Consider the following 111569-nt stretch of genomic DNA (forward strand, 5'->3'; position numbering starts at 1 on the left):
CATCGTGCCGACGCGTTCGCCAGGCTGGTCGCGGACCAGTTCGAACGCTAGCGATTGGCCACTCTCGGTCGGGGTGCCACCTGCGCACCCGTCGCGTTTCCGGCAGGCCAGTACCGACACACCAGCACATCGAAATCCCTGCCCTGCGCCATCGCGCAACCGACGTCGCGCGTGTCGCGCCACACGATCTGGGTGTAGTGCCCCACATCGGCCCAATTGCCGGTAGTCGAGACCTGGGGAAAGGTTCCCGCGCGGAAATGGCGTTTCTCCGAGGCGAAGCTCGCGATCATCTGTTCGGGACGGAAATAGCCGCGCGTGCCCATCCACAGGTTCTCGCCCGACCCGTTGCGCGCAGCGATCGGAGCATGGCGCATCCGGCCCTCGCGCGCCAGTCGAACCGCCCATCGGCGGGCCTCATCGGCGAGCGCGTCGTTCCAGCGCAGCGGCTCGCTGCCAAACTCCGCGCGTTCGGCGTTGTGCGCATCGAGCCAGATCGTTTCGGGCTTCGGAGTGGGCGATTGCGCGGCGGCGACGCTCGCAGCAAGAGCCGCGATGCCTGCCGCCAACGCGAGAGAATCGGCACGGAAACCCATCACCCAGCCTTGACTCGCGGCGCTTAAGAAAGGCTGAAAGGCAGGATCGTGGCCCGCGCCCTCTACATCCACTGGCCCTTCTGCGCGAAGAAGTGCCCCTATTGCGATTTCAACTCGCATGTGCGCGATCGCGTCGACCATTCGGCGTGGGAGGGTGCCTTGCTCGCCGACATGCGGGCCGAAGCCGCTGTCGCCGGGGGAGAAGCACTCACCTCGATATTCTTCGGCGGTGGTACGCCTTCGCTGATGCCGCCTGCCCTCGTCGCGCGCCTGCTGCGCGAAGCTGAACAATTGTGGGGGTTTGCGCCCGGTATCGAAGTGACACTCGAGGCAAATCCCTCGTCGGTCGAGGCTGCGAATTTCGCCGCATTGGCGCGCGCGGGCATCAATCGCGTTTCGCTCGGGGTGCAATCGCTCGACGAGGAGACCCTGCGCTGGCTGGGGCGGCTTCACGGCAGCGAGGAGGCGCTGAAGGCGCTCGAAACGGCGCAGAAGCACTTCGAGCGGGTCAGTTTCGACCTGATCTATGCCCTGCCCCGCCAGTCACCCGAAGACTGGCGTCGGCAGCTTGAGCGCGCGCTCGGTTTCGGCACCTCGCACCTGTCGCTGTACCAGCTGACGATCGAGCCCGGCACACGGTTTGCGACCGATGTCCGGCGCGGGGTGTTCGAGCCGCTGGACGATGACGCCGCGGCAGACCTGTATGCAATCACGCAGGACCTGACCGAGGCGGCCGGTCTGCCCGCGTACGAGACGAGCAACCACGCCGAACCGGGCGAGGAGAGCCGCCATAACCTCACCTACTGGCGCTATCAGGATTATGCCGGGATCGGCCCCGGCGCGCACGGACGGCGGGGAGGTTTCGCGACCCAGCGCCACCGCAAGCCGGAGAACTTTCTCGCCGCGATCGCAGAGCGCAGACACGGTATCGCCGAACAGCGCATGCTTCCGGCAAACGAACAGGCAGCCGAAGCGCTGCTGATGGGGTTGCGCCTGGCCGAAGGGGTCGATCTTGCAGCGCTCGCCACGCGTTTTGCTCTCGCGCAGGACGACCTGATCGATCCGGCGGCGCTCGCACGGCATGCCGAGCTTGGTCTTGTCCGCACAGACGGATCGCGGATCGTGCTTACCCGCGCAGGGCAGCCGCTGCTCGATGCGCTGCTGGGCGAGCTTGTGTGCGACCGACTGGTCGCGGCATGAGCGTGCCCGAAATCCTCGAGTGCTGGCGCGCGCACCTCGCCGAGAGCCGCCGCCGCTCCCCGCATACGGTGCGCGCCTATTGCTCGGCGGCGCAACGTCTGGTCGGGAACAAAGAGCTCGAAACGCTTGAAGATGTCGCCGCGCTCGAAGCGTCCGACCTGCGCCGCCATCTCGCCGCGCGGCGCGCCGAGGGACTGGGCAACGCCAGCGCCGCGCGGGAACTGTCCGCGCTCAAGGCCTTCATCGCCTTCGCCCGCGCTGAAACGGGCGACCCCGATCCTGCTGCCCCGCGGCTGCGCGGCCCGCGCATCAAGAAGGGCCTGCCCCGCCCCGTGACCCCGGATGAAGCGATCAACCTTGCCGATCTCGTCGATGGCACCGCCGAGGAAAGCTGGATCGGCGCGCGCGACCGGGCGGTGCTGCTGCTGATGTACGGATCGGGGCTGCGGATAGCCGAAGCGCTGTCGTTGCAGGGCCGCGACGCGCCGCTCGGCGAAGTGCTGCAGGTTACCGGCAAGGGCGGCAAACAGCGCGTGGTCCCGGTGCTGCCGATCACGCGCGATGCGGTGGCGGAGTATGCGAAGCACTGCCCCTGGCCGATCGGCGCCGACACCCCGCTGTTTCGCGGTGCCAAGGGCGGACCGCTGTCGCAAGGCATGGTGCAGAAGGCGATGTCGAAAGCGCGGCGCGCGCTGGGCTTGCCCGACACCGCGACACCGCATGCGTTGAGGCACTCGTTCGCAACGCATCTGCTGGGGGCTGGAGCGGACCTGCGGAGCCTGCAGGAACTGCTGGGCCACGCTTCGCTGGGATCGACGCAAATCTACACCAAGGTCGATGCGGCGACCCTGCTGGAGAATTACCGCGACGCGCATCCACGGGCGAAGAAGCGGTAACCCCAAGGTTCGTCATTGCGAGCGAAGCGAAGCAATCCAGCTCCAGACGGCGCCGCCTGGGGAAACCTTTGAAGCTGGATTGCCGCGGCGCCTTCGGCTCCTCGCAATGACAAGTCTATTTCTTGCGCTCAGCCAACCGCGCCTCAATCGCGTCCCAGATCATCCCCGCCGTATCGGTCCCGTTAAACCGGTCGATCGCAACGATCCCCGTCGGCGAGGTGACGTTGATCTCGGTCAGCCATTTGCCGCCGATCACGTCGATGCCAACAAAGGTCAGGCCGAGGCGCTTCAGTTCCGGCCCCATCGCCTCGCAGATTTCGCGTTCGCGCTCGGTCAGCTGGGTCGCTTCGGCGCTGCCGCCCATGGCGAGGTTCGAGCGAAACTCGCCCTCGCCCGGCTTCCGATTGATCGCTCCGGCAACCTCGCCGTCGATCAGGACGATGCGCTTGTCGCCCTCGGCCACCTCGGGGAGGAAGGGCTGGACCATGTGCGGCTCGGGCCAGGTCATGTTGAACACTTCGAACAGCGCGGAAAGGTTCTCGCCATTCTCGGGAATGCGGAAAATCGCCTTGCCGCCGTTGCCGTGGATCGGCTTCACCACCACCGCGCCGTGTTCGGCAATGAAGCGCTTCACTTCGTCCACCGACCGCGTGACCAATGTGGGTGGCATGAAACGGCGATAATCGAGCACCATCACCTTTTCGGGCGCGTTGCGGACATTCACCGGGTCGTTGACCACCAGCGTCTCGCCCCGGATGCGCTCGAGCAGGTGCGTCGCAGTGATGTAGCCCATGTGAAACGGCGGATCCTGCCGCATCAGCACCACGTCGATATTCTTGCCGAGATCGAGCCGCTGCGCCTCGCCCTTGCTGAAATGGTCGCCCTCGACCCGCTGGACCGTTACCGGATAGCACTCGGCAAACAGGCGGTCGTCGGCATCGAGCGTGAGGCTTTCGACGTGATACTCGAACACCGAATAGCCGCGCTCCTGCGCCTTCAGCATCAGCGCGAAGGACGAATCCCCGGCGATGTTGATGTTCTCGATCGGGTCCATCTGGACGGCAACGCGTAGCGACATGATCCAATTCCGTTCGTGTTGAGCTTGTCGAAGCACCGCTCTTCTTCGAACGCTCGGATAAAGGGAAATGCGGCCCTTCGACAAGCTCAGGACGAACGGGCCCGGAGGCGGCTCACGGCATCCACGCGTTCTCGATGTGGCGCGGCTTGGTACCGGGTGCAAGCAGGATCACGTCGATCCGGATATCCTCGCCCCCCGTGGCATACTCATGCGCGACGATTTCGACCGCGGCCGCCACCCGCGCGAGCCGCCGCTCGTCGATCGCTTCGGCAAGATTGCCGGGATGCCTGCGCCACTTCACCTCGACGAAGGCGACTATCCCCTGCCTCGCCGCGATCAGGTCGATCTCCCCCAGACTGGTCTTCACCCGTTCGCCGAGGATGATCCAGCCTTGCGCGGCAAGCCACTGTGCCGCCTGCGCTTCGCCTTCGCGTCCGCGACGTTCGGCAATCTCGCGTTTCGCGCTCATTGCGCCTTGAGTTCCACCGCGCGCGCATACAGCGCCTGGCGGTCGAGCCCGGTGGCCTTGGCCACCTTCGCGGCGGCCTTGCTGGGGCTGGCTTCGGACAGCGCCGCGCGCAGCATCTCGTCGGGATCGGCATGGTTCTCCAGCACTCGGGGCGGGCCGATAAGCAACACGATCTCGCCCTTGGGCGGGTTCGCCGAATAATGGCTGGCGAGATCGCGCGCCGATCCGGTGCGGCATTCCTCGTGAAGCTTGGTGAGTTCGCGGGCCACCGCGACGTCGCGCTCCGGCCAGCGCCGGGCGATCGCTTCGAGACTGCGCACCAGTCGCGGTCCTGTTTCGTAGAAGATCAGCGTCGCGTCCGTGTCTGCCAGCCCGTCGAGCACGTCTCCGCGCGCCTTGTCCTTGTGCGGAAGGAAACCGGCGAACAGGAACCGGTCGTTGGGCAGGCCCGCCAGCGTCAGTCCCGCAATCGCGGCGCAGGCACCGGGTACGGTGAACACGGCGATGTCGGCTTCACGCGCCTCGCGCACCAGACGATATCCGGGGTCGGACACCAAGGGCGTTCCCGCATCGCTGACCAGCGCCACAGGTTCGCCGCGGGCCAAATCGATCAGGCGCGCACGCTGGTCTTCGGATGCGTGATCGTCGTACCGCCGCATCCGCGTGGACACGCCGAGATGCTTGAGCAGACGTCCGGTTACGCGCGTGTCTTCGCAGGCGATCAGGCTCGACCGCTGCAATACGTCGACTGCGCGGAGCGTTATGTCGCCTAGATTGCCAATCGGCGTCGCCACGATGTAGAGACCGGGATCAAGGTGTTCAGTCAAAGCTGATTCAGGTGCGGGCGTGTTCACGCGTTCTTCTTTGAAGCAGCCATCGGGGGTCGGCAAGAATGAAGGGTATGGGCGCAGCCGTTTGGGGCAAGTCGCTGGTCGAGAAGACGAAGATGGTGGTGAACCGGCGCACTCTGGTGATCGCCGGAACCGCGATGCTGTTGGCGGGCTGCAAGCTGATTCCGGAAACCGTCGAACCGACCACCTCCGTTCCGGAAGCCACCCCCACTCCCGAACCGAGCGCGACCGCGCTGCCGAGCGATTCCACGCGTCATCGGGTCGCCTTGCTGGTCCCGATGTCGGGCGAGGCCGGAGCGGTCGGGCAATCGCTCGCCAATGCGACCACGATGGCGCTGATCGATACCAACGCCAACAATCTGCGGATCACCACCTACGATACTTCGCAGGGGGCCTCGGCCGCTGCACGGCGTGCGATTGCCGATGGCAATGCCCTGATCCTCGGGCCGCTGCTAGCCGGCAACGTCCCGGCGGTGCAGGCTCAGGCGCGGCCCGCCGGGGTGCCTGCGATCGCGTTCTCGAACGACACGTCGGTGGCAAGCGCCGATGTGTTCGTGATGGGCCACATTCCCGAACAATCGATCGCGCGCAGCGTGCGCTATGCGCGCCAGCAGGGGGCAAGAAATTTCGCAGCCCTCCTGCCCGAAGGCGATTACGGCCAGAGGTCCTATTCGGCCCTGACAAACTCGCTGCGCGAATATGGCGGCACGCTCGCCGCGTTCGAGCGCTACGCGCGCGGCAACACCTCGATCGTCGGCGCTGCGCAGCGGCTCAAGACGCGGGGCGGGTTCGATACCGTGCTGATCGCCGATGGCGCCCGCCTGGCGGTGCGCGCCGCCGATGAACTGAAGAGCGGCGGTGGAGGCCTGCAACTGGTCGGCACGGAATTGTGGAGCGGCGAATCCGCCCTCACCCGTTCCAGCGCCGTCAACGGCGCGATCTTCTCGGCGGTCTCCGATGGACGGTTCAGGCGCTTTTCCGACAGCTACGAGGCACGCTTCGGCAGCAAGCCGTATCGCATCGCAACGCTCGGCTACGATTCGGTGCTGCTGACCCTGCGCGTGGCGCGCGACTGGCGTGTCGGCAGCCGCTTTCCGAAGAACGAGCTCTACGATGCCGGTGGCTTCCTGGGTGTCGACGGGCCGTTCCGCTTCATGCGCAACGGCGTGGCCGAGCGCGCGCTCGAAGTCCGCGAAATCCGCGGGAACGAGATCGTCGCGGTCGATGCCGCCCCGACCGCGTTCAGCCGCTGAACTTGCGCAAAAGCCTGCGCGGCTGCTTGTGAGGGTGCGAGCGCGCGCCCTATATCGACCCCATGTCCGAAGACCTGTTTGAAAACACGCCGACTTCGAGCGGCGATTACGACTCTTCCTCGATCGAGGTGCTCGAGGGGTTGGAGCCGGTGCGCCGCCGCCCGGGCATGTATATCGGCGGGACCGACGATCGCGCGCTGCACCACCTCGCCGCCGAAGTGTTAGACAATTCGATGGACGAGGCGGTGGCCGGCCACGCCAGCCGGATCGAGGTGCGGCTCGACGAAGGCAACCGGCTGACCGTTACGGACAACGGACGCGGCATCCCGGTCGACGAACACCCCAAGTTTCCGGGAAAGTCGACGCTCGAGGTGATCCTTTCGACACTGCATTCGGGCGGTAAGTTCTCGGGCAAGGCCTATGCGACGTCCGGCGGTCTGCACGGGGTGGGTGTCAGCGTGGTCAACGCGCTGTCATCGCACACGCGGGTCGAGGTGGCGCGCGACAAGCAGCTTTACGTACAGGAATTCTCCAAAGGGCAGACGCTCGGCAAGATCGAACAGCTCGGCGCTGCACCCAACCGGCGCGGCACCAGCGTGACCTTCACGCCCGACACCGAGATTTTCGGCGAACGGCAGTTCAGGCCACAGCGCCTGTTCAAGCTCGCCCGGTCGAAAGCGTATCTGTTCGCCGGGGTCGAAATCCGCTGGAAATGCGCCGAGAGCCTCACCGGCGAGGATGTGCCTGCCGAAGCGACCTTCAGGTTTCCCGGCGGTCTCGCCGATCATCTCGCCGAACAGGTCGGCACGCGCGAATGCGTGACCGCGCAGCCCTTCACCGGCAACCAGGACTTTGCCGACGATCAGGGCCGGGTCGAATGGGCGATCGCCTGGCCGCTCTATTCCGACGGTTCGACCAGCTGGTATTGCAACACCGTGCCCACCCCCGATGGCGGCACCCACGAACAGGGCGTGCGCGCGGCGCTGACCAAGGGCCTGCGCGCGTTCGGCGACCTCACCGGCGCAAAGAAGGCCAAGGACATCACCGCCGACGACGTGATGACCGGCGCGGAAGTGATGCTGAGCGTCTTCATCCGCGATCCGCAGTTCCAGTCGCAGACCAAGGACCGCCTGACCTCGCCCGAAGCTGCGCGCCTCGTCGAGAACGCGGTGCGCGACCATTTCGACCACTTCCTCACCGACAACATGGAGCGCGGCAAGGCGCTGCTGGGCGAGGTGATGGAGCGCATGGACGAGCGCCTGCGCCGCAAGCAGGAACGCGAGATCAAGCGCAAGACCGCGACCAACGCCAAGAAGCTGCGGCTGCCGGGCAAGCTCACCGATTGTTCGGGCGACAGCGATGCAGATACCGAGCTGTTCATCGTCGAAGGCGACAGCGCGGGCGGCAGCGCCAAACAGGCGCGCAACCGCAAGACGCAGGCGATCCTGCCGATCCGCGGCAAGATCCTCAACGTCGCCTCCGCCACCGCCGACAAGATCCGCGCCAACAGCGAAATCGCCGACCTCTCGCTCGCGCTCGGCTGCGGCACGCGCAAGGACTGCGACGCGGAAAACCTGCGCTACGATCGCATCATCATCATGACCGACGCCGATGTCGACGGCGCGCATATCGCGACGCTGCTGATGACGTTCTTCTTCCAGGAAATGCCCGACGTGGTGAAGAAGGGTCACCTGTTCTTGGCCCAGCCACCGCTCTACCGCCTTACCGCGGGCAAGGAGAGCCGCTACGCCCGCGACGAAGCCGATCGCGCCAAGCTCGAAGAGACGGTGTTCAAGGGCAAGAAGGTGGAGGTCTCACGGTTCAAGGGCCTCGGCGAGATGAACCCGCAGCAATTGCGCGAAACCACCATGAACCCCGACACGCGCTCGCTGGTGCGGATTACTCTGCCGCAGGAGTTCGAGGACCGCGCAGGAGTCGCCCGGCTCGTCGACGAGCTGATGGGCCGCAATCCGGAACACCGCTTCAACTTCATCCAGAACCACGCCAGCGACGTGGACCGGGATATGATCGATGCCTGACCGGCCCGACTATCCCGATCCGCGCAAGGAAGACATCATCTACGGCGACCGCCGCATTTCGCGGCCCGATGTGTCGTTGCCGGACTGGGAAATGCCCGATACGGCCTATCGTCCCATACCCATCGTCTGGTTCACCGCCGCGATGCTGGGGCAGTTGCTGGCGCTGGGCGTTGTCTTCACGCTGTTCGGCACCAGCCACGGCGCTTTCACCATCGGCACGTCCGCACTCGTCACCGCAGTGATCGGCGCATGGACGTGGGAGCGCGGTATGCGTTCGGCCTCGACCGGATGGAAAATCGCGACCATCGCGGTCCTGCTCGTTCAGTTTCTGCTTATCGGCGTGGCTGCAAGCGAGCGGTTGTGAACCAGCCCGCCCATCGATTCCTCGCCTTGATACTCGCTGCGCTGGCACTTTCGGCCTGCGCGATACAGCCGCCCGATCCGCTGCCCCTGACCCGCAACTGCACCGATTCCGAAGTGGCGTTGCCGCAAGACGAGGCGCACCAGCTGTCGTTCTTCCATTCCACCGCAATCCCCGATTGTGGCGGGCCGCAATTCGTCATGCAGCTGTTTCGTCACACCGAACCGACCTTCGGCACCGGAACGTACCAGTATCTCGCCGACGAACCCGGCGATCCCGTCCTTGCCCGGCATTCCGAAACGCGCTGGCTCGCCGCGCTCCAGCAGGCGATCGACCGGCCGGAGGCGCAGGGGCGGCTGATCGTCTTCATCCATGGCTACGCGACGGAATTCGACGAGGCGCATATGGATGCCGCCGAGCTTCGCCGCCTCGCCGGAGACGATGTTCCGCTGGTCATGCTGCACTGGCCCTCGCGCGGTTCGGCCAGCGCCTATTTCAGCGATCGCGCCAGCATCGAATGGGCGCAAGACGAGATTACCCGCCAGATTGCGCGGTTCACACGGATGTCGAACGACATCACGCTGGTGTCGCACTCGCTCGGGGCGCAGGCGCTCACCAACGCTGCCATCGCGATCGAGAGCGATCCCCTCGCCCGGCCCGTCGCGATCCGGAGGATCGTGCTGGCTTCGCCCGACCTCGACCGGCATCAAGCCCTGCGTCCCGGCGGTATCGTCGACCAGGTACTCAAGCACGATCGCAGGATGGTGATCTACGCGTCGGCCAGGGACAATGCGCTGCGCGCCTCGCGCAACGTCAACGGCTATTCCCGCCTGGGATCGACCAGCTGCAAGCACGATGTCGTGTTCGCACGGCGCGCGCTGGGCGATGACGGGTCCTGCCATCTGACCGCACCGCGCGACGGACTGGCGATCGTCGACACCGGCCCGTCGGATGCCAAGGGCCTGCTGCGACACAACGATTTCCTGAAGAGCTGCCAGGTGCGCGAAGACCTGCGCGCCTTCCTGCGCGACGAGGCCGCACCGGCCTATCGAAGCGCCATTTTCGACGAAGCCGGTGCGACGGGCTTCGTCATCGACCCAAGCATGGATTTCGACGGAGCGCCCTGCGATCCGATCATGTGAGGCGACACGCGTCTATCCGGCGGTCTCGGTATGGATATGCAGGTGCCCTTCGAGCGTGCGGTGGACCGGGCATTTGTCGGCAATCTCGATGATCCGCTGGCGCTGATCGTCGGTCAGGTCGTCGCCGATCAGTTCGATCGCACGGTACAATGCCTGCGCTGGCATGGCTTCCTCTTCGGCGGCCAGAACATGCCCGCAATCCTCGGCATGGTTGCGCTCATGGGTGAGATGGATGCGTGTGCCGTCCATCGGCCATTGCTTGCGATCGGCATACATCTTCATCGTCATCGCGGTGCAGGTGCCGAGCGCGGCGAGCAGCAAATCGTAGGGTGTCGGCCCGGTGTCGTCGCCGCCAAAGGAGCGCGGCTCGTCGGCGACGAAGCGGTGCGAGACGGTGTGCACTTCGGTGCCGAACTTGCCGTGCCCGGTCTGCACCACCACGCCGTCTTCCGGCATCGGCCAGTCCGCGCGCAGCGGCAGGTATCGGTGCGCCCAACTGGCGATCATGCTCGCTGCAAACTCCGCGTCCGCAGCATTGGTCAGGAGGTGATCGGCTCCGGCGAGACTCACGAAGCTTTTCGGGTGATAGGCCGCGCCGAACAGCGCGCTGGCGTGTTCCACCCCCACGATCTCGTCGGTCGGGGAATGCAGCGCGAGGTATGGCAGGCGCAATTGCTTCACCAGCTCCAGCAGATCGACGGATTCGGTCCGCTCCAGAAACTCCCGGCTGACCGAAAACGTCTGGCCGCCGATGGTGACGGGCCCTTCCCCGTCGCGCTTGATCGCCTCGTGATCGCCCTTGATGATGTGCAGCACATGCGGAACGTCCGAAGGCGCCCCGATCGTCGCGACGGCGGCGACTGTCTTGCTGCCGAGCTCGTGCGCCGCCGCAAGTACGGCTGCCCCTCCGAGACTGTGGCCAATCAGCAGCAACTGACTGTCAAAGCGAGCGGTCAAGATCTCCGCAACCGAAACGAGATCCGCAATGTCGGCGGCGAAGCCGGCGCGGCCGAAATCGCCTTCGCTCCTGCCAAGCCCGGTAAAGTCGAACCGCAGACAGGCGATGCCTTGCCTCGCCAGTGCGCGCGAAACGCTGATCGCGGCCTTGCTCTGCTTCGTGCATGTGAAACAATGCGCAAACACCGCCGCGCCGCGCACGAGCCCGGTTGGCATTTCGAGCGAACCTTCGAGCGTGTGACCGCCGGCAGCCGCGATCGCGAGTGTCTCCATCGGCATATTCAATCTCCCGCCTGAATGTGCAACCGTTGGAGCATGCACCTTCGGCCGGCCTTGCAACAGGCCTTTCGCCTGCGCATGCGGAAAAATTGCGCCGGTCCGGCTTTCCGCCTCATCCCTTGTGGCTTACAGTGCTGACAAATAGGAGAATTTCGATGCGAATAGTCGCCACCCTGCTGATCGCGATACTTCTGGCGCTGGGGACCGCTGGACCTTCGTCTGCGCAGGAAACGGATCGCGAGACCGACCCCGCTCCCAGCGCGATCGAACTGCGCAGCCGGCAGGTGGTCGATGTCATCAATGGCGATATCGAACCCGAACAGGTCTTCAGCGCTTCGTTTCTCGCGACCCTCCCGCCCGCACAGATCAAGGCCTTTGCCCAGAGCCTGACGAGCCAGTTCGGTGCGGCAATCGCGGTCGAAAGGCTCGATCCCGGAGACGGCACTCGGGCCGCGCTGGATGTGCGGTTCGAGCGCGGGATTGCACGCGGCGGCCTTGCCATCCTTCCGGCCGAGGATGATCGCATCAGCGAACTGGTGTTCACCTCGGTCGAGCCGATCATCGCCGCAGACGACAGCGCCGAGAGGATCCGCGCCGATCTCGCGGCCCTGCCCGGCACCACCAATGCGTTGTTCGCCAGGCTCGGCGGCGGCGGCGAATTCGATCCCGTCCTCGCGCACAACGATACGACACAACTGGCGCTCGGCTCGACCTTCAAGCTTTACGTACTCTCGACGCTGGCGCGATCGGTCGCGGACGGCAGCCGGGCGTGGGACGAAGTTGTCGCGCTGTCCGAAAAGTCGTTTCCAAGCGGCCAGATGCAGGACTGGCCGCAGGGTTCTCCGGTAACGCTCCATACGCTTGCCACCCTGATGATCTCGATCAGCGACAACACCGCGACGGATCAGCTCATCGCCACGCTGGGCCGCGAGGCGATCGAGGCGGAACTGGTCGCCAGCGGCAACGCCTCGCCATCGAACACCGTGCCACTGCTCAAGACCCGCGAACTGTTCGCGATGCGCGGGGTCAGCGATGAACTGATCGAAAGCTACCGGGCGGCCGACGATGCCGGACAGCGCCGCATCATCGCCGGGCTTACCGAAGCCGATGTGTCGCAGGACAAGGTGCAGAGGACCTTCGCGACCGACACGCCCGGTGCGATCGACATCGAATGGTTCGCCTCCCCGCGCGATCTCGCGGGGCTGCTGCGGCGGCTGGCGGGGCCCGACGGGGCGACGGCCCGCGACATCATGGCGGTGAAGCCGCGCCTTACCGACACCCTCCGCGAGAGCTGGGACTATGCCGGGTTCAAGGGCGGATCGGAGCCGGGCGTGCTCAATCTCACCTGGCTCCTGCGCGATGCCAAGGGGGCCTACTGGATCGCGACGGTGGGTTGGAACAATCCCGAAGCGAAGGTCGATCCGACCGCGCTCGAGGCGATCGCTCAGCGAATGATTGCGCTTCCTCGCTAATCTGCCAGCACCCTCCCCCTTGCGCGGCAGCATCGCGCGCCTTATCGCGTGCTCGACAAATTCAGTTGCCAATCGCAATCAACTCACAGGACCCGCATGACCGACCAGCAGCAGCGTTTCGAAGGCACCAGTTCGTATATCGCCACCGACGATCTCAAGGTCGCGGTCAACGCTGCGGTCACGCTGCGCCGGCCGCTGCTGGTCAAGGGCGAGCCCGGTACCGGGAAGACGGTGCTGGCGCATGAGATTGCGCAGGCGATCGGCGCGCCGCTGATCGAGTGGAACGTAAAATCGACCACGAAAGCGCAGCAGGGTCTCTACGAATACGACGCAGTCGCGCGTCTGCGCGACGGCCAGCTCGGCGAGGAGCGGGTCCACGACATCCGCAACTACATCAAGAAGGGCAAGCTGTGGGAGGCATTCACGTCCGAACAGCTGCCCGTGCTGTTGATCGACGAGATCGACAAGGCCGATATCGAGTTCCCCAACGACCTGCTGCAGGAACTCGATCGAATGAGCTTCGACGTTTACGAGACGAGGGAGCGGATCGAGGCGAAGGAACGCCCGATCGTCGTGATCACCTCGAACAACGAGAAGGAACTGCCCGACGCATTTCTGCGCCGTTGCTTCTTCCACTACATTAAGTTTCCCGATCGCGAGACGATGCAGGAGATCATCGACGTCCACTATCCCGGCATCCAGAAAACGCTGGTGAAGAAGGCGATGGATATTTTCTACGAATTGCGGGAAGTGCCGGGCCTCAAGAAGAAACCCTCGACCAGCGAGCTGCTCGACTGGCTCAAGCTGCTGCTTAACGAGGACATGCCGCTCGAAGTGCTGCAGGACAGCAACCCCAACAGCGCGATCCCGCCTCTGCACGGTGCGCTGCTCAAGAACGAGCAGGACGTGATGCTGTTCGAACGGCTCGCCTTCATGGCGCGCCGCAATCCCAGCTGATGCCTGAACGCCGGGCCACCCAGCCCGGCGATTCTGCGCAACTGTGCCTGTCGTGCGGATTGTGCTGCGATGGCAGCCTGTTCGCGCGCGGAGAAATCGAACGGGCCTCCGCCGAAACATGGCAGCGCCGCGGCCTCGATTGTGCCGAAAGCGACGGCAGGGCGTTCTTCCTGCAACGCTGCGCCTGCCTCGATGGAACGGCCTGCAGCCTGTTCGCAACCGGTCGTCCAGCCATCTGCGAGCGTTTTCGATGTGTCCCGCTGCGCGAACTCGAAGCCGGGCAGAAATCTCTCGAGCGATCGCGCGAAACCATCGAGCGGGCGGTGCGCCTGCGCGGCGAAGTCAGGTCGGCATCACACGCGGCGGGCGTTTCGTTCCGCAACTTCCTGCACTTGAAGGATGAACTGGCAGCGGCATTCGTTACGCGGGCCGACGGTTCCGACCACGACGCCATCGCTGGCGCGCTTGTCGCGCTTGCACGTTTCAATGCCTTTGCCGAAGCGGAACTGCTGCCCGACGACGAAGGCGATCAATTGTCGAAGCTGTAGGCCAGCTCGAAGTCGCCCCAGCGGCGACCATTCACGAACAAGGGCACATACACGTTGCGGACGACGCGATAGTCCTTGCCGTTCCCCTCCTGCCGATACACCGCCATCATGTAGGGTGCGCTGCTTTCCTTGGCCTTGCGGTCGATCGCCTCGAGGATGATCCGTCCGTTGCGGCAGTATTGGGTGTCATGAGTCTGATCGCCCGTGGGCCTGCGCGAGAATTCCTCGAGATGCGTCGGCAGAAAGCCCTTCATGTCGGTACAGGCGGCGGCGATTACCCTGCTGTCATCGCTTCGGGTCCGGTCGAGAAACGGACGCCAGTTGGCATCCGACCAGTCCGAAAGGCGTGTGCGAAACAAGGGCGGGTTGCTTCCTTCGACCTGCCTGTATTCCTGATCGAACAGCGCGTGCTCGTCGAGCTTCCCGTCCGCGATCTGGCTTTCCGTGAGCGTAGCGATCTCGTCCGCGATCGCCTGAGCCCGCTGGACCATCGCGCTGTCTTCAGGGCTGAGACCTGCCTGCACGATCCGGTCGAACATTTCGCTCGCGGTCATTTCCAGCTCGCCCATGCGTTTGTGGGCGCCCTGCAGCTGATCCTCGTTTTCGCGCGCGGCGGCATCGTAGCTGGTGAGCACGCGCTGCACCCCGTCGACGTGCCCGCTGATCGTTCCGGTCGAGCGCGCGATCACGTCGTTCTGCTTGTCGACTTCCTCGACCAGCTCACCAACGCTCGCAATGGTGTTCTCGATCCGCGCGACCGATGTCTTCGCCTCGCCGCTGGCCCCTGCACCGGCTTCGATCCGGCCAATGACCACGCTCGCCTCCTCGCCCAGCGCCTCGACCGTCAGGGTGATTTCCTCGGTCGCCTTGCGCGTATCGTTAGCGAGGCTCTTCACTTCGCTGGCTACCACCGCAAACGTCCTCCCGGCATCGCCCGCACGCATCGCCTCGATCGTGGCGTTGAGCGCGAGGATGTTGGTGGTTTCGGCGATATTGTCGATATCCAGCGCGCTGCGGCGCACCTGCTCGATGGCGGCGGAAAAGCTGGTGACGTGCTGGCCCAGCGCATCGACCAGTTCGAGCACCGAATTGATCTGTGCGAGCGACGACTGGATCAGCGAGGTCCCCTCGCCCAACCGCTCGATCGCGCGTTCGGACAGCAGCCGCGCTTCGTCGCTCGCTTCGGAGACCTTGACCTGATCGGCTTCGAGCGCGCTCACCGTCCCGCGCAAGGCCTCGTGCTCGGCCCGCAGCCGTTCAGAGGATCTGATGACCGCTTCGACCACCCCGGCAACATCGGTGCATCCGACGGTGACTGCACCGCAACTTTCGGGGATCTTGTCGAGTGCGGTTGCGCTGCCGGTATCGATTGCGATCGGTTTCATTTCTGCGGCCCCTGTTGTTGCGATCGGCAGTAATCCGGGATGGTTAGCGAAGCCTTAAACCGTGCGCGTGCTGCGCCGCGTCAACAGGGCTGGAAAGCGGACCCGGTCGCGGCTACATCCGCCTTCATGTTTTTCAACTTCGTCGACGAACTGCGCGAAGCCGGGATTCCGGCGAGCTTCAAGGAACACCTGACGCTGCTCGAGGCGCTCGACCGGGACGTGATCGAGCAGACGCCCGAAGCGTTCTACTACCTCTCGCGCGCGACCTTCGTGAAGGACGAAGGTTTGCTCGACCGCTTCGACCAGGTGTTCCACAAGGTGTTCAAGGGGATCATGTCCGATTACGGGCAAAACCCGGTCGATATCCCGGAAGACTGGCTGAAGGCGGTGGCCGAGAAATTCCTCACCGAGGAGGAAATGGCCGCAATCGAGAAGCTCGGCGACTGGGACGAGATCATGGAGACGCTGAAAAAGCGGCTCGAGGAACAGGAAAAGCGCCACCAGGGCGGCAACAAGTGGATCGGCACCGGCGGCACCTCGCCGTTCGGCAATTCGGGCTACAACCCCGAAGGCGTCCGGATCGGCGGCGAAAGCAAGCACAAGCGCGCGATCAAGGTCTGGGAAAAGCGCGAGTTCAAGAACCTCGACAACACCAAGGAGCTCGGCACCCGCAACATCAAGATGGCGCTGCGCCGCCTGCGCCGGTTCGCCCGCGAGGGCGCGGCGGACGAGCTCGATCTGGATGCGACGATCGACGGCACGGCCAAGCAGGGCTGGCTCGACATCCACATGCGGCCCGAGCGGCACAATGCGGTGAAGCTGCTGCTGTTTCTCGATGTCGGCGGCTCGATGGATCCGTTCATCAAGCTGGTCGAAGAGCTGTTCAGCGCCGCCACAGCCGAATTCAAGAACCTCGAATTCTTCTACTTCCACAATTGCCTGTACGAAGGCGTGTGGAAGGACAATCGCCGCCGCTGGCAGGAACGCACCAAGACCTGGGACGTGCTCCACAAATATGGCCACGATTACAAGGTGATCTTCGTCGGCGATGCCGCGATGAGCCCTTACGAAATCACCCACCCGGGCGGCAGTGTCGAGCATATGAACGAGGAAGCGGGCGCGGTGTGGATGCAGCGCGTGGCCAACACCTATCCTGCGACCGTATGGCTCAATCCCGTGCCCGAAAAGCAATGGGGCTATTCGCAGTCTACCAAGATGCTGAAGCAACTGGTCGGCGACCGGATGTACCCGCTGACGCTGGACGGCCTCGACGATGCGATGCGTGAATTGAGCAGGAAGCAGGGACACTAGAGAACTTCAGACCAGAGGAGCGCGGCGATGAAAGCGGTCATTCTAACCGTACTGGCCATCGGACTCATCGGTGCCAAAGGCGACGTGGACCCGGCCGAAAGTCGCTCTTCCAATCCGCCGCCGACATTGGCGCCGAGTTCCGACGCAGCCATTTCGTCAAGGCTTGCCGATCTGCTGAAGCGGGTCCGCGCGGAGGATTGCCGCGATCGCATCCATCGCGCCCGCGCAGCCGCAGGTCTGCCGCTGCTCGACCGCGAGCCTGCTGCGCCCGACAGGCCGTATCTGATCTACGCGGTCGATCGCCGGCAGGATGGCTGTTCGGTGATGATGATGAAGGGCGACCCGGACGATATCCGGCAATTACCCCGTCCGATGGAGGGTTCGCAGCTGATCCCCGCCCGAAAGCCCGGCGAGTAAGGCTGGCGCCCCCGTCGATCGCCTGCCATATTGCCGCACGGGGTGGGCAAGATATGACCGAAAAGCCAAGCACTTCGCGCGCCGCGCCGGCCCGGCTCGAACCCGGTACGATCCTCAACAACAATTACCGGATCGAAGAGGCGATCGGCGAAGGCGGCATGGGCAAGGTCTTCCTCGCCACCAACACCTTCATCGAAGAGGACCGGGTGGCGATCAAGATGATTCGCGCCGAACAATTGCACGATGAGTTGGTGCGCGAGATGTTCAGCAAGGAAGTGCGGGCCATGGTGCGGATCACCAACCCGCGCGTCGTCTCGTATCGCACCTTCGCGCACGATCCCGATCTCGATGTCGGCTTCGTGGTCACCGAATTCATCGACGGGCCAAGCCTCGAACAGCTGATCAGGGAGGGGAAGCGGTTCACCTGCGAGGATTTGCTCACCCTGCTGACCGAAATCTGTATCGGGCTGCGTGCCGCCCACAAGGAAGGGGTGATCCATCGCGATCTGGCGCCTGACAACATCCTGCTCGAAGACGGCGATATCGACCGTCCCAAGATCATCGATTTCGGCATCGTCAAGGACACGCGCGACCGCGAGACCATCGTCGGCACGGGGTTCGCCGGAAAGCTCAATTTCGTCGCTCCCGAACAGCTTGGCGAGCCCGAATACGAGATCGGGCCGTGGACCGACATCTACAGCCTGGCGCTGGTCGTCCTCGGACTGGCCGGGGGCGAGGAAATCGACATGGGGCACACTCCCGGCGCGGCGATCCGCAAGCGGCACGAACCGATCGATCTCGCCGCTGCCGATCCTGCGCTGCGGCCGCTGCTGGCGGATATGCTGGCGTTGCACCCCGACCAGCGCCTGCGATCGACCGAAGACGTGATGATGCGGGTGGAAGACATACGACAGGGCGCCGCTCCACCGGACAGCTGGCCAGAGCACGCGGACAAGACGATCGTGGTGCCCAACGCGGATTTCAACACACTGTATCGACCGCCGCCCGAGCCAGATCCCGCGCCGGTTCCGGACCCGGTCGCGGAACCTGACGAACGCGACGAATGGCTCGACGAAGCGGACGAGGAATACGGGTTCGACGAAGGCGCCGAATACGATGACGATGACGATGCCGAGGCCGGCGAGCAAACCGTCGGCAACATCATCCTGGCACTGATCCTACTCGGCGCGCTGGCCGCCCTCGCCGTGTTCGGCGGCAGCTATTTCGGGCAGTTCGCATCGATCCCGGAAAACCAGTCCGAACAATCAGGCGGCGACTGATCTCAATACAGCAGGTGCTGGCGCACCTCGGCGATCCACGCCGCTTCGTCATGCGATGCCAGCGCATCGAGATCGTCCGGGGATGCGAGCGGATCGTCAACCCATTCGCGCAGCGACGGCCCGCCGTTGATGACGTCGATCGCGCGCCGTTCAAGCTCATATTCATAGGCAAAATCACGCCACAGCTGATACGATGGATACAGCCGCCGGATAGCCTTGAAGGCCAGCGCCTGCATTCGCCACGGTCTGAATTCCCCGTGCGTGTAGTGCGTACCTTCTGCGTGGATCATCAACGCGTTGCAGAGTGTTCCTGAGTGCTTGTGAAAAGTTGGCTCGAACCAGCATTCGCGGATCGCCGCCCCTTCATCCAGTCCGGCGCGAGCCTGTGCATTCCGGCCAGCACGGCCTTCGCGTCGATATCGGGCGCGCCGGTCAGCACCTCCAGCGGGCGCGTCGTCCCCCGCCCTTCGGACAGAGTTGTGCCTTCGAGCATCACCGTTCCGGCGTAGCACCGCGCCATGTTGACGCTTGCCGCATTGGGAGAGGGGTTGATCCAGATCCGCGAGGTCGGCCAGCCAAACCCGTCTCCGTCGGGCTCCCAGCCTTCCATCGCCACAACCCGGTATTCGAGATCGAGCCCGAAATGCGCGATGAACCAGTGCCCCATTTCGCCCATGGTCAGCCCGTGCCGCATCGGCATCGGTGCGGCCCCCACGAAGCTTTCCTGCCCTGGCACGAGCATGGTTCCCTCTACCGGGCGACCGGCAGGATTGGGTCTGTCGAGCACCCACACTTCCTTGCCGTATTTTGCTGCTTCTTCCAGCAGGTACAGCAGCGTCGTGACGAAGGTGTAGATGCGGCAGCCGAGATCCTGCAGGTCGAACAGGAACACGTCTGCGCTCGACATCATCTGTCCGGTCGGGCGGCGGACCTCACCGTAGAGCGAGAACACCGGGATGTTGTAGACCGGATCAAGCTCGTCGACGGTCTCGACCATGTTGTCCTGCTTGTCGCCCTTCAACCCGTGCTGCGGACCGAAAGCGCTGGTGACATTCACTCCCGTCGCGATCAGCGCATCGAGGCTGTGCGTCAGGTCGTCGGTCACGCTGGCGGGGTGCGCCACCAGCGCGACCCGTTTGCCGGCGAGTTCACTCAGCAGGTCCTGGTCAGCGAGCAGGCGATCGATTCCCAACTTCATGGCCATCCGGTTGGAGCAGCCGCGCGGCAAAGGCAATGGCATTTGCGCCGCCGTTCCCTATAACGGCTGACATGGACTGGACCATCGCACTTGTCGCCGCCGGCTGGGCTATCATCCTCGGTGGCGCAGGCGGTTTTCTGACCGAGATCGGCGACTGGTACCACGATTTGCGCAAACCGAGCTGGCAACCGCCCGACTGGCTGTTCGGCCCCGCATGGACGGTGATCCTCGCCCTGTCGGGCTGGAGCCTGTACCTTGCGTGGAGGGGTGCGCCATCGCCGAGCGACAAGACAATCGTGGGCGCACTGTTCGCCGTGAACTTTATCCTCCACCTCGCCTGGTCGCCGTTGTTCTTCAAGGCCAAGCGGCCCGACTGGGCACTAGTCGAGAATTTTTTCCTGTGGCTGTCGGTTCTCTCGTTGTGCGTCGTTCTGCCTGCCTACTCGCCGCTCGCCGGATGGCTCAACGTTCCGTATCTTGCCTGGGTGAGCTTCGCGTTCCTGCTCAACTGGAAGATCATGCGACTCAACGCCCCCTTCAGAGATCGCCCGGACGAGGCGTGAGCAGCGCCACGTTTTCGGCAGATTGCGGTGCTATGGGCCCGTAAGAACCTGCTTGGGAGAGGTGTATGGTTCTCGTTCCGCCATCAGACTACATCAATTGGGTGAAGCGCTCTGTGAACCGATTGGCCGGGACGGAGATGGCGCAGGATGGACTCAAGAACAAGGAGTACATCCTGGCCGTCAAAGGGTTTCAAGCATACGAAGGCATACCCGACAATGGTGAGGTCGATAAGCGAACCCAGGACCACCTGATCAAGGCAAACATCCTCGTCGTTGAATATTGTGACTGGATACGAAAGGTTGTGACCAAAGAGCTGCCGGGGACGCCTGTGGGCGCGGGCCCGTGGGCAAAAGCTACTGATCACGCGGCGGTGCGCACTTATCAACGCAAGATTGGGCCTGCTCATGGAGGGCTGACCGTAGATGGCTGGGTCGGGCCTCATACGGAATTCATCATGAACCGGTCCTCCGGGATCACGGTTCCGCCGACTTCCAAAGATCCGGTCTACGAATTCGGTGACGACGTCGTCACCGGACTGGTCCCGATGACGGTCGATGAGATCAAGGCGACGACATGGGTCATTGTAGGGCATGAGCCTAAGCCGAACTGGATGAACGCCCTCAAGGTTGGGTTTCAGTTCGCCAAGGCACTGCGATCCTTTGCCAAAGGAAGCGTCACGGTACCGACCCCTTCGATAGGAGATATCTCTTCTGCGCTTGGCGATCCGAAAAATGCTCTTATCGAAGCGGATGCAATGAAAGGCATGGCCTATGGTCTGGTAGACTTCGCATTCCACAAGGTGCGGGGCAACCGGGAACTGAAGGCCGAAAACGTACCGGGAATCACCACGGAGGGGTTCGCCAAGGGTTATCGTATAATGCAGAGACGCTTGAGCCACCTGCACATGCGGACGGATTCAAACGGAAAGGCCATCATCGCACGAATCAAGAAAGAAACTTCGAAACCCCGGACCATGAAGCATGTCTACAGGGGGTTGTTCGACGTTTACCAAAGCAAAGGGGCATTGGGCGGCGGACATGCACGCGTCACCAAAATGTCTCAGCGGCACTGCAAATTCGCCTATCCCGAAATGTCAGTGGAATGCGGACCACGCGGCGATTTATCGGAATGAACCTGCGCGACGAAACGGCAGTTTGGAGCGCTTCTATCTTTCGACGATCAACTGGCGGCAGGCTTCGCTGTGAAACTCCGGCTTGCCCGGCGGGAAGGCGAGCGCCCAGAACTGCATGCCGCCATCGGCATGCTCGACAATCCCGTTGAGCGCTACCTGCGCAGGCGCGGGTAACTCGGCAGCGATGCTGGCCTTCAGAACCAGTCCTTGATCGTTGTGCGAGCACGACAGCGCAATCGCATCGACCGGCGCATCGCGCATTCCCTCGCGAAACGAGTCGAAATCGTAGGCCGCCCAGCGGCCCGAGGGCGAAAGGTTGAATTCGCGGTAATACGTACCACCGATGGGCTGCCAGAAGATTTCGAAACAGCTGGTCTTCCAAAGATCGTCGGTCCGCATCGAAGGGCCGGGTTCAGGCAGCTTGATCGCGCCGACATTGCCTTCGAAGCGGAACTCCGCATCGCAGCCCGAAGACGTGGCGGTGATGGAAGCGGTCACAGCCTTGATCGGCCCGAGATCGCAGGTCTGGTGAAGCATCAAAGGTTGCATGTTGCCCCTATTGCCGAGGGGAATGCGGTGAGCAACCCACTTCCCCCGCCTCCCCAGCGCTGTTAAGCGCCGCGCACCATGTCACAAAGCTACCAATCCGACCTGCTGCGCATGCTCGACGAGCGCGGCTACATCCACCAGGTTACCGATCCCGGCGCGCTCGATCAGCTCGCCGCCAGGCAGATCGTGCCCGGCTATATCGGCTTCGATGCAACCGCACCGAGCCTGCATGTCGGCAGCCTCGTGCAGATCATGATGCTGCGGCGCCTGCAGCAGACCGGACACAAGCCGATTGTCGTGATGGGCGGCGGGACGACCAAGATCGGCGACCCGTCGGGCAAGGACGAGAGCCGCAAGCTCCTCACTCCCGAGATCATCGACGCCAACATCGCCACGATCCGCGCCGTGTTCGAGCGGCTGCTGACCTTCGGAGACGGCCCGACCGACGCGATCATGGTCAACAACGACGAATGGCTGTCAGAACTCGGCTATATCGATTTGCTGCGCGATGTCGGACCGCATTTCACGATCAACCGCATGCTGACCTTCGATTCCGTGCGGCTGCGGCTCGATCGCGAACAGCCGCTGACCTTCCTCGAATTCAACTACATGATCCTGCAGGCCTACGATTTCCTCGAGCTTGCGCGCCGCTATGACTGCCGCTTGCAGATGGGGGGCTCGGATCAGTGGGGCAATATCGTCAACGGCATGGAACTGGGTCGCCGCATGGAAGGGCATGAACTGTTCGGGCTGACCACGCCGCTGTTGACAACCGCAGACGGTGCCAAGATGGGCAAGACCGCAGCGGGTGCCGTGTGGCTCAATGAAGACCAGCTGCCCGCCTACGATTTCTGGCAATATTGGCGCAACACCGATGATCGCGACGTCGGCCGGTTCCTGCGCCTGTTCACCGACCTGCCGCTGGAAGAGATCGCCCGACTCGAAGCGCTCGAAGGCGCGCAGATCAACGATGCCAAGGTGGTGTTGGCCAACGAGGTGACGAAACTGGTGCGCGGCGACGACGCGGCCATCGCCGCGGAAGCGACCGCGCGCGAGACCTTTGCCTTGGGCGGTGCGGGTGAAGACCTTCCCACTCTCGCCGTCGGCCCCGACGGGATGCGGATCGGAGCGGTGCTGACCGAAATCGGCTTCACCGCTTCCAATGGCGAGGCCAAGCGCAAGCTTGCCGAGGGCGCGGTCAAGCTGGATGGCGAGACCGTCAGCGATCCCGGATTCGTGGTCGCTCCCGGCGAAGGCGAAAGCCTCAAGCTCAGCCTCGGCAAGAAGAAGCACGGCATGGTGGCGCGCTAGCTGCCGGCTGTCTCGTTTCGCCGCGCCCCAGGCACGGTTGCGCACGCCCGTCGCGCGCTGCGAACCTCCGACCGCAGCGGGGCAGGCAGCCTGTCCCGGGCGCTTTACCAAATATCAGCCTTTCTCCCGCATTAGGGACTCCGCTCGATAATAATAGGAGGGTCGGAGACTGTGTCTGCCGGAGCCAATCTGAGTGTAACCGATATGCGCCGCGCGGCGCGTCATCCGGTCGATTTCCCGGTCATCGCCGAGCACCACGTGCATGGCGACATGAACCTTCACGTCTCGAACCTGTCGGCGCACGGCTTCATGGTCGACGATGCCGCCAATCTCAATCGCGGCGATCGCGTGATCATCCGCCTGCCGATTGTCGGACGGATCGAGGCCTACGTCATCTGGACGCGCGAGAATCGCGCCGGCTTCCAGTTTGAACGCATCATCCGGATCGACGACTTCGTCTCGATTATCGACACGCTGCAACCCAATCCACGCCTGCGCCGCCCGCGCTGATCCCAAGCTAGACTAGCCGCAGCGATACATTCGCTGGCTTGGCAGCGCGCTGTGCGACTGTCATGGGCGAAGGTGTGACTGACCCCGCGCCCACACATCCGATCCAGATCCACAACTTCCGCGCCTATTGGCTGGCGCGGTTGACCATGACGCTGGCGCAGTATGCGATGCTGCTGGTGATCGGCTGGCAGGCCTACAATCTGGCGCGCGACAGCGGGATGAACATCGCCGAGGGATCGGGCACGCTGGCAATCATCGGTCTGCTGCAATTCCTGCCGCTGTTCTTGCTTACTCCGTTCTCGGGGCTCGCCGCCGACCGGTTCGACCGGCGCATGCTCGGCCTGCTGACTGTCATTCTGCAGCTGGTCTGCGCTGCCACGCTCGCCTGGTTCAGCTGGAATGACGCGATATCGCTGCAGCTGCTGTTCGTGATCGCAATCGCACTCGGTATCGCGCGCGGGTTTGCCGGGCCTGCCCTGTCATCGCTTGCGCCCAACCTCGTGCCCAAAGCCCTGCTGCCTACTGCAATCGCCCTATCCTCGATTTCCTGGCAGGTCGGCGCGCTGGTAGGACCCGCCATCGGTGCCATTCCCTACGCCTTCGACCCTGCCCTGCCCTACGCCCTCTCGGCAGTGCTCTTCGCCATTTCGGCGGCGGCATTGCTGACGATCGGCAAGGTACCGCAACCGGCCATGCGCAAGGACCAGCGACCGATCGGTGCGATCGTCGACGGGCTCAGATATGTCGGCCAGAACAGGATGGTCCTGAGCGCCATCACGCTCGATCTGTTTGCGGTTTTCCTGGCCGGTGCCAACGCGCTCATACCCGTGTTCGCCCGCGACATCATCCAGACCGACGAGAACGGGCTTGCCATGCTCGCATCGGCCACACCGGCGGGAGCATTGGTCACCGCGATTGTCTTCTCCTTCCGTCCGCTGCGCACGCAGGTCGGCCCGAAGATGCTCGGAGCGGTTGCTGTCTTCGGCCTCGCCACAATCGTCTTCGGCCTGTCGACCAGCCTGCCGCTGAGCCTCGCGATGCTGTTCATCATCGGCGCGTCGGACATGTTCAGCGTCTATGTCCGCCAGTCGTTGATCCAGCTGCACACGCCGGACGACAAGCGCGGGCGCGTCTCGTCCGTCAGCATGATGACGATCAGCGCATCGAACGAAGGCGGCGATGCGTTCTCCGGCAGCCTCGCCTATCTGATGGGACCGGTCGCCGCGATCGTCGTCGGCGGCGCGGGTGCGCTTGTCACCGTCGCGGTGTGGAGCCGGCTGTTTCCGGTCCTTCGCACAACCAAGACCTTCGATCCGCCCGACAACCTGCTAGAAGACCGGAAAACCGGAAACAGCCAGCACCCCCAGGAGGCCTGACATGAAAGCTGCAAACATCCTCGAGACGATCGGCAACACCCCGCACATCCGCCTGTCGCGGCTGTTCCCCGATCACGAAGTGTGGCTCAAGTCCGAGCGCGCCAATCCCGGCGGCTCGATCAAGGACCGGATCGCCCTGGCCATGGTCGAGGACGCCGAAGCCTCGGGCAAGCTCAGGTCGGGTGGCACGATCGTCGAGCCGACCAGCGGTAACACCGGGATCGGCCTGGCGATGGTTGCGGCGGTCAAGGGCTACAAGCTGGTGCTCGTGATGCCCGAATCGATGTCGATCGAGCGTCGCCGCCTGATGCTCGCCTATGGTGCGACCTTCGATCTCACACCCAAGGAAAAGGGCATGAAGGGCGCGATCGAACGCGCCACCGAAATCGTCGAGAGCACCGACGGCGCGTGGATGCCGAGCCAGTTCGAAAACCCCGCCAACGTGGCCGTGCACGCCCGCACGACCGCGCAGGAAATCCTGCGCGATTTCGCCGACAATCCGATCGACGTGATGATCACCGGCGTGGGCACCGGCGGCCACCTGACCGGCTGCGCGGAAGAACTGAAGAAGGTCTGGTCGGGTTTCAAGGCGTACGGGGTCGAACCCGAGCTTTCGCCGGTGATCAACGGCGGTCAGCCCGGACCGCACCCGATCCAGGGCATCGGCGCGGGCTTCATTCCGGAAAACCTCCACACCGACGCAATCGACGGGGCGGTTCAGGTAAACGCCGACGATGCGAAGGAAATGGCCCGCCGCGCGGCGCGCGAGGAAGGCATGCTGATCGGGATATCGTCGGGCGCGACGCTGGCCGCAATCGCCAAGAAGCTGCCCGATCTCGACACTGGAGCCCGCGTGCTCGGGTTCAATTACGACACCGGCGAACGCTACCTTTCGGTGCCCGATTTCCTTCCGACCGAATAGCTCCCGTCGAGGCCAGTCAACGGGTCGTCGTCCCGGCTGTTGATTGGTCGCATTTCGACAAGCATCCTTTTCGTGGGGGCGCTAGCGTCCCGTTCACGGGTCGCGTCGCTGGAAAGGAGCGTCGCATCATGGGTTGGTCGAATGCGTTCGGGCTGTTGTCCAACGATACGAGTCGCCCGCTGCACTATCGCTTCGCCAAGAAGCAGCGGCACAAGATGAACGACCTGATCGCGCGAAGCTCGCTGATCTCCAACGCGCCGCTGCTGCAACCGTCCGACTTCGACTGGACCGCGCCGCTCGCACGCGAGTGGGAAGCGATCCGGGACGAAGCGCTGGCCATACTTGAGCATCGCCATGCGATTCCGCCCCTGCGCGACATCTCCCCGGATCACCGCCGGATCATGAAAGACGAAAGCTGGCGCAGCTTTTTCCTGGTGGGCTACGGCCATCGCCAGGCCGAGAACATCGCCCGCGCTCCGCGCACTGCCGCGCTGATCGAGAATATTCCCGGCCTCAATTCGGCGTTCTTCTCGATCCTCGCCCCGGGATCGGTGATCGTGCCGCACCGCGGCGTGACCAAGGCGTTCATCACCGCGCATCTCGGCCTGGTCGTCCCTTCACGGCCCGAAAGCTGCTGGATGCGGATCGACGGGCGAAAGCTGCGGTGGGAGGAAGGCAAGTGGCTGGTGTTCGACGACACTTACGAACACGAGGTGCAAAACCGGACCGACGAGACCCGGATCGTGCTGCTGTGCCAGATCGCGCGTCCGCTGAAGGCGCCGGGATCATGGCTCGCCAATGCGACGATGAACTACATCCGGCGCAGCAAGTTCGTCAGCGAAGCGAGGGACAATCTCGCCGACTGGGAAACCGCCTATGCCAAGGCGGAGCGCGGAAAGGCGTAGGCACACCAAAAAAGGGGCCCGATCCCCCCGGACCGAGCCCCATTTGGTGACGAATTCGTATTGCGTCAGGCTGCGGTGGCGAACGCCTCTTCCGGCAGCTTCATCATGTTTTCCGAACCCGCCTCGAGCTTGCGGCGCAGCGCGCCGGCGTCGGGCAGAAAGCGTTCGGTATAATAGGCAGCCGAGGTCAGCTTGGCTTCGTAGAAGGCGGCGTCTTCGGGCGAACCCTTGAGCGCATCGACGGCGACCTTGGCCATCTTGAGCCACATGAAGCCGAGCGTCACGATGCCCATGATGTGCATGTAGTGATGCGCGCCCGCGCCGAGGTGGTTGGGGTTCTGCATCGCGTTCTGCATGAACCACATGGTCGCGGCCTTCTGTTCGCCGAGCGCCTTCTCGAGGCGACCGGCCATGTCGGCGAGCCCTTCGATCTGCTTGGCCGAGGCGATTTCCTCGTCGATCGCGGCAAAGTACGCCTGGACCGCGCGGCCGCCATGCTGCGCCAGCTTGCGCCCGCACAGGTCCATCGCCTGCACCCCGTTGGTGCCTTCGTAGATCATGGCAATCCGGCTATCGCGCACGAACTGCTCCATGCCCCACTCTTTCACATAGCCGTGCCCGCCGTAGACCTGCTGCATGTTGTTGGCGATGTCGTAGCCCTTGTCGGTGCCGTAGCCCTTGATGACCGGGGTCATCAGACCGATCAGGTCATCGGCCAGCTGCCGCTCCTCTTCGGTCTGGGCCTTGTGCGTCAGGTCGACCTGAAGCGCGCCCCACAGGCACAGCGCGCGCATGCCTTCGTTGAACACCTTGGCATCCATCAGCATCCGGCGCACGTCCGGGTGGACGAAGATCGGATCGGCCTTCGCCTCGGGCTCCGCCGGCCCGGTCAGCGCGCGGCCCTGACGCCGGTCGAGCGCGTAGGTGACGGCGTTCTGGTAGCTGACTTCGGCCTGTGCAAGACCCTGAAGCCCCACGCCCAGACGCGCAGCGTTCATCATCACGAACATCGCGGCGAGGCCCTTGTTCTCCTCACCCAGCATCCAGCCTGTCGCGCCGTCGTAGTTGAGCACGCAAGTCGAGTTCCCGTGGATGCCCATCTTCTTTTCGATCGAGCCGCAGGTCACGCCGTTGCGCTCGCCCGGTTCGCCATTCTCATCGAGGATGAACTTCGGCACCACGAACAGCGAGATACCTTTCGAGCTGTCGGGCGCGCCCGGCGTCTTGGCCAGCACCAGGTGGATGATGTTGCTGGTGAGGTCGTGCTCACCGGCAGAAATGAAGATCTTGGTCCCGGTGATCGCATACGATCCGTCGCCGTTCGGCACGGCCTTGGTGCGGATCATCCCGAGATCGGTGCCGCAATGCGGCTCGGTCAGGTTCATCGTGCCCGACCATTCGCCCGAAATCATCTTCGGCAGGTACATTTCCTTCTGTTCCTGCGAACCGGCAGCCTGCAGCGCCGCTGCGGCGCCGCCGGTCAGGCCCGGATACATAGCGAACGCCTGGTTGGCGGTGCCGATATATTCCTCGAACGCAAAGCCAAGCACATGCGGCAGGCCCTGCCCGCCGAATTCCTCGGGGCCGGTCAGGGTGGTCCAGCCCGCCTCCACCAGCTGCTGGTAGGCTTCCTTGAATCCGTCAGGCGTGGTGACCGAACCGTCTTCGTGACGGGTACACCCCTGCTCGTCGCCGATCTGGTTGAGCGGTGCGAGAACCTCAGAACAGAATTTGCCCGCCTCGTTCACGACCGTATCGATCATGTCCTGCGTCGCGTTCTCGAATCCCGGCAGATTGCCGTAGCTTGCCAGGTCGAGCATTTCGTTGATCACGAAGCGCGTGTCGCGGGTGGGTGCGGTATAGGTCGGCATCACTTGATCCCCTTGGTGTGCGTTTTTTCCGGATGGAAACGGGTGTTGCTGCTGAAGCCGTCAGCCGAGATCGAGGTTCTCGATCTCTTCGACGAAGTCGGTAAGTTCCTTGATCGACGAATCGATATCGGCGCGCTGCGCCTTGAGCTTGGCGATGTGCGCCCGGCATTTTTCCACCGTGACCCGGCGCTGCTCGACGCGGCCGTCATCGAGATCGTAGAGGTCGATCATCTCGCGGATTTCGGTGAGGCTGAAGCCGACATTCTTGGCGCGCATGATCCACGCGAGCCGGGCGCGATCGCGCTTCGAATAGACGCGGGTAAGCCCGACGCGCGCCGGGCTGATCAACCCTTCGTCTTCGTAGAAGCGCAGCGCGCGAGCGGTGCAGCCGAATTCGGTGGTGAGATCCGAGATCGAAAACTGTTCGCGGCTGAGCTTGTCCGGGCGCTCGAGATGCGCGCCGTTGCGCCGGTGTTCGGTTTCGCTCGATTTCGAATCGCTATTGCGTGCGGGTGCGGTAGCCATGACGTTTGTGCTACCTTACCTTTACGTGAGCGTCAAGTCTTGACCTTAACGAGAGCCACACCATCCTCCGCCCCCGGTTCGAGCCGGCGATAGAAGCAGCTGCGCTCGCCGGTGTGGCATGTCGGCCCGGCTGGCGAGGCATGGATCACCAGCGCGTCCTGATCGCAATCGACGAGGATTTCTTCGACCGTCAAAACGTTGCCCGAACTTTCGCCTTTTTTCCACAGTGTGCCGCGCGATCGCGACCAGAAATGGACCATACCGGTGCTGCGGGTCCGGGCCAGCGCGTCTGCATTCATGAACGCCACCACCAGCACTTCGCGCGTGGCCGCGTCGACCACCACCGCGGTCAGCAGACCGAGCGAATCGAACCTGGGTGCAAAGGTGTTTCCGGTTTCGCGCTGCTCGGTCGAAAGATTGTCGTCGATCACTTGCCACCTTCGATTATGGTTAAGGAAATCTTGCGATAGCGACGAATGGGACGGGAGCTGCGTTCGTTTGTTGCAGGATAACCACAGACGCTCCCGAAAATCGGCACTCAGAGTGGATTGACCTAGCGGTTAACAGGCGGGTTTGGAAGAAGACGCCCTGCGAACTTTAGCGAGTTCGTCCACCGAACATCGGCGCAGCATAGTGCCAGGTTCAGGGGGTGGTCGGATCAAGCCAACGCGGGGTGTTGGCAGGTCCGATTGAACGATGAGGGATAGGATCCTGATGGCCAAGTTAGGGGGTGGCCATCTGAGCTCTGCAAGAGCGGTTCCGCATCATTTCGTCACGTGGCGCCCGGGGTCGTAATGGCCTCGGGCGTTGTGTTTGGGGCGACGCTTTCCACGCCCGATACCACCCGCGCGAAGCAGGCGATCCTAACCGATGCCGCACCCGCATCGAGCAGTGCCGCGACGCAGGCATCGCTGGTCGCCCCACTCGTGAGCACATCGTCGACGAGGATCACGTCCTTGCCGGCGACCCGCTCGCGCCTGCCGGTTTTCACGTCGATGGCTCCACGGAGCACACTCTCGCGCTGGGCGCGTCCCAATCCTCCCAGGCTCGGTGTGCGTTTCTTGCGCACCAGCGCGTCCACCAGCACCTTGCCTTTCCCGTGCCGTTCCAGCTCGCCCGCCAGCAGCACGGATTGGTTGAAGCCCCTGCCCAGCAGCCGCCAGCGATGCAGCGGCACCGGAACCAGCACCGGCGGCTCGGCTCCGCCATCGGGTAGGCGCGAGGCCATCAGCCGCCCCAGCAGGCGCGCCAGGGCGATCTTTCCGCCGTGCTTGAGACCGAGGATGAGCTTGCGCGACGCATCGTTGTAGAGCGTCGCGGCATAGATGCCCGCATGGCGCGGCGGGTCGATCCGACACAGGGCACATTCTTCGGGCTGGCGACCCGTGCTGCCCGTCGGGCGCAGGCAACGCGGGCAAGACGGCTCGCCGGGCGTTTCGATCTGGCTCCAGCACTCGACGCACAGCCCGCCCTGGTCGGCAATCGCATCCCCGCACAACGGACAGCGCGGGGGTAGACCAGATCGACGACCGGCCTCAATCCTTCGGCCAGATGGGATGCGACACTCACGCCGCGCATCTCGCACGTCTTGCTTCGTGGTGGCAAGCGAGGCAGTGCGGGCGCGATGAACCGGCAGCACGTTCCCCGCATCTTCGATCGTCGGCAGGCCGCCGCCAAATGGGACCGTGCGCGCTCCCGGCAGCGACGAGGCGGGGCGAGCTATCTCGTCGATACGATGGCGAGCGACATTGCCGAGCGGCTCGACTTCATGCGGTTGCAACCGGAACACGCGCTGATCGTCGGCGAAGCGACCGGCGCGTTGCAGGCTTCGCTCGCGTCCGGGAATACGCAGGGCAAGGTGGCCCTGCTGGGGCAGTTCGACGAGGAGCAACCTGGCCCGCACGCCGCGTTCGACCTCATCGTCCACCTGCTCGGGCTGGGCATGGTCAACGATCTGCCCGGTGCGCTGATCCACGCTCGCAACGCGCTGGCCCCGGGCGGGCTCCTCATCGCCGCCTTTCCCGGGGCGGGCAGCATGCCGATGCTGCGCCGGATCGCGCTGGAGGCGGATGGCGACCAGCCCTCCGCCCGGATGCACCCGCTGGTCGATAATCGCGCCGCGACCGGCCTGCTCGAACGCGCCGGGTTCGGGCGGCAGGTGGTCGATACCTACCCGGTCCGGGTGCGCTACCCGTCTTTGCAGCGCATGATCGGCGACCTACGCGATCACGGGCTGACGCGCTCGCTGTGCAGCCCGGTCCCGCCGATAACCCGCCGCTGGGTCGAGCGCGCCGAGACGAGCTTCGATGCTTTGCGAGAAGACGACGGCAAGGTTGTCGAGACTTTCGAAATCCTCGTGCTGACCGGCTGGCGCGACTAGTCCCCTATTCCTTAATTCAGCGCCGCCTGCGCTGCCGCCAGCCGCGCGATCGGCACGCGGTAGGGAGAGGCGCTGACGTAATCGAGGCCGACTTCCTCGCAGAACGCGATGCTCGCCGGATCGCCGCCGTGCTCGCCGCAAATGCCGAGCTTGATGTCGGGCCGCGTGCGCCGCCCGCTCTCCGCCGCCATCTCGACCAGCTGGCCGACCCCGTCGATATCGAGGCTGACGAACGGATCGCGCGGGAAGATGCCCTTGTCGACATACGGGGCGAGGAACCGCGCGGAATCGTCGCGGGAGACGCCCAAAGTCGTCTGCGTCAGGTCGTTGGTGCCGAAGCTGAAGAACGCGCCCTCTTCGGCGATCTCACCGGCCATCAGCGCCGCGCGCGGCAGTTCGATCATGGTGCCGACGAGATAGTCGACCCGCGCGCCCTTCTCGGCGAACACTTCCTCCGCGACTTTGTCGACCAAAGCGCGCAGAATCTGCAATTCGCGCTTCGTCGCCACCAGCGGGATCATGATCTCGGGCAGCGGCGCTTCGCCGGAAGAGGCTTGCACATCGCACACCGCCTCGAAGATGGCGCGCGCCTGCATCTCGTAGATCTCGGGAAAGGTGATCCCCAACCGGCACCCGCGATGGCCCAGCATCGGGTTGAATTCGTGCAATTCGCCCGCGCGCCGCTTGAGGTAGTCGACCCCCAGCCCGGTCGCATCGGACAGGTCGGCGAACTCCGCGTCGCTGTGCGGCAGGAACTCGTGCAACGGCGGATCGAGCAGACGGATCGTGCAGGGCAGACCCGCCATGACCTCGAAAATCGCGGTGAAGTCCGCGCGCTGTTCGGGCAGCAGCTGGTCGAGCGCCGCGCGCCGCCCGCGTTCGTCTTCGGCAAGGATCATCTGGCGCACCGCGCTGATCCGGCCGGCTTCGAAGAACATGTGCTCGGTGCGGCACAGCCCGATGCCCTCCGCCCCGAACTGCCGCGCCATCTTGCAGTCCGCCGGGGTCTCGGCATTGGTGCGCACCTTCATCCGGCGCAGGCCATCGGCCCAAACCATCAGCGTGGCAAAATCACCGACCAGCTCCGGCTCGACGGTCGGCACGATCCCGAGCATCACTTCGCCCTTCGCCCCGTCGAGCGTGATCTCGTCGCCCTCCTTCAGCTCATGCGAACCGATCCGCAGCGTGCGTGCGTCGCGATCGATCGAGACCGCGCTCGCACCGGAAACGCAGGGCCGCCCCATGCCGCGCGCGACCACCGCAGCGTGTGACGTCATGCCGCCGCGCGCGGTCAGGATGCCCTGCGCCGCGTGCATGCCGTGGATGTCCTCCGGACTGGTCTCGACCCGGACGAGGATCACCTTGTCGCCGCGCTGCGACCATTGCTCCGCCGTATCGGCATCGAGCACGATCTTGCCTGCAGCCGCGCCAGGCGAGGCTGGAAGCCCTGTCGTCAGCACATGACGCGGCGCATCGGGATCGAGCGTCGGGTGGAGCAGCTGGTCCAGAGCCATCGGGTCGATGCGCCGCACCGCCTCGCGCTCGTCGATCAACCCCTCGACCACCATCTCGACCGCCATCTTGAGCGCGGCCTTTGCGGTGCGCTTGCCCGAGCGGGTTTGCAGCATCCACAGTTTCCCGCGTTCGACGGTAAACTCGATGTCCTGCATGTCCTTGTAATGACCCTCGAGCAGGTCGAACACGCGCGCCAGCTCGCCATAGGCCTCGGACATAGCCTCTTCCATCGACAGCGGCTTGGCCCCCGCCGCCTCGCGCGCGGCTTTCGTCAGGTATTGCGGCGTACGGATGCCCGCGACAACGTCCTCGCCCTGCGCGTTGATCAGGTATTCGCCGTAATAGGCGCGCTCGCCGGTCGCCGGGTCGCGGGTGAAAGCGACGCCGGTGGCGCTGGTATCGCCCATGTTGCCGAACACCATTGCCTGCACGTTGACGGCAGTGCCCCAGTCGGCCGGGATGTCGTTGAGGCGGCGATAGACCTTGGCGCGGTCGCTGTCCCAGCTGTCGAACACCGCGCGGATTGCGCCCCACAGCTGCTCGTGCACGTCCTGCGGGAACGGCTGGCCCAGTTCGGCTTCGGCGATACCCTTGTATTCGGCGACAATCGCTTTCCAGTCGTCCGCCGACAGCTCGGTATCGGCGTAGAAGCCATTGTCTTCCTTGACGATCTCCAGTGCTTCTTCGAACAGGCCGTGATCGATCCCGAGCACCACGTCGGCATACATCTGGATGAAGCGACGGTAGCTGTCCCACGCGAACCGCTCGTCACCGCTGGTGCTCGCCAGCCCTTCGACGGTGGCGTCGTTGAGGCCGAGGTTGAGCACTGTGTCCATCATGCCGGGCATCGAGACGCGCGCGCCCGAGCGCACCGATACCAGCAGCGGGTCCGCCGCATCGCCGAAGCGTTTGCCGACCGCGTTTTCGATGTGGGCGAGCGCGGATTCGACATCGGCCTTCAGCGCATCCCCGAACGAGCCATCGGCAAGGTAGCGCACGCATTCCTCGGTCGTGATGGTGAAGCCGGGCGGGACCGGCAGCCCGATGCTCGCCATTTCGGCCAGGTTCGCGCCCTTCCCACCGGTGACCACCTTGTCCTTCTGGCGCGGGTCGTCGTGCGGGGTGTTTCCGCCGAAAGGATAGACCGTTTGCTCGGACATAAAGTTTCCTACGAAGTTGACACAAGTGACATAGTGTCACCCAAAGATTTGGCGCGTAAGCCTATCAAAATGCGAAGCTTTCCGGTCGAAAAGCGAAGCTGACACCTTCCCAACCCGGTTCACCCCTCGATCCGGCTGAAATCGGCCACCCGGTGCACCGCATCGCGGAACCGCGCCAGCAGGGCGAGGCGAGCTTCGCGTTTGGCCGGATCGTCGTCATTGACGGTTACCTCGTCGAAGAAGGCGTCGATGGGAACGCGCAGGGTGGCGAGCGCGGCCATCGCGCCTTCGAAGTCTTCGGCCTCGATTGCCTGTGCAGCCGTGGGCGCCGCGGCATCGAGCGCATCGATCAGCGCCTTCTCGGCCGGTTCGGGCGAGTAGGAAAGGGGATTGTCGCCTTGAGCCCCTTCCCTTGAGGGAAGGGGTTGGGGATGGGTGTTCGACGCATCGGACGTGGCACCCCCCACCCCCGGCCCCTCCCCCGTGGGGAGGGGAGTTGGATAGTCCTCCTTCTTCAGGATATTCGCAGCGCGCTTGTAGCCTGCGAGCAGGTTCACGCCGTTGTCTGTCTCGATAAAGCCTTGCAGCGCCTTCACGCGGGCTAAGAGGCGAACGAGATCATGCTCATCACCCAAATCCTCATCGCCTCCCAGCGAAGCTACAGCGTCGATGACATCATGCCGGACACCTGCTTCGCGCTGCTGCACCTTCAGACGATCAAGAACAAATGAACCGAAATGACCACCTGCGATCACCGTTTCGAGCAAACTATCGCCACCTATAGCGCGATCAAATGCATCTATGAAATCGAACCGCAGCGAGTTCTCAACGCTAATGGAGATCATCCCGATCACAGCGCGACGCAGTGCAAACGGGTCTTTTGAGCCAGTAGGACGCTCATCAATTCTGAAGAATTGGGCCAAAGTATCCAACTTATCCGCCAGCGACACCGCCACCGTCACCGGCGCAGTCGGCACGTCGTCGCCTTGCCCCACCGGTTTGTAGTGATCGCGGATCGCGTCGGAGACTTCCTGCGGCAGACCTTCCTTCTCGGCGTAATATCCGCCCATCAGGCCCTGCAATTCAGGGAACTCGCCGACCATCTCGGTCACGAGATCGGCCTTGCACAGCCGCGCGGCCTGTTCGGCGAGGCCAGGGTCGCCTTTGACGATGCCCTCTTCACACAACCACCGCGCCAGCTTCGCCACGCGCTCGACCTTGTCGGCGACCGTGCCCAGCTTTTCGTGGAATGTAATCCGCTCGAGCTTCTGCGCGTGTTCGGCGAGCGGCGTTTTCTGGTCCAGCTCCCAGAAGAACCGCGCATCGGAAAGCCGCGCGGCAAGGACCTTCTCATTGCCTGCCGCAACCGCATCGCCGCCATCGTTCGCTTCGATATTGGCTACGCAGGCAAATACCGGCGCGAGGCTGCCGGCGCGGTTCGCCATGAAATACTTCTGATTGAGGCGGGCCGTGAGCTGGATCACCTCGGGCGGGACGTCGAGGAATTCCTCGTCGAACCCGCCCACGAGTGGGACCGGCCATTCGGTCAGGCCGGCATTCTCGACCACAAGGCCTTCGTCCTCGATCATGTCGAGGCCCATCGCGTCGAATTCCGCGGCCACCTTCACGCGGATGATGTCCTGCCGCTCCTCGTGGTCGACGATCACGTGCGCCGCGCGCAATCTGTCGGCGTAGTCGCCCGCGCCGTCGATCGCGATCGGCCCGGTGGAATGGAAGCGGTGACCCACAGTTTCGCGCCCGCTGGCAAGCCCGTCCATCACGCACGGCACGACCTCGCCGTCGAGCAGCGCGACGATGCCTGAGAGCGGACGCACCCACTTCAGGCTTTCGGTCGAGATCGAGGCTTCGCCCCAGCGCATCGACTTGGGCCAAGAGAAATCGCGGATGATCGCGGGAATGGCGGCGGCGAGCAGGTCGCTGACGGCCTGCCCCGGCTTTTCGATCACGGCAAACCAGGTCGCGCGGCCCTTGACGTCGCGCTCTTCCAGCTGGTCGCGCGTCACGCCATTCTTGCGGCAGAACCCGTCGACCGCCTGGTCGGGCGCGCCCACCGGCGGGCCTTTCGCTTCCTCATGGACTGCCCCGGTCTCGGTCGGCAGGCCCTTCGCGATCAGCGCCAGCCTGCGCGGAGTGGACCAAACGGTCACCTCGCCGGTTTCGACGCCAGCTGCCTCCATCTCGCGGCGGAAGAGCTTTTCTAGCTCCGCACGCGCTCCCGCCTGCATGCGGGCGGGTATCTCTTCAGAGCGCAGTTCGAGCAGGAAGTCGGCCATCACACCAAGCTCCAGCCCGGGAACTTCTCGGCCCATTTCGGCGCCATCTGTTCGGCGTAGGTCTCGCACGAAGACCGCGCCAGATCGCGCACCCGGCCCATATAGCTCGCGCGTTCCTGCACGCTGATCACGCCGCGTGCCTGCAGCAGGTTGAAGATGTGGCTGGCTTCGACGGCCTGTTCATAGGCCGCGATCGGCACCGCATTGGCGAGCGCATTCTGGCACTCGGCTTCGGCCTTGTTGAACAGGTCGAACAGCGCATCGGTGTCGGCGACTTCGAAGTTCCATTTCGACATCTGCTTCTCGTTCTCGAGAAACACCTCGCCGTAGCTCACGCCGCGACCGTTGAAGTCGAGGTCGAACACGTTGTCGACGCCCTGGATATACATCGCCAGCCGCTCGAGCCCGTAGGTGAGTTCGCCCGCGACCGGCTTGCAGTCGAAGCCGCCCATCTGCTGGAAATAGGTGAACTGGGTGACTTCCATCCCGTCGCACCAGACCTCCCAGCCCAGCCCCCATGCGCCGAGAGTGGGCGATTCCCAGTCGTCCTCGACGAAGCGAATGTCATGCTTGAGCGGGTCGATCCCGATCGCCTTCAGGCTGTCGAGATAGAGCTCCTGGATGTCGCCCGGCGATGGCTTCAGGATCACCTGGTACTGGTAGTAATGCTGCAACCGGTTGGGGTTTTCGCCATAGCGCCCGTCGGTCGGGCGGCGGCACGGCTGAACGAAGGCGGCGTTCCACGGCTCCGGGCCGAGCGCGCGCAGGGTCGTCGCGGTATGGAACGTCCCCGCCCCCATGCGCATGTCATACGGTTGCAGGATCACGCAGCCCTGGGCGCTCCAGAAGTCGTGCAGCGTCAGGATCATGTCCTGGAACGAGCGCGTCGGGTCGCGACCCGAATCACCTCTCGTTGCAAGCGATTCGTTCGCGGCGTTTCTGACCTCGGATACCATGCCGCGCGCAATGGCTGATGCCCCTCTCAGCGTCAATGATGCAGTGCAGCATACACCCGATTTTCACAGCCGAAACCCGCACAAATCCTCGGTTTTTGTCACCCCATCCTTACGAAATGTCAGGTCATGTTGACATGGTCAGCGAATCGCGACATAAAGTAAGGGCGACCTGACATTTCGGAAGGTTGATGCGACAAACTTCTCACTCCCCAGGAGAATTAATCATGCGTTTCATTGCTGCCACTTTCGCCACTTCCCTCGCTCTCATCGCCGCACCGGCCGCCGCCAGCGGGATGAACGCCACCGAGTTCACCGCGGAGGTCCAGCACAAGGATGTCGACCTCACCAGCCGCGACGGTGTTGCGCTGCTCGATGAGCGACTGAAGACGACAATCCGCCAGCAATGCGCCAATGGCGGCCGCGACCTTCAGTCGATCCGGCTCGAGCGCGAATGCCGCCAAAGCGCCCTCGCCTCGGTCGAGAGGCAGGTTCGCTTCGCCGTCGCCGAAGCCAAGGCCAACAAGGTCCGTCTTGCCCAGGGCACTCCAGTTGCACCTCAGGGCTGACGACACAGCCGTCTCTCGGCGGAAGACACCCCAAATCCGGCCTTCCGCCGAGAAAGGCACCCCAACTGGATCGAACGAGAAAGAGACCGATGAGCTACCCTGAAGACCCCCACGGACCGCGCAGCTACGGCAGGATGCACCTTGTGCTGAGCCATGTCGCAGCGGTCTCGTTCCTCGTCATGGTCTTGAGCAGGTTCGAAGTTATCCCGACTTCATTTGGCGTGATTGGCATCACGTTCGGCGTCCTCTCCCTGGTCGTGATGTTCACCACACGCAACAGCGACGAATGGATCGCTTCCCTATGGTCGGCAGGCGCGAATGCGGGATTTTTTGCCGCCATGGCGTGGCTGCTGATCCTGCCGTTTGCCGAAGGCGCCTACGATGGTCTGCTGGCCAACGAACGCCGACAGGATTTGCCCACTGACCTCGCCTCCTTTGTGGCGATGGGCGCATTTCTCGTCGCCTTTAATCTCAAGCGGCTGAGAGGATACTGACATGACCGATGCTACACCCGTCTCGTCTCGCCAGAAAGCAGTCGATCGCTATCTCAGGGCCGGGAATATCGGAACGGCGGCCGCAATCGCTTCTCCCGTCATTTACTTTGCGATGGTAAGCATTCTTGCAGATTGGAAAGAGGGCGATTCCGTTCTCCTGGTCTTGCTCCTCTTTCTCGCGATCGTGGTCTATCTGATTTGCGAGGCATATTCGGTCTTTCACGTGTTCTTCCGCCGCAAGACGGACGAGTACACCCTGGCAATGTGGCATAGCGGAACGACCTTCGCGTTCTTCGCAGCCATGCTCTGGCTTATCCTTGGGCCATGGGTCGAGACAGGCGTCTACGTGTATCTGGATTTCGACGTATTCGAGAGCGCTTCGGCGCGCGAGAACACGAGCTTCGAAGGCATCCTGGACGAGCCGGCCACTAGGGCCAGTGTTATCGAGCAATTCGCCACTCCGGTGATTCTGGCCGCGTTCTTTCTCGGCTTCCAATACAAGCGCTTCAAAGGAGCATATTGATGCCCTACGTTCCCAATGAGCCGGACACATATGAGCGCAGCAAGGTCTATCAGACCATCTGGATCAGCGCGGCTGCGTCCATTCCGACATTCGCGAACACTTTCATCGGATGGGAAAACTTCCTGATGGCGATCCTGTTCGGAGCGAGCGTCGGCGGACTTATCGTCGCTTTCATGGCCAACCGGGCCGACGAATACTTTCAGGCCATGATCGGTACCGGGATGCGCTGGGTGATGCTGATCCTGGGGCTGTATCTGTTCGCGATTTTCCTGCTCAACATCTCCGATATTTCGTTTTCAGCCGGTGCTGTCATGGCGGGCGGCATTGAGGGAGGATCCGGGGTATCCCCGCTGCGACATCTCTTGGACGCCAACGTGCTGGGCAAGGGATTGATGATCACATTCTACGCCGGATATGCCTTTGCCTGGAGCAAAGACTGGTGGGGCGGATAGGGACGTGAAAAACCGCCTCAAGGTCCTGCGCGCCGAACGCGACTGGAGCCAGGCCGAACTGGCCGCGCGGCTCGACGTGTCGCGTCAGGCCGTGAACGCGATCGAGACCGGAAAGCACGACCCCTCGCTCCCTCTGGCCTTTCGCATCGCCCGCCTGTTCGACATGGCGATTGAAGAGGTGTTCGATGACGGCGAAAACAGATAACCCACTCCCGTTCAACCTTCCGAAAAGCTTCCGCCCCTAATCAGCCCCCCGAAAGGATCGCTTCATGAAATTCTCGAAAGTTCTCACGCTGACATCGGCCCTCAGCCTCGCGCTGTTGGCCGCCAATCCGGTGCTCGCCGACGACCACGCCGCGCACGAGGCCGCGGCTGCGGTCGCCAAAGGCCCGGCACTGTGGAAGGTCGCAGACGAGGACACCACCATCTACCTGTTCGGGACGATCCATGCCTTGCCCAAGGAAATCGAGTGGTACGATGCCGAAATCGCCGAGGCGCTGACGGCGTCCGACACGATCGTGACGGAGATCAAGCTCGACAAGCAAAGCGAGGCCGCGATGCAGCAGCTGGCGATCGCCAAGGGCCTGCTGCCGCCGGACACCACCCTGCGCTCGCTGCTCGATGACGATCAGACCGCCACTTACGAAGCGGCGATGACCAAGCTGGGGCTGCCTACGGAAGCCTTCGACCGGCTCGAACCGTGGATGGCGGCGCTGTCGCTGACGATGCTGCCGCTGATGCAGCAGGGCTATTCCCCAGATAGCGGTGTCGACAAGGTGCTGATCCAGAAAGCGGGAGACAAGTCGCAGGACGCGCTCGAAACCGCCGAATTCCAGATCGCGATCTTCGACGAGATGGCGCAGGACGCGCAGATCGCATTCATGATCGAAGCCGCCGAAGGGATCGACGAGGTCAAGCCGATGCTCGACAGGATGGTCGAAGTGTGGGTCAAGGGCGATGCTGATACCCTTGCCGAATTCATGAACGAGAACATGGACGATCCGATGGTCGCGGAAAAGCTGCTGTTCGAGCGCAACCGCAACTGGGCCGAATGGATCGATACGCGGCTCGATTCGCCCGGCACCATCTTCATGGCGGTCGGCGCGGGTCACCTGGCAGGCGAAAAGAGCGTGCAGGATTACCTCGCCGAACGCGGGATCGAAACGATCCGAGTCCAGTAGGCGGCAGACCCAATCGTGACCCCGGCGCCCGCCAGCATCCTCGAGCGGCTCCTGATGGGCTGCAGGACGTTGCCGGCGGCGCGCTGGTGGACGCTGGCGGCGCCACTGTTGCTCGCTGCCTGCGACGATGATCCCGCGCCCGAAGGGCCGCCACCCAGCCCGCTGCTGTTGCAGATCACGTCGGAAGACGGCGCTGTCGAAGGATGGATGCTCGGCACAATCCATGCGCTGCCCGACGACGTCGAGTGGCGCACTCCGGCGATCGAGCGCGTGATCGGCGATGCCGATCTGCTCGCAGTCGAGGTCGCCAATCTCGAAGACCGCGAGGCGATCTCCGCGATCTTTGCCGAGCTGTCGCGCTCGACCGGATTGCCCGATATCGTCCAACGCCTCCCGCCGAGCCAGCGCGCCGACCTCGCCGACCTGATTTCGCGCGCCGGTTTCACCCGCGAGCATCTCGGCACCACCGAGACCTGGGCAGTGGCATTGCTGCTGGCGCAGGTGGATGCGCAGGGCAAACCGGAAAACGGGGTCGATCGGCAGCTGATCCGCGCATTCACCGACCGCGAAGTGCGTGAACTCGAAGGCGCGGCGCGGCAATTGACGATCTTCGACACCCTGCCCGAAAACGACCAGCGCGACCTGCTGGCAGGTGTGGTCGAGGAATCCTCGGATCAGCGCGACAATCCGGGGCGGCTGCGCGATGCGTGGCTTGCCGGCGACGTCGCCATCCTCGAAGAGGCGACCACGACCGGGATCATGGCCGATCGGGAGCTGCGCGAGGCCTTGCTGGTGGAGCGCAACCGCGACTGGGCCGCCCAGCTTGCGGCGTTGCTGCGCGCCCGCGAACGCCCGCTGATCGCGGTCGGCGCGGCGCATCTCGTCGGCCCCGACAGCGTGGCCGCGATGCTCGAACAGCGCGGCTACACGGTTACGCGAGTCGGCCGATAGGCCTTGCCATTACGGCCCGCCCGCTGTAACGGCCCGCGCTTCGGCGCTCTGGTCATCCCTGGAGGCGGCGCGCCGCCAAAGACGTTTCAATCACACGCATTCGAAAGGTAGCATTATGAGCGACGCTCTGACCCTGCCGGCCGAAGCGCGCGAACGGGCCGGCAAGGGAGCCGCCCGATCACTTCGCCGCGAAGGTCGGATCCCCGCTGTCATTTATGGCGGCAAGGAAGAACCCACCCCGATCCACGTCGAGGAAAAGGAACTGGTCCGTCAGCTGATGACCGGCCACTTCATGAACTCGATCGTCGAAATCGAGATCGACGGAAAGAGCGTGCGCACGCTGCCCAAGGACGTGGCGCTGCACCCTGTGACCGATCGCCCGCTCCATGCCGACTTCTTCCGCCTCGCCAAGGGCGGGAAGATCGAAGTCAGCGTGCCGGTCGTATTCTGCAACGAGGAAGAATCTCCCGGCCTGAAAAAGGGCGGCGTTCTCAACGTGGTGCGCCACGAGATCGAACTGATCTGCGAGAACGACAAGATCCCCGGCGAAATCGAGATCGATGTCACCGGCAAGGAAGTCGGCGATTCGATCCACATCAGCGAGATCCAGCTGCCAGAAGGTTCGGCGAGCGCGATCACCGATCGCGACTACACCATCGCCACGCTGGTTGCTCCGTCCGCCCTGAAGAAGAGCGAAGATGAAGCGGCCGACGAGGAAGAGGTCGCAGCCGACGAAGTCGAAGCCACCGAGCAGACCGACGACGCAGACGGCGAAGATGAAGGCGGCGACGGCGAATAGTTGGCGCCGCTTCCCGATTGCAAGATCACCAGAACACCGGGCCCGATGGGTCCGGTGTTTTGTTTTGTGCGCAGTGCGACTAGAGGCGCCTCATGCAGATTTGGGTCGGCCTCGGAAATCCTGGACCGCGTTATGCGCTGCACCGGCACAATGTCGGGTTCATGGCGCTCGACGTGATTGCGGACATGCACGGTTTCGGACCGGTGCAGAAGAAGTTCGCCGGCTGGGTCCAGGAAGGCCGGATTGGGCGCGAGAAGATCTTGCTGCTGAAGCCGGCGACCTTCATGAACGAAAGCGGCCGCAGCGTCGGTGAGGCATTGCGGTTCTACAAGCTCGATACCGGTCCATTGACTGTGTTCCACGACGAGCTCGACCTCGCGCCGTTCAAGGTCAAGGTGAAGCAGGGCGGCGGCACCGCCGGACACAACGGACTGCGCTCGATCGACCAGTATCTCGGCCCCGATTTCCGCCGGGTGCGGATCGGCATCGGCCATCCCGGCCACAAGGACCGGGTAACCGGGCACGTGCTCGGCAATTACGCCAAGGCCGAACAGGATGATCTGGCGACAATGCTCGGCGCGATCGGTGCCGAAGCGGACTGGCTGGCACAGGGCGACGATCCCCGCTTCATGAGCGACGTGGCGCTGCGCCAGCAATGAGCGATGACGATCACGAAGAGACGCTGAGCGTTGTGCAGGTGCTCACGCTCATGGCGCTTCAGACCGCGCTGTTGGGCGCGTTCGGATGGGCGCTGTGGTGGTTTTCGGGGCGGGAACTTGGCGATTTCGTCGGGATCGATGTCTACCAGGTGACGATCGGACTTGCGATCGGGGCAGCGCTGATCGTCGTCATCGGCGGCTTCTTCTACGGCTTCCCGCGCATCGCGGAACAGCTCGTGCGGGCGCAGGGCGAAAATCTGAAGTTCCTCGAAAACCGCCTGTCGCTGGGCGCGATCGTGCTGATCTCGATCGGCGCGGGGGTCGGCGAAGAAGCTCTGTTTCGCGGCGGCCTGCAGACCCTCGCGGGCGATTACATGGCCATGCCGCTCGCCATCGCCGCCAGCTCGGTGCTGTTTGCGCTGGTCCACCTTGCCAGGCCGCTGATCAGCGTCCTGATCTTCGTGATCGGTTGCGTTTTCGGCGTGCTGTACTGGCAGACCGGCAGCCTGCTCGCGGTGATGATCGGCCACGCGGTCTACGATGTTTTCGCGCTGTGGTATGTCCAGCGCGAACTGCACCGGATCGGCTATTTCACCGAAAATGCCGAGCGGATGGACGAGGTTGCCGCGAGCGAATAGGCTGGCGGCACGTTACAAGGAGCCCCGCTCGATGCCCGACCTCAACCGCCGCGCCCTGCTGGCCGGAGCCGCCGCCACCGGCGCGCTCGCCGCGACCGCCAGCCTCGCGCAGCCCGACACGCTGACCGCCACGCCCGATCTTTCGGGCAGGAGCATCCTCATCACCGGCTGTTCGAGCGGGTTCGGCAGGCTGATGGCGGAACACTTCGCCAGGATGGGCGCAACGGTGTTTGCGACCATGCGCGGCACACCGCGCCCCGAAGCCGCCGAGCTGGTGCAGATCGCCGAACGCGACGGGTTGGACCTGCACGTGCTCCGGCTCGACGTCACCCGGCAGGACGAAGTCGACGAGGCGGTGGCGCAGGCGGAGCGGATCGCCGGCGGCGCGATCGACGTGCTGGTCAACAATGCCGGGATCTCGTTCGGCGGACCGATCGAAATCCAGGATATGGAGGCGACCCGGCTCACCTTCGACACCAACGTCTTCGGCCCGCACCGCATGGCGCGCGCGGTCCTGCCCGCGATGCGCGCAGCGAAATCGGGGCTGATCGTCAACATCTCCTCGCAGCTCGGCCGCGTCATCGCCCCGTCCTATGGCCAGTATTCGCCGACCAAGTTCGCGCTCGAAGCCATGAGCGAAGGTCTCGCCTACGAACTGGTCCCGCACGAGATCGACGTGACGGTGATCGAACCCGGCGGCTATCCGACGATGATCTGGAAGAACGCCAACGCAAACAGTCTCGAACTGGTGGCACGCGCCGATCAGAAGCACCTTTCGGGCTACCCGGAACTGGTCGAACGGCTCGGCACGCGGACCGGTGGCGGCACGACCGATCCGATGGATGTGCCGCGCGCCATCGCGCAGGTGATCGCCATGACGCCGGGCACGCGCCCGCTCCGCCGTCCGGTCCACCCCGGTCCCAAGCCGCAGATCCCGATCAACGAGCTGACTGCCAAGGTCCAGGTCGATTGGCTCGGAAACTCTGCCTTCGGCCCGTGGGTAAAGGCGGTGCACAACGCCTGACATGCGCGCCGGGCTGGCCTTACGCACAACCGCCCGCTAAGGGCCGCGGCCTGACACAATTTCGGAGTTTCCGATGGGTTTTCGTTGCGGGATTGTCGGCCTGCCCAATGTCGGCAAGTCCACCCTCTTTAATGCACTCACCGAAACGCAGGCCGCGCAGGCTGCGAACTATCCGTTCTGCACGATCGAGCCGAATGTCGGGCAGGTCGCGGTGCCGGACGAGCGGCTCGACAAGATTGCCGCGATTGCCAAGAGCGCAAAGGTCGTCGCGACGCAGCTCGCCTTCGTGGACATTGCCGGCCTCGTGAAAGGGGCGAGCCAGGGCGAAGGGCTCGGCAACCAGTTCCTCGGCAACATTCGCGAGGTCGATGCGATCGTCCACGTGCTGCGTTGCTTCGAGGATGACGACATCCAGCACGTCTCGAACACGGTCGATCCGATCGCCGATGCCGAAGTGGTCGAAACCGAGCTGATGCTGGCCGATCTCGAAAGCCTCGAAAAGCGCGTCTCGAACGCGGAAAAGCGCGCGACGGCGGGCGACAAGGAAGCGAAGATAACCGCCAGCGTGCTGGGGCAAGCGCTCGAACTGCTGCGCGACGGCAAGCCTGCGCGGCTGACCGAGCCCAAGGACGACGAGGAAGCGCGGGTCCTGAAACAGGCCCAGCTGCTGACCGCCAAGCCGGTGCTGTATGTCTGCAACGTCGCCGAGGAAGACGCGGCAGAGGGTAACGCGCTGTCGGCCAAGGTGTTCGCCAAGGCAGAGTCGGAAGGCGCGCAGGCGGTGGTGGTCTCCGCCGCAATCGAAGCCGAGCTGGTCGCGATGCCACCCGAAGATCGCGCGGAGTATCTCACCGAGCTCGGGCTGGAGGAAAGCGGCCTCGCCCGCGTGATCCGCGCCGGATACAAGCTGCTGGGCCTCAACACCTTCTTCACCGCCGGGCCCAAGGAAGCGCGCGCCTGGACCTTCCCGGCAGGCGCCAAGGCCCCGCAGGCGGCCGGCGAGATCCACACCGATTTCGAGAAGGGCTTCATCCGCGCCGAGACGATCGCCTACGACGACTACGTTGCGCTGGGCGGCGAAGCGGCGGCGCGCGAGGCGGGCAAGCTGCGGCAGGAGGGCAAGGAATACCTCGTGCAGGACGGCGACGTGATGCTGTTCAAGTTCAACGTCTGAGAGCCAACGGCACGCCCCTTGATTATACCCTGGGGGGGTATATATGCGGGGCATGTCGAAGACCGCCGAACTCCACCGGATGGTGATGGACAAGCATGTCTGTCCCTATGGCACCAAGGCGAAGCACCTGCTGGAAAGCCGCGGCTATACGGTCGAGGATCATCACCTCACCTCGCGCCCGGAAACCGATGCTTTCAAGGCGAAACACGCCGTGGAAACCACACCGCAGGTGTTCATCGATGGTGAGCGGATCGGCGGCTACGATGCGCTGCGCGAGCACTTCGGGATCGCCAATGACAAAGGTGGCACAAGCTACCGCCCGGTTCTTGCAGTGTTTGCGGTCGCCCTTGCGCTCTCGGTTTCGCTGTCTTTCGGCGTGCTGGGAGGCCTGGGCGGCCGCTCCCTCGAATGGTTCGTCGCTTTCTCGATGGGCATGCTGGCGATGCTCAAACTGCAGGATGTCGAGCAATTCTCGACCATGTTCGTCGGCTACGACCTGCTGGGCCAGCGCTGGGTGCCCTATGCCTACGCCTATCCGTATCTCGAGGCGCTGGCGGCGGTTCTGATGGCGGGGCGGCTGTTGCCGTGGCTCTCGATCCCGGTCGCCTTCACCATCGGCACGATCGGCGCGGTGAGCGTGTTCTACGCGGTCTATGTGCAAAAGCGCGACATCAAATGCGCCTGCGTCGGCGGGAGCGGCAACGTGCCGCTGGGCTTCATCTCGCTGAGCGAAAACCTCGCGATGATGGGGATGGCGGTGTGGATGACCTACGGTCTGATGACCGTTTAATCCTGGATATTCTCCGTAGCCGCCAAATTCAGCACTTCGTTCAGAAGATCATTCAACTCGGGATATTCGTCGATGTCACATTCATGGCGGGTAGCAAAGGCTCGTCCTGACGCGCTTAGATACTCGAATACATATCGGGTGCCATCAGCACATATCGTGATCACACCATCATCGGCGACTGGGTTGTGATACTGCGCTGCATCATAGATATTTGCCGCAGATATTCTTGAATTAAGGCTCTCGAGCTCCGGCGCCTTCAGTTCCCGCGCCCAAGTTACCGCTATTCCGCCAGGATCATATCCTCCTGCTCCGTTGAGACGGGTGTAGGTTATCGTCGCGGAGCCGTCTTTGCCTTGATCCGAACGCAGGACAATGGCGGGGCTGAAACTCGGGAGAACCAGCAAGCGAAACCGGGAATTGAAGGAATACAGGTCGGCTTGGTCCACCAGAGGTTTCTCGTTTGCGGCGGCGAGTTGTTTGCCGAACCAATCCTCATAGAAATCGCGGTACCAGGCATTCTCTTCGGGATCGTCATCCCATCCCGCATCGGGAGCGAAATCCGTACCCGCACAAGCCGAGAGAAACGCGGCGATCAAGGCTGAACAAGCGGCAAGCCGGAATGACGATCTCACCATGCCTCAATGCCGTCCGAACAGCTTTTCGACGTCGTCCATGCTCAGCTTGACCCAGGTCGGGCGGCCGTGGTTGCACTGGCCTGAGCGGGGGGTGGCTTCCATTTCGCGCAGGAGCGCATTCATCTCGTCGACGCGGAGCACCCGCCCTGCCCTGACCGATCCGTGGCAGGCCATGGTGGCGAGGACGTATTCGAGCTTTTCCGAGAGCAACAGCGCGCCCGAATCCTCGTTCTTGCCGTGCTTGGCGATATCGTCGGCGAGGTCCTGCAGCAGCCTGGTCGTATCGGCCTTGGCGATGGCGGCGGGGACCGCGCGCACCAGCATCGCAGAAGGGCCGAAACGCTCGATGGCGAGCCCGAACCGAGCGAGACCCTCGGCGGCGTCTTCGAGCCGGTCGCAATCGGCTTCGTCCAGTTCGACCACGTCGGGAACCAGCAGCGCCTGCGAGCGCTGGGTCGCTTCCCCAGCCCCTGCCGATTTGAGCCGTTCGAGCACGAGCCGCTCGTGCGCCGCGTGCTGATCGACCAGCACCAGCCCGTCCGCCGCTTCGGCAACGATGTAGGTGTTGGCGACCTGACCGCGCGCGATGCCGAGCGGGTAGTCCTGCGCCTCCTCGGGCATTGGACCGGCTTCCTCGGCGCGGCCAGTTGGCAGCGCATCCTGCGACGGCGGATTCCATTCGGGGCGCGGTTCGCTCACCCGCGCCTGCGGTCCAGTCCAGTCGCGGCCCTCGAATATCGATCTCAGCGCCGGTGCTTCCTCCCGGACCGGTTCCGCCTGCCACCTTTCCATCGCCTTGCGATCCGGCCCCTGTGCGCTTCGCCGATCCCCTGTCGCCAGCGCCTGACGCAGGCCGGAGACGATGAACCCACGCACGCCCGTAGCATCGCGGAACCGCACCTCGGTCTTGGCCGGGTGGACGTTAACGTCGACATCCAGCGGCGGCAGGTCGAGAAACAGCGCCAGCACCGCGTGCCGGTCGCGCGCAAGCATATCCGAATAGGCCCCGCGCACAGCTCCGGTCAGCAGCCGGTCCTTCACCGGGCGACCGTTGACGAACAGGTACTGGTGGTCCGCCACGCCGCGATTGTAGGTCGGCAGGCCGGCCAGCCCGGTGAGCCGCATCGCACCGTGCGGGGTATCGCGCTCCAGCTCAATCGCAACGGCGTTGTCCTTGAGTTCGCGCGCCACGATCTGCGAGACGCGCGTCGCCAGTCCCTCGTCCGCTTGCGTCGACAGCGCGGTACGCGACTTGCCCTCCGCGCCATTGGTCAGGGTGAAAGCGATCTCGGGCCGCGCCATCGCGAGGCGGCGCACGATATCGAGGCAGGCGATGTACTCGCTGCACGGCGTACGCAGGAACTTGCGGCGCGCCGGCACCCTTGCGAACAGTTGCTCGACCCGCACGCGCGTGCCCGGCGGCAGCGCAGCGGGTCCCTCCTCGATCATTTCCCCATGATCGATCACGCGCCGCCATCCGCTGTCGGCCTTGCGAATGCGGCTCTCGATACTTACCTTGGCAACACTGGCAATCGACGGCAGGGCTTCGCCGCGAAAGCCGAGAGTTTCGACCAGTTCGATAGCGTCGTTCGGCAGCTTCGAGGTGGCGTGGCGTTCCAGCGCCAGCGCCATATCCTCGGAAGACATGCCGCAGCCATCGTCGGTCACTTCGAGCCGGGTCAGCCCGCCGTCGGTCAGCGCGACAGCGATTCGCCGCGCACCAGCATCGATCGCGTTCTCGACCAGCTCCTTGAGCGCGGAAGCAGGCCGTTCGACCACTTCGCCCGCAGCAATGCGGTTGACCAGATCGGTCGGAAGTCGGCGGATGCGGGGCAGGTTTTCGGGCATTTGTCGCACGCTAGCCTTCAGGCACCGCAAATTCGAGGGTAACCGCGCATAATCACCATCCCAGTCAACAATTATTTTGGCCTTTTAGCCACCAATTCGCTAGGCGCATCAGGTCACGTAATTTTCGGGTCATGCAACTCGCAGGGGGTCTGCGAGCCACGGCCCGGCATCCACGGAAAAATCGAGAAATGAGTTTTCTTTCCAATCTCTTCAAGTTCGGTTCGCAGAACATGGCGATCGATCTCGGGACCGCCAACACGCTGGTCTACGTGCAGGACCAGGGAATCATCCTCAACGAACCATCCGTGGTTGCAATCGAGACCATCAACGGGATCAAGCGCGTCAAGGCGGTGGGCGACGACGCCAAAATGATGATGGGCAAGACGCCCGACACGATCGAGGCCATCCGTCCCCTGCGCGACGGCGTGATCGCCGACATCGAAATCGCGGAAGAAATGATCAAGCACTTCATCCGCAAGGTGCATGGCAAGCGCAACCTGTTCCGCTATCCCGAGATCGTGATCTGCGTTCCTTCGGGATCGACCTCGGTTGAAAAGCGCGCGATCCGCGACGCCGCGTCGAACGCGGGCGCGTCCGAAGTGCACCTGATCCTCGAACCGATGGCGGCCGCGATCGGCGCCGACATGCCGGTGACCGAGCCGGTCGGTTCGATGGTGGTCGATATCGGCGGCGGCACGACCGAGGTTGCGGTGCTGTCGCTGCGCGGTCTCGCCTACACCACGTCGGTGCGCACCGGCGGCGACAAGATGGACGAGGCGATCGTCTCCTACGTCCGGCGCCATCACAACCTGCTGATCGGCGAATCCACCGCCGAACGGATCAAGAAGGATTACGGAACCGCGATGGTACCGGAAGATGGCGTCGGCGAAGTCATCACGCTGAAAGGTCGCGACCTCGTCAATGGCGTGCCCAAGGAAATCACGATCAACCAGGCGCATGTCGCCGAGGCCCTGTCCGAACCGATCGGCGCGATCGTCGAAGGGGTGCGCATCGCGCTCGAGAATACGGCGCCCGAACTGGCCGCCGATATCGTCGACCAGGGGATCGTGCTGACCGGCGGCGGCGCCCTGATCCGGCGGCTCGACGAGCATCTGCGCGAAGAAACCGGCCTGCCGGTCTCGATCGCCGAAGATCCGCTCACCTGCGTCGCTATCGGCACCGGCCGCGCGATGGAGGATCCGATCTATCGCGGCGTGCTGATGACCGCCTGATGCGCTTTTGGCGGAGCTAGACGGAAGGAAGTAATCGGCCATGGCGCCGCCCTCATCGCGTCGATCGAGCTATTCCAAGAAGGCCCAGTATTCGGTCTTCACCGGGTACCTGCTGGCGACGCTCGGAGCGCTGCTCGGGGCCGGGTTGCTGGCGCTGTCGCTCTGGCAGCCTTCCTCGTTCGCCCCGCTTCGTGGTGGCGCACGCGATGCGGTGACGCCGGCCGGCGAAGGCGCCGCCGCCGTCCGCACCGAAACAAAGGGGCTGCTCGATACGCTGGCGGGATACTGGCGCGCGGGCAGCCAGAATGCGGCGCTGCGGGAAGAGGTCGAGATCGCGCGCATCCGGCTTGCCGAGGCGGAATCGGTCAAGCAGGAGAACGAACGGCTGAAGGCGCTGCTCAACCTTGCCGAGGGCGAGGCAAAACCCGTCGCGGTCGCGCGGCTGGTGGGATCGAGCGCTTCGAGCAGTCGCCGGTTCGCCTATATCGGGGTCGGGTTCGAAGACGGCGTCCGGGTCGGCATGCCGGTCCATTCGCCGCGCGGCGTGGTCGGCCGGATCCTGGAAGTCGCGCGCGGATCGTCGCGCGTTCTGTTGCTGACCGACAGCGAGAGCGTGCTCCCGGTCCGCCGCGCCAAGGACGAAGTCGTCGCCTTCGCCGAAGGGCGCGGCGACGGGTTGCTGCGTATCCGACTGATCAATCTCGGCATGAACCCGCTCAAGGAAGGCGATCTGTTCGTAACCAGCGGCGCGGGAGGCTATTATCGTCCCGGAATGGCAGTCGCGATCGTCAGCGAAATCACCAGCGACGGCGCGGTCGGGCGACTGATCGCGGATCCATCGGCGACCGATTTCGTGTCGGTCGAACCGATCTACGAGCCGACGGCGGTGCAAGCGGCGCAGACCCCGATCGAAACCGAGGTCGGCGATTGATGGAGCGGATCAATCCTTCCGCGCGTGCCGACCGCTACGGCAGCCGGATCAACCGCGCCCAGTCGCCGTGGCGGGCGCTCACCGTGCCCTATGTCACGATCATGCTGGGTTCGCTGCTCCCGGTGCTGTTTCTCGCCGACGTCATGCCGATGGTGCCGCCGGTCGCATTCCTGTTCCTGCTCGGATGGCGGATCATGCGGCCCGGCCTGCTGCCGCTGTGGGTCGGGGTCCCGCTCGGCGCGTTCGACGACCTGTTCAGCGGTCAGCCGTTTGGCAGCGCGGTGCTGCTGTGGTCGCTCACCATGATCGCTCTCGAAGCGATCGAGGCCCGGTTTCCGTGGCGCGGTTTCTGGCAGGACTGGTTCACCGCCGGTCTAGCGATCGTGCTATACATCATTGCAGCAATGGTCATTTCCGGTGCCCCCATAACCCCCTTCCAGCTGGTTGCGGCGATGCCCCAGATCGCACTTTCGGTGCTGATCTATCCCGTGCTCGCGCGGGTCGTCGCGCGGCTCGACCAGTTCCGCCTCGCGCGCTCGCGGAGGATCGGGTGAAGAAACTGTTCGGTCGCAAACGCGACGCGAGGCGAAGCGGTCCGGTCATCAGCGCGTCGACGCTGAAGAACACGTTCGATCGCCGCAGCATGGTGATCGGTTCGATCCAGGGCGGGATCGGCGTGCTGCTGGCGATCCGGATGGGCTACATCGCGATTGCCGAGAACGAGAAGTATCGGCTCGAATCCGAAAGCAACCGGGTCAATCTGTCGCTGATTCCGCCGCGTCGCGGGTGGATCCTCGATCGCAACGACGCTCCGCTTGCTTCGAACCGGGCGGACTTCCGCGTCGATGTCATACCGGGCCGGCTCGCCGATCCGGATGCGACGATCGACCAGATCGGCTCGCTGCTCGATCTCAATCCCGGTCGCATCGCCGATCTCAAGGCCGAGATCGCGGCAAGCAGCGGATATCAGCCGGTCGAGGTCGCCAGCGGGCTCGATTACGAGGAGTTCGCCGCGCTCAGCGTGCGCCTGCCCGACATGCAGGGGGTAGTCCCGCAACGCGGCTTTTCGCGCTTTTATCCCACCGGCTGCAGCGTCGGTCATCTGATCGGCTATGTCGGTCCGGCCAATGCCGAGGAATACGACGAGGAGGAGCGCAATCCGCTGCTGGTGACGCCGGGCTACAAGATCGGCAAGGACGGGCTGGAAAAGCAGTTCGAACAGGACCTGCGCGGCGTGCCCGGAGCGCGCCGGGTCGAAGTCACCGCATCGGGCCGGATCGTGCGCGATCTCGAAACCCGCGAGGATATCCAGGGCGATCCCGTTCGCCTGACGATCGATGGTCCGCTGCAGGATTATGCCGCACGCCGGATCGGGCTGGAAAGCGGATCGGTGGTGGTGATGGACTGCAAGACCGGGGACCTGCTGTGCATGGCCTCCATGCCGAGCTTCGATCCCAACAGCTTTTCGGACGGCATCGGCAGCGTCGAATACGCGATGCTGCGCGATGACCAGCGCGTGCCGCTGCGCAACAAGGTGCTGAAGGGGCTCTACCCCCCCGGCTCGACCGTCAAGCCGATGCATTGCATGGCGTTCCTCAAGGCAGGGGTGCGGCCCGAAGAAACCATCGTGTGCGGCGGCGGGCGCCGGATCGGGAACCGCTTTTTCAATTGCTGGAGCAACCACGGCGTCGTCGATATGGCGAAGGCGATCTACCAGAGCTGCGACAGCTATTTCTATCACTTCGCGCAGCAGGTCGGGTTCGACAAGGTCGCAGCGATGGCGAAGGAGATGGGGCTCGGTCAGGAATTTCCTCTGCCCGTCACCAGCCAGTTCTACGGCACCGTGCCGACCCCTGACTGGAAGGTCGAGAAATTCGGTCGCGACTGGCAGCCGTTCGACACCGTGAACTCCTCGATCGGACAGGGCTACTACCTTACCAGTCCGTTGCAACTGGCGGTGATGAGCACCCGTCTCGCGACTGGACGGCACGTGATGCCGCGGCTGGTGATGAATACGCCGCCCAAGGGTTTCGATCAGGTCGAGTTTCCCGACGATCAGGTGCAGTTCGTACGGCAAGCGATGAGCGACGTGGTCAACGGGCCCGGTACCGCCGGCCGCGGCCGGCTGCCCTTCCCCGACATCCAGATGGCGGGCAAGACCGGGACCGCGCAGGTCGTCTCGCTGAGCGTGTCCGACGGACGTTCGGGCCCGTGGAAATACCGCGACCACGGCCTGTTCGTGTTTTTCGCCCCGACCGACAAGCCGCGCTATGCCGGTGCAGTCGTCATCGAGCACGGCGGCGGGTCGGGCGCGGCCTATCCGATCGCGCGCGACGTCATGACCTTCATGTTCGACCCGGCCAAGGGACTGGAAGCGCTCAAGGCGCTCGAAACCCAGTGGGGCGGCACCGCGCAGCAGCGGCTCGAAATGCGCTATGCCGCCTATGCCGCCGAGCGCGGCGAAACCGTCATCGCGACGCCGCGACGCGACGAGGAAATCTTCGACCAGGTCGAAGCCGAAGCCCGGCTTGCCGCCCAGCAATCCGAAGCGATTGCCGAAGATGCCATTGCCCCGCGCCCCGATCCAACCGCCTCGGGCTCACCGCCACCGCAGGCGATCCCCTTACCCGTTTCGCAATCGGCAGGCGAATGAACTCCATCGTTCCCGAACCGATCGCGCGTCAGCCTTGGGGCATGCTGATCCCGTTGTTCATGCTGGTCGCATTCGGGGCAGCGGTGCTGTATTCCGCCGCCGGCGGTGCGATGCAGCCGTTTGCCGCCTCGCACCTGTTCCGGTTCGGCGTGTTCCTTGTCATGGCGACCGTCATCGCAGCGATTCCGCGCGACCTGGTGCGAACGCTGACCTATCCGGCCTATATGGCGGTGGTGGTGATGCTGATCGCGGTCGAGGCGATGGGTGCACTGCGCGGCGGAAGCCAGCGCTGGCTCGATCTCGGGTTCATGGTGCTGCAGCCGTCCGAGCTGATGAAGCCGGTTATCGTCGTCACGCTGGCGCAATTCTATTCGACCCTGCCGGTCGGGATGATCGGCGGCTGGCGCGCACTGCTGTTGCCCGGCGCACTGGTCGCGGTGCCGATGGGACTGGTGCTGATGCAGCCCGACCTTGGCACGGCGCTTGCCATCGGGTTCGGCGGAGGCGTGGTGATGCTGCTCGCAGGCCTGCCGCTGCGCTGGTTCATCGCCGGAGGGGCAGCGGGTGTGGTCGCGGCGCCCTTGATGTTCTTCTTCGGCCTCAAGGAGTACCAGCAGCGCCGGGTGCTGACGATGTTCGATCCCGAAGCCGACGCGCTTGGCGCAGGCTATCACATCACCCAGTCGAAGATCGCGATCGGATCGGGCGGCCTCTTCGGCAAGGGCTTCAACGAAGGCTCTCAAAGCCATCTGCAATACCTGCCCGAACCGCACACCGATTTCGTGTTCGCCACCATGGCCGAGGAATGGGGCCTGATCGGCGGCCTGTTCGTGATCGCGGTGTTCAGCATCATCCTGCGCTGGGGGCTGAGGGTTGCGCGGGATTCGCGCGATCGCTTCGCCAGCCTGCTGGCCGCAGGCATGGTCGCGACGATATTCTTCTACGTCGCGGTCAACCTGCTGATGGTGATGGGCATGGCCCCGGTGGTCGGTATCCCGTTGCCGTTCATGAGCCACGGCGGATCGTCGATGCTGACCAACATGATCTGCATCGGCGCGCTGCTGATGGTCAATCGCTGGAACCGCAACGCGCCGCGCGGCGGCCTTTCGGGTTGACTTCTCAGACCTGCACCAGCCCCAGCTTGAGCGCCTTCACCGTCGCCCCGACCCGGTCGGACACGTCGAGCTTGGCATAGATCCGCTTGGTGTAAGTCTTCACCGTGTCGGGCGCGATGTCGAGTATGGTCGCGATCGCCGAAATCGACTTCCCGCGCGCGACCCAGCTCATCACCTCGCGCTCGCGTTCGGACAGTTCGGGGCGGTCGTCCATCGAATCGAGCAGGACGCTCACGCGCTGATGCGCCGCCTGCGGCACACTGCGCACGATGCCGAGCCTGTGTCCGTCGATCTGCGTGATCGGCATGCCGAAATCGAACGATGCATAGGCATCGCGACCGCGCGGGCCGAACAGCGGCAGGCCGAAACCGTGCACCAGTCCGAATTCGGCCATCGCCGCGAAATATTCTTCGTTTTCCCGGGTGTTGGGCGCATAGCTGATCGCATCCTGCCACGAGAGCATCGATCCGTGCTGCAGCGTCCGCACCGGAATTGGGTCCTTGGCGCGAAAATCGGCCTGTTCGTACAGATCAAGCCATTCGCGGCTGAACCCTTCGGCGACGACTGCGGTCCCGGGAGAGTTGGGAGCCTCGAACAGCGGAGTGAAATGATAACTGTACCGCACGACCTGCTGTTCGAGACAGATATCGGCCGCGTATCGCAGGACATCCCCGATGTCCGTAAACGCCTCGATCTTGCCGAAATACTGCTGCATGCGAGTCCGAATACTACCACAGGTCACCCAGGTGGGCGACTTTCCCTTTACGTAACGTCCGTCCATATGTCGGAGGTCGCTCGCAAGAGCACTCGCGTTCGGGTCGCATTCCGGCAGGTCACGACCGTCGGACTTGGTTGGGCGCGAAAAGTCCTGACGGCAACGGCCGCACCCCGCGTCTGTCTGTCGTCAGGCAACGGTCTTCGAAAGGCAGAAACCATGGTTCGTCGCGCGGCGATCGCTCAGTGGCTGCGCGGAATGCTGACCGCGGACGGCGCACAACAGGCCGAACCTGACAACGCGGCGCTGGTCGCCAATGCGATCGCCGTGCGCGAGGCGCAGGGGCAGCCCACGGTTCTGCGCCAACTGCACACGATTACCCCGCTTTCGCAGTCGCAGGCATTTCAGGCGGTCGCGCAACTCGAAGAGCGCGGCACGGTCGCGGTCATCCCGCACGAACACGATGCGCTGGATTCGCAGGTGACGCTTCTGCGCAGCCCGCGCGGCGTGCTGGACAGCAAAGCGCATTGCGATGCCGCATAGGCCCTTCCAATCCCCAATCCGCGCGCTATATGCAGCGCCTTGCCTGATTCGGACGCTGTCGATGCCGACGCCCGAACACAGGCAAACCGATGTTTCGATCGGAATGGACGCATAGCTCAGTTGGTAGAGCAGCTGACTCTTAATCAGCGGGTCCTAGGTTCGAACCCTAGTGCGTCCACCATCGAAGCCGATCGCAACTGCCAGCCCTCAGAACGTGCGCACTTGCCGCATGATCCGCGCATCGGCCTCGTCGAGAACGCGATCTACGTCGTCTTCGAACATCGCGAGGCACAGCAGCGGATCTTCGCTCCGCAGCCGGTGGTACAGCCGGATACCTTCTTCGATCTCGGCGCGCCAGTACGGGCAGTGGGCAGTCTGCGGGGCGAGGCGATCCTGTTCGTACACCACCGAATCCGCGTAGCAGCCGCCGCCGCAGATGTAGCGCGCCCAGCAATCCCTGCAGTGCGGGCGATTGTCGACTTCGGCTGCCTCGGCGTGGCGGAACGCCTGACGCCGTTCATCGTCGAGGCCCTCACTCACATGGCCCAGGCGGTACTCCTCCAGCCCGAGATGCCGGAAGCACGGATAGATCGCGCCGTCGGCCCTTACCCCGACATAGCTGCCCGCCACTCCGCAGAACCGCGTGATCGGCTGCGGCAGCATCATCCGGCGCACGGTCTTGGCCAGTGGATGATAGTCGATCGGCCGACCGCCGTTCTTGAGCGTGGTGAAGATCTCGTCGGCGATTGCTGCTGAGTCTTCGATGAAATCGGCCAGGTCGCGGGATCGCAGGTGTTCGTCGCTCTCTTCGTCCGCGCCGACCTTGATCGCGTGATAGTGCCTGATCCCGAGCGATTGCGCCCAATCCCACAGCTCCGATAACCGCGTTCCGGAACAGAACACGCTGTTCACGGTAACCCGCTCGGGCAATTCCTCGAGCAGCAGCTTCAGGCCACGCTCGACCAGAGGGTACGACCCGCGCCCGTTGGCCATCGGGCGAAAACGGTCGTGAATGGCCGCCGGCCCATCGCAACTGACCCGGATATTGTACGGATGCGCGGCGAAGAACCGCGCGATCTCGGCGGTCACCAGCGTGGCGTTGGTGGTCAGCTCGAATTCGACCTCCTGCCCGCCTTGCGCCGCCCGGTCGAGCGCCATCGCGGTCAGGGCCTTGAGCTGCTCGAACTGGATCACCGGCTCGCCCGAACCGAAGTGAAACACGACCTTGGGCGCTCCCTTTGCGGCGGCGAAGGCGAAATCGACCGTCTGCGCCAGCGTCGCATCCGACATCGGCCCGATGCGCGAATTGCTCGGCTTTTCGAAACAGTATGTGCAGCCCATGTTGCACGCGCCGGGCAGATCGATCGAAACATCGGTCACCTGCGGCGGCGGGGCATCCTTCGCCTCGCGCTTGGCAGGCACCGGCAGCCGGGTAAGCAGGTCGTTGTCGGCCAGCCATCTCTCGAGCGCGGGATCGCTGCGGGCTGGCGGCCACTGTCCTAACCGATCCGACATCTCGTCCGGAACCTCGAACAGATAGGTGCGCTCCAGATCGTACAGCAGCGGACCGTCCGGCTCGCGCGAAATCAGCCTGGTATCGCGGAGCCGCAACGCATCGAGCGTTTCCACCTCAGACATAGCTGCGCAATTCCGCCGCCGGTTCGCGCGGCGTCAGCGAGTCAGCGTCATCGAGCTCGCCACCCGCCCACTGGGCGATCTTGGGCGAAACCAGCGCGATCAGCTGCACCGGGTTGGTCCGGGCGAAATGGCGGTAGACGATGATTGCGGCCTCGCTTTCGGCGCGCAGCGAATCGCATTTCTCGTGGCCGAACCGGTCGACCATTGCCGAACAGCCTCCGCCGCACAGCGTCCGGTTCCAGCACGCACGGCACACTTCCTGCCCTGCGGCGCTGAACTTTTCGCGGAAGGCAGCGACCTTGTCAGGATCCGGTCCGTTCTCGACATCGCCGAGCACCGATTGCGGACGCCCGACATGCAATGCGCAGGGATAAAGCTCGCCATCCGACGAGACACCGAACATGCGATCTCCCGCGGGGCAGAAGAAATCGCGCCGCTTGTGCGTCAGCAGCTGGAGGATCTTCGAGGTCAACCGGTAATCGAGCGGTTTCTCGCTGCGGTCGATATAGTCGATGTAATGATCGGCCAGATCGCGAATGTCGTCGAGATAGTCGCCGAAGGCATCGTCGACCAGCGCCAGCGGATCGTCATCGGTCAGCCGCACGCGTTCGGCCTTGCACTGGCTCGCCCCCGTTTCCGCGAGCTTTTCGATCGCCTCGCCGAGACTGTTGGCCTCGCGCACAACCGACGATCCGATCAGGTGGACGCCGGGCCGCTCGACAAGCAGTCTGAGATTGCGCTCGACATCGGCGTAACTGCCGTTGCCGTTGATATACTTGCGCAATTCATCGTGCGTTTGCTCGTCGCTGTCGATCGAATAATAGACTGTGAAGCGATGCTCGGCCATGAAATCGGCGATTTCGGCCGTCAGCAGCGTCCCGTTGGTGGTGATGTGATAGTCGGTCTCGGTGCCGGTAGCGCGCGCTTTCGCTTCGGCCTGCTCGACGATCCGGCGGATCGCCTTGAAATTGAGCAACGGCTCGCCGCCGTAGAAGTGGTAGCCGTAAATCCTCAGTTCCGGAAAATTCGCGTGGATGTGGTCGACGATAGTTTCGGCCCGCGCCATCGGCATCTTCGGGATCGGCACCTCGCTGTAATCGAAATGCCCCTTGTTCACGTAGCAATAGGGACATGTCAGATTGCAACGCTGCGACACGTTGACCATGAAGGTCGCGTAGTCGGATGCGTCGGCGATCGGGGCACGCTCGATCGGCTCGGCTGGCCCGACCAGCAGGCCCCGCTCGATCAGGCTGTCGATCATCTCCGCCGCGTGGTCCGCCGCGATCGCAGCGTCAGTCTGGCAAAAACGTTCGAGCAAACCATCGCGGGAGAGCGGGCCGCCATCGCGGGCGAGCGCGAGCAACGCACCCTCTTCCGGATTGCTGTCGTGCGCAATGACGCGGTCGATATCGAACAGGTAGTGCCTGCCGCGTGAACCGAAATGGTGGAAAGCGACCGGTTTGAGCGTCGCGGTCCGCTCCGCCGGCGCCGGGCGGTCAGGGGCTGCGGTAATCGTCATCGCCCGCTCCTACGCGAGCCCCGGACAACCACCTCCTCCGCCGCACAGGATCTCGCCCGCCAGCGAACCGACCAGATCGTCGAGCGCGGGCAGTGTCTTCTTCAGCCGGGCGATCGCTTCGACATCGGCCCGCGTGACTTCACCGAAAACGCTTTTGGGATCGGCGAGCAGCTTCTTGCGGAAGGCCGGATCGACAATTGCCTTGGCAAGCGCCTGCTTGCGTGCATCGATTCTGCTTGACTCTTCCATTGCCCACCTCCGTTTTTGGGTAAAGTAGTGAATTCTCCGAGTATTGATTCTATGCGAGAGAGCACAAGATTACCATAATTGCCCGCGATTACAACCGCACTACATCATCGCACCGATGAACGCGGCCATCGCGCCGCTCATAGTCTGCGTCTTGCTCTGCGTAGGCTGACTTGCCGCGAACAGAGCCGAAGGGAGCCCGGATCATACCCCGGCCATCGCACCTCATCGTATTCGGCGAGCATCGACTGTATTGCGTATGCCTCCCTCAATCTTGCGAATAGTGCAATAGTATTTCCGAACTCGCGCGATGTTGACCGCAATTGCGGCCCATTTCATCGTAAGACGACGACAATTTCTCGAGAAACAACTTGAATTTGCCGAATTTCTTTTGCTAGCTGTAACAAATGCCTCGGCGTCGCAATCCGGATATTCCCCCCAAGACGAACTTGCCTGGTCCTTCGGCCAGCGGGTGGCGACGCTGCGCCGACGCAGCGGCATCGAAACCAAGACGCTGGCTGCACGATCGGGAATGAGCCCCAATTACGTCTGGCGTCTCGAACAGGGGCTTGTGGTCCCCAACCTGCGCAACATCGCGCGCCTCGCGATCTCGCTCGAAGTGCCGCTGCCGATCCTGCTGGAGAAGGTCGACGTGTCTTCGGTACGGCTCGAAAACCGGGCCTACAATCGCCGTGACGCCGCGGAATGACCTAGAAGCTCCGCTTGTAGGAGATACGCGGGACGAGATGCGAATCGTTGCGTCTGGTTTCGATCAGCACCGGATTGTCCTGTGACCGGTCGGGCGAAAAGAACACGCGGCGACGCTCGGTTGGAACATCGAACAGGTTCGACAGGCTGAAGGTCAGCGTGGATTTGTCGTCGGGCCGGATCTGGTAGAACACCGACGCATCAGGAAACCGCGAAAGCGAGATATCGAACTCGTCGCGCCGGAAACTCGTGCTTTCGCTGCTACCGCTAAGATCGAACCCCCATGCCGTGCGTTTCCCGTCGCGCCGGAACCCGACGCTGACGCTCGCGATCGGCACGCCGGAAAACCGGCGAGGCTCGAGCGTGTAGGGATCGCGCACGGTGGTGAGGACCAGTGATGACTGCGCCGTAATTCTTCCACCCGCGATACCGATCCGGTCGAGCGGCAGTTCGAGCGTGGCGTCGACCGCCCACAGATCGGCCGAACCGAGATTGCCCGGCGCATCGAACCCGCCCTCGACCGGCACCCGGTCCTGCAACTGGGAAATGCGGTCGTATTCGAGCGTGATCCGCGCCACTCCGTCGCGAAGGATCGGGCGCTCTGCAGTGAGCTTGACCTCCCAGGCGCGCTGCGGTCGCAATTCGGCGTTGCCGCCGTTGATACGGTCGTCGCGCAATTCCGCAAAGCTGACGAAGTCGTCGAAATCGAGTTGCGAAACCGTCCGTTCGATCGACAGCTGTACCGAAACCTGATCGGGCGCTTCCCACAACAGCGAGATGTTGGGCTTGACGAACGACAGGGTTCGCTCGGCCTCGGCATCGCCGGTGACCGACAGGCGCGAATGTTCGAACCGCAGCCCGGTTTCGATCCGCAGCTTGTCGGTCACGCCGAAACCGAGCGTGGCGAAGGCTTCGGCGCGGTCTTCGCTTACCGTCACATCGTCGACAGGCAGGTCGATTGCCGCACCGCTCGCGAGATCGCTGAGCTGCACCTGGCTGTCCAGCACGTTGCGCGCGCCTTCTATCCCGACCTGCAAGGATGCACCGCCCAGCACCGCGCGCGAATGGGTGATCCGCCCGATCGTTTCTGTCAGCCGATCGTCGAGGATCTGCGAAAAGCCGTCCACCACTCCCGATTCCACGTCGAATGCGAACAGGTCTTCGAACAGACGGTCGCGGCGCGAATGCAGCACCACGAATTCGGTCGCACCGCCCAGCGCCTTGAGCGTCGCGTCCGCGCCGATTTCGAATTCGTCGGTGACATAGTCGGACCGGAACACGTCGCGCGCCGAGGTGGGGCCTGCGACGGTTTTCAGGTCCTCGAGATAGTCGAAACCGGTGCGCGCATAGCGCAGGTTGAGATGCGCGCTATCCAGCGTTTCTCCGTCGAAGGCATAGTTGAACGAAACCGACCGCACCGGTTCATCGATGACAATCGTCTTGGGCCTGACCGATATCGGATCGGCGACCCCGGGCAGAAACAGACGGTCGATCCCGACTTCGTCGGACGGACCATTGGTATAGCTCCCGGCCAGCGCGAGCGTGTGCCGCCGGGATATCCAGCTGGCCGATCCATCGGCTGAAGCCGTGAGCCGCCCGGCAAAGTTCCGTTCCAACGCAGCAACGACATTTCCCGAAACGCCATCTTCAGCTGACAGCACCACGTTGGCGACTTGAACCTCACCGGCATAGTCGGCTCCGTATCGTTGACCCGGCCCGATCTCGATCCGCACCACGCGGTTCGCCGGTATCCGTTCGAGGACATCGACGAGCGGATCCGACTTGGAACTCGGTCGTTTGCCGTTGATCACGACATTTCCCGCCGCCTGCGCAAATCCGCGACTGTCGGCATTGCCCAGCCTCAGCGTGAAGCCCGGCACGCGCAAGACCATGTCGAGCGCGTTGCGCGGCGCGAATGGCGCAAAGAACGCCGCCGGGAAGGTGCCCGTCCCGGTCGCCTTGACCTCATCACCAGCGGCGGGCGGTGCACCTGGCGCGGCCTCCTGCGCCGAAGCCGCAAACGGTGCCAGTGCGGTAGAAGCCAGCACCGCTGCCATCACGCAGCTGCGCGTCACGATGCGTTCCCGGACTGGCGAAGGTTCTCGATCAGGCTCTCGATCTCGCGCCATTCGCCATCCGTCAGCGGGCCGTCCATCTCGAGAAGCGCGTTGACCGCCGCCGTGCGAGATCCGGCAAACAGAACGTCGGTCAGACGGTGGAGGCAGTCGTCGACGATCTCCGCGCAATTCAGACGTACGCGGTAGCTGATATATTCATCGCGGCGGGTTTCGCTGATCAATTGCTTGCCGACCAGGCGCTTAAGCATCGTTCGCACGGCCGACGCGCTGGGCGCTCCGTCGATATCCGCAATCACTTCCGAAACCGTAGCATCCGGGTTCTTGAAAACCGCGTCGAAGACTTCTCGTTCCCGGGGTGAAAGCGAATCGCGCATCTCGTTACCTCCGCATGCCCCGCTACATTTGTAGTTTTCCCGCGCTATTGTGAAACATCGCAATTTCTACTTTCGCATGATTTGGCAAAGTTTTTCATCAAGTGCGCCTTTAAAGTCATTCATATGCCAAAAGATGTTCTTAATTTTCCTCTATGCTTCAGATGTTTATGCGACTCCCCGGTCGATCGGCGTAGATTCGCGGCGGTTCGGCGGATTGGTTGGCGGGCAAATCGTATACTTCACCTATTCTTTGTCTGTCGCAGGGGTTGGTGCGGTTACCAAATCTGAAGCGACATTCGAAAAGGAACTGTGAAATGGCGAAGAACAAGACGCCCAAGACTGAAGCAAAAGCCCAGTCGAAGAGCCTCGAATCGCTGATCGATGCTCAGCTCGACAGCATCGTCGTCGGCGGCTGGTCGCGCACGGTCTTCAACCGCGTCCGCCCGGTCTAATCGTAATTGCCCCGCAGTTTCGTCTGCGGGGCAATTGCTTTCCCAGTACGTCGAGGAGCATGCCGATGTTCGATGTCGAGGCACGTCTTGCCCGTCCTGGGCGGCGCCATGTGTCGGTCGTGCTTAAGGTGGCCGAACGCTGCAATCTGGCCTGTACCTATTGCTATTTCTTCTTCGGCGGGGACGACAGCTATCTCAAGCATCCCGCGTTGATTTCGTCTGACAGGGTATCGGATGTTGCCCGGTTCCTGGGCGAGGCCGCGATCAAGCACCGTCTCGAACGGATCGAGATCGCGCTCCATGGCGGGGAGCCACTGTTGCTCAAGCCCGATCGCATGGGCGCGCTGGTCGAAACCATCCGCGCTGCCGTGCCCGACAGTTGCGAGGTCGACATCCTGCTCCAGACCAATGGTGTGTTGGTCGACGAAACGTGGATTGCGCTGTTCGAACAGCACTCCATCGGCATCGGGGTCAGCCTTGATGGTCCGCGCGCGGTCAACGATATTGCCCGGCTCGACAAGAAGGGGCGCAGCAGCTTCGACGCGACGATTGCCGGCTGGGGCTTGCTCAAGAAGGCCGCCGCAGATGGCCGCATCTCCGAGCCCGGTATCCTCTCCGTCATCGCTCCCACGACCGATGCGGAGACGCTTTCCTTCTTCATCGACGAACTTGGCGCGCACAGCCTCAATTTCCTGTTGCCCGATATGTTCTTCGACAATCCGGAAACGCAGCCGGAGGATGTCGCGCGGATCGGCGAGACGATGATCGCGATCTTCGAGGAGTGGCGACGGCGGGCCGATCCGGGCCTGCATATCCGGTTCGTCAATGATGCCCTGTTGCCGATGATCGTGGCCATTCCGGCCGAGTCCACCCACCACTGCCGCGAAGATCTGTCGCACGCGATGACGATTGCATCGGACGGCACGATCTATGTCGAGGATACGATCCGCAGCGCGTTTGCCGATCGCTTCGACGAAACGCTCAATGTCGCGAGCGCAACCCTCGCCGATGTCTTCGCGCATCCCCATTGGCAGAGCATCGCTCGCGCTGCCGAGCAACCGGCCGGACCGTGCACATCGTGTCGCTACGGCGAGATCTGCCAGGGTGGCCCGCTGATCTCCCGCTACTCGTCCGACAGGGGGTTCGACAATCCCTCGCTCTATTGCTCCGCGCTGTTCGCGTTCCACCGGCATGTCGAACGCGAGGTTTCGGCCACCGGGCGCTTGCTGCCCTCTCCGCGCTTTGCCGCGGACCCCCTGTTTCCCGCCCGAAAGGAAGTTGCATGAGTGCCGCATGTTCCGATGACTCGCCCGTTGCACGCCTGCTCGATGAATGCGCGCAGGCAGCTCCTGCCGCCGCTCCGGCAATTGCCCAGACGCTGCTCGCGTTGGTAAAGGTGCTGCACCGGCGGGCTGCTGCGGCTGCAGCGGACGAAGTGGCACGTGAGCACGCGAAACACATCGCCGCCGCACTCGCGCGGATTGGTCCGGAGCAAGATGGCGAAATCTGTTTCGCGCTGTGGACCCCGGCAATCGCGGAAACGACCCGCCTCATCGAACGTGGCGAGGCGGAAGCGGCGCTCGTGCAGCTCGCCGCGATGCTGCGCGACGCGGGTTTGCCAGCGAAGGAGCCGGAGCCGACCGGGCCGATCGATCGCTTGTGGAGCGATGGCCGGTTCGTCTCGATCGACAGCAGCGGTCGCCCGGCTCCGCTCGGCGGCGACTGCCGCTGGTATCGGTTACCCGGCATCCGAGACAAATTTGTACTTCCGACCCGCGAAGTGATTCTCGACAATGCCGACGTCGAAGTGATGTGGCCCGCACCGCTCGATCATGGCGTGCCGGAGCATGTGCTCAACGAAGCGCAACACGCAATGATCGAGGCGGTACGGTGGATCGGTGAGGTTTCGCCGCGGCATCTCGCCTGGATCGACCGGCTCGTCTGCGGTTTCGCGATCACCGAAATGCCGGAAGACAGCGACCTCAGCAGCGGCTCCTACAAGAGCCGCCCGGGGGTGGTACATATCTCGTTTCCACTCGACCCGGTGATGGTCGCCGAGACGCTGATCCACGAAGCCAGTCACCAGCACTACCTGCTGCTCAACAGCGTCGTGCCGCTGGTCGATCCGGAGGCGACCGAGTTCGTCTTTTCGCCGATCAAAGGTTGCGAGCGACCGCTGGTTCGCTGCGCCTTTGCGCATCACGCCTGCTTCAATATCTGGGATTTCATGCGCCGGGCGCTTTCGGGTCGCTATGGTGTGCAGGCCGGCGAACGCATGGTTCTGATGGCCGGTTACACCGAGGTGCTGGGCATGAACGTGCTCGCCAGCGGACGCCTGACCGAGGCCGGCACGGCATTCCTTGGCGGATTGCAGGCGCAAACGCTGCTGCCGGAGGCGGCGTAGCATGGACCGCCGCAGCATCTTCCGCTCCGATGCGCTCGAAGCGCAAGCCTACGGCGAGATCGGCGAGCCGCGCCTTACCCTGCCGCGCTGGACCATGGCGGCGGCGATCCTGCTGCTGCTTATTCTCGGGGGGCTCTCTACGGAGCGCTCACCGTGCCGATCGAACTGCGTTCGGATGGATGTATTCAAACGGCTGAGCAAACGCAGACGCGCCAGAGCTGCGAGATTCGCCGCGTCCATCCGGTGGAAGACCTGCTGATCGATCGGCACGGAGAGATGCGGTGATCGGGCGGGCGCGGCGCGCGCGCAAGACCAGGGTGGAAGTAGTGCTGCACCCGTCCACCACCGATTGCGGGATCGCCAGCCTCAAGATGGTGCTCGGCGCATTCGGCATTCCCGCCACCATGCCGGAAGTGCGCGCCGCGACGCGATACACTTCCAGCGGCGTAACCGTCGGCAATATCATCAAGACCGCCAAACGCTTCGGGCTCGATGGCCGCGCGGTGCGGGCCGAACTCGACCAGCTCGACCAGCTCGAACTGCCGGCCATCCTGCACTGGAATTTCAATCATTTCGTCGTGCTCGAGAAGGTCGGCGCACGGCATGCGACAATCCTCGATCCGAGCCACGGTCGCCAGAGAATCGGGCTTCAGGAGCTGTCGCGCGGGTTTACCGGGGTGGCCGTCGAATTCGAACCTTCGGTCGAACTGTCCGCACGCCCGCCGGGCGTTGGCAGCGCTCCGGTCAGGCCGTTTCTTCCGAACCTGCGGGGGCTCGGTGCGTTGACCGCGATGGCCTTCATGATCGCGCTGCTGTCGCAGGCACTGGTGATATTGGCACCGGTCTGGATGGCGAGCCTTGTCGACAATATCGGAGCGGAGGGCGCGATCGCCGCGATCCCGCATGCCGCGGCCCTGGTGCTGGGCATGATCGCCGCCGCCGCGATCGCCGAACTGGCGCAGCGCGAAATGCTGCTGCGGGTCGGCGTCATGGCCAGCCTGAGCTCGAGCAACAAGCTGGTCGATCACCTGTTCCGCCTGAGCTACGGGTTTTTCGGTGCGCGCCGGATCAACGATCTCGTCGCGCGGGTCGGCCATATTCGCGATATCCGCGACCTTGTCGTCGAACAGGGCATTCCGGCCGCGATCGACCTGCTGTTCGGCATCCTCGCGCTGTTCGTCCTCTTTCGGTTCAGCCCGTTCTTCGGCGCGATCAGCCTGGTAATGCTGGGCATCTATTTCCTGCTGCGGGTAAAGCTGCTGGCGCTCAATGCGCGGCTGAACCAGGAACAGGTCAAGGCCGATTCGACCGAGATGGGCCACCTGATCGAGAACCTGCGCGGTATCCTGACGTTGAAGGCCGCCAATATCGAGCCGCAGCGGCTTTCGATCTGGCAGTCGGCGCTGCACCGCGGCGGCCTCGCGACCCTCAGGATGCGCCGGCTAGAAACGGTGGTCGGGTCCGCCCGCTTCTCGATCTCGGCGATCGACCAGCTCGGGATCGTGATCGCCGGCATCTGGCTTGTCGCCACTGGCCAGCTGTCGCTCGGCGTGCTGATCGCGGTGCTGATGATCCGTCAGCAGCTCTACGACCGGATGATGACGCTGTTCGACCGGCTGGCACAGCTCGCCCTGATCAAGATGTATGCCTATCGCCTCGCCGACGTGACCGGTGCGAGAGCCGGGCTGTCCTGGACGCAGCCCGAGCCGGACGCGTTCGCGACCGCAGCACCGGTGCTGCGCGCCGAGGATGTCTGTTTCCGCTACGCCGACGAGGCACCGCTGGTCGTCGACCGGACCAGCCTGACGCTGGCCCCGGGATCGATGGTCGCCATTCGCGGCCCTTCGGGTGAAGGCAAGTCGACCTTGCTCAAATTGCTGCTCGGTCTGATCTCGCCCGAGTCCGGTCGCGTGACCATCGACGGCACCGAGCTCGACGAAGCCGGTTTCCGCGCGTTGCGCGATCGCTCCGGCGTGGTGCTGCAGGGGGAACAGCTGTTTTCCGGGACGATCCTCGAAAACCTGACGTGGTTCGGCTGCGATCGGGACATGGAACGGGTCGAACATTGCGCCCGGATGGCCTGCATTCACGAGGATATCGAGCGGCTGCCGATGGGCTATTTCAGCCCGATCAACGAAGGCATCTGCAACTTTTCCGGTGGCCAGATCCAGCGGATGTTGCTGGCCCGCGCCTATTATCGCGAACCGCAGTTCATGCTGCTCGACGAAGCGACGTCGGCACTCGATCCGGAACTGGAGGAACGCGTCGTGGCCGAGCTCGAAATGCATCCGGCGGCGAAGCTGTGCGTGTCTCACCGCAGCCTGATGCTCGAGCGTGCCGACGTCGTCTATCGGATGGAGGAAGGCCGCCTCGTGCTCGAGCGCGACGGCGCGATCGTGCCGTTCGCCCCCGAAGCCAGGGATTTCACCAAGCGCCAGCAGGCGTGACCTGCCGAGCCAATCAGGAGGACTGCTCGATGTACTGCGAACTCAGGAAAACGCTGCAGTGGGAAAATCCGATGAGCGAGGCGGGCGCGCTGGCGCGCAATCTCGAACGCAATGCCGCGCGACGTTACGACAGATTTCTCAACGACGACGAGCGGCTGTTGCCCGAAGAGCGCGTGCGGCTCGAGGCGGCCGCCGCGCTGCTGGACGAAAGCGACCGGATTGCCTGCATCTCTTCACCGCAGGGCATCTTCGCCAGCAGCCGGATGTGCGAACCCGATACCGCGATCGAATATTTCGAAGGCGCTTTCGCCGTCGCGGCGATCGAGACCGGCAAAAAGCCGAAGTCGCGCGCTGCAGCGATCTGGTCGGCCAAGGGCGATCGCTCTTACCGCATCGATCCCGCTGGCGACGGAGATTGGGAACTTGCCTACAGCGCGCCGGTGCTCGACGGCTACCTTCCGATCGACACGCGGTGCCCGGCGACGCAGGGCATCATTCCCGGCGTCGATAGTGGCGCCGAGCCGATCGACGAAGCCACCGAGAGCGACATCCTGGCGCTGTTGTTCACCGCCTATGCGCTGGTCGAGAGCGGATCGCCCCTCGCCCGGCGCTTCCTCGAAGACTTCGCCCGCGTCATGGTCGCGCGCAATTCACGCGCGGACGAAGGGTTCCATTCTGGCGGCGCGCGGGTGACTGCAGGGCGAATGGTAATGACCAATCCGCTGTTCGCGCGGGACAAGCCGGAATTGATCACCGACGGGCTGGTTCATGAATCGATCCACTGCGCGATCGACCATTGCGAATTCGTCGCGCCGATCCTCACCGTGGTGCAGACCGATGCCGCGATCGTTTCGCCATGGACGGGTAAATTGCTCGACATCAACACCTTCATCCATGCGAGTTTCGTCTGGTACGGTCTGGTGCATTTCTGGACGCTCGCCAATGCCCGCACTTCGCAGCCGACCCCCGGAGCGCTTGAAATGCTGGCCACGGCGCGGCGCGGCTTCATTCGGGCGCGCCCGAGCGAACTGATCGCCCCCTTCACCGATCTGCTGAATCCCGACGTGACCCGCGCCCTCGGCGAGATGGAGATGCCGGGATGATCGTCAGTCGGCTTCCGATTTGGTCGTGAAGAAGCCCGAGATCGCTGCGCGAAAGGCTTCGCCCGCGGCGCTGTCCACCTTCTTCACCATGTGACGGATTCCGGATCGGAATGCGACGAGTCGATTGGGCACCGGCGCGAGAAATCGTCCGTCTCCGGGGCCGCCATCCAACGCCTGGCTGATCGAGCCGTAGAATTCGCGGTGCCTCGACGGTGCCACCCCCTCAGTGCCGCTGTCGGGGGAGCGCGGGTCTTCGATCAGCAGTTCCCCGCCCCAGCTGTCGTGCCATTCGGGGTGGACATAATAGATAAAGGCCCCCGAATGCCCCTGGTCCGCATGCCAGCCCAGCCCGCATCCCGGCGGGTAGAGCGAACAATTGAAGGCGATGTGAGTCCAGGGTTCGAACCCGGCCGCAAAGGCCGCGAACCCCTTGGTCGCGAACATCGCCTGAAAGAGCCGCATGATCGGGTTGGCTGCCCCCGTCCCGACAGAGGGGACCGCCGCGCTCGGATCGTCGTGGACTTGCAGGAAGTGACTCTCCGAAGTCCAGCTTTCGCCATCGGTAAGGCGATAGACGCGCGACAGGCCCTGTTCGTGAACCCGGCTGAACGATTGCGCGAGGAAGAACTGCCACAGCGCCTCGTGTTCGGCCTCGGATAACAGCCCGTCGGACACGACGATGGCATTCTCGGGATGGCGGATCGGCATGGCAGTGTCCTGCTCCCGCGACCTCGACGCCACGCATGCAAGTCGATCAAATCGCGGGAGAAAGATACGGTGTTAGCGCAGGCCGGTCTATCAATAATGCGTTGATCGGCCCGGTGCATATGCCGAATGCGACCAGGCCGACTCCACTTGTGCCGCTTGCAATCACATTACGATGTGATATATTTGAGCAATGGACACATCGACAATCACACGCGTGCGCGAGCTTGTCACATCGGGCGAAATGACCAAGGCCGGGCTCGCCCGTGCCGCCGGTCTCCACGCCAATACCCTGCGTGACGCCGCCGAGCCCGAATGGAACCCGACCGCCGAAACGCTCGCCAAGCTCGAAGCGTTTCTCGATGCCAATGACGATCGCCCCGTGCTGGTCGGGATCGAGGAAATCATCGACGAAGCGCGCAACGGGCGGATGTACATCCTCGTCGACGATGAGGACCGCGAGAACGAAGGCGACCTGATCATCCCCGCGCAGATGGCGACTCCGGCGGCGATCAACTTCATGGCGACCCACGGACGCGGCCTGATCTGCCTCGCGCTCGACAAGGCGCGGGTTGACAAGCTCGGGCTCGAGCCGATGAGCCGCAACAACAAGGAATCCATGCAGACTGCCTTCACCATCTCGATCGAGGCAAGGGAAGGCGTCACCACCGGCATATCGGCAGCTGATCGCGCGCGCACGGTGTCGGTGGCGATCGACAGCACCAAGGGCCCGGACGATATCGTCACCCCAGGACATGTCTTCCCCCTTACCGCGCGCAACGGCGGCACGCTGGTCCGCGCCGGCCACACCGAAGCAGCGGTCGACATTTCGCGGCTCGCCGGGCTCAATCCCAGCGGCGTGATCTGCGAGATCATGAACGAGGACGGGACCATGGCCCGGCTCGACGACCTCGTGGCCTTCGCGCGCAAGCACGATCTCAAGATCGGCACCATCCGCGACCTGATCGCCTATCGCATGCGCAACGAACACCTGGTCGAACGCGTCGGCGAACGCGCTTTTGACAGCGATTACGGCGGGCAGTGGCGGCTCATCACCTACCGCAACCGGGTTTCCGACAACGAGGCCTACGTCCTCCAAAAGGGGCACGTCGATCCCGATCAGCCCACCCTCGCCCGCGTTCACCCGATTTCGGTCTTCGATGACGTGCTGGGGCAACCGGGGCCGCGCAAACGCACGCTGCAGCGTGCGATGAGCGCGATCGGCGAACACGGCTCGGGCATTATCGTAATCCTGACCGGGCGCGTCGGTTCGAGCGGGGAGTGGACTCAGGACGAGGAAATCCGCAACATCGGTATCGGTTCGCAGATCCTCGCCGATCTCGGCGTGCACGACATGATCCTGCTGTCCAATTCGCGGCCTGACCTCGTCGCCATCGAAGGCTTCGGTCTCACCATTACCGGCCACAAGCCCATTCCGGAGTAATCCCCACATGGCCCATATCCTGATTGTCGAAGCGCGGTTCTACGCGCACCTCAACGATATGCTGATCGCCGGCGCGAAGGCTGCGATCGAATCCGCCGGTCACGAAGCCGACGTGATCACCGTTCCGGGTGCGCTCGAAGTGCCCGGAGCGATCGCGCTCGCCGCTGAAAGCGGCGCATATGACGGGTTCGTGGCGATCGGCGTCGTCATCCGCGGCGAAACCTATCATTTCGAAATCGTCGCCGGCGAAAGCGCGCGCGCGATCATGGCACTGACGATGGATGGAATCGCGATCGGGAACGGCATCCTGACCACCGAAAACGAGGAGCAGGCACTGGTTCGCGCCGATCCCGCGCAAAAGGACAAGGGCGGCGAAGCTGCTAGGGCCGCGCTCGCGATGTTGCAGCTGGCCGAACGCTTCGGTTGAAAACTCTTGGAAATACCCGTTCCATCCCGCTCCTGTGCGACCGTGACTACGTAGTTTCCCGGTATAGCTTTCCATAAGGTGTTAGGTTGATATCCGAGGCAATTCCGCTGTTCCGGGGGGATTGGCTGCGGTAATTGCCTCAGCGCGAAAAAATAATGCAGACACGGGGAACCGAGAATTGGCGGAAGGCAACACGGCAAGACCCGCTGTTGAAAGGATCGGTCTGGTGCTGGCAACGCTCGAACAGCAATTGTTGGAACTCGACAGGATCGGGTCCCTGCTGGCGGCTGCACACCTCGATGCAGCCATCCAGCAATTGCGGCTGGAACAGATGAAGCGAGCGGTCGCAAGGGATACTTGAGAGGCCAGAATATGCCGCAGAATTGTCGCGCGACAGCCTCTTCCGCTGGCGGCAGCAATTGCAAACCCTGCACATCCGTATTTGCACGTAAAGCCAAGGTCCGCCCCGGCCGCTAAGAAAATGCGGGGGCGAGGAACCATGGCGGCGCCATTCTACCGCTGAGGACCTCGTCTTGTTGAGCTGGAGGCTCCGATTCAGGTTCACAGGGTGGCAGACGTTGCAATGGGTCAATCATTCGCTCGATGGAGGGGCGGCACCACCGCTGCAGGCCTGCCCGCGTGAATATGGGAGAATCCGTCAACCCTGATAGCTCGGGGGACGAGGCCCGCAGCGAACGCGCACGCCAAGCCGCGCTGTCAACCGGAGCGTTACAGGACCTGCGCCCATTCGCCGACCAGCTGATGGCGATTGCCCAGCAGTTGCGCGATGGCGACCTTGAGCCGAAACCCGCCACGTCCGCGCCCGACGCGGGAGGGTATCAAGCGCGCAGCCAAGACAAGCCCGCCCCGCACGACGATTATCTGGCTATCGCCAGGCGCACCTACGCGGTCCGTCGCCAGCGCGCCGCGATCTTCGGAAGTTCCGAACTGTTCGGCGAACCGGCCTGGGATATCCTGCTCGATCTGTTCATCGCCCAGGCCGAAGGCAAGACGGTGTCCGTGTCGAGCGCCTGTATCGGCTCGGCAGCGCCGCCGACCACCGGCCTGCGCTGGCTGGGGGTGCTGGCCGATCAGGGGCTGGTGCTGCGCGAACAGGATGCCGACGATCAGCGCCGGGTGCTCGTGCGACTGACGGAGCGCGGGATCGCCGCCATGGAACAATACTTTGCCAGCGCCGGCGGTCCCTACTGATCCGCCCGCTGACAGCGCCTGAGCACCTCTCTCTCGCCCCAATCAACGGAGAGCGTGTTCAGGCGCACCCTGCCTCGATCAGCGCGCGAGCGCGCCGAAGCAGCCTCGCCCGGCATAGACCGCGCTGTCGCCGAGCTCTTCCTCGATCCGGATCAGCTGGTTGTACTTGGCCAGCCTGTCCGAACGCGCGAGCGATCCGGTCTTGATCTGACCGCAATTGGTCGCAACCGCGAGATCGGCGATGGTCGCGTCTTCGGTCTCGCCCGACCGGTGGCTCATCACGCTGGTGTAGCCGGCGCGGTGCGCCATATCGACCGCGGCCAGCGTCTCGGTCAACGTGCCGATCTGGTTGACCTTGACCAGCAGCGAATTGGCAAGGCCGCGCTCGATCCCGTCGGACAGGCGCACGGGATTGGTCACGAACAGATCGTCACCCACCAGCTGGACCGTGTCTCCGATCGCGTCGGTGACAGCCTTCCATCCGGCGAAATCGTCTTCGCTCATCCCGTCCTCGATCGAGCGGATCGGATAATCGTCGCACAGCTTCGCGAGGTAGTCGGCCATGCCAGCGCCATCGAGGCTCAGCCCCTCGCCCGAAATTTCGTACTTGCCGTCCTTGAAGAACTCGGTCGCGGCGCAGTCCAGCGCCAGCACGATATCCTCGCCCGGCCTGAAGCCGGCCTGCTCGATCGAGGCCATGATGAAATCGAGCGCCGCGCGCGTGCTGGCGAGATCGGGCGCGAACCCGCCCTCGTCGCCGACTGCGGTCGACAGGCCCTTGTCCGACAGGCCCTTCTTGAGCGTGTGGAACACTTCCGAACCCCAGCGCACCGCCTCGGCAATGCTGTCCGCGCCGACCGGCATGACCATGAACTCCTGGATGTCGATCGGGTTGTCGGCGTGTTCGCCGCCGTTGATGATGTTCATCATCGGCACCGGCAGGACGTGCGCGGACACCCCGCCGAGATAGGCATAAAGCGGCAGACCGCGCGCATTCGCCGCCGCCTTCGCCACCGCCAGACTGGTGCCGAGGATCGCGTTCGCGCCGAGCCGCCCCTTGTTTGGCGTATCGTCGAGCGCGATCAGGCCCAGATCGATGTCGCGCTGGTCCTCGGCATCGAACGCTCCGATCAGGAAGTCGCGGATCTCCGTATTGACCGCCTCGACCGCCTTCAGCACGCCCTTGCCCTTGTAGCGACCCTTGTCGCCGTCGCGCAGCTCGACCGCCTCGTGCGCGCCGGTCGATGCGCCCGAAGGCACCGCCGCCCGGCCGAAACTGCCATCGTCTAGCAGAACGTCGACTTCGACCGTCGGATTTCCGCGGCTGTCGAGAATTTCGCGTCCATGCAGATCGATTATCGCAGTCATTGTTGGCTCCGCCGAGAATGTGTTGTATGGAGATAAGACACTTGAATCGGCGACGATTCTGGACGACCGCCGCGCTTGCTGCCCGCACCCCTATTCCCCGGAACATGCAGGCGCAAGCGGCGTTGACCTGACACGTATCAACCCCGAGCTTTCCTACTGGAAAAGCAATCGATTGGAGGGCAAGACAAAGACCATGGCAGACACAAGCACCACGAAAACACCGGCCAAGACCTCGGCCAAGGGTTCGACCAGCAAATCGACATCGCCCAAGAAGGCTTCGCCGAAAAAGACGGCGGCCACCGCCAAGGCTTCCGATGCGTCGACCGGCACAGCAGAAGCGAAGAGCCGCTTCAATGCCGCTCTCGAGGAAGCGAGGGCCGGAGCCGCCGCGCTACGCAGCGAAGCGGGAACCCGTGCCGATGCATACCGCGAACAGGCTCGCAGCAAAGGAGACGACCTTATGAGCGAGGCGCGCCAGTATGGCGAAAAAGCAAAGACCCGCGCAGGCGAACTCGCCACCGACGGTAAATCCGCTGCAAGCGATGCGATCGCTTCGATCGGCAAGGTCGTGGGCGACACCGCCGATCAGATCGACAACCGTTTCGGCGAGCAATACGGCGATTACGCCCGCAAAGCGTCGCGCAGCCTGGCCGAAACCTCGGCCAAGCTCGAAGCCAAGAGCGTCGAGGAAATCGGCGAGGACGCGCGCGAGTTCGTGCGCAAGAGCCCCGGCGTGGCGGTAGGCATCGCTGCGGTGGCGGGATTTCTCCTCGCACGCATGTTCCGCGGCCCGCGCGGCTGACCGCAGGCGAGCGGGGGGCCGTTCATGCTCGACGACAAGGGACCGGCAGGTCCGCAAGGCGATCCCGATGCGCCGCTGTCCCCTGCTTCACCGGGTCTGAAGCCGGACCCTTCCGTCGCGTCCGAAGACGATGTCTCCGGCGATGAGGGGCTGTTCGAGGAACTGGCCGCACTGGTCGACGACGGGCGGACCTACGCCGAAGCCGAGATCGCGTTTCAGAAGACCCGCGCGTCGCTTGCCGGGCGCAGCGTCGGAATGGCGGCGGTGTTCGCCGTTCTCGCCATCATCGCGCTGCACATCGCCTTTCTCGCGCTGGCGGTCGGACTGGTGATCGCGCTCGCCCCGCTGGTCAGCATCTGGGGTGCGATTGCGATCGTCGTCGGCGCGCTGCTGTTGCTGGTGGCCTTGCTCGCGCGCGCCGCAATGCGGCAGGGCACACGGATAGGAGCCCTGTTCGAAAGTCCGCCCAAGCTCGAACCGACGGACGGCGACACGTGACCGGACTGCCCGAACAATTCCTCGAAGACCGGGCGCTGCGCGATGCGGCACGCCAGGTGTTGATGGCCGATCTCGCGCATGCGAAGGCAAGCCTTTCGGGCAAGTCGATCGCCAATCGTGTCGGCAGCCGCGTGGGCGACGGAGCGAAAGACGTGTTCGAAGTCGCCAGAACTCACGCGGAAGACAACCGCGGAATCCTCGCGGCCCTGATCGGGGCGATCGTCCTGTTCTTCGCGCGCGAGCCGATTTTCGAAATACTCGGCATTGCCAAACCGGACGGTGACGACGACATGTCCGGCGACGAAACTGAGCAGGAGGGCGCGGACCCTGCGCCGCCCCCGCCCCCGAATCCTACGGAGACGACTATGACCGATAATCTGCCCGCCACCGCCTCCGAAAAACGCGACGAGCTGCGCGCCAAGATCGAGGCGAGCGAACGCCGCATCGCCCAGCGTACGCTCGCCGACCAGGCGCGCGAGGCCGCGAGCGCCGCCACCGAATACACGCGGCAGCACCCGTTTACCGTGCTCGGTGGAGCTATCGCGGTCGGAGTCGTCATCGGTCTGATGACCAAGCCGGGGCGGCGAGCGGTGACACGCGCAGCGACCGGAACCGTAAGCGCAGTCGGAGGCGCCGCATCGGGCGCCGCGAAGAGCGTCGGCGGTGCGGCCAGAGCGCGCGGCGCAGCGATCGGCACCCTGTTTACCGATGCAATCGTCGCCTACGGCATGAGACTGATCGACGACGTGCTCGACACTGCGCGAAGCGGCCAGGACAGGATCGAGGATCTGGGCGACAGCGCCGCTGCAAAGTCGCGCGAAATGAAGCGCGAGGCCGGATACATGGCCGGAACCGCAGCTGACAAGTCGCGCACCATCGCCCGCCGCACCCGTCGCCGGGCAGAACGCGCGGTACGCGGTATCAAGGATCGTGTCGCGAACTAGGCGTTAGCCGCCATCGGGACAGACTTGCCCCGCTCGCGCGGTGCGCTATGGCGCGCCCATAACACCATCTCCCCAAGGATCAGGCTATGGAAGAAACCACCCCGAACCAGCGGCTCCACCTCGTGATGGGTGGCCGCGTCAAGGACCCGCGCGGACACGAGTTCCAGGACCCGGAAAGCCTGCACGTCGTCGGTGTGTTCAGTTCCTATGACGATGCGGTCGAAGCCTGGCGCGCGCAGGCGCAGCGCACGGTCGACGATGCCGAAATGAAATATGTGGTGGTCCACATTCACAAGCTGCTGACCCCGGACAAGTAGGCCGGGCGGTGGCCTATGCTATCCGCCCGTTCCGCGCTGACGACGCGCCGGCGCTGGCGGACCTGACGCTGGATGCAATCCGGGCGGTCGGTTCTGCTAAATACACGCCCGAGCAGGTGGAAGCCTGGGCGGCACGGCATCCCGGACCAGACCGGTTCCTCGAGAGGTTCCGGAACGGCGCCACGATCATCGTCGCAGCTGACGCCGACGACCATGCGGTCGCCTACACGCTGCTCGAGCCGAACGGGCACCTCGACATGCTGTATTGCCACCCCGAGCACACCCGGCGCGGGTTGGCCGATCAACTGCTGGTGCAGGCCGAACAGGCGGCACGCGCTGCCGGGATCGAGCGACTCTACACCGAAGCGAGTGAACTGGCCCGCCCGGCGTTCGAGCGCGCCGGGTACACGGCGCTGAATCGCCGCGACTTCGCAATCTCGCACGACCGGCAGGACGGCACCCGCAGCGTGCCGATCCACAACTACGCGATGGAAAAGTGTTTGGCGTGAGCTCCTGCGAAAGCAGGAGCCCGGCGCCATGCAATCCTGCTTTCGCAGGACAACACGATCGTTCAGATGAATTCGATCTTGTTGACGAGGTAGAACTTGTCGCCCGCAGGCACCGTCACTTCGATCTCGTCGTCGACCTGTTTGCCGATCAGCGCTCGCGCCAGGGGCGAAGAATAGGAAATGCGGCCCTTGGCGGCATCCGCTTCGGTCTGGCCGACGATCTGATACTTCACCGGCTTGTCGTCTTCATCGAGCAACGTCACGGTCGCGCCGAAGATGATCTTGTCGCCCGAAAGGCTCGCAGGGTCGATGATCTGCGCGCGGCTGACCTTGTCTTCGAGATCGGCGATCTGCGCTTCGACCTGGCCCTGGCGCTCTTTCGCGGCGTGGTATTCGGCATTTTCCGACAGGTCGCCATGCGCACGCGCTTCCTCGATCGCATCGACGATGCGCGGCCTTTCGGCGCGCAACGCCTTGAGATCGCTGGTCAGACGCTCATACCCCTCCGCGAGCATCGGAACCTTTTCCATCGTGGCCATCCGTTTCTTTCCTTCTGGTCCCATCCCGGCGCAAATCGCATGATTTCGAGTGCGACCGCTGCTCAATTGGCGGTCCGAAAGGCGAAAATGTCGGGAGAGACGGCGTGGTTGCGTCAGCTATAATAGTCCTGCAACGAGCGGACTTCAAGCTCCTCTGGTGCAATCGCTGCAATCGCCCGGGCCGCGGCATCCGAAGCAGCCGCCGTGGTGTAATACGGCACCTTCTTCTCCAGCGCGGTCGCACGGATCGATTTTGAATCCATCAGCGATTGCCAACCCTCGGTGGTGTTGAAAATCAGCGCGATCTCGCCGTCGATGATCTTGTCGACGATATGCGGCTGCCCTTCGGCGACCTTGTTGATCCGTTCCACCGCGAGGCCCTGTTCTGCGAGATAGCTTTGTGTCCCGCCGGTTGCGATCACCTTGAACCCCTGTCCGATCAGACTCTTGACCGCCGGAACAATCACCGGCTTGTCGGTGTTCTTGACCGAAACGAACACGGTCCCCTCGCGCGGGAGCGTCATGCCCGTGCCCATCTGCGATTTGAGAAACGCGGCCTCGAAGCTGGTGTCGATCCCCATCACCTCGCCGGTCGATTTCATTTCGGGGGTGAGCACCGGATCGGCGCCGGGGAACCGGTTGAACGGGAACACCGCTTCCTTGATGGCCATGTACGGCAGATCGCGCTTGAACGGCTCGAAGGTGCTCAGCATCTCGCCTGTCATCACGCGGCTGGCGATCTTGGCGACCGGCTGGCCGATGGCTTTCGCGACGAACGGCACGGTGCGGCTGGCGCGCGGGTTGACCTCGATCAGGTACACTTCGCCGTCCTTGACCGCGAACTGCACGTTCATCAGCCCTATGACGTTTAGCGCCCTGGCGAGCGCATCGGCCTGACGCTCCATTTCCTCGACGATCTCTGCGGGCAGCGAATAGGGCGGCAGGGTGCAGGCGCTGTCGCCCGAGTGCACCCCGGCTTCCTCGATATGCTGCATCACTCCGGCGATGCGCACTTCCTCGCCATCGCACAGCGCATCGACATCGCATTCGGTCGCGTCGCGCAGGTACTGGTCGACCAGCACCGGGCTGTCGCCCGACACATTCACGGCGGTCTTGATGTAATCATCAAGCTGCGCTTCGGAATCGACGATTTCCATCGCCCGCCCGCCGAGCACGTAGGAGGGGCGCAGCAGCACCGGATAGCCGATCCGCGCGGCAACCGCCGCCGCCTCGTCGCGGCTGTAGGCGATACCGTTTTCGGGCTGCTTGAGTTTCAATTTGTTGACCAGCTTGGCAAACCGCTCGCGGTCCTCGGCGAGGTCGATCGCATCGGGGCTGGTGCCGAGGATCGGGATTCCCTCATCCTCCAGCGCCTGCGCGAGCTTCAACGGCGTCTGCCCGCCGAATTGCACGATCACCCCGGCCATTTCGCCGGTGGACATTTCGACCCGCAGAATCTCGAGCACGTCCTCGGCCGTCAGCGGCTCGAAATACAACCGGTCCGAGGTGTCGTAATCAGTCGAAACCGTCTCCGGGTTGCAGTTGATCATGATCGTTTCGAAGCCCTGCTCCGCCAGCGCGAAACAGGCATGGACGCAGCAATAATCGAACTCGATCCCCTGCCCGATCCGGTTCGGCCCGCCGCCGAGGATGACGACCTTCTTGCGGTCGCTCGGATCGGCTTCGCATTCGGGCTCGCCGAAGCTGGGGGCCTCGTAGGTCGAATACATGTAGGGCGTGATCGCTTCGAATTCGGCGGCGCAGCTGTCGATCCGCTTGAACACCGGCAGCACGCCGAGTTTGCGGCGCAATTGGCGCACCTCTTCCTCGCTGGTCGCACCTGCCATGGCTTGCAGCGCGTCGTGCAGCAGCCCGGAGCGCTTGGCCTGCGTTTCCGCCATGCCGCCCGCGACCCCGACCGAGCGCACCGCCAGCGTCGCGAGACGCTTGTCGGAAAAGCCCATGCTCTTGAGCCGCCGCAGTCCGGCCGCATCGGTCGGCAGCCCATCGGCCTGCACTTCGCGCTCCGCAGCGATGATCGCCTCGATCTGGCGCAGGAACCACGGATCATAACCGGTGATCGGGTGGATGTCCTCGACGCTCAGCCCCTCGCGGAATGCCTGCGCCACCTTGAGCAGCCGGTCCGGGGTCCTCCGCGAAAGCGCTGCGGTGATGACATCGGTCGCCACCCCTTCGAGCTCGGGCACGCGGTTGAACCCGTCGAGCCCGGTTTCGAGACCGCGCAGCGCCTTCTGCATCGATTCCGCGAAATTGCGCCCGATCGCCATCACCTCGCCGACCGATTTCATCGCGGTCGACAGCGTCGCTTCGGTGCCCTTGAACTTCTCGAACGCGAAGCGCGGGATCTTGGTCACGACGTAGTCGATGGTCGGCTCGAAGCTCGCCGGGGTCGCGCCGGTGATCTCGTTGGTGATCTCGTCGAGCGTGTAGCCCACCGCCAGTTTCGCCGCGACGCGCGCGATCGGGAAGCCGGTGGCCTTGGATGCCAGCGCCGACGAGCGCGAGACGCGCGGGTTCATCTCGATCACGATCAGGCGGCCGTCCTTGGGATTGACCGCAAACTGCACGTTCGATCCGCCGGTCTCGACCCCGATCTCGCGCAGCACCTCGATGCTGGCGGTGCGCATGATCTGGTATTCCTTGTCGGTCAGCGTCAGTGCCGGGGCGACCGTGATCGAATCCCCGGTGTGGACGCCCATCGGATCGACATTCTCGATCGAGCAGATGATGATGCAATTGTCCGCCTTGTCGCGGACGACCTCCATTTCGTATTCCTTCCAGCCGAGCAGCGATTCCTCGATCAGCACCTCGGTGGTGGGCGAAGCGTCGAGCCCGTCGGATACAATCTTGTCGAACTCGGCCTTGTTGTAGGCGATTCCCCCGCCCGTCCCGCCGAGCGTGAAGCTGGGGCGGATGATCGCGGGCAGACCGGTATGGTCGATCAGCGCGCGGGCTTGTTCGAGAGTGTTGGCAACGCCGCTGCGCGCGCTTTCGAGCCCGATGGAATCCATCGCCTCGCGGAACCGCTGGCGGTTTTCGGCCTTGTCGATCGCGTCGGCCTTGGCCCCGATCATCTCGACCCCGTGCTCGGCCAGCACACCCATCTCGTCGAGCTTCAGCGCGCAGTTGAGCGCGGTCTGCCCGCCCATCGTCGGCAGCAGCGCGTCGGGCTTTTCCTTGGCGATGATCTTGGCGACGATTTCGGGCGTGATCGGCTCGATATAGGTCGCGTCGGCAAACTCCGGATCGGTCATGATCGTCGCCGGGTTGGAGTTGACGAGGATGACCCGGTAGCCCTCCTCCTTCAACGCCTTGATCGCCTGCGTGCCCGAGTAATCGAACTCGCAGGCCTGCCCGATGATGATTGGGCCTGCGCCGATGACGAGGATGGATTGTATATCTGTGCGACGTGGCATTATGTGCTCCGAAGCCCCTTCCCTTGAGAAAAGGGGTTGGGGATGGGTGTAGTGCGATGACTGAGAAGCGCCTCACCGGCGTGGCGCGCAAACTGCGCAACGATCCAACCGAAGCGGAAAAGCGGCTGTGGTCGCACCTGCGCGCAAGCCGGATGGGCGCGAAATTCGTCCGTCAGTCTCCGATTGGCGATTTCATCGCGGACTTCGCGTGCCGCAGCCTGAGAATTGCGATTGAACTCGACGGAGGACAGCACACCGCAGAGGCTGACGCTGCCCGAACGCAGATCATCGAAGCGCACGGCTACCGCGTGATCCGCTTCTGGAATCACGAGGTGCTTGAGAACACTGATGGTGTACTCGAAGCGATCAAGCGCGAAATCGAAATAGCGCGCAACTGCTAAGCCCCCTCCCTTGAGGGAGGGGGTTGGGGTGGGTGTGCGACGCCCGAGTTGTCGCCCTGCCCCATCACCGCTGAACCCCCATCCCCAACCCTTCCCCAAGGGGAAGGGAGAGATCATGAATCGGACCGAAGATCCTCACCCCAACCCCCAACGAATTTCTCGAACAGGTAGAAGCTATCCTGCGGCCCCGGTGACGCCTCCGGGTGGTACTGCACCCCGAACGCCTGCTTGCCCTTCACGGCAATCCCGCAATTGGAGCCGTCGAACAGGCTCACATGCGTCTGCTCCACCTCCGGCGGCAGCGTGTCGGCGTCGACCGCGAAGCCGTGGTTCATGCTGGTGATCTCGACCAGCCCGGCGGTTTCGCCCCAGCCCTCCCCGACCCGCTGGACCGGATGGTTCGCGCCGCGGTGGCCCTGGTGCATCTTTGTCGTTTTCGCGCCCGCCGCCAGCGCAAGCATCTGGTGGCCGAGGCAAATGCCGAACAAAGGCACATCGGCATCCAGCAGCGCCTTGATCACCGGCACCGCATACTCACCGGTCGCAGCCGGATCGCCCGGGCCGTTGGAGAGGAACACGCCGTCGGGCTCCAGCGCCATGATCTCGTCGAACGAGGTCTTCGCCGGAACCACCGTCACCTTCGCACCCGCTTTGACGAGATTGCGGAAGATGTTGTCCTTCGCGCCGTAATCGATCGCGACCACGTGCGGCTTGTTCGACCAGTCGGCCCGGCCGTATCCATGCCCGAGCCGCCAATACCCCCCGGCCCAGTCCTCGCGCTGTGCGCGCGTGACCTTGATCGCGAGATCGAGCCCTTCGAGCCCCGACCATTGCTGCGCCTGCGCCAGCAACGCATCGAGATCGAACTGGCCTTCCGGATCATGCGCGATCACCGCGTTGGGCGCGCCGCTCTGCCGGATGCGCCGGGTCAGTGCGCGGGTGTCGACGCCCGACAGGCCGATCTTGCCGTGCCTTTCCATCCATTCGGTAAAGCGCTCCAGCGAGCGGAAGTTCGAAGGCTCGGTCACATCCTCGCGCACCACGCAGCCGACTGCGCTTTCGACCGCGCTTTCGACATCTTCGGCATTCGCACCGACATTGCCGATATGCGGAAAGGTGAAGGTGACGATCTGCGCCGCGTAAGAGGGATCGGTCATCACCTCCTGATATCCCGTCATCGCGGTGTTGAAGCACACCTCGCCCACCGCACTGCCGCTCGCGCCGAACCCCCGGCCCCAGATCACGCTGCCATCGGCCAGAACGAGGACTCCTGTCGCCCCCTTGGGTTGCGCAGGACGGGAGGCAGCAGAAGCCATTCGGGCTCTCCGGGTCAGGGTTTCCAGCGATGTCGCTAAGTCTCATCCGCTAGGGCCGTGCGCGGTGCGCGTCAACCTAGGCGAACGCGCTCGGTTGCGTTAGAGCGCGCTCCAGCACCCTTCCATCCACAGAAAGTTCCAGAGCAATGATCCGCGACGATATCAAGGCTGCCACCATCACCGCCATGAAAGCCGGCGAAAAAGGCCGCACCGCGACGCTCCGCCAGATCGCGGCCAAGATCAAGGACCGCGATATCGAAGAGCGGACCAGCGGCAAGGATATCCCCGACGACGAGCTGGTGACCTCGGTGCTGCAGAAGATGGCCAAGCAGCGCCGCGAATCGATCGAAATGTACGAACAGGGCGGCCGCCAGGAGCTGGCCGACAACGAAAAGGCCGAACTCGCGGTGATTGATGAGTTCCTGCCGCAGATGATGAGCGAGGAAGAGACGAAGGCCGCGATCGAGGCGATCAAGGCCGAAACCGGCGCGTCATCGATGAAGGACATGGGCCAGGTCATGGGTGCGCTCAAGGCGAAGCACGGCGCGGTGCTCGATGGTAAGCTGGCGAGCGGGCTGGTGAAAGCGGCGCTCAGCTAATCACAGCCTATTCCACAGAGTGCGCTTGAACGCGCGCGCATTCGGACGCACTCTTCACCCATGACAATCACCCCGCAATGGAAGGACGAGCTGCGCGCGCGGATCACGCTGTCGAGCGTCATCATGCGCACGACCAAGCTCACCAAGGCGGGGCGCGAATGGAAGGCGTGCTGCCCGTTTCACGACGAGAAATCGCCGAGTTTCACCGTCAACGACCAGAAGGGCTTCTACCACTGCTTCGGCTGCGGCGCGCATGGCGACGTCATCGGCTGGATGATCGAGCAGCGCGGGCTGTCGTTTATCGACGCGATCAAGGAGCTTGCCGCCGAAGCCGGGATGGAGGTCCCCGCCCCCGATCCGGTCGCCGCGCAACGGGCCGAGAAGCGCGCCAGCCTGGTCGACGTCACCGAAGCGGCGCAGCAATGGTTCGTCGACAACCTGCGCGGGCCGGAGGGGCGCGAGGCGCTCGAATATCTGAAGCGGCGCGAGCTGAAACCGGAAACGCTGCGGGAGTTCGGTTTCGGCTACGCCCCCGAAAGCAAGCAGGCCCTGCCAACCGCGCTGCCCGGCTTCGACGAGGCGATGCTGGTCGAAAGCGGGATGCGGATCGCAACCGAGGACGGCACCAAGTACGATCGTTTTCGCGGCAGGGTGATGCTCCCGATCCAGGATGCCCGCGGCCGGGTCATCGCGTTCGGCGGACGCATCCTGCAGGACCGCGACGGCGTCGCGAAATATCTCAACTCGCCCGACACCCCGTTGTTCGACAAGGGGCGCACGCTTTACAACCTGCACCGTGCCGCGCCCGCATCGCGCCAGTCCGGCCGGGTCGTCGTGGTCGAAGGCTACATGGACGTCGTCGCGCTGGCGCAGGCGGGGTTCGGCGATGCCGTCGCCCCGCTGGGCACCGCGCTGACAGAGATGCAGCTCGAAATGCTGTGGCGCATGGTCGAAGTGCCGGTGCTGTGTTTCGATGGCGACGCCGCCGGGCAGAAGGCGGCGATGCGCGCGATCGGCCGGGCCCTGCCCCTGCTCGCCCCGATGCGATCGCTCAGCATCGTCCGCCTGCCAGCCGGTCTCGATCCGGACGACCTCATCAACCGCGACGGGGTCGGCGCGATGGAACGGCTGCTGGCCGAGCCGACCTCGCTGCTCGATTTCCTGTGGCAGTATGAACGCGATGCGTTGCCGCTGGAGAGCCCCGAGGCGAAAGCCGGGTTGAAGGCGCGGCTGATGGCGCATGTCGATACGATCCAGGATCGCGATATCCAGGCGCTTTATCGCCGCGAACTGCTCGACCGGTTTTCGGCCTTTGCATATCCGCCTCGACCGCCGCGCGCTCGGCCGGGCTCCGCATCGTGGCGCACGGGGCCGTCGCAGTCGCGCGGCCTCTCGCCCGAGGCGCGTTCGGCCCTGCAAGCGATCACCGTCGGCGGCCAGCGGTCCGATCTGCTCGATGCCGTGCTGGCCGGTTTTCTCCGCCATCCCGGCGAAATCGAACGCCATGCCGAGGCGCTCTCCAGCCTCGCCCGGCTCGACCCGAAAGCCGCACCTGCAATCGAATCGCTGATAGAGCTGTCCGAGACACTTGATTCGCGCGGCGAAACCGCCATATCTCACCCGCAAGGCTATCCTGCCCCACCGGTCGATATTCGCTACGCCTTCCTCAGAGATGGCATTCCACCCGGTGAAGCGCGCGAGGAACTGGCCGAAGCTGTGTCGCTGCTGGTTGAGAAGCCGGCGCTCGAGGATGCTATGGCAGCCACGATCGCCCGGTTTGACGAGGACCCGGAAGGATCAATCGCCGAGCAGATCAGACTGCGGCAACAGCTTACGACAGTTGACGAGCGCCTGAAGGCATTCGGGCGCAGGAAGGCCGCTCCGGCGGCGGGAACGGAATAAACAGCGGCGTCCCCGGGTCATCCCGCGGACGACCCGACAACGGATTGATAGCGATACATGGCCTCGACCGCTAAAAAGAAGAAAAAGCTAGACGAAGACGCACCGCTGATCGACCTCAACGAGGCGTCGGTGAAAAAGCTTCTCACCAAGGCGAAGAAGAAAGGCTACGTCACGTATGACGAGCTGAACGCCGCGCTGCCTTCAGGCGAGATGAGCCCGGACCAGATCGAGGACATCCAGACCGCGCTTTCCGAAATGGGCGTGCAGATCGTCGAAAGCGACGAGGAAGCCGAAGCCGAGGCCGAACAGGAGGCCGAGGTCGAGGAAATGTCGGTCGGCGAAGACGGCAAGAAGAAAGACGTCAAGAAAGATACCAAGGTCGCCGTCAAGAAGACCGGCACGGGCGAGCGCACCGACGATCCGGTGCGGATGTATCTGCGCGAGATGGGCGCGGTTGAGCTGCTCAGCCGTGAAGGCGAAATCGCGATCGCCAAGCGCATCGAGGCCGGCCGCGACATGATGATCATGGGGCTTTGCGAAAGCCCGATCACCTTCCACGCGATCATCCAGTGGTCCGAAGCGCTCAACAACGAAGACATGCAGCTGCGCGAGATCCTCGATCTCGATGCGATGCTTTCCAAGGAGCCTCCGCCCGACAAGATGGAGGAAGAGAACGCCGACGACGACGGCGAAATCTCGGAAGAGACCGCCGGCCCGACCATTCGCGACGACGATGACGACGACGACTCCGATGAGGAAACCGCCGAGGGCGAAGACGGCGAAGAAGGCAGCTCCAAGAAGGACGACGAAGAGGAGGAAGACAACACCCTCTCGCTCGCCCAGATGGAAGCCGCGCTGAAGCCCGAGGCAATCGAACGCTTCGCGCGCATCACCAAGCTGTTCAAGACTTTCGAGAAATTGCAGGCCGAACGCGTCGAAACGCTCGCCGCTGGAGACGATTTCCCTGCCGCGAAGGAAAAGAAGTACGAAAAGCTCGGCGAGGAGCTGACCGGCGAAGTCGAAAGCATGCAGTTCCACGCGACCAAGATCGAATTCCTGGTCGACAATCTCTACGCCTTCAACCGGCGCCTGACCGCGCTCGGCGGGCAGATGCTGCGCCTGGCCGAACGGCACAAGATCAAGCGGATCGATTTCCTCAATTCCTACGTCGGCAACGAACTCGACGATGCGTGGATCAAGGCCAACGCCAAGAAGGACAAGAAGTGGGCGGCCTTCGCCGACAAGGAAGCCGACGCGATCGACCGCATCCGCGCCGAAATCGCCGATATCGCCGCGCAGACCGGCATGGCGCTCCCCGAGTTCCGCCGCATCGTCAACATGGTGCAGAAGGGCGAGCGCGAGGCACGCATCGCGAAGAAGGAAATGGTCGAGGCGAATCTGCGCCTGGTGATTTCCATCGCCAAGAAATACACCAATCGCGGGCTGCAATTCCTTGATCTTATTCAGGAAGGCAACATCGGCTTGATGAAGGCAGTCGACAAGTTCGAATACCGCCGCGGTTACAAGTTTTCGACCTACGCGACGTGGTGGATCCGGCAGGCGATCACCCGCTCGATCGCCGACCAGGCGCGCACGATCCGTATCCCGGTTCACATGATCGAGACGATCAACAAGCTGGTCCGCACGAGCCGCCAGTTCCTGCACGAAGAAGGCCGCGAGCCGACTCCGGAAGAAATGGCCGCACGTCTCTCGATGCCGCTCGAAAAGGTCCGCAAGGTGATGAAGATCGCCAAGGAACCAATCTCCCTCGAAACGCCGATCGGCGACGAGGAAGATTCGCATCTGGGCGATTTCATCGAGGACAAGAATGCCGTGATCCCGGTCGATGCCGCGATCCAGGCGAACCTCAAGGAAACCGTCACTCGCGTGCTCGCCTCGCTCACTCCGCGCGAAGAACGCGTGCTGCGCATGCGCTTCGGCATCGGGATGAACACCGACCACACTCTGGAAGAGGTCGGCCAGCAGTTCAGCGTGACCCGCGAGCGTATCCGTCAGATCGAGGCGAAGGCGCTGCGCAAGCTCAAGCACCCGAGCCGCTCGCGGAAGATGCGGTCTTTCCTGGATCAGTAACGGTCGGCTTGGAGGCTCATGTCCGAGATCCTAAAACTCGGCGAGCGGCTCTATGCGGCCCTCGGATCAAGTGACGGTGAGACGCTGATGGAACTTCTCCACCCGGATTTCCGCGGCGACACGACTCCGGGTCTGCCGTTCGATCTCGGCGGTGTCTATGAAGGACGCGATGCGATGATGCACGATTGCTGGGGGGTCATCGGGCAGCACTTTGACATGCACTCCGAAGTCGAACACCTGGCTGCGACAGACGATGCGATCATGGCTTACGGCACGTATCGCGGAACCGCCAAAAGCACTGGAAAGCCCATTGCGGCACGCTTTGCGCATTTCTGGCCGGTCTACGGAGGCCGGATTACCGGCGTGCACCAGACAACCGATAGTGCCGCCTGGTACACGGCGTTGGAAAAAGACAGCTAGCGCACGCGAACTGTCTTGGGCATTGTCGCTCGCATGGAGAATTTGCAAAGCGCAATCGACTTCATCGGCGGGCCCGCCGCTCTCTGGATTCTCGCCTCAGTCTATTTCGGCAGCGTGATCCTCGAGCGGCTGTGGGCGATCCGGGGCAATCCGGATTATAACAACAAGGATGCGCTGTGCTCGATCGGGCTCAACCTGATGTCGAGCGTCATCAACCTCGTCATCGGGCTGCTGATCCCGCTGGCGCTCTACGTCCTCGTGTTCGACAATCTGCGCCTGTTCGAGAGCATCCCGCTGCTGCTCGCGATCCCGCTGGCCTTCGTGCTGCACGAATTCCCCTATTACTGGGATCACCGGCTCGCGCACCGGATCGGGCTGCTATGGGCGTTCCACGCGATCCATCATTCTTCCAATGACTTCAATCATTCGACGGCGGCGCGGGGGTTCTTCCTCGATGGCCAGCTCAAGGCGTTCTTCGCGATCCCCGCAGCCTTCATCGGCATCGACCCGGTGATCTACATCGCCGTCAGCGTATGCACCAACGCCTTTGGCATCTGGAACCACGCCAGCTGGGTTCCGCGCCTCGGTTGGGTCGACCGGGTGCTGATGACGCCCAAGATGCACAAGATCCATCACGCCAACCAACCGCAATATATCGATCGCAATTACAGTCAGGTCACGTTGCTGTTCGATCGCCTGTTCGGCAGCACGGCGTATCTCGGCGAGGAACCCAATCCGGGGCTGGTCAAGCCGACCTACGACTACAATCCGCTGACCGCGCAGTTCGTGGGGCTGATGCAACTCAAGCACCGGACGGACGCGGCCGAGCGCTGGCAGGACAAGCTCGCCTATCTCTGGCGCCCGCCCGAATGGTCGCATGACGGGGTGTGCCGCAGCGACTGCCCCAAATATTCGGGTGCCGCGCACGCCTGAGGATTGCGGAAACCTCGCCTCTCGCAAAGCTGCATGAATTGACCTACGCATTGTGCATTGCAGCAAAGCGGGATTGATCCATGCCAATCATAGCCATCGTCAGCCAGAAGGGCGGCTCCGGAAAGACCACCCTCGCGGTCCACCTCGGCACGCGCGCAGCTCAGGCGGGGCATGAGAGTTGCGTGATCGACACCGATCCTCAGGCGACGGCTGCGGCGTGGGGGGACTGGCGCGGGGATTTCCTGCCCGTCGTCGTCACCAGCCCTCCTGCCCGGCTTGGCCGCACGATCGAGAGCGCCAGGAAGAACGGGGTCGATTTCATCGTTATCGACACCCCGCCCCACGCCGATGCTGCGGCGCGCGAAGCCATCAAGCAGGCGGATATCGTCCTGATCCCGACCAAACCGCGCGCTTTCGATCTGCACGCGCTCGAACCGATCGCCGACCTGGTTGAATTCGCCAATAAGCCCGCCTTCGTCGTGCTCAACGGCGTTCCGGCCGGCGCGACCGTCCTGACCAAGGATGCGCGCAGGGCGGCCAAGAATATGGGGCTCGATATCTGCGCGGTCGAGCTCGGCGATCGCGCCGCGTTCCACCGCTCGAGCGCAAAGGGCGAGACCGCCGCCGAGATCGATCCTGACGGCAAGGCCGCAAAAGAAATCGAGAAGCTGTGGAAGTGGCTGACGAAAAAGCTTGGTTAGTCCGCTGTGGCTAAGCTGGTGCAATCCGGTTGCGATATCCAACAAAATCGCCGATGCGGGCGGTCACCACATGTTGAGCCACCAGATCAAACGCCAGCTGCGTTCGGTGCAGACCTTTTTTCCGGGTATCCGCACCGCGAAGTTCTCCGCCTACAACTGGGCGACGCGAAACCTTGGCTGGCGGGTCGAGCCGGAATTCAGGCTGCTGGATGCGCTCGCCCCGTGCGACCTGGCGGTGGATATCGGCGGGAACTGGGGCCAGAGCATCTACGCGCTTCAGCGCCATGCAAAGCCCGGAAAAATCGTCAGCTTCGAACCGAACCCGCAACTTGCGGCGCGCCTGAAGAGCACGTTTGCTGGCGACGCCTCGGTGGAGGTCGAATCCTGCGCGCTGGGGGATACGCCAGGCGAGTTCGACCTCTACCTGCCGTCCTATCGAGGATATGAATATGATGGCCTCGCCAGCCTCGACTACGACAGCGCCGCGAAATGGCTGAACCCGGAGCGGATGGCAGCGTTCAATGCGCACTTGCTTGAGATTCAGCGACATCGGATCGAAGTGCGCACGCTCGACAGCTATGACCTCGCGCCCGATATCGTCAAAATCGACGTCCAGGGCCATGAAGAGGCGGTCATCAAAGGCGGTCTCGATACGATCGCTCGCAGCCAGCCCGTGCTGATTATCGAGGACCCTACCGAGGGACTGATTGCCCTTCTGGCCGATGCGGGACTGGGACATTTCGGGCTTGTGGACGGCAAGCTTATTCCGGGCGACCTATCTCAGCCCAACTCGCTGTTCCTGAGCGATGCTAGGCGAAAGCTCATCGCAGGTTGATTTGCCGCATTTCGGGTGATGAAAAGCCGCATTGCCCGGTGGAGTTTCGCCGCCCGCCGCCCTATGTAGGCCCGCATGCGTATTGCCATTGCTTCCGATCACGCCGCGACCGACCTGAAGGCCCAGCTGGCCGAATGGTTGATCGACGAGGGCCACGAAGTCGCCGATCTCGGCCCCGACAAGGGCGAGAGCGTCGATTACCCCGACTACGGTTACAAGCTCGCCGAAGTCATCGCCGACGGGACAGCCGAATTCGGCATTGCGCTGTGCGGATCGGGAATCGGCATTTCGATCAGCGTCAACCGGCACCCGGCGGCCCGCTGCGCGCTCGTATCCGAGCCGCTTTCCGCTGCGCTGTCGAGAGAGCACAACGATGCGAATTGCATCGCGCTCGGCGCAAGGCTGATCGGCATCGAAATGGCCAAGACCTGCGTCGCGACCTTCCTCAACACCGAATTTGCCGATGCCGACGACCCCAGTGGGCGTCACCAACGCCGCGTCGCCAAACTCGGCAACCCGCCCGCCCTGCCCGATCACATCGAGACCCATCAATGAGCACGCAACCCTCCCACAGCACCGATCCGATGCACGGATTCTGGCACGATGACCTGGCGACCTCCGACCCGGACATCGCAGCCGCAATCGGCAACGAGTTGAAGCGCCAGCAGGACAAGATCGAACTGATCGCAAGCGAGAACATCGCTTCGAAAGCCGTGCTTGAAGCGACCGGAAGCGTGTTCACCAACAAGTATGCCGAAGGATATCCGGGCAAACGCTACTATGGCGGCTGCGATTATGCCGACGTGGTCGAAACGCTGGCAATAGAGCGCGCCAAGCAGCTGTTCGGCTGCAATTTTGCCAATGTTCAGCCGAATTCCGGTTCGCAAATGAATCAGGCCGTATTCCTCGCGCTGCTGGAGCCGGGCGATACCTTCATGGGACTCGATCTCAATTCGGGCGGACACCTCACCCACGGATCGCCGGTCAACATGTCGGGCAAGTGGTTCAACCCGGTCAGCTACGGCGTGCGCGAAGGCGACGAGCTGATCGACATGGACGCAGTCGCCGCCACCGCGCGCGAACACAAGCCCAAGCTGATCATCTGCGGCGGCACCGCTTATTCGAGGTTGTGGGACTTCGCGGCATTCCGCGAAATCGCCGACGAAGTGGGGGCATATCTGCTGTGCGACATGAGCCACATTTCCGGCCTCGTCGCCGGCGGCGCGCACCCTTCCCCCTTCCCGCATTGCGACATCGTCACCTCGACCACGCACAAGAGCCTGCGCGGACCGCGTTCGGGCATCATCCTGTGGAACGACGAGGCGCTGACCAAGCCGCTCAACATGGCGGTGTTCCCCGGCCTTCAGGGCGGCCCGCTGATGCATGTAATCGCCGCGAAGGCGGTGGCTTTCCGCGAGGCGCTGCGCCCGGAGTTCAAGACCTACGCCCATCGTATCGTCGAAAACGCCCGCGCGCTCGCCGCGAGCCTTGAAGAGAACGGTCTGCGGATCGTGTCGGGCGGGACCGACAACCACTCGATGCTGGTCGATCTCACCGCGAAGGACGTGACCGGGAAGGACGCGGAAAAGGGCCTCGATCGCGCCTGGCTTACCTGCAACAAAAACGGCATCCCGTTCGATACGCGCTCCCCCTTCGTCACCAGCGGTATCCGCCTCGGCACACCTGCGGGCACCACGCGCGGTTTCGGCCCGGTCGAATTCCGCACGGTTGGCAAGCTGATCGCCGAAGTGGTCGACGGCCTGTCGAAGAACGGCCCCGAGGGCGATGCGCAGGTCGAGGAAAGCGTGCGCTCGCGGGTCGCCGGACTGTGCGCCGATTTCCCGGTTTATCCGGGCATGTAGTGCAGGCCGTGGGTCGCCAGCCATGAACGATATCAAGCCGGACGACGAACGGCCGACGGGCACGCCTCCGGAGGACGGTCAGGATTTGCTGGAAGACGCGAAAACCGAGATTTCTGCGATGGCGAAGGATGGCACCGGCCACCCCTCGACCAAGCCGATCCTGATCGGAGCGGCGATCGGCTTTGCGGTGGGGATGATAGTGCTCGATGGCGCGTGGTTTCTCGGCCTGATTGCCGGTGCAGCCGTGGCGCTCTATTTGCGGATAAAGAAGTAAGACACGCAATGCGTTGCCCCTTTTGCGCCAATGACGATAGCCAGGTCAAAGACAGCCGGCCCACCGAAGACGCCACCTCAATCCGCAGGCGGCGGCAGTGCTCCTCTTGCGGTGCACGCTTCACCACCTTCGAGCGGGTACAGCTGCGCGAGGTGGTGATCGTCAAGTCGGGCGACCGGCGCGAGGCCTTCGATCGTTCGAAGCTCGAACATTCCGTCACCCTTGCCTGCCGCAAGCGCGGCGTGACCCAGGAACGGATCGACCGTCTGGTGTCGGGCATCCAGCGCCAAGTCGAAACGTCGGGCGAGGCGGAGGTGCCATCGGCCAGGATCGGCGCGATGGTGATGGACGGGCTCAAGCAGATCGACAGCGTCGCCTATATCCGCTTCGCCAGCGTCTACCGCGATTTTTCCGAAGCACGCGACTTCGAGGAATTCGCCAGCTCGGTGCAGGAAGCCGCGAAGGACTGACCGACGGTGCCAGCCCCAGCCAGCAAACCCGTCATCGTTCTGGTTCGCCCGCAACTCGGCGAGAATATCGGCAAGGCCGCGCGTGCGATGCTCAATTTCGGTTTGACCGAGATGCGGCTCGTCAATCCGCGCGACGGTTGGCCCAATCCCGCGGCCGGGCCTGCGGCCGCCGGTGCCGATATCGTGCTCGAGCAGGCGAAGGTGTTCGAACGCACCGCCGATGCCATCGCCGATTGCGAGCACATCTACGCCACCACGGTGCGCAGGCGCGGGGTGACGAAGCCCGTGGTCGGACCCGACGAAGCCGGCCGATTGATGCACAGCGAGCCAGGTCGTCATGCGATCCTGTTCGGGCGCGAGGCATCGGGGCTCGAGACCGAGGATGTCGCACTAGCGCGGCACATCCTCACCGTGCCGATCAACCCCGAATTCGGATCGCTCAATCTGGCGCAGGCCGTGATCCTGTGCGCATACGAATGGTCGAGGCAGGCCGGGCTCGTGCAGCCGACCGCCGAGGAAGAGCCGCTTCCACCGGCCCCGCAGGACGAGCTTGACGGTCTGATCGCGCATTTCGACGCGATGCTGGCCCCGCGTGGCTATTTCCTGCCCGAAGGCCGCGCCGAAGCGACGCGCCGGACGTTGCGCAGCGTGCTGACCAGGCCAGGCTGGAATCACCTTGAAGTGCGGACCCTGCGCGGCATCCTGAGCACGCTCGAGCGCGATCCGCGCCCCGAAGAGTAAGCGGCACAGCGCTGGCAGCGACACCGCCTTCCGCAAACGCCGCGTTTCAACCGTAGACAATGCCGGATTGCCCGGCTAATCGATCCGTCCCCTCCAGCAATTCCAAGAGATTAACGATGAAAACCGGCATCCTTTGCGCTGCGATCCTGATGGCTGCCCCGTTGTTCGCGGCGACGGCGTTTGCGTCCGAACCCGAGAACGATGAAACCGCCAAGCCGGAAACCGCCGAGACTGCGGAAGTGGACGCGGCCAAGGACGCCAAGGCCGAGGAAAAGCGCATCTGTCGCCGTGTTCGGGTCGACGCGAGCAGCCGCCGTGGGACAAAGGTGTGCAAGACCGCCGACGAATGGCGCGAGTTCAACCAGCGCCGCTGACCGGTGTCGGTCGCTTCATTCGAAACTTGACGCGTGGCTGATTCCTGTTAGACGCGCGCCTTCGCAAATGGACCCCGCATCCCGGTGAAGCGGTGGTCGCGTATGGCAGCAGGCCATGCGGTGCGATGCCGGGTTGAATGGCGGGTCGATGGGGCTCGCTCTGCAAATTTGAAGGAAAGACTCATGTCGAAGCGCAAGAGCGCCAAGTACAAACTCGACCGCCGGATGGGCGAAAACATCTGGGGTCGCCCGAATTCTCCGGTCAACAAGCGGTCCTACGGCCCCGGCCAGCACGGCCAGCGTCGCAAGAGCAAGATGAGCGACTTCGGCCTGCAGCTGCGCGCCAAGCAGAAGCTCAAGGGCTATTACGGGGACGTCACCGAAAAGCAGTTCCGCCGCACCTACAAGGACGCGACCCGGATGAAGGGCGACACCGGCCAGAACCTGATCGGCCTGCTCGAGCGTCGTCTCGACATGATCGTCTACCGCGCCAAGTTCGCCCCGACGATCTTCGCCGCGCGCCAGATCGTCAGCCATGGTCACATCCACGTGAACGGGGTGAAGTGCAACATCGCAAGCCGCCGCTGCGACGTCGGCGACGTCATCAGCCTCGGCAGCAAGGCGAAGGAAATGGCACTGGTGATCGAGGCGCAGAGCCTGCCCGAGCGTGACATTCCCGATTACGTCGCGCCCGACGGCAACGACAAGGTGCAGTTCACCCGCGTGCCCAAGCTCGACGAAGTGCCCTATCCGGTGACGATGGAACCGAACCTGGTGGTCGAGTTCTATTCGCGCTGATCCGACATTTCAGCCAGACGAAAAAGGGCGGCCTTGCGGGGCCGCCCTTTTGTTTTGTGCCTCTTTCAGAGGCTTATGAAATGCCCGGATCGCGAAATCGATCCCATTCGGTGAATTCATAGGCGATCGAACCTTCGACCAGCTGTTCCCAGATTTGCGCGATCACATCCTCGGGCAGCCCTCGCGTCCTGGCGTCCGCAACCGCCGCTTCGATCACGCTGGCCTTGCGCATCTCGTCGCGCACCGTATCGCGGCTTTGCTTGATCCGCGCTGCCGCGCGCATGTAGCCGAACCGCCTGTCCAGCAGCGCGACCAGTTCGCGGTCGGTCGCATCGACACCCTCGCGCACCTCGATCATGTCCTGACAGTCTTCGGGCAGCTTCGGCATCGGTTACGAACTTCCAAGGTAGTCGCGCCGGAAATCGGCGGCAAAATCGGCAAATCGAGCCTCCGCAATGGCAGCGCGCATCGCCCGCATCAAGGCCTGGTAGAATGCAAGATTGTGTTCGGTCAGCAGCATCGCGCCGAGGATTTCGCCAGCCTTGTGCAGATGGTGCAGATAGGCGCGCGAATATTGCGCGCAGGTGGGACATTCGCAGCGTTTCTCGAGCGGAGTGGTGTCCTCGGCAAAGCGCGCATTTCTGAGGTTGATCGGGCCGTTCCAGGTAAAGGCCTGCCCGTTGCGGCCCGAACGGGTCGGGAGAACGCAATCGAACATGTCGATCCCGCGCTCGACCGCACCGACAAGATCATCGGGTTTGCCTACACCCATCAGATAGCGCGGACGATCTTTCGGCAACATCTCGGGCGCGTAGTCGAGCACGCCGAACATCGCCTCCTGCCCCTCGCCCACCGCTAGCCCGCCAACCGCGTATCCATCGAAACCGATATCGATCAGCTTGTCCGCGCTGATCTTGCGCAAGTCCTCGTCGAGCGCGCCCTGCTGGATGCCGAACAGCGCCGAGACCGCGGCGTGTTCTTCGCCGCTGTCGAACCCGTCGCGGCTGCGCTTCGCCCAGCGCATCGACAGTTCCATGCTGGCCGCGATTTCGTCGCGCGGGCGGTCGGCGCGCGGACATTCATCGAACGCCATGACGATATCGGAGCCGAGCAGCCGCTGGATTTCCATCGAGCGTTCTGGGGTGAGCATATGCTTCGACCCGTCGATATGGCTGCGAAATTCCACGCCTTCCTCGTTCAGCTTGCGCAGGTCGGACAGGCTCATCACCTGGTAGCCGCCGCTGTCGGTCAGGATCGGGCGCTGCCAGTTCATGAAATCGTGCAATCCGCCGAGCCGCGCGACGCGCTCCGCACCGGGCCGCAGCATCAGGTGGTAGGTGTTGCCGAGGATGATGTCGGCCCCGGTCGCGCGCACGCTCTCAGGCTTCATCGCCTTCACCGTCGCGGCGGTGCCGACCGGCATGAACGCCGGCGTGGCAATATCGCCGCGTCGCATCCGGATCGTGCCGGTGCGGGCACGCCCATCGGTTGCCTGAAGGTCGAAGGAAAAGCGCGACGTCACCGGGTCACTCGCGCAGGCGCCAGCCCGTCCTGAATATGTAGGCGATGATCGCGGTGCACGCCGCGAGGAACCCGAGGGTCAAGCCCAGCGACACGCCGATCGACACGTCGGACGTGCCGTAAAAAGTCCAGCGCAACCCGCTGACGAGAAACGCGATCGGATTGGCGAGCGCGATGGTGTCCCACGGCTCGGGCAGCATATCGAGCGAGTAGAATGTCCCGCCGAGGAAGGTCAGCGGGGTCAGGATCAGCACCGGAATGATCCCGAGCTTCTCGAAACTGTCGGCCCAGATGCCGAGAATGAAGCCGAACAGCGAAAAGCTTGCCGCAACCAGCATGATGTAGCCGACCGCGAGCAGCGGATACTTGATCTCGTATTCGACGAACAATGTCGCGGTGCCGAGGATGATCGCGGCCAGGATCAGGCTCTTCGTCGCGGCGGCTCCGACGAAGCCGATCAGCGTTTCGGCCACCCCGACAGGCGCGGACAGCAGTTCGTAGATCGTCCCGGTGAAGCGCGGCATGTAGATGCCGAAACTCGAATTGCTGGTGGTTTCACCGAGCAGCGTCAGCATCAGCAGGCCGGGAATGATGAACGCTGCGTATTCGACCCCGCCGATCGCCGGCATGCGGCCGCCGATCGCCGAACCGAACACGATGAAATAGAGCGAAGTGGTAAGCACCGGCGCGAGGATCGACTGGAAAGCGGTGCGGAATGCCCGCATCAGCTCGCGCTGGTAGATCGCCCAGGCCCCGCGGGCATTGAAGGTCATTCTGCCGCCTCCCGCTCGGAAACGAGGCCCACGAAGATATCCTCCAGCGAGCTGTCGTGAATGTCGATCCCGCGATAATCGATGCCCGCTTCGACCAGCGCCTTGGTCAGCGCGGCGACTTCCTCCCGGCCCTTGCCCGATCCGTCGCCGCCGCGATAACACAGCTGCAGGCCGCCCTCGCGCAGCTCGACCGGGTAAGCGGCGATGCTCGAAGGCAGCTCGGCAAGCGGCTGCGTCAGAGCGATCAGCGCCTCGGTCCGCCCCAGCCGCTCCATCATCGCGCTTTTCTCGTCGACCATCAGGATCTGCCCCTTGCGGATGATCCCCACCCGGTCGGCCATCTCCTCGGCCTCCTCGATATAGTGAGTGGTGAGGATGATCGTGGTCCCGCGCTCGCGCAGCGCGCTGATTTGCGCCCACATGTCCTTGCGCAGCTCGACATCGACGCCGGCGGTCGGCTCATCGAGAAACAGCAGGTCCGGCTCGTGCGCCAGCGCCTTTGCAATCAGCACCCGGCGCTTCATCCCCCCCGAAAGCTCGCGTATCTGGTTGTCGCGCTTGTCCCACAGGCTGAGCGATCGCAGGACTTCCTCGATCCTCGCCTTGTCGGATGCATGTCCGAACAGACCGCGCGAATAGCTGACCGCGCGCTGCACCGTTTCGAACATGTCGGTGCTGAGCTCCTGCGGGACCAGTCCGATCCGGGCACGGGCCGCGCGCCAGTCTTTCGCAAGATCGTATCCGAATGCTGAGATCGTGCCCGAAGTGGGCCGCACCAGCCCGCATACCGCGCCGATCAGCGTCGTCTTGCCCGCGCCGTTGGGGCCGAGCAGCGCGAAAATCTCGCCCTTGCGAATGTCGAGATCGACATTGTCGAGCGCCTTGACGCCGCCCGAATAGACCTTCGAGAGGCTGGATACTGAGAGGATCGCATCGGTCACGGTGCGCCATGTGGCACAGTGCCGGGCGAATGCAAGCGTCCGTCACGGCAGGAGCAGCGAAGAATCTCCATACGAATAGAAACGATACTCGCTGGCGATCGCGTGATCGTAAGCCGCCATCATGCGCTCGCGGCCCATCAGCGCGCTCACCAGCATCACCAGGGTCGATTTGGGCAGGTGAAAATTGGTCATCAGCCCGTCGATTCCCCTGAAGCGGTAGCCGGGGGTGATGAAGATATCGGTGTCGCCTTCGAACGGCGCAATCGTGCCATCGGGTTGCGCCGCGCTTTCGAGCAGGCGCAGCGCGGTGGTGCCGACCGCGATGATGCGACCTCCCCCGTTCCTCGCCGCATTCAGCCGGGCGGCGGTGGCGGCCGAAATCCGCCCGAACTCGGAATGCATCGCATGATCGTCGGTGTCGTCTGCCTTGACCGGCAGGAACGTGCCTGCGCCGACATGCAGCGTGAGCGTTTCGCGCCCGATCCCGCGTGCGTCGATTGCATCGACCAAGGCGTCGGTGAAATGCAGCGAAGCGGTGGGCGCAGCGACGGCCCCGTCTTCCTTCGCGAACATCGTCTGGTAATCGGCGAGGTCCTGTTCGTCGACCGCGCGCTTGCCCGCGATGTAGGGCGGCAGCGGCATCGTGCCCGCGCGATCGAGCAGGACCTCGACCGGTTCCTCGCCTTCGAACATCAACGTCAGCGAACCGTCGGCCTGCCGTGCTTCGGCAATCGCGGTGACGCCGCCCCCGAATACCAGCTGGTCGCCCAGCTTCACGCGTCGGGCATTGCGCACGAATGCCTGCCAGCGGCGCAGATCGATACGCTTGTGCAGGGTCGCACCGATCTTTGCCTCACCGCCCGCCCGGCGCCCTTCAAGCTGCGCCGGGATCACGCGGGTATCGTTGAAGACCAGCACGTCGCCCGGTTCGAGCAGGTCGGGCAGGTCGCTAACGCCGCGATCTTCGAACGGGCCTTGCGCGCGCACGACCAGCATACGCGCCGCATCGCGCGGGCGAACGGGTCGCAACGCAATCCGCTCGGGCGGAAGCTCGAAATCGAAGAGGTCGACTTTCATGGCGCGCGCCATAGAGAGTTCCCGCATAGGCGGGAACCTCTTTCGAATGTGGTCGGCTTTGACATGATGCCCCGCGTGCGCGGGGGGGGGTCGCGGCCAGCCCTATTGCTGCTGCAACGGCGCGTTCAGCAGATCGGCGGTGATGTCCTGCTCGACGCGCGGTGCCTGCGGCGCAGGCTGCGGGCGGTTGTCGCTGGCGAGCGAGGCCTGCAGGATGCGCGTCGGGTTTTGCGGGGGTTCGCCGCGATTGATTGCATCGACCGCCGCCATGTTGGCGATCACCCGACCGAAATTGGTGTAGCGCTTGTCGAGGCTGAACCGCGGGTAGAACACGATGAAGAACTGGCTGTTGGCGCTGTTCTCTTCGGTCGCACGCGCCATCGAAACCGTTCCGCGCACGTGCGGCATCGGGTTGAACTCGGCTTCGAGGTCGGGAAGCTGCGAACCGCCCTGCCCGGTCCCGGTCGGATCGCCGCCCTGCGCCATGAAACCATCGATCACGCGGTGGAACACCACGCCATCGTAAAACCCCTGCCGGGTCAGCGTCTTGATACGATCGACATGGTCCGGTGCCCATTGCGGCATCAGGCGGATCTGCACCCGCTCTCCGTTCGACAGGTCCAGCACCCAGATGTTCTCGCGATCCTCGGCGACGCTGTAATTGATCCCGGGATAGGTGCGCTGGCTGGTATCGTTGACGACCTCCTGGTCGTCCTGGTTCTCCAGCGTTTGCGCGAATGCCCCAGCGGGCACGGCGAACAGCGCGAGGGCGGTCGCGCCGCCAAGCAGAGTCTTTATCATGTTGGCTTTCACGGTGTTGTCCAAATCTGCGCGGGCTTTAGCCACCCGCGCCTGACACTTCAATGAATGATCCCCCGCCATCGACGGGCGATCGAACGGCATGGTTCAGAAATCGCCCTTGCGGCCGATCTTGTCGACCCGGGCGACCACATCCTCGCATACCGGCTGGCTGACGAACGGCGTGATGTCGCCGCCATACAGCGCGATTTCCTTGACCAGTTTCGATGCGATCGGCTGCAGGGAGACGTCGGCCATGAGGAACACCGTCTCGATGTCGTCGTCGAGCTGCTGGTTCATGCCCGCCATCTGGTATTCGTACTCGAAGTCGGCGACCGCCCGCAGCCCCCGGATTATGACGCTCGCCCCCTGCTGCTGCGCGAATTTCACCAGCAGCGCATTGAATCCGACGACGTCGACATTGTCGAGGCCAAGGCCCGCGACTTCGCGTTCGACCATGGCAAATCGCTCTTCGGTCGAGAACATCGGGTTTTTCGAAGGATTGGTCGTTACTCCGATGATCAGCCGATCGACCAGCTTCGCTCCGCGCCGAATGATATCGGCATGGCCCAGCGTAATCGGGTCGAACGTGCCCGGGTAAAGTCCCACGCGGCGTGTCATGGATTGATATCCTCCCATTCGATGCCGCCGCTTTTGCGGTCTGGCGTGCGCTTGATCGTAACGGTCTCAGACCCGCCGCGACTGTTCTGGAAAGCGAAAACACCCGCGTCATTTTTCTTGAACCCGATGGTGGTCATCCCGTCCACGAGACTGTCGAGGCATTCTGCATCGGCGGTATAGGCGCGGATCACTTCGCTGCCCTCCGGTCCGGTCTTCCCCATGCTGGCGACAGGTGAGGCGTCGGCGCATGCAGGAGCATCGAAGCGGTCGACCAGGATTTCGACCAATGGCGGTGCGTCGGGCTGCCCGCACGAAACGGCTGCCAGCGAGCACGCCGGAATGACCAGACGATAGTGCCTCACCGGTCGCGCTCGATGATGAATCGCGCCAACGCCCGCAGCATGTCGGCCTCGCTTCCATGCGAGCCGAGATGACCGATCGCCTGGTCGATCAGCATTCGCGCCTGTTCGCGCGCCTTGGCGACTCCCATCAGGGTTACGAAGGTCTGTTTGCCTTGCCCCTCGTCCTTGCGCAGCGCCTTGCCGGCCCTGCTCTCGTCGCCTGTCACGTCGAGCAGATCGTCGGCGATCTGGAACGCGAGGCCGATGTCGCGCGCATAACCACGTAAGTGCGTACGGCCTTCGGGCGGGATCCTGCCGAGGATCGCGCCCATTTCGACACTTGCGGCCAGCAACGCGCCGGTCTTCAACTGCTGGAGCCTGGTGATGGTGTGTAGGTCGTAATCGACCCCCTCTTCGTCGGCGACCATGTCCATCATCTGGCCGCCCGCCATTCCGCCCATCCCGCTCGCCTTACCCAGCGTCGCGATCAGTTCGCTGCGGGTGAAGGGATCGGGGCTGGTGCCGGTATCGGCCAGGATTTCGAACGCCAGCGCATGCAGTGCATCCCCGGCAAGCACCGCAGTCGCCTCGTCGAAGGTCTTGTGAAGCGTCGGCTTGCCGTGGCGAAGATCGTCATCGTCCATGCACGGCAAATCGTCGTGGATCAGCGAATAGACGTGGATCGCTTCGACCGCGGCACCGGCACGCAATGCCGCATCGCGGGCGACGCCGAACAGTTCGGCGGTGCTGACCAGCAGCAGGGGCCGAACCCGCTTTCCGCCGCCGATTGCCGCGTAGCGCATCGCCTCGACCAGCCGCGCGCGGGTGTCGTCGGGCACAGGCAGGAACGCATCGAACACCGAATCGATCTCGCGCTGGACCTGCCTGAGCCCATCGCCGAGCAGATCATCTTCGATCCCGACCACATTCATCTCAGTTCGGCTCGTCGAACGGGGCCGTGCCGCTCGGTTTTCCGTCCGCACCTGTCACGATCTTCTCGATCCGCGCCTGCGCCGCGTCGAGCCGTTTCTGGCAAGCCGCGCGCAGCTTTTCGCCGCGTTCGTAGAGCGTGATCGCGTCGTCGAGCGGCACTTCGCCGCGTTCGAGCTGTTGCACGATCTCCTCGAGCGCGCCCAGCGCCTGTTCGAAGCTCATCTTCTCGATCTCGCCCGCCTTTTCGGCGGAACCGTTACCCTCGTCCATGCGTCGGAGCATTGACCGTGCCGCGCGGCCCGGTCAAGGCTGCCCGACAAACAAGGGGCGCAAACGGGAAGAATACAGATGCAGTGGATCATCGCCTACATTTCGGCCGCCGTCGTGTTCGGCGCTCTCGACGCCATGTGGCTGCGCTGGGCCGGGCCCAACCTGTACCGCCCAGCCATCGGCGAAATCATGGCGGAGAACTTCAACGTCGCGGCAGCGGCGGTGTTCTATTTCATCTACCTCGCCGGGATGGTGTGGTTCGCGATCAAGCCGGGGCTGGAAAACTCCAGCGTGGCGACGGCCCTCATCAACGGCATACTGCTGGGGCGCTGTGCTACGCCACGTTCGATCTCACCAGCCAGGCGGTATTCAAGGTGTGGGCGACCAAGGTCAGCGTCATGGATATCATGTGGGGTGCGTTCGCGACCGGCACTACCAGCGCGATCGCCACCTGGATCGCCTTGCGTTTCAGCAGCTGACGCCGGACGGGGGGCGATACATCGATGTTCATAGGTCACTTCGCACCGGCTTTCGTCGCCGCAGCCGTCAGCCCCAGCGGGCCCAAGCTCGGCGGGTATTTCATTGCCGCGCAGCTGGTCGACTGGGGCTTTTTCACGTTTGCCATCATGGGGATCGAACGCATGCGGATCGACCCGGGCGCGACTGTGATGGTGCCGTTCGATCTCTATCACATGCCCTTCACGCACAGCCTGCTGGGCACGGGTATCTGGGCGCTCGGCCTCGCGCTGATCGTTCTGATCTGGCATCGCAACGCGCTCGCCGGGTTGCTCGCGGGGCTGGTGGTGCTGTCGCACTGGGCGCTCGACTGGCTGACACACCGGCCCGACCTGACGCTGGCGGGCGGACCGGAACGCTACGGTCTGGGCCTGTGGAATCTGCCCTATATCGCGATGCCGCTTGAGCTCGGCATCACGCTGGGTGCCTTTGTGTTCTACATGCGCCGGACGCGCGGCCCGATCGGGCCACCGCTGATCCTGATCGGGGTGCTGCTGGCCTTCCAGGCGATCAACTGGTTTGGACCGGCGCCCGCGCAGGCCGGTCTCGCGATCTACATTCAGGCGCTGCTGGCCTTTGCGATGGCAACCGGTTTCGCAGTGTGGGTCGGGGAGAACCGCTACTTCGTGCAGCGCGGCGGGTTGGCGAGTTCGACGGTCTAAACTAAGGGCATCGCCATGAGCGAAATCACCCCTGAAATCGTCGAACAGCACGGCCTTTCCCCTGAAGAATACGAGCGCGTGCTCGCCGGGTTGGGTCGAGAGCCCAATCTGGTCGAGCTGGGCATCTTTTCGGTCATGTGGTCCGAGCACTGCAGCTACAAGAGCTCGCGCCTGCATCTGAAGAAGCTTCCGACTGAGGCACCGTGGGTGATCTGCGGCCCGGGCGAGAATGCGGGCGTGATCGACATCGGCGAAGGGCTGGACGGGCAGAAGCTCGCCGCGATCTTCAAGATGGAGAGTCACAACCACCCCTCCTACATCGAACCCTATCAGGGCGCGGCGACGGGCGTAGGCGGCATCCTGCGCGATGTCTTCACCATGGGCGCGCGGCCGGTGGCGAACATGAACGCGCTGCGCTTCGGCCGCCCCGATCACCCCAAGATGAAGCACCTGGTTCAAGGCGTGGTCGCGGGCATTGGCGGTTATGGCAATTGCGTAGGCGTGCCCACGGTGGGCGGCGAAACCAACTTCCACCCGGCCTATGACGGCAATATCCTCGTCAACGCGATGACCGTGGGCGTCGCGGATCAGGACAAGATTTTCTACTCTGCCGCGACCGGCGTCGGCAATCCGATCGTGTATGTCGGCTCCAAGACCGGGCGCGACGGTATCCACGGCGCAACGATGGCGAGCGCCGATTTCGAGGAAGACGCCGAGGCCAAGCGCCCCACGGTGCAGGTCGGCGATCCGTTCACAGAGAAGCTGCTGATCGAGGCCTGCCTTGAGCTGATGGCGACCGACGCGATCGTCGCGATTCAGGACATGGGCGCGGCGGGTCTCACCTCCTCCAGCGTCGAGATGGCGACCAATGGCAAGGCGGGTATCCGGCTCGACATGGACAAGGTGCCGTGCCGCGAAGAGGGCATGACTCCGTACGAAATGATGCTGAGCGAGAGCCAGGAGCGGATGCTCATGGTCCTCAAGCCCGGCAAGGAAGCCATGGCCGAGGCGATCTTCAGGAAGTGGGAGCTCGACTTTGCGATCATCGGCGAAGTGACCGACACGCAGCACATGGTGCTCGAATGGCAGGGCGAGGTCGTGTGCGACATTCCGCTGGGTCCGCTCGCCGCCGATGCGCCAGGATATGATCGGCCTTACCTCTCCAGAGACGAATATGCGGAATGGGCGGGCATCACCCCGATGAAGGATGTGCCCGACAGCGACGATCCGGGCGCAGACCTCGTCACAATGCTCGCCAGCCCCAACCTCGCTTCGCGCCGCTGGATTGCCGAACAGTACGATAGCCAGGTGATGGGCGACACGCTGCAAACCGGCGGCGATGCCGCGGTGGTGCGCATCCACGGCACCAATCGCGCCCTCGCGATCAGCACCGATTGCACCCCGCGCTATGTCTATGCCGATCCCTACGAAGGCGGGAAGCAGGCAATTGCCGAGGCCTATCGCAATCTGTGCGCGGTCGGCGCGATACCGCTGGCGGTCACCAACTGCCTCAACTTCGCCAATCCGCAGCGGTCCGAGATCATGGCGCAATTCGTCCACGCGCTCGAAGGCATGGGCGAGGCCTGCCGCGCGCTCGACTTCCCGATCGTGTCGGGCAACGTGTCGCTCTACAACGAGAGCAAAGCGACCGGCGGCGGCAGCGCGATCCTGCCCACCCCAGCCATCGGCGGAGTCGGCGTAATCGACGATGCGTCGAAAATGGTCACGTCCGCGTTCAAGGCTGAAGGCGATGCGATCTACCTGCTTGCGCCCGAATTCTGGGCGAAGCCCGATCCGACCCGCTCGCATCTGGGGAAATCGCTGTGGCTCGACGTGGTCAAGGGCCGCGATGAAGGCCGCGCTCCACCGGTAAACCTTGCTGCCGAATTCGGCGCGGGCCAGATCGTGCGCAAGCTGATCGGCGAAGGGCTGCTTTCCGCGGTGCACGATCTTTCCGATGGCGGCCTTGCCGTCGCGCTGGCCGAAATGGCGCTCTCGGGCGGGATCGGCGCGGAACTGGTCGATGGCTATGAAGGCTACACCGTCGCACAGTGGTGGTTTGGCGAGGATCAGGCGCGCTACGTGCTTACAGTCTCGCCGGAGAACGCCGACGCCTTTAACCGCATTGTTGCCGAAGGGCCTGACATCGATGAAGCCGAAATGGTCGGCTTCCATCGTATCGGCACCGTTGGCGGGGACAGCCTACTCGGGCAATCGCTCGGTGCATTGCGCGAGGCGCATGAGAGCTTCTTCCGCGACTGGATGGGTGGTTGAATACCGTGAGTTCCTGCGAAAGCAGGAACTCATTCTCGTTGATAGCTGGACTCCTGCTTTCACAGGCGATCACCTAGTTGGAATTCCTCCAGCCGATTCTCCACTATGGCGGGCATTGGCTCGTGCCGTTCGCGCTCGGCTGGCTCTTCTGGCGCAAACGCTGGTGGCAGGCGGGACTGATTATCGCCGCTGCCAACCTGATCGATTTCGATCACGTGCTGGCCGACCCGATCTTCGATCCCGACCGGTGCAGCATCGGCTTTCACCTGCTCCACGGATGGGAGGCGGCGGTGGGCTATTGCATCATGCTCGCCGTCCCGCGCTGGTGGGTGCGGGCGCTGGGACTGGGCGCGCTGTGGCACCTGGCGGTCGACTATGGCGACTGCGTGATGCAGGGTCTGTGACATGACCGCAGGATATTCCGGAAAGCCGCTCGCGAGAAAACTGAGTCTGCGCGACGGGCAAGTGTGCTGGTTCGACGCGATGCCCGAAAGCATCATGGACGAGATCGATGAATTCGCACTCGAATTGCGCTTCGTCGCCGACCCGGAATCGGGGTTCGACGCGGCGCACATCTTTGTCACCGAGGAAAGCGATCTGGCAGCAAAGCTGGCGCAGCTGCGCAAGCATGTCGCCACGGACGGTCAGATCTGGGTCAGCTGGCCCAAGAAGGGTTCGGGCCACGAAACCGCGCTCGATCAGGCGGCGGTGCAGCGGGTTGGGATCGCCGCAGGGTTCGTCGATACCAAGAAGTGCGCGGTGGACGAGGTCTGGTCCGGCCTCAAGTTCGTGATCCCCAAGGCAGACCGGTAGGCGTCAGGCCATCTGCGGCTCTGACAGGCCCAGATCCTCGCGCTGGTAGCCTTCCTGCTCGAGAATGCGCAGGCATTCACGATAGATCACCGGCTCTCCGATGTTGAGGCGCGCGCGGGCTTCGTCGATATCTTCGCGCATCACCGCCTCGACATCCATGTGCGCAAGCCGCGCTGCGGCCTTGCCCAGTCGCCGCCCCTCGCGGATCGCGGAATACAGCGGAGCCTTTGTCCCCGTGACCTTCTTGATCTGGCGCGCTCCGGCATAGGCGATGAAGAGAATGCCCGTGTTGTGGTTCTGCGAATAGCTGAAGCCCAGCAGGCTCGCCTCGCCCAGCGCATCCCGGCCATAGGTCGTCAGCACGTGAAACAAGTCATGCGTGTCGCGCAGCCGCTCGAAATACCATTCGGTTAGGTCGTGCGGCCGCTGATCGGCGGGAAGCCATTTGTGACTTTCCTCGACCAGGCCCGCCGCCGTCAGCCCCTCGCGCTTCATGAATGCCATGTAATGCTTGCCGACGCTGTTCTCGGGCAGGTCGGCCCAGCGATCGTGATCGTCGAGCATGCCGGGAATGTCGGGTTCCTCGCGCAGGAAACGCTGGCCATCGGGCGACCTGATGAAATCCCACGCCTGCCGATGGCTCCTGCGGCCCTTGGTCGCCTCGATGATGTGGAACACCTGCTCGGTGTCTTCCTTGTCTTCGACGAGCTTGCCGAAGTGGTGCAGCACCTTGAACGGACGAAAGCCGGAAACACTTCGGTTGTCGGCAACAAGCGGGCGGTCGATCAGCGCCATGTCATTCTCCAGAACGACTCATTTGAGTTCACCATATGCAACCTACATTGGTGTAAGTACGCTGTCCAGCGGGATTTCCGCTACGTCGCTCTTCCCTTTGGCGCGCGAGGCGACAATAGCAATCGTTATGCGAGATCACGAAACCGTGCCCTATTCGCTCGATGCGCTTCCCGACGACGAAGCCATTGCGCGCGCGCGAGCCATGCGCGACCGGCTCAGGCAACGCCGGACCTGCCGTTATTTCTCTGACGCTCCGGTTCCGCGCGAGGTAATCGAGGCGGCGATCGAGGCCGCGGGCACCGCCCCCAACGGCGCCAATCACCAGCCATGGCATTTCGCCGTTGTCGAATCGTCCGCAACCAAGCGCGCGATCCGCGAAGCCGCCGAAGCCGAAGAACGCCGGTTCTACGGGGAGGACGGGGACAACCCGAAAGCAAGCGATGAGTGGCTCGGCGCACTCAGGGAGCTCGGCACCGATGCCGACAAGCCATTTCTCGAAACGGCGCCCTATCTCATCGTCGTGTTCGCCCAGCGCAAGGGCGGCATCGAGGAAGACGGGCAGACGCAGAACTACTATGTGACCGAAAGTGTCGGGATCGCGTGCGGAATGCTGATCGCGACGCTGCACGAGGCGGGATTGGCGACGCTGACCCATACTCCCTCGCCGATGGGATTCCTGCGCGAAGCCTGCCAGCGGCCCGAATCGGAAAAGCCGCTGATGATCGTCGTGGTGGGGCGGCCGAGCGAGGACGCGACCGTGCCTGTCCATGCCCTGAAAAAGAAGCCGCTGGGTCAGATTTCAAGCTGGCTGTAGGCCAAACAGGGTCCCGGACGTGAGCCGGGATCGATCGATGTGCGATGCAAAGCCGGAAGCTGTCCCGAGTCAAGCCCGGGACAACGGACAATCAGGCGGCCGCCATGCCTTCGCCGCCGGTGTCTTCGGTCGCAAGCATATCGTAGGGGTCGATCCCTTCTTCGCGCCAGATGCGATGGCATTCGCGATATTTCGTCGGTTCGGGGATGTTGAGTGCCGCGCGCACATCGTCGAATGGCAGCTTCAGCAGCTCGCGGATCGGCTGTTCGATCAGGCGTTTCGCGCCCTTCCCGGTCCGCCGCGCCTGGTTGACCGCACCGAAGATGGGGGCCTTGCTGCCCCACGCCATTGTCTTGATGTTGGCAGCGCCGGCATAGCCGATCAGCAGATGACCGTGACTCGGCGACTGGCCGTGAGTGAACAGCAGCACGCACTGCTCGCCCAGCGCATCGCGGCCATAGCCGGTGAGGATATGAAACAGGTCGTGCGTGTCGCGCGACCGCTCGGCGAACCACTGCACCAGGTCGGGATACTTCGGACGGCCCAGCTTGTCGGATTCGGCCACCAGCCCGGCGGCCGACAGGCCCTCGCTCTCCATGAAGTCGCAATAGACATGCGCAAGGCTGCCCTTGGGCGTCTTGCGGAGCGCCGCATGGTCATCGAGGATTTCGGGCAGGTTCGGCTCGGTCCGGCGCAGGTATTCGCCGCGCTCCGACAGCATCAGCGATTCGACCCGCGACATGAAACTCTTCGACGGCAGCGATTCGAAGATCTTGAAGACGAGACTGGTGTCTTCCTTGTCCTTCATCAGCAAGCGGAAATTCTTCACCGCGCGCGGAAGCGAGTAACGCGGCGTGGGGCGATCGGGATGACGCAGGACGGTGCCGTCTTCGGCGAAAAGCTGGGTGTAATCGGGGTTGGACATCGTGAGCGGGCCTCGTTGATCGGGTGTGCTGCGCGGGGAATAGCAGCGCTTACTTACATTAATGTAAATAGCATACTTCGGTTCCGAATCACAACCATTTTTCCCGGTATCCGGCGACGCCCCTCGCTCAGCCGTAAACCCAGTCCTTCGTCGGAATACCGAGCAGCGAGAGCACCGCGGTCAAATCGCCGCGATCGATCCGTCCGTTTGCAGCCGCCCTCGCCCGGGGCTTGGCGCGGTAGGCTACGCCATAAGTTGCCGCCTCGATCAGCGGGATGTCGTTGGCGCCATCGCCCGTGGCGAGGCTCGGCGTCGATTGTCCGAGCGCGGCGATCTCCTCCAGCAGCACCGCTTCTTTGACCGCGCTGTCGACGATCGGGCCATCGAGCGTCCCGGCGAGCATGCCGTCTTCGACAGTCAGCCGGTTACCCACCACCCGATCGAAGCCCAGCTGATCGCCGACCACATCGGCGAAGTGATGGAATCCGCCGGTAACGAGCACGGTCCTGCAGCCCCGCGCCGAAAGCGTCGATACCAGCGTCTTCGCACCCGGCGTCGCTCTGATCCGTTCGTCGAGGCAGCGGGCGATCGCGCTTTCTCCCAACCCATCGAGCAGCGCCACCCGCTCGCGCAGCGCCGACTCGAAATCCAGCTCGCCCTGCATCGCCCGCTCGGTGATCGCGGCAATCTGCGGCTTGATCCCGGCGTAGTCGGCAAGCTCGTCGATGCATTCCTGCCCGATCATGGTCGAATCCATGTCGGACACGAACACGCGCGGGATCGCAAACTCGCTGTCGCTCACCAGCATATCGGCGGGCGCGAAATGTGCGTCGATCGCCGCCAGCACAGTTTCTGCTGGCGCATCGGCAAAGCTCAACTGCAGCACGTCCGCGCAGGAATCGAGCATCACCGAGGCGGCGATGCGGATGCCCTGCTCCGCCAATGTCGCACTCGCCGCATCAAGGCGTGTTTCCAAGGTCGCAGGGTCTGCTATCAGCCGCGCTATGAGCAAGGGGAAAACTCCAATCGAGAACCGGGTGGCGCTCATTGCAGGGCCGACCGCCAGCGGCAAGAGCGGACTTGCGTTGCAGCTCGCACAGGCGCGCGCCAAGACGAAACTCGACACCTGGATCGTCAACGCCGACAGCATGCAGGTCTATCGCGACATTCCGATCCTGTCCGCCGCACCGAGCGAGAAGGAGCGCAAGCAGACGCCGCACCGGATCTATGGCGAGTGGGAGGCACAACAGACCTGCTCCGCCGCCGACTGGGCTGGGCGCGCTAAGGGTATGATCGCCGAGGCGCACGAGGCGGGCGCGCTGCCGGTGCTGGTCGGGGGCACCGGCATGTACATGAAGGTGCTGCTCGAAGGGATAGCCCCGATCCCGGAAATCGATCCGGAGATTCGCGCGGTGGTGCGCGGCCTCGATACCGAGGACGCCTATGCCGCGCTGATGATCGAGGACCCGGAGCGCGCGACCCAGCTGGATCGGGGAGACAGCCAGCGGATCGCGCGCGCACTCGAAGTCAAGCGCTCGACCGGGACGACACTCGCCGACTGGCAGCTCGCCAAGACAGGCGGGATCGAGGAGGATGTCGACCTCACCGCCGTAGTTCTGCTGCCCGACCGAGACTGGCTCTACGAACGGTGCGACACCCGGTTCGAGGCAATGCTCAATGCCGGGGCGATTTCCGAGGTCGAGGAATTGGTCAAGCGCGGGCTCGACCCCGCTCTGCCGATCATGCGGGCGATCGGCGTGCCCGAAATCGCCGCCCATCTTGCTGGCGAATTCGACCGGAAAGAGCTGTTTCAGGCCGGAGCGCAGGCCACACGCAATTATGCCAAGCGGCAATACACCTGGTTCCGGCGCCAGCCCCCGGAGAGCTGGGCACGCCTGACCGAAGGGGCTGAATCCAAAAGTATCGATCTCGATGATGTTTTTGGATCATTATTGCGCCAATAATGCTTGACACGTTAGAAAATGTCCGATAGCGCATCATTCATGGCCCGACGCACAGCCCCTGCGC

General features: G+C 63.7%; 117 protein-coding genes, 1 tRNA gene and 2 pseudogenes (1 of these 120 cut by a window edge). 79 read left to right on the forward strand and 41 right to left on the reverse strand.

What is annotated here, in order from left to right:
- A protein-coding gene (gene rdgB / locus KDC96_RS04920) for an RdgB/HAM1 family non-canonical purine NTP pyrophosphatase (protein WP_212451173.1) crosses the window boundary here: on the forward strand, positions 1-51 show its 3' portion. Its footprint begins 579 nt before the window's first position; only the last 51 of its 630 coding nucleotides appear in the window; its start codon lies off the left edge, out of view; it ends in the stop codon at positions 49-51.
- On the opposite strand, the gene KDC96_RS04925 is transcribed toward rdgB, so the two are convergent.
- Positions 48-593, reverse strand: a complete 546-nt coding sequence (locus tag KDC96_RS04925; protein ID WP_212451175.1) for a CAP domain-containing protein — start codon at positions 591-593, stop codon at positions 48-50. The genes rdgB and KDC96_RS04925 overlap by 4 nt on opposite strands.
- Positions 594-641: 48 nt before the next feature.
- On the opposite strand from KDC96_RS04925, the gene hemW reads away from it, so the two are divergent.
- Both hemW and KDC96_RS04935 read left to right on the forward strand, forming a co-directional pair.
- Entirely contained in the window at positions 642-1793 is a 1152-nt protein-coding gene (gene hemW / locus KDC96_RS04930) for a radical SAM family heme chaperone HemW (protein ID WP_212451177.1), read from the forward strand.
- Entirely contained in the window at positions 1790-2689 is a 900-nt protein-coding gene (locus tag KDC96_RS04935; protein ID WP_212451179.1) for a tyrosine recombinase XerC, read from the forward strand. Before hemW ends, KDC96_RS04935 begins: the two co-directional genes overlap by 4 nt.
- Before the next feature lie 115 nt (positions 2690-2804).
- Here the strand turns inward: KDC96_RS04935 and gshB are convergent, their stop codons facing one another.
- From gshB to rsmI, 3 genes are all read right to left on the reverse strand, one after another.
- Positions 2805-3767 (reverse strand): glutathione synthase, encoded by a 963-nt coding sequence (gshB, locus tag KDC96_RS04940; RefSeq protein WP_212451181.1) that lies wholly within the window; start codon positions 3765-3767, stop codon positions 2805-2807.
- Positions 3768-3879: 112 nt separating this feature from the next.
- The gene (locus KDC96_RS04945) at positions 3880-4236 is read right to left on the reverse strand and encodes a YraN family protein (protein WP_212451183.1); all 357 of its coding nucleotides are present in this window, start codon (positions 4234-4236) and stop codon (positions 3880-3882) included.
- The gene (gene rsmI / locus KDC96_RS04950; RefSeq protein WP_212451185.1) at positions 4233-5063 is read right to left on the reverse strand and encodes a 16S rRNA (cytidine(1402)-2'-O)-methyltransferase; all 831 of its coding nucleotides are present in this window, start codon (positions 5061-5063) and stop codon (positions 4233-4235) included. The genes KDC96_RS04945 and rsmI overlap by 4 nt, the downstream gene beginning before the upstream one ends.
- 74 nt (positions 5064-5137) lie before the next feature.
- On the opposite strand from rsmI, the gene KDC96_RS04955 reads away from it, so the two are divergent.
- From KDC96_RS04955 to KDC96_RS04970, 4 genes are all read left to right on the forward strand, one after another.
- Positions 5138-6340: a penicillin-binding protein activator gene (locus KDC96_RS04955; RefSeq protein WP_212451187.1), complete on the forward strand. Its 1203-nt coding sequence runs from the start codon at positions 5138-5140 to the stop codon at positions 6338-6340.
- Positions 6341-6402: 62 nt separating this feature from the next.
- Complete coding sequence (parE, locus tag KDC96_RS04960; RefSeq protein ID WP_212451189.1) at positions 6403-8379, forward strand: DNA topoisomerase IV subunit B; 1977 nt, start codon at positions 6403-6405, stop codon at positions 8377-8379.
- Positions 8372-8743, forward strand: a complete 372-nt coding sequence (locus KDC96_RS04965; RefSeq protein ID WP_212451191.1) for a hypothetical protein — start codon at positions 8372-8374, stop codon at positions 8741-8743. The genes parE and KDC96_RS04965 overlap by 8 nt, the downstream gene beginning before the upstream one ends.
- A 26-nt stretch (positions 8744-8769) precedes the next feature.
- A complete protein-coding gene (locus tag KDC96_RS04970; protein WP_212451193.1) occupies positions 8770-9882 on the forward strand; it encodes an alpha/beta fold hydrolase in 1113 nt (370 codons plus the stop codon).
- Between the two features lie 12 nt (positions 9883-9894).
- Here the strand turns inward: KDC96_RS04970 and KDC96_RS04975 are convergent, their stop codons facing one another.
- Positions 9895-11118 (reverse strand): alpha/beta fold hydrolase, encoded by a 1224-nt coding sequence (locus KDC96_RS04975; protein ID WP_212451195.1) that lies wholly within the window; start codon positions 11116-11118, stop codon positions 9895-9897.
- 155 nt (positions 11119-11273) lie between these two features.
- On the opposite strand from KDC96_RS04975, the gene KDC96_RS04980 reads away from it, so the two are divergent.
- The 3 genes from KDC96_RS04980 (at position 11274) to KDC96_RS04990 (ending at position 14095) form a co-directional block, all read left to right on the forward strand.
- Positions 11274-12590 (forward strand): serine hydrolase, encoded by a 1317-nt coding sequence (locus KDC96_RS04980; RefSeq protein ID WP_212451197.1) that lies wholly within the window; start codon positions 11274-11276, stop codon positions 12588-12590.
- Between the two features lie 96 nt (positions 12591-12686).
- The gene (locus KDC96_RS04985) at positions 12687-13547 is read left to right on the forward strand and encodes a MoxR family ATPase (RefSeq protein WP_212451199.1); all 861 of its coding nucleotides are present in this window, start codon (positions 12687-12689) and stop codon (positions 13545-13547) included.
- Positions 13547-14095 (forward strand): hypothetical protein, encoded by a 549-nt coding sequence (locus KDC96_RS04990; protein WP_212451201.1) that lies wholly within the window; start codon positions 13547-13549, stop codon positions 14093-14095. Before KDC96_RS04985 ends, KDC96_RS04990 begins: the two co-directional genes overlap by 1 nt.
- Here KDC96_RS04990 and KDC96_RS04995 read toward each other — a convergent pair.
- A complete protein-coding gene (locus tag KDC96_RS04995; RefSeq protein ID WP_212451203.1) occupies positions 14077-15480 on the reverse strand; it encodes a methyl-accepting chemotaxis protein in 1404 nt (467 codons plus the stop codon). The two genes, KDC96_RS04990 and KDC96_RS04995, sit on opposite strands and share 19 nt — an antisense overlap.
- A gap of 126 nt (positions 15481-15606) precedes the next feature.
- Here KDC96_RS04995 and KDC96_RS05000 point away from each other — a divergent pair, with 126 nt between their 5' ends.
- The 3 genes from KDC96_RS05000 to KDC96_RS05010 are packed head-to-tail and all read left to right on the forward strand — an operon-like array spanning position 15607 to position 18488.
- On the forward strand, positions 15607-16791 hold the full coding sequence (locus tag KDC96_RS05000) for a VWA domain-containing protein (protein ID WP_212451205.1): 1185 nt from the start codon (positions 15607-15609) through the stop codon (positions 16789-16791).
- 27 nt (positions 16792-16818) lie between these two features.
- Positions 16819-17208, forward strand: coding sequence for a hypothetical protein (locus KDC96_RS05005; protein ID WP_212451207.1), 390 nt, complete (start codon positions 16819-16821; stop codon positions 17206-17208).
- Positions 17209-17261: 53 nt separating this feature from the next.
- Positions 17262-18488, forward strand: coding sequence for a serine/threonine-protein kinase (locus tag KDC96_RS05010; RefSeq protein WP_212451209.1), 1227 nt, complete (start codon positions 17262-17264; stop codon positions 18486-18488).
- A 2-nt stretch (positions 18489-18490) separates the two neighbouring features.
- On the opposite strand, the pseudogene KDC96_RS05015 reads toward KDC96_RS05010, so the two are convergent.
- A pseudogene (locus tag KDC96_RS05015) lies at positions 18491-19686 on the reverse strand (exo-beta-N-acetylmuramidase NamZ domain-containing protein).
- A 71-nt stretch (positions 19687-19757) separates the two neighbouring features.
- On the opposite strand from KDC96_RS05015, the gene KDC96_RS05020 reads away from it, so the two are divergent.
- Complete coding sequence (locus KDC96_RS05020) at positions 19758-20249, forward strand: TspO/MBR family protein (protein WP_212451210.1); 492 nt, start codon at positions 19758-19760, stop codon at positions 20247-20249.
- A gap of 65 nt (positions 20250-20314) precedes the next feature.
- Entirely contained in the window at positions 20315-21382 is a 1068-nt protein-coding gene (locus tag KDC96_RS05025; RefSeq protein ID WP_212451211.1) for a peptidoglycan-binding protein, read from the forward strand.
- A 33-nt stretch (positions 21383-21415) separates the two neighbouring features.
- Here KDC96_RS05025 and KDC96_RS05030 read toward each other — a convergent pair whose 3' ends face one another.
- Positions 21416-21931 (reverse strand): hypothetical protein, encoded by a 516-nt coding sequence (locus KDC96_RS05030; RefSeq protein ID WP_212451212.1) that lies wholly within the window; start codon positions 21929-21931, stop codon positions 21416-21418.
- 78 nt (positions 21932-22009) lie between these two features.
- On the opposite strand from KDC96_RS05030, the gene tyrS reads away from it, so the two are divergent.
- The 5 genes from tyrS to KDC96_RS05055 all read left to right on the forward strand — a co-directional run bounded on the left by tyrS (position 22010) and on the right by KDC96_RS05055 (position 26955).
- On the forward strand, positions 22010-23242 hold the full coding sequence (gene tyrS, locus KDC96_RS05035) for a tyrosine--tRNA ligase (protein WP_212451213.1): 1233 nt from the start codon (positions 22010-22012) through the stop codon (positions 23240-23242).
- A gap of 171 nt (positions 23243-23413) precedes the next feature.
- The gene (locus tag KDC96_RS05040; RefSeq protein ID WP_212451214.1) at positions 23414-23752 is read left to right on the forward strand and encodes a PilZ domain-containing protein; all 339 of its coding nucleotides are present in this window, start codon (positions 23414-23416) and stop codon (positions 23750-23752) included.
- A gap of 62 nt (positions 23753-23814) precedes the next feature.
- On the forward strand, positions 23815-25128 hold the full coding sequence (locus KDC96_RS05045) for an MFS transporter (protein WP_212452419.1): 1314 nt from the start codon (positions 23815-23817) through the stop codon (positions 25126-25128).
- A gap of 1 nt (position 25129) precedes the next feature.
- Positions 25130-26050 (forward strand): cysteine synthase A, encoded by a 921-nt coding sequence (cysK, locus tag KDC96_RS05050; RefSeq protein ID WP_212451216.1) that lies wholly within the window; start codon positions 25130-25132, stop codon positions 26048-26050.
- Positions 26051-26178: 128 nt separating this feature from the next.
- Positions 26179-26955 carry an aspartyl/asparaginyl beta-hydroxylase domain-containing protein gene (locus tag KDC96_RS05055; protein WP_249171930.1) on the forward strand — a complete coding sequence of 259 codons (777 nt, stop codon included), beginning with the start codon at positions 26179-26181 and terminating at the stop codon, positions 26953-26955.
- Between the two features lie 65 nt (positions 26956-27020).
- On the opposite strand, the gene KDC96_RS05060 is transcribed toward KDC96_RS05055, so the two are convergent.
- The 4 genes from KDC96_RS05060 to KDC96_RS05075 all read right to left on the reverse strand — a co-directional run bounded on the left by KDC96_RS05060 (position 27021) and on the right by KDC96_RS05075 (position 30849).
- Entirely contained in the window at positions 27021-28826 is a 1806-nt protein-coding gene (locus KDC96_RS05060) for an acyl-CoA dehydrogenase C-terminal domain-containing protein (RefSeq protein WP_212451218.1), read from the reverse strand.
- Between the two features lie 60 nt (positions 28827-28886).
- Entirely contained in the window at positions 28887-29351 is a 465-nt protein-coding gene (locus KDC96_RS05065; RefSeq protein WP_212451220.1) for a MerR family DNA-binding transcriptional regulator, read from the reverse strand.
- 32 nt (positions 29352-29383) lie between these two features.
- Positions 29384-29782: a phosphoribosyl-AMP cyclohydrolase gene (gene hisI / locus KDC96_RS05070; RefSeq protein WP_212451222.1), complete on the reverse strand. Its 399-nt coding sequence runs from the start codon at positions 29780-29782 to the stop codon at positions 29384-29386.
- A gap of 341 nt (positions 29783-30123) precedes the next feature.
- Positions 30124-30849, reverse strand: a complete 726-nt coding sequence (locus KDC96_RS05075; protein WP_371815532.1) for a ComF family protein — start codon at positions 30847-30849, stop codon at positions 30124-30126.
- 126 nt (positions 30850-30975) lie between these two features.
- On the opposite strand from KDC96_RS05075, the gene KDC96_RS05080 reads away from it, so the two are divergent.
- Positions 30976-31731 carry a methyltransferase domain-containing protein gene (locus KDC96_RS05080; RefSeq protein ID WP_212451223.1) on the forward strand — a complete coding sequence of 252 codons (756 nt, stop codon included), beginning with the start codon at positions 30976-30978 and terminating at the stop codon, positions 31729-31731.
- Positions 31732-31742: 11 nt separating this feature from the next.
- On the opposite strand, the gene ppdK is transcribed toward KDC96_RS05080, so the two are convergent.
- From ppdK to KDC96_RS05095, 3 genes are all read right to left on the reverse strand, one after another.
- Complete coding sequence (gene ppdK, locus KDC96_RS05085; protein WP_212451224.1) at positions 31743-34406, reverse strand: pyruvate, phosphate dikinase; 2664 nt, start codon at positions 34404-34406, stop codon at positions 31743-31745.
- 119 nt (positions 34407-34525) lie between these two features.
- Positions 34526-36700 (reverse strand): glycine--tRNA ligase subunit beta, encoded by a 2175-nt coding sequence (gene glyS, locus KDC96_RS05090; protein ID WP_212452423.1) that lies wholly within the window; start codon positions 36698-36700, stop codon positions 34526-34528.
- Complete coding sequence (locus KDC96_RS05095) at positions 36700-37569, reverse strand: glycine--tRNA ligase subunit alpha (RefSeq protein ID WP_212451225.1); 870 nt, start codon at positions 37567-37569, stop codon at positions 36700-36702. The genes glyS and KDC96_RS05095 overlap by 1 nt, the downstream gene beginning before the upstream one ends.
- 311 nt (positions 37570-37880) lie before the next feature.
- Between KDC96_RS05095 and KDC96_RS05100 the strand changes: the two genes are divergently transcribed.
- The 13 genes from KDC96_RS05100 to KDC96_RS05160 all read left to right on the forward strand — a co-directional run bounded on the left by KDC96_RS05100 (position 37881) and on the right by KDC96_RS05160 (position 46907).
- Positions 37881-38222, forward strand: a complete 342-nt coding sequence (locus tag KDC96_RS05100) for a UrcA family protein (protein ID WP_212451226.1) — start codon at positions 37881-37883, stop codon at positions 38220-38222.
- 89 nt (positions 38223-38311) lie between these two features.
- Entirely contained in the window at positions 38312-38716 is a 405-nt protein-coding gene (locus tag KDC96_RS05105) for a hypothetical protein (protein ID WP_212451227.1), read from the forward strand.
- A 1-nt stretch (position 38717) separates the two neighbouring features.
- Complete coding sequence (locus KDC96_RS05110) at positions 38718-39239, forward strand: hypothetical protein (RefSeq protein WP_212451228.1); 522 nt, start codon at positions 38718-38720, stop codon at positions 39237-39239.
- Complete coding sequence (locus tag KDC96_RS05115) at positions 39239-39691, forward strand: hypothetical protein (RefSeq protein ID WP_212451230.1); 453 nt, start codon at positions 39239-39241, stop codon at positions 39689-39691. The genes KDC96_RS05110 and KDC96_RS05115 overlap by 1 nt, the downstream gene beginning before the upstream one ends.
- 4 nt (positions 39692-39695) lie before the next feature.
- Entirely contained in the window at positions 39696-39896 is a 201-nt protein-coding gene (locus KDC96_RS05120) for a helix-turn-helix transcriptional regulator (protein ID WP_212451232.1), read from the forward strand.
- 64 nt (positions 39897-39960) lie between these two features.
- Positions 39961-40872 (forward strand): TraB/GumN family protein, encoded by a 912-nt coding sequence (locus KDC96_RS05125; protein ID WP_212451234.1) that lies wholly within the window; start codon positions 39961-39963, stop codon positions 40870-40872.
- A 15-nt stretch (positions 40873-40887) separates the two neighbouring features.
- Positions 40888-41823, forward strand: a complete 936-nt coding sequence (locus tag KDC96_RS05130; RefSeq protein ID WP_212451236.1) for a TraB/GumN family protein — start codon at positions 40888-40890, stop codon at positions 41821-41823.
- Between the two features lie 115 nt (positions 41824-41938).
- Entirely contained in the window at positions 41939-42622 is a 684-nt protein-coding gene (locus tag KDC96_RS05135) for a 50S ribosomal protein L25/general stress protein Ctc (RefSeq protein WP_212451238.1), read from the forward strand.
- Positions 42623-42714: 92 nt separating this feature from the next.
- Entirely contained in the window at positions 42715-43281 is a 567-nt protein-coding gene (gene pth / locus KDC96_RS05140; RefSeq protein ID WP_212451239.1) for an aminoacyl-tRNA hydrolase, read from the forward strand.
- Positions 43278-43919 carry a CPBP family intramembrane glutamic endopeptidase gene (locus KDC96_RS05145; RefSeq protein WP_249171931.1) on the forward strand — a complete coding sequence of 214 codons (642 nt, stop codon included), beginning with the start codon at positions 43278-43280 and terminating at the stop codon, positions 43917-43919. Before pth ends, KDC96_RS05145 begins: the two co-directional genes overlap by 4 nt.
- Positions 43920-43950: 31 nt before the next feature.
- Complete coding sequence (locus KDC96_RS05150) at positions 43951-44943, forward strand: SDR family oxidoreductase (RefSeq protein WP_212451240.1); 993 nt, start codon at positions 43951-43953, stop codon at positions 44941-44943.
- 73 nt (positions 44944-45016) lie between these two features.
- Positions 45017-46117 carry a redox-regulated ATPase YchF gene (ychF, locus tag KDC96_RS05155; RefSeq protein WP_212451241.1) on the forward strand — a complete coding sequence of 367 codons (1101 nt, stop codon included), beginning with the start codon at positions 45017-45019 and terminating at the stop codon, positions 46115-46117.
- 52 nt (positions 46118-46169) lie between these two features.
- Positions 46170-46907 (forward strand): MauE/DoxX family redox-associated membrane protein, encoded by a 738-nt coding sequence (locus KDC96_RS05160; protein ID WP_212451242.1) that lies wholly within the window; start codon positions 46170-46172, stop codon positions 46905-46907.
- Here the strand turns inward: KDC96_RS05160 and KDC96_RS05165 are convergent.
- Both KDC96_RS05165 and mutL read right to left on the reverse strand, forming a co-directional pair.
- On the reverse strand, positions 46904-47542 hold the full coding sequence (locus KDC96_RS05165; protein ID WP_212451243.1) for a hypothetical protein: 639 nt from the start codon (positions 47540-47542) through the stop codon (positions 46904-46906). The two genes, KDC96_RS05160 and KDC96_RS05165, sit on opposite strands and share 4 nt — an antisense overlap.
- Positions 47543-47545: 3 nt before the next feature.
- Positions 47546-49378: a DNA mismatch repair endonuclease MutL gene (mutL, locus tag KDC96_RS05170; RefSeq protein WP_212452428.1), complete on the reverse strand. Its 1833-nt coding sequence runs from the start codon at positions 49376-49378 to the stop codon at positions 47546-47548.
- Between the two features lie 200 nt (positions 49379-49578).
- Between mutL and KDC96_RS05175 the strand changes: the two genes are divergently transcribed.
- The 5 genes from KDC96_RS05175 (at position 49579) to rodA (ending at position 55321) form a co-directional block, all read left to right on the forward strand.
- Positions 49579-50622, forward strand: a complete 1044-nt coding sequence (locus tag KDC96_RS05175) for a rod shape-determining protein (RefSeq protein ID WP_212451244.1) — start codon at positions 49579-49581, stop codon at positions 50620-50622.
- Positions 50623-50662: 40 nt separating this feature from the next.
- Positions 50663-51553 carry a rod shape-determining protein MreC gene (gene mreC / locus KDC96_RS05180; RefSeq protein ID WP_212451246.1) on the forward strand — a complete coding sequence of 297 codons (891 nt, stop codon included), beginning with the start codon at positions 50663-50665 and terminating at the stop codon, positions 51551-51553.
- Positions 51553-52107, forward strand: coding sequence for a rod shape-determining protein MreD (mreD, locus tag KDC96_RS05185; RefSeq protein ID WP_212451248.1), 555 nt, complete (start codon positions 51553-51555; stop codon positions 52105-52107). Before mreC ends, mreD begins: the two co-directional genes overlap by 1 nt.
- 89 nt (positions 52108-52196) lie before the next feature.
- Entirely contained in the window at positions 52197-54206 is a 2010-nt protein-coding gene (mrdA, locus tag KDC96_RS05190) for a penicillin-binding protein 2 (RefSeq protein ID WP_212452430.1), read from the forward strand.
- Positions 54203-55321 (forward strand): rod shape-determining protein RodA, encoded by a 1119-nt coding sequence (gene rodA, locus KDC96_RS05195; protein ID WP_212451250.1) that lies wholly within the window; start codon positions 54203-54205, stop codon positions 55319-55321. The genes mrdA and rodA overlap by 4 nt, the downstream gene beginning before the upstream one ends.
- A gap of 4 nt (positions 55322-55325) precedes the next feature.
- On the opposite strand, the gene KDC96_RS05200 is transcribed toward rodA, so the two are convergent.
- On the reverse strand, positions 55326-56036 hold the full coding sequence (locus KDC96_RS05200; RefSeq protein ID WP_212451252.1) for a LuxR family transcriptional regulator: 711 nt from the start codon (positions 56034-56036) through the stop codon (positions 55326-55328).
- A gap of 219 nt (positions 56037-56255) precedes the next feature.
- On the opposite strand from KDC96_RS05200, the gene KDC96_RS05205 reads away from it, so the two are divergent.
- Positions 56256-56579: a hypothetical protein gene (locus KDC96_RS05205; RefSeq protein ID WP_212451254.1), complete on the forward strand. Its 324-nt coding sequence runs from the start codon at positions 56256-56258 to the stop codon at positions 56577-56579.
- Positions 56580-56684: 105 nt separating this feature from the next.
- Positions 56685-56760, forward strand: a tRNA-Lys gene (locus KDC96_RS05210).
- A gap of 26 nt (positions 56761-56786) precedes the next feature.
- Here the strand turns inward: KDC96_RS05210 and KDC96_RS05215 are convergent.
- From KDC96_RS05215 to KDC96_RS05225, 3 genes are read right to left on the reverse strand one after another with little or no spacing between them, the layout of a single operon-like run.
- Complete coding sequence (locus KDC96_RS05215; protein WP_212451256.1) at positions 56787-58217, reverse strand: radical SAM/SPASM domain-containing protein; 1431 nt, start codon at positions 58215-58217, stop codon at positions 56787-56789.
- Positions 58210-59736 (reverse strand): radical SAM/SPASM domain-containing protein, encoded by a 1527-nt coding sequence (locus KDC96_RS05220; protein WP_212451258.1) that lies wholly within the window; start codon positions 59734-59736, stop codon positions 58210-58212. Before KDC96_RS05220 ends, KDC96_RS05215 begins: the two co-directional genes overlap by 8 nt.
- A gap of 9 nt (positions 59737-59745) precedes the next feature.
- Positions 59746-59985, reverse strand: a complete 240-nt coding sequence (locus KDC96_RS05225) for a hypothetical protein (RefSeq protein WP_212451260.1) — start codon at positions 59983-59985, stop codon at positions 59746-59748.
- A gap of 469 nt (positions 59986-60454) precedes the next feature.
- Between KDC96_RS05225 and KDC96_RS05230 the strand changes: the two genes are divergently transcribed.
- Positions 60455-60691 carry a helix-turn-helix domain-containing protein gene (locus KDC96_RS05230; RefSeq protein WP_212451263.1) on the forward strand — a complete coding sequence of 79 codons (237 nt, stop codon included), beginning with the start codon at positions 60455-60457 and terminating at the stop codon, positions 60689-60691.
- 1 nt (position 60692) lies between these two features.
- Here the strand turns inward: KDC96_RS05230 and KDC96_RS05235 are convergent, their stop codons facing one another.
- Both KDC96_RS05235 and KDC96_RS05240 read right to left on the reverse strand, forming a co-directional pair.
- Positions 60693-62765 (reverse strand): TonB-dependent receptor, encoded by a 2073-nt coding sequence (locus KDC96_RS05235; protein ID WP_212451264.1) that lies wholly within the window; start codon positions 62763-62765, stop codon positions 60693-60695.
- Positions 62762-63142 (reverse strand): BlaI/MecI/CopY family transcriptional regulator, encoded by a 381-nt coding sequence (locus KDC96_RS05240; protein ID WP_212451266.1) that lies wholly within the window; start codon positions 63140-63142, stop codon positions 62762-62764. The genes KDC96_RS05235 and KDC96_RS05240 overlap by 4 nt, the downstream gene beginning before the upstream one ends.
- A 314-nt stretch (positions 63143-63456) precedes the next feature.
- On the opposite strand from KDC96_RS05240, the gene KDC96_RS05245 reads away from it, so the two are divergent.
- From KDC96_RS05245 to KDC96_RS05270, 6 genes are all read left to right on the forward strand, one after another.
- Positions 63457-63594, forward strand: a complete 138-nt coding sequence (locus KDC96_RS05245) for a hypothetical protein (protein WP_212451268.1) — start codon at positions 63457-63459, stop codon at positions 63592-63594.
- 65 nt (positions 63595-63659) lie between these two features.
- Positions 63660-64880 carry a radical SAM protein gene (locus KDC96_RS05250; protein WP_212451270.1) on the forward strand — a complete coding sequence of 407 codons (1221 nt, stop codon included), beginning with the start codon at positions 63660-63662 and terminating at the stop codon, positions 64878-64880.
- Positions 64877-65998 carry an HEXXH motif-containing putative peptide modification protein gene (locus KDC96_RS05255; protein WP_212451272.1) on the forward strand — a complete coding sequence of 374 codons (1122 nt, stop codon included), beginning with the start codon at positions 64877-64879 and terminating at the stop codon, positions 65996-65998. The genes KDC96_RS05250 and KDC96_RS05255 overlap by 4 nt, the downstream gene beginning before the upstream one ends.
- 1 nt (position 65999) lies before the next feature.
- On the forward strand, positions 66000-66257 hold the full coding sequence (locus KDC96_RS05260; RefSeq protein ID WP_212451274.1) for a hypothetical protein: 258 nt from the start codon (positions 66000-66002) through the stop codon (positions 66255-66257).
- A gap of 22 nt (positions 66258-66279) precedes the next feature.
- The gene (locus KDC96_RS05265; protein WP_212451276.1) at positions 66280-68445 is read left to right on the forward strand and encodes a peptidase domain-containing ABC transporter; all 2166 of its coding nucleotides are present in this window, start codon (positions 66280-66282) and stop codon (positions 68443-68445) included.
- 29 nt (positions 68446-68474) lie between these two features.
- Positions 68475-69548, forward strand: a complete 1074-nt coding sequence (locus tag KDC96_RS05270) for a hypothetical protein (protein ID WP_212451278.1) — start codon at positions 68475-68477, stop codon at positions 69546-69548.
- 3 nt (positions 69549-69551) lie between these two features.
- Here the strand turns inward: KDC96_RS05270 and KDC96_RS05275 are convergent, their stop codons facing one another.
- Complete coding sequence (locus KDC96_RS05275; protein ID WP_212451280.1) at positions 69552-70256, reverse strand: 2OG-Fe(II) oxygenase; 705 nt, start codon at positions 70254-70256, stop codon at positions 69552-69554.
- Between the two features lie 190 nt (positions 70257-70446).
- On the opposite strand from KDC96_RS05275, the gene ribB reads away from it, so the two are divergent.
- The 4 genes from ribB (at position 70447) to KDC96_RS05295 (ending at position 73336) form a co-directional block, all read left to right on the forward strand.
- Positions 70447-71697, forward strand: a complete 1251-nt coding sequence (ribB, locus tag KDC96_RS05280) for a 3,4-dihydroxy-2-butanone-4-phosphate synthase (protein ID WP_212451282.1) — start codon at positions 70447-70449, stop codon at positions 71695-71697.
- Positions 71698-71704: 7 nt separating this feature from the next.
- Positions 71705-72124, forward strand: coding sequence for a 6,7-dimethyl-8-ribityllumazine synthase (gene ribH, locus KDC96_RS05285; protein ID WP_212451284.1), 420 nt, complete (start codon positions 71705-71707; stop codon positions 72122-72124).
- A 178-nt stretch (positions 72125-72302) separates the two neighbouring features.
- Positions 72303-72485: a hypothetical protein gene (locus tag KDC96_RS05290; protein ID WP_212451286.1), complete on the forward strand. Its 183-nt coding sequence runs from the start codon at positions 72303-72305 to the stop codon at positions 72483-72485.
- A 284-nt stretch (positions 72486-72769) separates the two neighbouring features.
- A complete protein-coding gene (locus tag KDC96_RS05295) occupies positions 72770-73336 on the forward strand; it encodes a MarR family transcriptional regulator (RefSeq protein ID WP_371815547.1) in 567 nt (188 codons plus the stop codon).
- A gap of 78 nt (positions 73337-73414) precedes the next feature.
- Here the strand turns inward: KDC96_RS05295 and eno are convergent, their stop codons facing one another.
- The gene (eno, locus tag KDC96_RS05300; RefSeq protein WP_212451288.1) at positions 73415-74704 is read right to left on the reverse strand and encodes a phosphopyruvate hydratase; all 1290 of its coding nucleotides are present in this window, start codon (positions 74702-74704) and stop codon (positions 73415-73417) included.
- Between the two features lie 193 nt (positions 74705-74897).
- Between eno and KDC96_RS05305 the strand changes: the two genes are divergently transcribed.
- From KDC96_RS05305 to KDC96_RS05325, 5 genes are all read left to right on the forward strand, one after another.
- Positions 74898-75506: a hypothetical protein gene (locus KDC96_RS05305; RefSeq protein WP_212451290.1), complete on the forward strand. Its 609-nt coding sequence runs from the start codon at positions 74898-74900 to the stop codon at positions 75504-75506.
- A gap of 24 nt (positions 75507-75530) precedes the next feature.
- A complete protein-coding gene (locus tag KDC96_RS05310) occupies positions 75531-76004 on the forward strand; it encodes a phage holin family protein (RefSeq protein WP_212451292.1) in 474 nt (157 codons plus the stop codon).
- Complete coding sequence (locus KDC96_RS05315; RefSeq protein WP_212451294.1) at positions 76001-76948, forward strand: hypothetical protein; 948 nt, start codon at positions 76001-76003, stop codon at positions 76946-76948. Before KDC96_RS05310 ends, KDC96_RS05315 begins: the two co-directional genes overlap by 4 nt.
- Before the next feature lie 86 nt (positions 76949-77034).
- Positions 77035-77265 (forward strand): DUF4170 domain-containing protein, encoded by a 231-nt coding sequence (locus KDC96_RS05320; protein WP_212451296.1) that lies wholly within the window; start codon positions 77035-77037, stop codon positions 77263-77265.
- An 8-nt stretch (positions 77266-77273) separates the two neighbouring features.
- Positions 77274-77774: a GNAT family N-acetyltransferase gene (locus tag KDC96_RS05325; protein WP_212451298.1), complete on the forward strand. Its 501-nt coding sequence runs from the start codon at positions 77274-77276 to the stop codon at positions 77772-77774.
- A 62-nt stretch (positions 77775-77836) separates the two neighbouring features.
- On the opposite strand, the gene greA is transcribed toward KDC96_RS05325, so the two are convergent.
- Complete coding sequence (greA, locus tag KDC96_RS05330) at positions 77837-78313, reverse strand: transcription elongation factor GreA (RefSeq protein ID WP_212451300.1); 477 nt, start codon at positions 78311-78313, stop codon at positions 77837-77839.
- A gap of 113 nt (positions 78314-78426) precedes the next feature.
- On the reverse strand, positions 78427-81750 hold the full coding sequence (carB, locus tag KDC96_RS05335; RefSeq protein WP_212451302.1) for a carbamoyl-phosphate synthase large subunit: 3324 nt from the start codon (positions 81748-81750) through the stop codon (positions 78427-78429).
- Between the two features lie 56 nt (positions 81751-81806).
- Between carB and KDC96_RS05340 the strand changes: the two genes are divergently transcribed.
- Positions 81807-82151: an endonuclease domain-containing protein gene (locus KDC96_RS05340; protein WP_212451304.1), complete on the forward strand. Its 345-nt coding sequence runs from the start codon at positions 81807-81809 to the stop codon at positions 82149-82151.
- 113 nt (positions 82152-82264) lie between these two features.
- Here KDC96_RS05340 and carA read toward each other — a convergent pair whose 3' ends face one another.
- Entirely contained in the window at positions 82265-83467 is a 1203-nt protein-coding gene (carA, locus tag KDC96_RS05345) for a glutamine-hydrolyzing carbamoyl-phosphate synthase small subunit (protein ID WP_212451306.1), read from the reverse strand.
- Positions 83468-83613: 146 nt separating this feature from the next.
- On the opposite strand from carA, the gene KDC96_RS05350 reads away from it, so the two are divergent.
- The 14 genes from KDC96_RS05350 to rpsD all read left to right on the forward strand — a co-directional run bounded on the left by KDC96_RS05350 (position 83614) and on the right by rpsD (position 95467).
- Positions 83614-84066, forward strand: a complete 453-nt coding sequence (locus KDC96_RS05350; RefSeq protein WP_212451309.1) for a GatB/YqeY domain-containing protein — start codon at positions 83614-83616, stop codon at positions 84064-84066.
- A gap of 60 nt (positions 84067-84126) precedes the next feature.
- Positions 84127-85968 carry a DNA primase gene (dnaG, locus tag KDC96_RS05355; RefSeq protein WP_212451311.1) on the forward strand — a complete coding sequence of 614 codons (1842 nt, stop codon included), beginning with the start codon at positions 84127-84129 and terminating at the stop codon, positions 85966-85968.
- 57 nt (positions 85969-86025) lie between these two features.
- On the forward strand, positions 86026-88059 hold the full coding sequence (gene rpoD, locus KDC96_RS05360) for an RNA polymerase sigma factor RpoD (RefSeq protein ID WP_212451313.1): 2034 nt from the start codon (positions 86026-86028) through the stop codon (positions 88057-88059).
- A gap of 18 nt (positions 88060-88077) precedes the next feature.
- A complete protein-coding gene (locus KDC96_RS05365) occupies positions 88078-88479 on the forward strand; it encodes a nuclear transport factor 2 family protein (protein WP_212451315.1) in 402 nt (133 codons plus the stop codon).
- A 33-nt stretch (positions 88480-88512) separates the two neighbouring features.
- Positions 88513-89412: a sterol desaturase family protein gene (locus KDC96_RS05370; protein ID WP_212451317.1), complete on the forward strand. Its 900-nt coding sequence runs from the start codon at positions 88513-88515 to the stop codon at positions 89410-89412.
- Positions 89413-89492: 80 nt separating this feature from the next.
- Positions 89493-90113 (forward strand): ParA family partition ATPase, encoded by a 621-nt coding sequence (gene parA / locus KDC96_RS05375; RefSeq protein WP_212451319.1) that lies wholly within the window; start codon positions 89493-89495, stop codon positions 90111-90113.
- Positions 90106-90948, forward strand: coding sequence for an FkbM family methyltransferase (locus KDC96_RS05380; protein WP_249171933.1), 843 nt, complete (start codon positions 90106-90108; stop codon positions 90946-90948). The genes parA and KDC96_RS05380 overlap by 8 nt, the downstream gene beginning before the upstream one ends.
- Positions 90949-91023: 75 nt before the next feature.
- Positions 91024-91503, forward strand: coding sequence for an RpiB/LacA/LacB family sugar-phosphate isomerase (locus tag KDC96_RS05385; RefSeq protein ID WP_212451321.1), 480 nt, complete (start codon positions 91024-91026; stop codon positions 91501-91503).
- Positions 91500-92810 carry a serine hydroxymethyltransferase gene (gene glyA, locus KDC96_RS05390; protein ID WP_305819766.1) on the forward strand — a complete coding sequence of 437 codons (1311 nt, stop codon included), beginning with the start codon at positions 91500-91502 and terminating at the stop codon, positions 92808-92810. Before KDC96_RS05385 ends, glyA begins: the two co-directional genes overlap by 4 nt.
- 22 nt (positions 92811-92832) lie before the next feature.
- Positions 92833-93084: a hypothetical protein gene (locus KDC96_RS05395; RefSeq protein WP_212451323.1), complete on the forward strand. Its 252-nt coding sequence runs from the start codon at positions 92833-92835 to the stop codon at positions 93082-93084.
- An 8-nt stretch (positions 93085-93092) separates the two neighbouring features.
- Positions 93093-93554 carry a transcriptional regulator NrdR gene (gene nrdR, locus KDC96_RS05400; protein ID WP_212451325.1) on the forward strand — a complete coding sequence of 154 codons (462 nt, stop codon included), beginning with the start codon at positions 93093-93095 and terminating at the stop codon, positions 93552-93554.
- A gap of 6 nt (positions 93555-93560) precedes the next feature.
- The gene (locus KDC96_RS05405) at positions 93561-94295 is read left to right on the forward strand and encodes an RNA methyltransferase (protein ID WP_212451327.1); all 735 of its coding nucleotides are present in this window, start codon (positions 93561-93563) and stop codon (positions 94293-94295) included.
- 116 nt (positions 94296-94411) lie between these two features.
- Positions 94412-94669, forward strand: coding sequence for a hypothetical protein (locus KDC96_RS05410; RefSeq protein ID WP_212451330.1), 258 nt, complete (start codon positions 94412-94414; stop codon positions 94667-94669).
- A 183-nt stretch (positions 94670-94852) separates the two neighbouring features.
- Positions 94853-95467 (forward strand): 30S ribosomal protein S4, encoded by a 615-nt coding sequence (gene rpsD / locus KDC96_RS05415; protein ID WP_212451331.1) that lies wholly within the window; start codon positions 94853-94855, stop codon positions 95465-95467.
- A gap of 73 nt (positions 95468-95540) precedes the next feature.
- Here the strand turns inward: rpsD and KDC96_RS05420 are convergent, their stop codons facing one another.
- The 10 genes from KDC96_RS05420 to KDC96_RS05465 all read right to left on the reverse strand — a co-directional run bounded on the left by KDC96_RS05420 (position 95541) and on the right by KDC96_RS05465 (position 102742).
- Positions 95541-95855: a chorismate mutase gene (locus KDC96_RS05420; RefSeq protein ID WP_212451334.1), complete on the reverse strand. Its 315-nt coding sequence runs from the start codon at positions 95853-95855 to the stop codon at positions 95541-95543.
- A 3-nt stretch (positions 95856-95858) separates the two neighbouring features.
- A complete protein-coding gene (gene tgt / locus KDC96_RS05425) occupies positions 95859-96989 on the reverse strand; it encodes a tRNA guanosine(34) transglycosylase Tgt (protein WP_212451336.1) in 1131 nt (376 codons plus the stop codon).
- Positions 96990-96993: 4 nt separating this feature from the next.
- Positions 96994-97761, reverse strand: a complete 768-nt coding sequence (locus KDC96_RS05430) for an ABC transporter permease (protein WP_212451338.1) — start codon at positions 97759-97761, stop codon at positions 96994-96996.
- Positions 97758-98702 (reverse strand): ABC transporter ATP-binding protein, encoded by a 945-nt coding sequence (locus tag KDC96_RS05435; RefSeq protein WP_212451339.1) that lies wholly within the window; start codon positions 98700-98702, stop codon positions 97758-97760. Before KDC96_RS05435 ends, KDC96_RS05430 begins: the two co-directional genes overlap by 4 nt.
- Before the next feature lie 42 nt (positions 98703-98744).
- Complete coding sequence (gene queA, locus KDC96_RS05440; RefSeq protein ID WP_212451341.1) at positions 98745-99779, reverse strand: tRNA preQ1(34) S-adenosylmethionine ribosyltransferase-isomerase QueA; 1035 nt, start codon at positions 99777-99779, stop codon at positions 98745-98747.
- 102 nt (positions 99780-99881) lie between these two features.
- Positions 99882-100580, reverse strand: coding sequence for a peptidylprolyl isomerase (locus KDC96_RS05445; RefSeq protein ID WP_212451343.1), 699 nt, complete (start codon positions 100578-100580; stop codon positions 99882-99884).
- Between the two features lie 105 nt (positions 100581-100685).
- Positions 100686-101198 carry a pantetheine-phosphate adenylyltransferase gene (gene coaD, locus KDC96_RS05450; RefSeq protein ID WP_212451344.1) on the reverse strand — a complete coding sequence of 171 codons (513 nt, stop codon included), beginning with the start codon at positions 101196-101198 and terminating at the stop codon, positions 100686-100688.
- Positions 101195-101485 carry a hypothetical protein gene (locus KDC96_RS05455; protein ID WP_212451345.1) on the reverse strand — a complete coding sequence of 97 codons (291 nt, stop codon included), beginning with the start codon at positions 101483-101485 and terminating at the stop codon, positions 101195-101197. The genes coaD and KDC96_RS05455 overlap by 4 nt, the downstream gene beginning before the upstream one ends.
- A 71-nt stretch (positions 101486-101556) precedes the next feature.
- Positions 101557-102471 (reverse strand): polyprenyl synthetase family protein, encoded by a 915-nt coding sequence (locus KDC96_RS05460; RefSeq protein WP_212451346.1) that lies wholly within the window; start codon positions 102469-102471, stop codon positions 101557-101559.
- A 1-nt stretch (position 102472) separates the two neighbouring features.
- A complete protein-coding gene (locus KDC96_RS05465; RefSeq protein ID WP_212451347.1) occupies positions 102473-102742 on the reverse strand; it encodes an exodeoxyribonuclease VII small subunit in 270 nt (89 codons plus the stop codon).
- A gap of 135 nt (positions 102743-102877) precedes the next feature.
- On the opposite strand from KDC96_RS05465, the pseudogene KDC96_RS05470 reads away from it, so the two are divergent.
- The 5 genes and pseudogenes from KDC96_RS05470 (at position 102878) to KDC96_RS05490 (ending at position 107007) form a co-directional block, all read left to right on the forward strand.
- Positions 102878-103221 (forward strand): annotated as a pseudogene (locus KDC96_RS05470) (DUF2177 family protein).
- 24 nt (positions 103222-103245) lie between these two features.
- Positions 103246-103920, forward strand: coding sequence for a metal-dependent hydrolase (locus KDC96_RS05475; RefSeq protein ID WP_212451348.1), 675 nt, complete (start codon positions 103246-103248; stop codon positions 103918-103920).
- 15 nt (positions 103921-103935) lie between these two features.
- Complete coding sequence (gene purL / locus KDC96_RS05480) at positions 103936-106194, forward strand: phosphoribosylformylglycinamidine synthase subunit PurL (protein ID WP_212451349.1); 2259 nt, start codon at positions 103936-103938, stop codon at positions 106192-106194.
- A 77-nt stretch (positions 106195-106271) separates the two neighbouring features.
- Entirely contained in the window at positions 106272-106598 is a 327-nt protein-coding gene (locus KDC96_RS05485) for a DUF6122 family protein (protein WP_212451351.1), read from the forward strand.
- Position 106599: 1 nt separating this feature from the next.
- On the forward strand, positions 106600-107007 hold the full coding sequence (locus tag KDC96_RS05490; RefSeq protein ID WP_212451362.1) for a DUF3052 family protein: 408 nt from the start codon (positions 106600-106602) through the stop codon (positions 107005-107007).
- 3 nt (positions 107008-107010) lie between these two features.
- Here KDC96_RS05490 and KDC96_RS05495 read toward each other — a convergent pair whose 3' ends face one another.
- Positions 107011-107802 (reverse strand): Coq4 family protein, encoded by a 792-nt coding sequence (locus KDC96_RS05495; RefSeq protein ID WP_212451364.1) that lies wholly within the window; start codon positions 107800-107802, stop codon positions 107011-107013.
- A gap of 127 nt (positions 107803-107929) precedes the next feature.
- Here KDC96_RS05495 and KDC96_RS05500 point away from each other — a divergent pair, with 127 nt between their 5' ends.
- Positions 107930-108616 carry a nitroreductase family protein gene (locus KDC96_RS05500; RefSeq protein WP_212451366.1) on the forward strand — a complete coding sequence of 229 codons (687 nt, stop codon included), beginning with the start codon at positions 107930-107932 and terminating at the stop codon, positions 108614-108616.
- Positions 108617-108707: 91 nt separating this feature from the next.
- Here the strand turns inward: KDC96_RS05500 and KDC96_RS05505 are convergent, their stop codons facing one another.
- Both KDC96_RS05505 and serB read right to left on the reverse strand, forming a co-directional pair.
- Positions 108708-109541: a Coq4 family protein gene (locus KDC96_RS05505; protein WP_212451368.1), complete on the reverse strand. Its 834-nt coding sequence runs from the start codon at positions 109539-109541 to the stop codon at positions 108708-108710.
- A 127-nt stretch (positions 109542-109668) separates the two neighbouring features.
- Positions 109669-110553 carry a phosphoserine phosphatase SerB gene (gene serB, locus KDC96_RS05510; RefSeq protein ID WP_249171934.1) on the reverse strand — a complete coding sequence of 295 codons (885 nt, stop codon included), beginning with the start codon at positions 110551-110553 and terminating at the stop codon, positions 109669-109671.
- Here serB and miaA point away from each other — a divergent pair.
- On the forward strand, positions 110546-111505 hold the full coding sequence (gene miaA, locus KDC96_RS05515; protein WP_212451372.1) for a tRNA (adenosine(37)-N6)-dimethylallyltransferase MiaA: 960 nt from the start codon (positions 110546-110548) through the stop codon (positions 111503-111505). The two genes, serB and miaA, sit on opposite strands and share 8 nt — an antisense overlap.
- Positions 111506-111569: the final 64 nt, after the last annotated feature.

It is taken from the genome of Erythrobacter sp. JK5 (assembly GCF_018205975.1).
Classification (GTDB): Bacteria; Pseudomonadota; Alphaproteobacteria; order Sphingomonadales; family Sphingomonadaceae; genus Erythrobacter.

What these genes read in the sequence shown, in the direction of transcription:
- KDC96_RS05310 (WP_212451292.1), top strand. Translation starts at nt 75,531, where the DNA reads ATGCTCGACGACAAGGGACCGGCAGGTCCGCAAGGCGATCCCGATGCG.
- tyrS (WP_212451213.1), top strand. Translation starts at nt 22,010, where the DNA reads ATGTCACAAAGCTACCAATCCGACCTGCTGCGCATGCTCGACGAGCGC.
- ychF (WP_212451241.1), top strand. Translation starts at nt 45,017, where the DNA reads ATGGGTTTTCGTTGCGGGATTGTCGGCCTGCCCAATGTCGGCAAGTCC.
- KDC96_RS05465 (WP_212451347.1), bottom strand. Translation starts at nt 102,742, where the DNA reads ATGGACGAGGGTAACGGTTCCGCCGAAAAGGCGGGCGAGATCGAGAAG.
- rpoD (WP_212451313.1), top strand. Translation starts at nt 86,026, where the DNA reads ATGGCCTCGACCGCTAAAAAGAAGAAAAAGCTAGACGAAGACGCACCG.
- miaA (WP_212451372.1), top strand. Translation starts at nt 110,546, where the DNA reads ATGAGCAAGGGGAAAACTCCAATCGAGAACCGGGTGGCGCTCATTGCA.
- KDC96_RS04980 (WP_212451197.1), top strand. Translation starts at nt 11,274, where the DNA reads ATGCGAATAGTCGCCACCCTGCTGATCGCGATACTTCTGGCGCTGGGG.
- pth (WP_212451239.1), top strand. Translation starts at nt 42,715, where the DNA reads ATGCAGATTTGGGTCGGCCTCGGAAATCCTGGACCGCGTTATGCGCTG.
- KDC96_RS05475 (WP_212451348.1), top strand. Translation starts at nt 103,246, where the DNA reads ATGTTCATAGGTCACTTCGCACCGGCTTTCGTCGCCGCAGCCGTCAGC.
- KDC96_RS05220 (WP_212451258.1), bottom strand. Translation starts at nt 59,736, where the DNA reads ATGACGATTACCGCAGCCCCTGACCGCCCGGCGCCGGCGGAGCGGACC.
- mreD (WP_212451248.1), top strand. Translation starts at nt 51,553, where the DNA reads ATGGAGCGGATCAATCCTTCCGCGCGTGCCGACCGCTACGGCAGCCGG.
- KDC96_RS05020 (WP_212451210.1), top strand. Translation starts at nt 19,758, where the DNA reads ATGGACTGGACCATCGCACTTGTCGCCGCCGGCTGGGCTATCATCCTC.
- KDC96_RS05410 (WP_212451330.1), top strand. Translation starts at nt 94,412, where the DNA reads ATGAAAACCGGCATCCTTTGCGCTGCGATCCTGATGGCTGCCCCGTTG.
- KDC96_RS05420 (WP_212451334.1), bottom strand. Translation starts at nt 95,855, where the DNA reads ATGCCGAAGCTGCCCGAAGACTGTCAGGACATGATCGAGGTGCGCGAG.
- KDC96_RS05250 (WP_212451270.1), top strand. Translation starts at nt 63,660, where the DNA reads ATGTTCGATGTCGAGGCACGTCTTGCCCGTCCTGGGCGGCGCCATGTG.
- KDC96_RS05205 (WP_212451254.1), top strand. Translation starts at nt 56,256, where the DNA reads ATGGTTCGTCGCGCGGCGATCGCTCAGTGGCTGCGCGGAATGCTGACC.
- KDC96_RS05105 (WP_212451227.1), top strand. Translation starts at nt 38,312, where the DNA reads ATGAGCTACCCTGAAGACCCCCACGGACCGCGCAGCTACGGCAGGATG.
- KDC96_RS05010 (WP_212451209.1), top strand. Translation starts at nt 17,262, where the DNA reads ATGACCGAAAAGCCAAGCACTTCGCGCGCCGCGCCGGCCCGGCTCGAA.
- KDC96_RS05225 (WP_212451260.1), bottom strand. Translation starts at nt 59,985, where the DNA reads ATGGAAGAGTCAAGCAGAATCGATGCACGCAAGCAGGCGCTTGCCAAG.
- KDC96_RS05495 (WP_212451364.1), bottom strand. Translation starts at nt 107,802, where the DNA reads ATGGCGCTGATCGACCGCCCGCTTGTTGCCGACAACCGAAGTGTTTCC.
- KDC96_RS04965 (WP_212451191.1), top strand. Translation starts at nt 8,372, where the DNA reads ATGCCTGACCGGCCCGACTATCCCGATCCGCGCAAGGAAGACATCATC.
- mrdA (WP_212452430.1), top strand. Translation starts at nt 52,197, where the DNA reads ATGGTGATCGGTTCGATCCAGGGCGGGATCGGCGTGCTGCTGGCGATC.
- KDC96_RS05165 (WP_212451243.1), bottom strand. Translation starts at nt 47,542, where the DNA reads ATGGTGAGATCGTCATTCCGGCTTGCCGCTTGTTCAGCCTTGATCGCC.
- KDC96_RS05260 (WP_212451274.1), top strand. Translation starts at nt 66,000, where the DNA reads ATGGACCGCCGCAGCATCTTCCGCTCCGATGCGCTCGAAGCGCAAGCC.
- KDC96_RS05000 (WP_212451205.1), top strand. Translation starts at nt 15,607, where the DNA reads ATGTTTTTCAACTTCGTCGACGAACTGCGCGAAGCCGGGATTCCGGCG.
- KDC96_RS05350 (WP_212451309.1), top strand. Translation starts at nt 83,614, where the DNA reads ATGATCCGCGACGATATCAAGGCTGCCACCATCACCGCCATGAAAGCC.
- KDC96_RS05095 (WP_212451225.1), bottom strand. Translation starts at nt 37,569, where the DNA reads ATGATCCTGACGCTGCACGACTTCTGGAGCGCCCAGGGCTGCGTGATC.
- KDC96_RS04925 (WP_212451175.1), bottom strand. Translation starts at nt 593, where the DNA reads ATGGGTTTCCGTGCCGATTCTCTCGCGTTGGCGGCAGGCATCGCGGCT.
- greA (WP_212451300.1), bottom strand. Translation starts at nt 78,313, where the DNA reads ATGGCCACGATGGAAAAGGTTCCGATGCTCGCGGAGGGGTATGAGCGT.
- nrdR (WP_212451325.1), top strand. Translation starts at nt 93,093, where the DNA reads ATGCGTTGCCCCTTTTGCGCCAATGACGATAGCCAGGTCAAAGACAGC.
- parA (WP_212451319.1), top strand. Translation starts at nt 89,493, where the DNA reads ATGCCAATCATAGCCATCGTCAGCCAGAAGGGCGGCTCCGGAAAGACC.
- KDC96_RS04935 (WP_212451179.1), top strand. Translation starts at nt 1,790, where the DNA reads ATGAGCGTGCCCGAAATCCTCGAGTGCTGGCGCGCGCACCTCGCCGAG.
- KDC96_RS04990 (WP_212451201.1), top strand. Translation starts at nt 13,547, where the DNA reads ATGCCTGAACGCCGGGCCACCCAGCCCGGCGATTCTGCGCAACTGTGC.
- carA (WP_212451306.1), bottom strand. Translation starts at nt 83,467, where the DNA reads ATGGCTTCTGCTGCCTCCCGTCCTGCGCAACCCAAGGGGGCGACAGGA.
- KDC96_RS05460 (WP_212451346.1), bottom strand. Translation starts at nt 102,471, where the DNA reads ATGAATGTGGTCGGGATCGAAGATGATCTGCTCGGCGATGGGCTCAGG.
- KDC96_RS05240 (WP_212451266.1), bottom strand. Translation starts at nt 63,142, where the DNA reads ATGCGCGATTCGCTTTCACCCCGGGAACGAGAAGTCTTCGACGCGGTT.
- KDC96_RS05055 (WP_249171930.1), top strand. Translation starts at nt 26,179, where the DNA reads ATGGGTTGGTCGAATGCGTTCGGGCTGTTGTCCAACGATACGAGTCGC.
- mreC (WP_212451246.1), top strand. Translation starts at nt 50,663, where the DNA reads ATGGCGCCGCCCTCATCGCGTCGATCGAGCTATTCCAAGAAGGCCCAG.
- KDC96_RS05320 (WP_212451296.1), top strand. Translation starts at nt 77,035, where the DNA reads ATGGAAGAAACCACCCCGAACCAGCGGCTCCACCTCGTGATGGGTGGC.
- KDC96_RS05215 (WP_212451256.1), bottom strand. Translation starts at nt 58,217, where the DNA reads ATGTCTGAGGTGGAAACGCTCGATGCGTTGCGGCTCCGCGATACCAGG.
- gshB (WP_212451181.1), bottom strand. Translation starts at nt 3,767, where the DNA reads ATGTCGCTACGCGTTGCCGTCCAGATGGACCCGATCGAGAACATCAAC.
- KDC96_RS04995 (WP_212451203.1), bottom strand. Translation starts at nt 15,480, where the DNA reads ATGAAACCGATCGCAATCGATACCGGCAGCGCAACCGCACTCGACAAG.
- cysK (WP_212451216.1), top strand. Translation starts at nt 25,130, where the DNA reads ATGAAAGCTGCAAACATCCTCGAGACGATCGGCAACACCCCGCACATC.
- KDC96_RS05045 (WP_212452419.1), top strand. Translation starts at nt 23,815, where the DNA reads ATGGGCGAAGGTGTGACTGACCCCGCGCCCACACATCCGATCCAGATC.
- KDC96_RS05245 (WP_212451268.1), top strand. Translation starts at nt 63,457, where the DNA reads ATGGCGAAGAACAAGACGCCCAAGACTGAAGCAAAAGCCCAGTCGAAG.
- KDC96_RS05295 (WP_371815547.1), top strand. Translation starts at nt 72,770, where the DNA reads ATGGGAGAATCCGTCAACCCTGATAGCTCGGGGGACGAGGCCCGCAGC.
- KDC96_RS05305 (WP_212451290.1), top strand. Translation starts at nt 74,898, where the DNA reads ATGGCAGACACAAGCACCACGAAAACACCGGCCAAGACCTCGGCCAAG.
- ribB (WP_212451282.1), top strand. Translation starts at nt 70,447, where the DNA reads ATGGACACATCGACAATCACACGCGTGCGCGAGCTTGTCACATCGGGC.
- KDC96_RS05145 (WP_249171931.1), top strand. Translation starts at nt 43,278, where the DNA reads ATGAGCGATGACGATCACGAAGAGACGCTGAGCGTTGTGCAGGTGCTC.
- KDC96_RS05005 (WP_212451207.1), top strand. Translation starts at nt 16,819, where the DNA reads ATGAAAGCGGTCATTCTAACCGTACTGGCCATCGGACTCATCGGTGCC.
- rpsD (WP_212451331.1), top strand. Translation starts at nt 94,853, where the DNA reads ATGTCGAAGCGCAAGAGCGCCAAGTACAAACTCGACCGCCGGATGGGC.
- KDC96_RS04975 (WP_212451195.1), bottom strand. Translation starts at nt 11,118, where the DNA reads ATGCCGATGGAGACACTCGCGATCGCGGCTGCCGGCGGTCACACGCTC.
- dnaG (WP_212451311.1), top strand. Translation starts at nt 84,127, where the DNA reads ATGACAATCACCCCGCAATGGAAGGACGAGCTGCGCGCGCGGATCACG.
- purL (WP_212451349.1), top strand. Translation starts at nt 103,936, where the DNA reads ATGAGCGAAATCACCCCTGAAATCGTCGAACAGCACGGCCTTTCCCCT.
- KDC96_RS05340 (WP_212451304.1), top strand. Translation starts at nt 81,807, where the DNA reads ATGACTGAGAAGCGCCTCACCGGCGTGGCGCGCAAACTGCGCAACGAT.
- queA (WP_212451341.1), bottom strand. Translation starts at nt 99,779, where the DNA reads ATGAAAGTCGACCTCTTCGATTTCGAGCTTCCGCCCGAGCGGATTGCG.
- KDC96_RS05275 (WP_212451280.1), bottom strand. Translation starts at nt 70,256, where the DNA reads ATGCCGATCCGCCATCCCGAGAATGCCATCGTCGTGTCCGACGGGCTG.
- parE (WP_212451189.1), top strand. Translation starts at nt 6,403, where the DNA reads ATGTCCGAAGACCTGTTTGAAAACACGCCGACTTCGAGCGGCGATTAC.
- rodA (WP_212451250.1), top strand. Translation starts at nt 54,203, where the DNA reads ATGAACTCCATCGTTCCCGAACCGATCGCGCGTCAGCCTTGGGGCATG.
- KDC96_RS05175 (WP_212451244.1), top strand. Translation starts at nt 49,579, where the DNA reads ATGAGTTTTCTTTCCAATCTCTTCAAGTTCGGTTCGCAGAACATGGCG.
- KDC96_RS05110 (WP_212451228.1), top strand. Translation starts at nt 38,718, where the DNA reads ATGACCGATGCTACACCCGTCTCGTCTCGCCAGAAAGCAGTCGATCGC.
- KDC96_RS05100 (WP_212451226.1), top strand. Translation starts at nt 37,881, where the DNA reads ATGCGTTTCATTGCTGCCACTTTCGCCACTTCCCTCGCTCTCATCGCC.
- KDC96_RS05395 (WP_212451323.1), top strand. Translation starts at nt 92,833, where the DNA reads ATGAACGATATCAAGCCGGACGACGAACGGCCGACGGGCACGCCTCCG.
- KDC96_RS05505 (WP_212451368.1), bottom strand. Translation starts at nt 109,541, where the DNA reads ATGTCCAACCCCGATTACACCCAGCTTTTCGCCGAAGACGGCACCGTC.
- KDC96_RS04985 (WP_212451199.1), top strand. Translation starts at nt 12,687, where the DNA reads ATGACCGACCAGCAGCAGCGTTTCGAAGGCACCAGTTCGTATATCGCC.
- KDC96_RS05030 (WP_212451212.1), bottom strand. Translation starts at nt 21,931, where the DNA reads ATGCAACCTTTGATGCTTCACCAGACCTGCGATCTCGGGCCGATCAAG.
- KDC96_RS05025 (WP_212451211.1), top strand. Translation starts at nt 20,315, where the DNA reads ATGGTTCTCGTTCCGCCATCAGACTACATCAATTGGGTGAAGCGCTCT.
- carB (WP_212451302.1), bottom strand. Translation starts at nt 81,750, where the DNA reads ATGCCACGTCGCACAGATATACAATCCATCCTCGTCATCGGCGCAGGC.
- eno (WP_212451288.1), bottom strand. Translation starts at nt 74,704, where the DNA reads ATGACTGCGATAATCGATCTGCATGGACGCGAAATTCTCGACAGCCGC.
- KDC96_RS05445 (WP_212451343.1), bottom strand. Translation starts at nt 100,580, where the DNA reads ATGATAAAGACTCTGCTTGGCGGCGCGACCGCCCTCGCGCTGTTCGCC.
- KDC96_RS05365 (WP_212451315.1), top strand. Translation starts at nt 88,078, where the DNA reads ATGTCCGAGATCCTAAAACTCGGCGAGCGGCTCTATGCGGCCCTCGGA.
- KDC96_RS05065 (WP_212451220.1), bottom strand. Translation starts at nt 29,351, where the DNA reads ATGGCTACCGCACCCGCACGCAATAGCGATTCGAAATCGAGCGAAACC.
- ppdK (WP_212451224.1), bottom strand. Translation starts at nt 34,406, where the DNA reads ATGTCCGAGCAAACGGTCTATCCTTTCGGCGGAAACACCCCGCACGAC.
- glyA (WP_305819766.1), top strand. Translation starts at nt 91,500, where the DNA reads ATGAGCACGCAACCCTCCCACAGCACCGATCCGATGCACGGATTCTGG.
- glyS (WP_212452423.1), bottom strand. Translation starts at nt 36,700, where the DNA reads ATGGCCGACTTCCTGCTCGAACTGCGCTCTGAAGAGATACCCGCCCGC.
- KDC96_RS04945 (WP_212451183.1), bottom strand. Translation starts at nt 4,236, where the DNA reads ATGAGCGCGAAACGCGAGATTGCCGAACGTCGCGGACGCGAAGGCGAA.
- KDC96_RS05370 (WP_212451317.1), top strand. Translation starts at nt 88,513, where the DNA reads ATGGAGAATTTGCAAAGCGCAATCGACTTCATCGGCGGGCCCGCCGCT.
- KDC96_RS05200 (WP_212451252.1), bottom strand. Translation starts at nt 56,036, where the DNA reads ATGCAGCAGTATTTCGGCAAGATCGAGGCGTTTACGGACATCGGGGAT.
- KDC96_RS05160 (WP_212451242.1), top strand. Translation starts at nt 46,170, where the DNA reads ATGTCGAAGACCGCCGAACTCCACCGGATGGTGATGGACAAGCATGTC.
- ribH (WP_212451284.1), top strand. Translation starts at nt 71,705, where the DNA reads ATGGCCCATATCCTGATTGTCGAAGCGCGGTTCTACGCGCACCTCAAC.
- KDC96_RS05135 (WP_212451238.1), top strand. Translation starts at nt 41,939, where the DNA reads ATGAGCGACGCTCTGACCCTGCCGGCCGAAGCGCGCGAACGGGCCGGC.
- KDC96_RS05430 (WP_212451338.1), bottom strand. Translation starts at nt 97,761, where the DNA reads ATGACCTTCAATGCCCGCGGGGCCTGGGCGATCTACCAGCGCGAGCTG.
- KDC96_RS05115 (WP_212451230.1), top strand. Translation starts at nt 39,239, where the DNA reads ATGCCCTACGTTCCCAATGAGCCGGACACATATGAGCGCAGCAAGGTC.
- KDC96_RS05080 (WP_212451223.1), top strand. Translation starts at nt 30,976, where the DNA reads ATGAACCGGCAGCACGTTCCCCGCATCTTCGATCGTCGGCAGGCCGCC.
- KDC96_RS05500 (WP_212451366.1), top strand. Translation starts at nt 107,930, where the DNA reads ATGCGAGATCACGAAACCGTGCCCTATTCGCTCGATGCGCTTCCCGAC.
- coaD (WP_212451344.1), bottom strand. Translation starts at nt 101,198, where the DNA reads ATGACACGCCGCGTGGGACTTTACCCGGGCACGTTCGACCCGATTACG.
- KDC96_RS05125 (WP_212451234.1), top strand. Translation starts at nt 39,961, where the DNA reads ATGAAATTCTCGAAAGTTCTCACGCTGACATCGGCCCTCAGCCTCGCG.
- KDC96_RS05490 (WP_212451362.1), top strand. Translation starts at nt 106,600, where the DNA reads ATGACCGCAGGATATTCCGGAAAGCCGCTCGCGAGAAAACTGAGTCTG.
- KDC96_RS05385 (WP_212451321.1), top strand. Translation starts at nt 91,024, where the DNA reads ATGCGTATTGCCATTGCTTCCGATCACGCCGCGACCGACCTGAAGGCC.
- KDC96_RS05270 (WP_212451278.1), top strand. Translation starts at nt 68,475, where the DNA reads ATGTACTGCGAACTCAGGAAAACGCTGCAGTGGGAAAATCCGATGAGC.
- KDC96_RS05150 (WP_212451240.1), top strand. Translation starts at nt 43,951, where the DNA reads ATGCCCGACCTCAACCGCCGCGCCCTGCTGGCCGGAGCCGCCGCCACC.
- KDC96_RS04955 (WP_212451187.1), top strand. Translation starts at nt 5,138, where the DNA reads ATGGGCGCAGCCGTTTGGGGCAAGTCGCTGGTCGAGAAGACGAAGATG.
- KDC96_RS05255 (WP_212451272.1), top strand. Translation starts at nt 64,877, where the DNA reads ATGAGTGCCGCATGTTCCGATGACTCGCCCGTTGCACGCCTGCTCGAT.
- KDC96_RS05060 (WP_212451218.1), bottom strand. Translation starts at nt 28,826, where the DNA reads ATGCCGACCTATACCGCACCCACCCGCGACACGCGCTTCGTGATCAAC.